Origin of the sequence: Pseudoblastomonas aquimaris, from assembly GCF_035481675.1 — a bacterium.
Lineage (GTDB): Bacteria > Pseudomonadota > Alphaproteobacteria > Sphingomonadales > Sphingomonadaceae > Alteriqipengyuania_B.
Genome location: NZ_JAYJJW010000001.1, coordinates 1793304 through 1904065 on the forward strand (window position 1 = coordinate 1793304; position 110762 = coordinate 1904065).

The window sequence follows — 110762 nt, forward strand, 5'->3', positions numbered from 1 at the left end:
CGGCCGACGCTGTCGGTCACTTTGGCACAAGGCGAGGAATTGCTGGTCCGCCAAAGCTATCTGCAATCGAGCCCTGCCGGCGCGGACATGCGCACGCAGTGGCTGCTCAGCTGGGGCAGCGTCCTCACCAGCCTTGCGAGCGGCATGGCCTTCCTCACCCGGGCACGCGGGGCGGGCGGGACCTACGGGATCTCCGCGCGCGAAGACCCCTTTGCCGAAATCGCCCGGATCGACCTGCCGCGCGGCTCCGCGCTTGTCATGCAGCCGCGCGCGCTGGCGGCCATCGTCCAGCCGGAAGGGCAGCCGATGCCGGTCCGCAGCCGGTGGCGGCTGTTCAGCCTGCACGCCTGGCTCACCTTCCAGCTTCGCTATCTCGTCTTCCACGGGCCCGGCGCGCTGATCGTGAAAGGCGGCCGCGGAGTGCGGATCGAGCCTGCGACCGGCGGGCGCCGCTTCGGCCAGGACCAGTTGGTCGGTTTCTCCGCCCACACCGCCTACACGGTCACCCGCAGCGAGACCTTCCTCCCCTACTTCTTCGGGCGGGAGCCACTGTTCCGCGACCGGGTGGCGGATGTCGATGGGGCTGAGCCCGGCATCCTGGTGATCGAGGAAGCGCCGATGGCCGGCCGCCGCAAGGGCGTGCGCGCCGGGCTGGAAGGCGCCTTCGATGCGGTGCTGAAAGCCTTCGGCATCTAGCGCGCGGAACCGCAAGGGCGCGTCGCCCGTCTCCTCCCCGAAGGAGAAAACCATGACGATCAAGAAACACGGCAGCGCAACCTATGAAGGCCTCGGCAAAAGCGGCAAGGGCCACGTGTCGACGGAATCGGGCGCGCTGTCCGCCCAGCCCTATGGCTTCAACACGCGTTTCGAAGACGGCAACGGCACCAACCCCGAAGAGCTGATCGCAGCGGCCCACGCCAGCTGCTTCACCATGGCGCTGGCGTTCCAGCTGGCCGACGCGGGGCACGAGGACGGCACGCTGACCACCGACGCGGAAGTCAGCCTGGAAAAGGACGGCGACGGCTTCACCGTAACGAAGTCCGCGCTCAGCCTGAAAGGCAAGGTGCCCGGGCTGGACGAGGCGAAATTCATGGAGCTGGCGGACAAGGCGAAGGCCAATTGCCCCATCTCCAAGCTGCTGAACGCCGAGATCACGCTCGACGCGACATTCGAAGGCTAGGCGGCCGCTTCGACGGGCGCGGCGGCGCAGGGATCATCCTCGCCGCCGCCGCCACCCAGCTGGGTGATGGCCAGGACGCCCCCGACCACCAGAACGACGAAGGCGGTGGTGACGAGGCCGAGATACTTCTCGATGAACGCCTTGATCGGGCGGCCGAACACGCGGAACAGGATACCCACCGTCAGGAAGATCAGCGCGCGCCCGGCGATGCTGGCGAGGATGAACGGCACCAGCGCCATGCCGAGGAAGCCGGCGGTAATCGTCAGTAGCTTGAACGGAACGGGCGTTGCGGCCGCGATGATGACCGCGATGACGCCGTACTGGTCGAAGGTGCATTGCGCCGCCGGCAGGCTGTCGATCAGCCCGATCGCGGTCAGCAGCGGCACGCCCACCGTATCGAACAGCAGGTAACCGATCGCATAGCCGAACAGCCCGCCGATCACGCTGGCAGCAGTGGCGATCAGGCCGAATCGGATCGCCTTTTTCGGCTCTGCCAGGCACATCAGCCCCAGCAACGGATGCGGCGGCACCGGGAAAAAGCTCGCCTCGATGAAGCAGAAGAAGGCCAGCCACCATTCCGCATGGGGGTGCGAGGCCTTTTCCATCACCCAGTCGTACAAGGCGCGCAGCCAGCGGCTGATCATGTGCAGCGATCCCGTATCCCGCCCGCCGGGGCGGCGGGAGCGTCTGCTGCGGATTAGGCGAGGCGACGCGCGTTGGCAATCGCGAGCGTATAACCTATTTGGCACTTTTTTATTGACATCGTCACGCTCTTTGGTTAGAGATACGGAACATCGCGATAGTGTGATTCGAGACCGAAAGGGTCTGGGCGGCGCTCCGGCAGGGGTAGCCGCCTTTTTCGTGTCCGCTGTCGCCGGGCGGGAGGAAACACACCATGGCGCGCACGAAGACTGTTCAGCCGGCTTGGGAAGACCCGTTTATAGAAGCGTTAGGTCGCTCCGGAGTTGTCGCCCGGGCGGCGCGCGAAGCGGGCGTTTCCGAGAGGACGCCCTACAAGCGACGCGAAACCTGTCCCGGCTTCGCAAAGCGCTGGGACGAAGCGAAAGCCGGAGCAATCGCCGCGAGATGCGTTGGCGAAACACCCGGCCCGGTGGGCGCGCCAACTCTGCGCAAGTGGCGGCAGGCCTTTCTGGTCGCCCTTGCGGAAACCTCCAATGTGTCGGCGGCCGCCCGGCACGTGAATGTGCCGGCAAGCGAAGCCTATGCGGCGCGCCGCACCGACAGGCCATTCGCTTCGGCCTGGCAGGCCGCCCTCTACGAAGGGTATCTGAACCTTGAGATGGAGGTGCTCGGTCATCTGCGCGATCCCGATCCGGAACGGAAGATGGACGTCGCCAACGCCCTGCGCCTTCTGGGTGCTCATCGGGAAACGGCGGCGCGCGAGTGGGCGAAGCGCAGCCATGTCAGCGCGGCAGACGTGCGCGCCTCGATCGACCGCAAGGTGGAGGCGCTGCGCAAGCAGGTGGCGGCCCGCCAACGCGCCGAGCGCGGCAATCGGGACGGCGCGCCGCAATGAATCGCTCGAAAATCTATCCCGCAGCGCTGCCGAAGGAACTGGACCGCTTCGTGAAAAGCCTGTCGCAGCCGGACAAGGATGAATTCGACTGGCACTTCGGCAACAGCGCGCATGACGGGCAGCTCCCGCCCGATGGCGACTGGCGCACATGGCTGATCATGGCCGGTCGCGGTTTCGGCAAGACAAGGGCGGGTGCCGGGTGGGTCAGGAGCGTTGCCGAAACCGACGAACAAGCCCGCATCGCGCTGGTCGGCGCATCGCTGGGCGAAGTGCGCGCGGTGATGGTGGAAGGCGAAAGCGGTCTCATGTCGGTCGGCCCGCCGGAGAGACGGCCGGTGTTCGAACCTTCGCTGCGGCGCCTGCGCTGGCCGCATGGGCCCGAAGCGATGCTGTATTCCGCGGCGGAGCCCGAAAGCCTGCGCGGCCCTCAGCACAGCCATGCATGGTGCGACGAGCGGCCAAGGAGGCGACCCTCAACGAAGCGATCGTGCGTCTCGACTGCCTCGTCCATCCCGTCGTCCTGGGTGAAGCATCATCCCAGCCGGCCAATCCGCAAGACGGGGACGCCTGGATCGTGGGCACGGCGGCAAGCGGCATATTCACCGGGCACGACGATGCAATCGCCTGTTATGCGTCAGGCGCTTGGCATTTCCTCGAAGCCTCCTCCGGAATGGTCGTATTCGACGCGAATCTGGCGATTTTCCGGCGATTCGATGCAGGTTGGCAACAGCCCGCCTCTATCTCGGACCCATCGGGCGGGACGAGCGTTGACAACGAAGCACGGGTGGCTATCGGCGAGATATGCCAACTCTTGCGGGAAGCAGGCCTTCTCGCCTAAGTGGGCGTAACGGGGAAATTTTTTTCCCGCGTCCGAAACCAATCGCAAGGGCGACCGTTGAAGGCCGTCCGTAATATCACAAGGGGAATTGGACATGAGGCAGTATTTGTTGAGTGCAGTCGCACTCGGCGCCATCGTCGCCGCGCCCGCAATGGCGCAAGACACTGGCGCTTATGCCGGTATCGAAGGGGGCGTCGTGTTCCCTGACGATATCGAGTATAGTGTTGTTACCATCGATAACGCGGTCGAAATCGACCACGACATGGGCTTCGACGTCGGCGGTATCGTCGGCTACGACTTCGGCGGCTTCCGCATCGAAGGCGAAGGCTCGTGGAAGAAGGCCAACGTCGACACGATCATCGCGAACGTGGGCTCGGCTCCGGGCACGTTTGACGGGAACGGCGACCTTCAGATTTTCAGCGCCATGCTGAACGGCCTAGTCGACTTCGGCAGCGACGACGGCGTGAACTTCTTCGCCGGTGCCGGCCTCGGTATCGCAGAAGTGCAGACCGAATTCTCGAACCTCGGCGCTGGCGGTAATTACATCGTTAACGAAGACTACGACGAATTCGCATGGCAGCTGCTCGCTGGCCTGCGCTTCCCGCTGAGCGACCGCGTCGACCTCGGCGTCAAGTATCGCTACTTCAACGTGGAAGACATCGACACTGCCGCCATTACCGGCGACGCTGTCGGCTTCGACGTTTCGACCCACTCGGTGCTGGCCCAGCTGCTGGTGAACTTTGGTGGTACCCCGGCTCCGGTGATCGTGCCGACCGCACCGCCGCCGCCGCCGCCGCCGCCGCCCCCGCCCCCGCCCCCGCCGCCGCCGACCCCGCCGGTCGTCCAGGCTCCGTGCGAGACGGGCCCGTATATCGTGTTCTTCGACTGGGATCAGTCGGACATCACTCCGGAAGCGGCACAGACGCTGAACCAGGCTATCGCGGCTTACGGCAACTGCGGCACCGCCCGCATCATGCTCGCCGGTTACACCGACACTTCGGGTTCGAAGGAATACAACATGGGCCTCGCAGCCCGTCGTAACGCTTCGGTCCGCGAATACATGACGGCCCGCTCGGTCCCGGCAAGCCGGATCACCAGCGAAGCCTTCGGTGAAGAAAACCTGCGCGTTCCGACCGCCGACGGCGTTCGCGAACTGCAGAACCGTCGCGTCGAAATCATGTACGGCCCCAACTCGGGCATGTAACACTTCGACACGTCGAAAAATTCGAGAAGGGGCCGGAGCGATCCGGCCCCTTTTTCGTTGGTGGCATGACAATCAGCCTCGAGGAGCCGACCATGCGCCGCCAGACCATTGCCGCCAGTATTGCCAGTCTTACCCTGATGGGTACGGCCGGATGCGCCACCTATTCGGAAGTCCCGACCGATCGCGTAGCAGAAGCACGGCTTAGCTATGCGAACGGCCTACCCGCGGGCACAGCCCAGTTCTATGTCACCGGCGCCGGGGAGTTGCGCGTCACCGGTGCCTTCGCGGGGTTGAGCGAGGGGCCGCACGGCTTCCACCTTCACACGACCGGCTCCTGCGAAGCACCCGGGTTCCAGAGCGCCGGCGGCCACCTGAATCCCTATAGTCGGGAGCATGGGACGGATAACCCGGCCGGCGCGCATTTGGGCGACCTGCCAAACCTGACTGCCGCCGCCGACGGCACGGCCCGGATTACCGCAGTCGTGTCGGACGACGCGGACGCCGCGCTTGCAGCGATCTTCGATGGCGACGGCACGGCCGTAATGATCCACGCAGGTGCAGACGATTATTCCAGCGACCCGGCCGGCGATGCCGGATCCCGCATCGCCTGCGGCGTGGTCGTCCGGCGCTGAGCGCCAGCTCTCCTGAATCTCAGTCGATCTCCTCGCCGGCCGCTCGGGCCCGCTCGATGACACTGTTACCGGCCGCCGGTACGAGCTTCAGTGCTGCCAGCAGCAGAACGAAGCCGAGTGGGGCGACCACCAGCGTGGAAAGCATCCCGGTGCTAAGGCCGCCCGGGGTTACGGCCGAGACATAGCCGGCCATGAACGGGCCGATGCCAAGGCCTACTAGCGTGGTCGAAAGGAAGAAGATCGCCGTCGCCATCCCGCGCATCCGCGGAAGGACCAGCGCTTGGCTGCTTGCAGCGGCGGCGCCGAGCGCGGATGCGGACGTCATCTGTGCCACGAAGCTGGCGACGTAGAAGGTCGTCAGATCGGTGGTCGTGTATGCGACGATGATCGGCGGCAGCGACGTCACCAAGCCGAACATGATGACCATCACCCGCCCGTTGGCAAACCGCTCGAGCAAAGAGTCCGCCATACGCCCGCCCAGAATCACGCCGAGGAATCCGGCGACAGCGGAAGGCGCGCCGAGGAACCAGCCCAGTTCGGTCTTTGCAGCGCCCAGGTTTCGTTCGGCGAAAGGGGCACCCCAGTAGGATGCCGAGTAAGCCATGAAAGCCACCGTGCCGTAGCCGAGGACCACGGTGAGGAAGGCGGGCGAGCCCCAGGTAAGGCTGAAGGTCGGATAATCGCGGGCGCGCAAGGCGGTGGCCCAGCTGAAGACGGCGTAATAGCCGACACCGAGGAACAGCCACTGGTCGCTAATTCCCGGAACGATCGACGATGTCGCGCCGGCCGTCACCTTGGACAGAACGACGGCGAGGATCGCAAAGGCGGCAAGCCCTGCGAGGTTGAGCAAAAGGGCGCCCGCGCCCTGCTTTGCCGCGCCGAAGATCGTGAACGGAGGAATGACCGCGAGCAATTCTTCGAAGAAACCCTTGAAGGGCTTGGGGTTCTCGGGAGTCGGAAGACCGTCGATCGCGCCGCGGACAGGTTCCTTCAGCGAAACCACCCAGAGAGCGAGAAGCAGCCCCGGGATACCGACCGACAGAAACGCAGCCTGCCAGCCGACAAGGCCGAGAGGCCCGCCTCCCGGATAGGCCTCGTTCCAGTTCTCGACGACCAGGCCGCCGATCAGCAGCGAAATGCCACCGCCGATGTACAGGCCGCTGGAATAGATCGCGAGGGCCGTGGCCCTCAGGCGGGCGGGAAACCAGTCGGCAATCAACGAATAGGCCGACGGACTTGCGGTCGCTTCCCCGACCCCGACACCGATACGTGCGACGGTAAGGGTGGTCGCATTCTTTGCGAAGCCAGATAGCGCAGTCATCGTCGACCACAGGAACAAGCCGACGCTCAACAGTCGGACACGCTTCCAGCTATCGGCAAGCTTACCCAGCGGAATTCCGAAAAGGGCGTAGAAGACGGCGAAGGCTGTGCCGTAGAGAAAGCCGAGGTAATCGTCGGCAACCCCGAGATCCGCTTTGATGTCGTTCGCAAGGATGGACAGGATCTGCCGATCAATGAAATTCAGCACGTAGACCAGAACTAGCACGCTGAGAGCGTACCAGCTGTAGGTCGGCACCTTGTCGTTGGCTGGAGACGTCGCGGGCGTGTGCTCGCTGTCCTGTCCGGGCATTGCTGACATCAGGCGTTCTCTCCGATTGGCGGCGCATCGGCCGGATAGGGCAGCGGGTCGACAAGCCCCGCCTTGGCAAAGCCGACGCGGCGCAGCCGGCAGCTGTCGCAGGCGCCGCAGGGGCGCCCGTCTTCACGCGGATCGTAACACGACCAGCTCATGCCTGCATCCAGGCCGAGCCGTGCCGCCTCCGCCGCGATATCGGCCTTGCTCATATGCTGGAGCGGGGCGTGAACGGTGAAGCCTTCCCCTTCGACGCCCTGCCTGGTGGCAAAATGCGCGGTCCGGGCGAAGCTTTCGATGAATTCCGGACGGCAGTCGGGATAACCCGAATAATCGAGCGCATTGACCCCGATGAAGACGTCGCGCGCGCCCGCTGCCTCGGCAAAAGCGATGGTCAGAGAAAGAAAAACCAGATTGCGGGCGGGTACGTAAGTAACGGGAATATCGCCGCCCAATCCGTCCTTCGGTACCGCGATGTCGTCAGTCAGTGCAGAACCGCCAAACCTGGACATGTCGAGCGGCAGGACGACATGGCGTGCAACGCCTATGGCTGAAGCGACTTCCCGCGCCGCGTCCAATTCGCGCCGGTGGCGCTGGTGGTAGTCGATCGAGAGGGCGTGGATCGCATAGCCCTGTTCGCGCATCAGCCCGGCGACGACCATGGAATCGAGTCCGCCGGACAGCAGCAGCACGCCGCGCCTTTCGGTGGTTTCGGAATGGCCGCTGCTCATGACCCTTGGGCTAGACGCGGTGCGCGCGCCTGACAAGCGTCGGTAGGTGGATCAACGGCAGCTGCCGGTCCGACGCGCCTCCACGTCCAATGCGAAAGGCATGCCGCCGCGAATCCCCTGGGTATCGATCTGGACGAGACCGTCCGTCTCCTTGCGCACGAGCGTACGACCGTATCCGCGTCCCTGGCAGGTGTAATTCACATCCACCTCCTTCGCGCCGTCCTTCACCGTGAAATATCTGCACGCGAGGCCCGGATGGCCGATCTGCAGCAATTCGCTACCGGTTCGCAGGCAGACGCGCTGTGGCGGTTCGCCATCGCGGAACCTGAGGACGTAGCTGCCCTTTTCCAGCGAGCGCAGCATGGCCAGTTCCGGCGCCTGCGCGGACGCCGGGATTGCGGCGAAAGACAAGGCGCAGAATGCGGCAAGCGCCGTCAGTCTAGACATAATCGCCTCCTTTTCTCGAGGCCGAATAATTGCGGCCATCTGGCCCGATTGCGCCTGAATTGCGATTCAAGCTTCAAGAGCGAACTTGCGTGAACAGAAGGCGCAATCGACGGTTATCGTTCCCTCCTCGTCACGCATCTCTGCCTGTTCGTCCTTCGGGAAGCGGGCAATTACGGATTCGAAATGCTCGACCGTGCAGCGGCAGCCGCGGTGCAGCAGCGGTCCCTGCTCGACCAAGACTTGCTCCTCCTCGTGAAAAAGCCGCCAGATCACCGATTCCAGCGACAGGTCGCTATCGAGCAGTTCCTCACCCGTCACGCTGCCGCCCATGATCGAGACATGCTCCCATTCGCGGTGCTCTTCGCGAGTGGCAATCCGATCGCGGCCGTCTTCGCCTTCGGCAAGATGCTGCAGCAGGAAGCCGGCGGCCATGCAGTTGTCGCCGTCGCAATCGACGGCGATCCGCAGCATGGTGGGCACTTGTTCCGATTGGTCGAAATAGGTTTCGCACGCCTCGGCAATCGACGAGCCTGCCAGCGGCACGATGCCCTGATACCGTTCCTCTGCAACGGCGAGGTCGAACGTCACGGCGAGGTAGCCTTCCCCGAACAAACGCTCCAGCGACCGGTCGACGCCCAGATCAGCGACAGCGGCGGGGTCGTAGTCGACATAGCCGCGCAGCTCCCCGTCACGGTAATCGCAAACGAGCAGCGACACCGGTCCCGACTTCGCCTGCGCCTGCAGGGTGAGCTGGCTGCCCTCGTCCTTGAGCAGGCTGCCGACGAGCGCCGTGACGGTCACCGCTTCGGCCAGCAGGTGGCGGATGGGCGGCGGATAACTGTGCGCCGACAGGATGCGTTCCAGCACCGGCCCGATACGCACCGCACGGCCACGTGCGTTGCGCGCCGGCAGGCTGAAGGACAGGGTGTGATCGATAAACAGTTCGGCCGAAGGGGATTGTTCGTTCATGCCGCGCATATGGGCGCGGCGGCGCGCGTTTTTAAGTCCCGGCCGGAAAGCGGCTCAGATCTGCGCGAAACACCAGCGCAGGATAGATTTCTGGGCATGCAGGCGGTTTTCCGCTTCGTCGAACACGACCGATGCTTCGCTCTCGAACACGTCTTCGCTCACCTCGTCGCCGACATGGGCTGGCAGGCAGTGGAGGAAGATCGCTTCGTCCTTCGCCTCGGCCATCAGCGCGGCATCGACCCGGAAAGGCTCCATCGCCGCCAGCTTCGCATCGGCGTGTTCCTGGCCCATCGAAATCCACGTATCGGTCACCAGCACGTCCGCGCCGCGGGCAGCGGCGGCGGCATCCTGCGTCAGCGTGACCGCGGCGCCATTGGCGCGCGCCATGGCGACGAACTCCTCATCGGGCTCGTAACCGGCCGGGGTCGCGACGCGAACGTTGAACTTGAAGATCCCTGCCGCCTCCAGGATCGAATGCAGCACGTTGTTGCCATCCCCGAACCAGGCGAGTTCAAGCCCCGGCAGGGCCTTCCCATGCTCGATCACCGTCATCAGGTCGGCGACGATCTGGCACGGGTGGGACCGATCGGTAAGGCCGTTGATTACCGGCACATCGGCATGGCGAGCGAGTTCTTGGGTTTTCGCGTGATCGTCCGTCCGGATCATGATCGCGTCGACCATCCGGCTGAGCACCCGCGCCGTATCGGCGATGCTCTCCCCGCGCCCGAGCTGGCTCGTCCCCGCATCGAGAATCAGCGCGCTGCCGCCGAGCTGCCGCATCGCGACATCGAAACTGACGCGTGTCCGGGTCGAGCTCTTCTCGAAGATCATGCCCAGGACATGGCCCGCGAGCGGCGCGTCCTTGTCCGGCCTGCCACGCGGAAATATGACGCGCGCAGCCTTGCGCTCATGCGCGTCGCGGAGGATCGTGGCGAGCCCGTCGCCGCCCGCATCGCCAAGGTCGAGGAAGCTGCGCGCTGTCATGGTACCCCCTAGCCGGCGGGAACGACGAAATCCGCCGCCCCGGCCGAAAGCTTTTCGAAGAATTCGTCGATCTCCGCATCGCCGATCACCAGCGGCGGCAGGACCCGCAAGGTCTGGTCGCCCGCGGCCACAGTCAGCAGGTCATGGCTGTCACGCAGGTGCACCATGAACGGGCGGCTCTCCACCTTCATGCGCAGGCCCAGCATCAGGCCCATGCCGCGCACATAGTCGAACAGGTCGGGATAGTTGCCGATGAATTGTTCGAGCCGGCTGCGGATCTTTTTCCCCTTGGTGCGGACTTCGGAGAGGAATTCGTCATTCGCCACGGCATCGAGCACGGCCATGCCCGCCGCCATCGCCAGCGGGTTGCCGCCGTAGGTCGAACCGTGGGTGCCGAAACCCATTCCGCGCGCTGCTTTTTCGGTCGCCATGCAGGCGCCGAAGGGAAAACCGCCGCCGATGCCCTTGGCGGTAGCGACCACGTCGGGCGTGATGCCGTATTGTTCGTAAGCATACAGCGTCCCGGTGCGCGCGACGCCGCATTGCACCTCGTCGAGAGCCAGCATCAGGTCATGCTCGTCCGCCAGGGCACGCAGGCCCTGCATGAATTCCATGCTGGCCGGGCGGATGCCGCCCTCGCCCTGGATCGGCTCGACCAGGAAGCCGGCCGTCTGCGGCCCGACCGCTGCCTTCGCGGCCTCCAGATCGTCGAATTCGACATAGCGGAACCCGCCGAGGAGCGGCTGGAAGCCCTTGTGCATCTTTTCTTGGTTGGACGCGCTGATGGTGGCCATCGTGCGGCCGTGGAATGCGTTGGCGAAGGTGATGATTTCCGTCCGGTTCGCATCGCCATCGTCGTGCTGGTGATAGGCGCGCACGGTCTTGATCGCCGTCTCCACCGCTTCGGCACCGGAGTTCGTGAAGAACACCGTATCGGCAAAGGTCAGGTCGACCAGCCGCTGGGCCAGCGCCTCTCCCTGCGGGCTGCCGTAGAGGTTCGAGACATGCATGAGTTCGGCGGCTTGGCGCTGGATGGCACCGATCAGCCCCTCGTGACTGTGGCCCAGCAGATTCACTGCGATCCCGCTGGCAAAGTCGAGATAACGCGTGCCGTCCTCGTCGATCAGGTGACAGTGCTCTCCCCGTACGGGGCGCACGTCGCAGCGCGGGTAGACGGGCATGAGGGGCGTGATGGACATGTCTTGGGCTAATCCTTGAATTTCGAATTCTGTTTCAAACGCAAAATGGCGACCCCACGCGGGCCGCCATTCGCGCTGTCTTGCAGCAGTCCTGGACCGGAATTCCGGCCCGGAACGGCAGACGGTCAGCCCTGCGCAGGGACGAGATTGACCGCCGAATACTTGCCGCGTCGGTCGACTTCGAGGTCGAATTCGAAGCGGTCGCCCTCGTTGATCTCGCTAAGACCCGAGCGTTCCACCGCGCTGATGTGCACGAAAGCATCCGGCTGGCCATCGTCGCGGGTGATGAAGCCGAAGCCCTTCATCGAATTGAAGAACTTCACGGTGCCGCTGGCTTTCTCGCCGGTCAGCTCGCGCCGCGGGGCAGCGTTGGTCTGAACGGCGATTACGTCGCCGACGACCTGCAGGTCCGCTGCCGACACCTTGCCGCCGCGGTCCACGAGGTTGAACTGCAGTTCCTGCCCTTCGGCGAGCCCTTCCAGGCCTGCGCGTTCCACTGCGCTGATGTGGACGAACACGTCTTCGCCGCCGGCATCCTGCTGGATGAAGCCGAAGCCCTTCTGGGCGTTGAAGAACTTCACCTTGCCGGAACCGGTGCCGACGACCTGTGCGGGCATGCCGCCGCGCTGGCCGCCGCCGCCGCCGCCACGGAAGCCACCGCCTCCGCCGCCGCCGCCGCCGCCGCGATAGCCACCGCCACCGCCACCACCGCGATTGTCGCCGCCGCCGAAGCGATCGCCGCCACCGCCGAAACGGTCGCCACCGCCGCCACCGAAGCGGTCACCACCACCGCCAAAACGGTCGCCGCCACCGAAATCGGACGGCCCGCCGAACGGATCGAAATTGTCTTCGCCGATATTGTCCCGCTTGTCGCGTCCGCGGCCGCGCCGGCCCCTGTCAAAACCCATAATACTTCAAACACCCAAATCGCCGCCCGCTTGATTCGCCGATCCGGAAAGCAGACGGTACCCCCCCGGATCGTCACGCACGACGGGCCAGCCGGCCCGATACAACGCACGCTTTGGGCCTGTGCATAACCCAAGAAATCGCGACACGCGAACAAAATTGGCTGAAAAGCCCAAAGTCGCATGTGGAGATGGCGAAACCTGTTGTCGGGAAGTCGCACCCGCGGCATGGCAGGCGCATGGAAATCATGAGCCTTCTGAGCGATCCGGCCGCTTGGGCCGCGCTGTTCACCCTCATCGTCCTCGAAGTCATTCTGGGGGTCGACAATCTCATCTTCATCGCGATCTTGTCGAACAAGTTGCCGGAGCACCAGCAACAGCGTGCACGCCGCATCGGCCTGGCCCTGGCGCTGGTCCTGCGCATCGGGATGCTCATGCTGATCGGCTGGCTGGTGACACTTCAGCAACCCCTGTTCGATCTCGGCCTGGTCGGCGCTGCCAACGAATATGGCGAGCCGTCCTTCGAAACGGCTTTTTCCGGCCGCGACCTTATCCTGTTGGCAGGCGGCCTGTTCCTGCTGTGGAAGGCCACGAAGGAAATCCACCATTCCATGGAGCCGGAAGACAACACCGGCGACCTGCTCGACAAGACACCCGGCAAGGCAGCCGTAACTGCCACCTTCGGCGCCGTGATCGCGCAGATCGTGGCGATCGACCTCGTCTTTTCCGTCGATTCGATCCTGACCGCAGTCGGCATGACCGACGAAATCCCGATCATGGTCACTGCGGTGGTCATTACCGTCGGTATTATGATGATCGCCGCCGATCCCCTCGCCAAGTTCATCGAGAAGAATCCCACGCTGGTCATGCTGGCGCTGGCGTTCCTCGTGATGATCGGCCTGGTGCTGGTCGCGGACGGTTTCGGGTTCCATGTGCCGAAGGGATATATCTACGCTGCGATGGGCTTTTCCGTCGGCGTCGAAATCCTGAACATCGTCCAGCGGAACCGGCGACGCAGGTTGGCGCAAGAGGCGGGCTAGCGTTCCGTGATAGACCAGCTGCTTCAGTTCGGCGGCTCGCTGGCGGCTATCCTGGCCCTTTTCCTCCTGGCGGGCTGGCTGAAGCTCGGCGGGGTCGGGCGGATCGACGGTCCCGAGCATGCGATGGCGCTGGCGAGCGAGGTCGACCTGCATTTCGCCCCGAGGGACGTGATTGTGGATCGCGAAGGCCGCGCTGCCATCCTTTTCGACGGCGCGGCAGTGATGCTGCTGATGCCGCACGGCAACAAGTTCGTCGGCCGCGTGCTCGGCCCGGCTGCCCGGGTCGAGCGGACGGGCGAAGGACTGTCCGTGCACAGTGGCGAGCGGCTGCACCGCCCCGTCGAGATGGCTCTCGATCACGAGGAGGCGGAGGCTTGGTTCGCGCGGCTTCGCGCCCTAGACTAGCGCCGTGCCCGATTTCTCACCCACCGAATACGCCGTGCCCGGTTTCGTCATGCTCGTGCTGGCCGAAATGGTCTGGGCCCGGCTGCGGCGGCCGGAGGCCTACGAACCGCGCGACACGCTGACCAGCCTCGCCTTCGGACTCGGCAGCACGGTTTCGGGCCTGCTGTTCGGCGGCCTCTTCCTCCTTCTCTACCTCGCGCTGTGGGAATACCGGCTGTTCGATATCGGCTGGGTGTGGTGGGCCTGGGCATTGTGCTTCGTGCTGGACGACCTTGCCTATTACTGGATCCACCGCGCCGGCCACCGGATCCGCTGGTTCTGGGCGAGCCACGTGAACCACCATTCGAGCCAGCATTACAACCTGTCCACCGCCCTGCGCCAAAGCTGGACGGGGTTCCTGACACTGGGCTTTGCGTTCAAGCTGCCGCTGGTGCTGCTCGGCTTCCACCCGGTGATGATCGCGATCTGCGGCGGCTTCAACCTGATCTACCAGTTCTGGATCCACACCGAGTCGATAGGCCGGATGCCGCGCTGGTTCGAAGCGGTGATGAACACGCCGAGCCACCACCGCGTCCACCACGCCACCAATCCGCGCTATCTCGACCGCAACTATGCAGGGGTCTTCATCGTGTGGGACCGGATGTTCCGCACATTCCAGCCCGAGGTGGAAGATGCGGACGAGCCGATCCGCTACGGCATCGTCAGGCAGCTCGGCACGTTCAACCTCCTGTGGTCCGTCTTCCACGAATGGATCGGCATAGCGCAGGACATGTGGCGCGCCCCGTGGCGGCACAAGCTATCCTACCTGCTGCGCGAGCCCGGCTGGAGCCATGACGGCAGCCGCCAGACCAGCGACACGATCCGCGCGCGCTGGCGGGAACGGAGGGGCGAAGGCTCCGGACCCGGAAATTCCCCGCAAGCTTAAATCGTTGCGCCCCTTTAATCGCTCGCTTAATCCTTGTGACCGAGGAGAGCGAGCATGGATGAATTCGACGTCATCGTCGTCGGCGGCGGTAGTGCGGGCAGCGCGGCGGCCGGGCGGTTGGCAGCAGCGGGCAAGAGCGTTTGCCTGCTGGAGGCCGGCGGCCGGAACGACAATTTCTTGATCAAGACGCCGGGCTTCATGCCCTTCCTGCGCAACAGCTCCAACTATCGCTACGACACGGTCCCGCAGAAGGGGCTGAAGGGCCGCATCGGCTACCAGCCGCGCGGGCGCGGCCTCGGCGGGTCGAGCGCGATCAACGCGATGGTCTATATCCGCGGCAACCGTTTCGATTACGACCAGTGGGCCGAACTCGGCTGCGACGGCTGGGCCTATGACGATGTCCTGCCCTATTTCAAGAAGGCCGAATGCAACGTTCGTGGCCAGAGCGAGTACCATGGCGGCGACGGGCCGCTGTGGGTCAGCGACCAGAAATACGCGAACCCCGCCAGCAAGGCTTTCGTCGAAAGTGCAGCCTCGCTCCAGCTGCCGCGCAACACAGACTTCAACGGCGAGAAACAGGCCGGTTTCGGCATGTACCAGGTGACCCAGAAAGACGGCGAGCGCTGGTCGGCCAGCCGCGCCTATATCGAGCCGCTCCGCGACCGAAAGAACCTCGACGTGCGCATCGGCGTGACGGTGCAGCGGCTGGAGATCGCGGATGGCCGCGTCACCGGCGTGACCTACTCCGTCGGCAAGAAGGAGCGCACGATCACGGCGCGCGGCGGCGTGATCCTGAGCGCAGGCGCCTTCAATTCGCCGCAAATCCTCATGCTGTCGGGCATAGGGCCGGGCGCGCATCTGCAGGAACACGGGATCAACGTGGTCGACGACCGTGCCGCCGTGGGCAGCGATCTGCAGGACCATATCGACTACGTCTCCAGCTGGGAGACCGAGTCGAAGGAGCCTATCGGCGACAGCATCGCCGGCAGCATCCGCATGGTGAAGGCGATGATCGAGCACCGCCGCCAGCGCACCGGGATCATGACCACCCCCTATGCCGAAAGCGGCGGCTTCTGGACCGTGATGCCCGATGCGCCGGCTCCGGACGTCCAGTGGCATTTCGTGCCGGCGATGCTGGAGGATCACGGGCGCGAGAAGGTGAAAGGGCACGGTTTCTCGCTCCACGCCTGCGTGCTGCGCCCGGAAAGCCGCGGGACGGTGCGGCTGGGAAGTCGCAACGCCGCCGACGCGCCCCGGATCGACCCCAATTTCCTCGACGACGAGCGCGACATCGCGACGCTGCGCGCGGGCGTGCGCCTGTCGCACCGGATCGCTTCCGCCCCGCCGCTGTCGGACTATGCGCCGAAGGACCGCTATCCCATCGACCTCGACGACGACGGGCAGCTCGACGATCTCATCCGGAGCCGCGCCGACACGGTATACCACCCGGTCGGCACCTGCCGCATGGGCGCCGACGAGGCTTCGGTCGTCGATACCCGGCTTAAGGCGCGCGGAGTCGACGGGCTGTGGATTGCCGATGCCAGCATTATGCCCCGCCTCGTCAGCGGCAACACCAACGCGCCCAGCATCATGATCGGCGAACGCTGCGCCGACTTCGTGAAGGACGCGCTCGGCTGAAGTTCGGCAAAAAAAGGGACCGGAGCTTGCACTCCGATCCCAAGGATATTCCGCAGGAGGAACATCGGTTGGCGAGGCCGGTGAGGAGAGAGAGTTCCCGGCCCCGCCAATCTGGTTAAGATCAGTTGTAGGCGCGCTCCCCGTGTTCGGAGATGTCGAGGCCGTTGACTTCGGTCTCTTCGTCGACCCGCAGCCCGGTGACGAGCTTGGCGATGAAGCCGGCGACCAGCGTTCCGATCGCGGCCCACACGATGGTCACGACCACGCCTTCGGCCTGGATGAAGAGCTGCGCGAGCGTTGCGGTCGATCCGTCTCCGGGGCCGCCGATGAACGGCTGGTAGACGATGCCGGTACCCAGCGCGCCGACGATGCCGCCCACGCCGTGGATGCCGAAGGCATCGAGGCTGTCGTCGTAACCGAACTTCTGCTTCACCTTGGCGACGAAGAAATAGCACACGATCGAGGACGCGATGCCGAGCAGGATCGCCCCGAACGGACCGCTGTTGCCGGCAGCCGGGGTCACGGCGACGAGGCCGGCGATGACACCCGAACAGAAGCCCAGCGCGCTGCCCTTGTGCCCGGCCAGCCGCTCGATCACCATCCAGGTCAGCGCCCCTGCCGCCGTGGCGACGAAGGTGTTGATCATGGCGAGGCCGGCAACACCGTCAGCTTCCAGTTCGGAGCCGGCATTGAAGCCGAACCAGCCAACCCACAGCAGGCCGGTGCCGATCATCGTCATCGTCAGGCTGTGCGGCGGCATGGGCTCAGCCGGATAGCCGCGGCGCTTGCCGAGGAGATAGGCGAGCACGAGGCCCGACACACCTGCGTTGATGTGGACCACGGTCCCGCCGGCGAAATCGAGCGCACCGGCATCGAACAGCAGGCCGCCATCCCACCACACCATGTGGGCGATGGGGAAATAGACGATGGTCAGCCAGATCGGCACGAACACCATCACCGCGGTAAATTTCATCCGCTCCGCCGTCGCGCCCAGGATCAGGGCGGCGGTGATGGCCGCGAAGGTCATCTGGAAGCTGATGAAGACATATTCGCTGATGACCTCGTCGCTGAAGGTGGCCGCCGTGCTGTCGGCAGTCGTGCCCGTCAGGAACAGGTTGCCCCAGCTGAAGAAGCTGTTGCCTTCAGGCCCGAATGCGGTGGAATACCCCCACATCACCCACACCAGCATCGCCAGCGCGGCGGTGGCGCCGATCTGGGTCATGGTGCTGAGCATGTTCTTCGATCGCGTCAGGCCGCCGTAGAACAGGGCGAGGCCGGGCAGGATCATCAGCAGGACGAGGACGGTGGAGGTCATCATCCAGGCGTTGTTGCCGGGGTTGGCGACGGCAGCCGCCGCCTCGGTCGTGGCGCCCGCAATCGGCGTACCCGCTTCGGTTGCAGCATCCTGCGCCCATGCGGCGGAGGCGGAAACGATGCTGCCGGCGGCAGCGCAGAAACCCGTGATTTTCTTGAGCATGTCGGTCCTCCTCAAAGTGCCGCGTCGCCGGTTTCGCCGGTGCGGATGCGGGTGGTGGACGAAAGGTCGAGGACGAATATCTTGCCGTCGCCGATGCTGTCGGTGCTGGCGACTTCCTGGATCTTCTCGACCACTTGCGGCGCCAGCGCATCGCTCGCGGCGATCTCCAGCTTGACCTTCGGCAGCATGTTGGTGGCGTATTCCGCGCCGCGATAGATTTCGGTCTGGCCCTTCTGGCGGCCGAAACCCTTCACCTCGGACACGGTCATGCCAGCGACCCCGATCTCGCCGAGGGCTTCGCGCACCTCGTCGAGCTTGAACGGCTTGATGATGGCGACGATGTATTTCACGTGAGCGCCCCCCTGTTGCGATATGGAAACCCGGACACGCGCAAAACGCGCCCTTCGCACTTGCAGCAAGAGCCGTGCCAGAATGTAAGAAATCGCAATACGGGGGGCACGCGGCGCAATTTGCAATTAGCGAGAGCCCGGCCGAGTCACATTTTTATGCAGCTGCCTTAATTTTCGGCATCTGCTTTCGGCAGCCGCAGGTGCGCATAGACGGGCAGGTGGTCGCTGCTTACCGCGGCGAGGTCGCTGCCGTGCACATCGGTGTGGGACACCCGCCAATGGTCGCTCACCACGATCCGGTCGAGCGTGCCGAGCGGGCGATGCGCGGGGAAGGAGCGGCCCGGTGACAGCACGGTCCAGTCCTGCCCGCCGAACGCCCTCAGCGCACCCTTGTTGGGCAGCCATTCGTTGAAATCGCCCATAAGCACGGTCGGGCATTCGGCTTCGTCGGCACAGTGTTCGATCACCGTGCGCAGTTGGTCGCGCCGCCTTAGGCCGGTGAGGCACAGGTGCATGCCGACCATGCGAACCCGGCGCCCGCCCACCGACAGGTCGGCCCGCACCGCCCCGCGCGGTTCGATCGTCGGCAAGTCGACGCGGCAGGTGCCCGTCACCTCTATCCCCTCGCGCAGCAGCAGCGCATTGCCGTGCCAGCCGAGCGAATGGGGCCGCTCGGCCACCGCGGCGGCGTGCCAGCCGTGCCGTTTCAGCAAGTCTTTCGGCAGCACCGATGCGCGATTGCCGAAGCGCATGTCGGCTTCCTGCAAGGCGACGATATCGGCGTCGATCTCGTCGATGACCGCCAGGATGCGCGCCGGGTCGCGGCGGCGGTCCCGCCCCACGGCCTTGCGAATATTGTAGCTGGCGACGGTCAGTTCCATGCGCACCCTTCGGCCGCGAACCTAGCGTTCTTTCGTCGCGGAGAAAGTCAGCTTGGGATTTTTCTCTTCCTGGTAGCCGACGTCCCACGGCGACTTCGCCATGAAGACGAGGTCGCCGTCGCGGTCCTTGGCCAGGTTGGCGCGATTGAACTTCTCGAATTCATCCATCGCGGCCTGATCGCCCTTCAGCCAGCGTGCGGTGGCAAAGGGAGAGGCTTCCAGCTTCGCTTCCACCTTGTATTCGGCCGACAGCCGGCTGATCAGCACCTCGAGCTGCAGCTGGCCGACCACGCCGACGATCCACTGCCCGCCGATTTCCGGATAGAAGACCTGGATCACCCCCTCCTCGGACAGGTCGTCCAGCGCCTTGCGAAGCTGCTTGGTCTTGGTCGGATCGACCAGCTGCACGCGGCGCAGGATCTCCGGAGCGAAGTTGGGCAGGCCGGTGAAGCGGATTTCGTTCTTCTCGCTCAGCGTGTCGCCCACGCGCAGCGTGCCGTGGTTGGGGATGCCGATGATGTCGCCGGGATGCGCCGTGTCGGCAATCTCGCGGTCCTGCGCGAAGAACAGGATCGGCGAATGGACCGCGATCGGCTTGCCGAGGCCGCTCGGCGTCAGCTTCATGCCGCGCTTGAACGTGCCCGACACCTGCCGCATGAACGCGATGCGGTCGCGGTGGTTGGGGTCCATGTTGGCCTGGACCTTGAAAATGAAGCCGGTCACCTCGTCCCGGCCCGGATCGACCTGCTCCTCGCCCGCCGGCTGGGGACGCGGCGGGGGCGCGAATTTCGCGATCGCCTCGATCAGTTCGGTCACGCCGAAATTCTTCAGCGCAGAGCCGAAATAGACCGGGGTCAGGTCGCCGGCGCGATAAGCCTCCAGGTCGAATTCGGGATAGCCGACCTGCGCCAGCTCGGCCTCTTCCGCGAAATTCTCAGGTATCGACGGATCGCTGTCGACCGTGCCGAGGAATTCCTTCGACGGTCCTTCGGGCCGCGCGACCGCGCCGCTCTCGAAATCCAGCACGCCTTCGAACTGGCCGCCCATGCCGATGGGAAAGGCCTGCGGGCTGACGTCGAGGGCCAGCATGTCGGCGATCTCGTCCAGCAGTTCGAAGACCGGCCGCCCTTCGCGGTCGACCTTGTTGACGAAGGTGATGATCGGCACGCTGCGCAGGCGGCAGACTTCGAACAGCTTGCGGGTCTGCGGCTCGATCCCCTTGGCCGCGTCGATCACCATGATGGCGGAATCGACAGCCGTCAGGGTGCGATAGGTGTCTTCGGAGAAATCCTCGTGCCCCGGAGTATCGAGCAGGTTGAAGGTGATCCCGTCACGCTCGAACGTCATGACGCTGGAGGTCACGGAGATACCGCGCTGCTGTTCGATCTTCATCCAGTCCGAGCGCGCCCGCCGGGCCGCCCCGCGCGCCTTGACCTCGCCCGCGAGATGGATCGCGCCGCCGGTCAGCAGGAGCTTCTCGGTCAGCGTGGTCTTGCCGGCGTCGGGGTGCGAAATGATCGCGAAGGTTCTGCGTTCGGAGGACATGGCTGGCCGCTTAGCCGCACCGCCGCCGCGCGTCCACGATGCAGCACCGACGGGCAACCGAATGGCAAGAAATCGGTGCTATCCGCCAACCGTATTCGAAGGGGGTCCGAATGAAGAAATCACTCGTCACACTGGCGCTGCTTGCGCTCGCCGGCTGCGGCAGCAACCTGCCGGCCAACACCTACGACCTGCCGCCGGAGGAGGTATACCAGCGGCTGGTCGCGGGCGATCTCGAAGATTTCAAGAATCGCATGCGATGCGGCATCGATATCTTCATCCAGCAGGGCGGCACCACCAACCAGAGTGTCTCCTACCGCGTCAGCAGCGGTTCGCAGTCGGTCGCCAGCTTCGATGTCGAGCTGGTCCCGGTCGACGGCGGGATGACGGAAGTGAAGATCAACCTGCCACCCAAGGGCGACGGGGAGATCTACGATGGCACCCAAACGGTCGCGCGCCCGGCCTTCCGCCAGCCGCTGCGGATGGGCGTGGAGGAAATGGTCGCATCCAGAATCGAAGGCCGCGCCTTCAATATCGAAGGGATGCCCAACCTCGATATCAACGGCCCTTGCTTCATGCAGAAGGAACAGTGGCGCATGGGTCAGACGCCGAAAGTCGGCGATCCGATTTCGGGATCGCGTGCCTACGGCTCGCGCGACAGCAGCCTGTCCGACGACTGGGGCGAGTGACGCCTAGCCGCGCAGTTCCGCACCAAGCTTCGCCGCGGCGGCCACGATCTTGTCGGAAACCGCCTTCAGCTCGGCATCGGTGAAGCTTTTCTCGCCCGGCTGGAGCGTGGCTTCGATGGCGACGCTTTTCCTGCCTTCGGGGACCCCCTGCCCCGCGAACACGTCGAACACGCGTGCGGCGACGATGGCCTGCTTGTCTGCGCCCTTCACCGCACGCTCCAGCTCGCCGGCGGCGAGATCGTCCGGCACCAGGAAGGCGAAATCGCGCTTCACCGGCTGCAGCGCGGGCGGCGCATAGGGCGCACGGGCGAAGCCGGGCGCTTTCTTCGGCGCAGGGATCGCGTCGAGGAACAGCTCGGCCACCACGACCGGCCCGTCGATGTCGAACGCTTCCAGCGTGCGCGGGTGCAGCGCGCCGAACCGGGCGAGCACGGCTTTCGGGCCAAGTCGGAGCGTGCCGGACTGGCCCGGATGGAACTGTGCGCCGGCCTCGCCCATCACTTGCAGGCGGTCGACCGGGGCCCCAGCGACTTCCAGCAATCGTTCGGCCATGCCCTTCGCATCGTAGGCATCGAAGGGCGCGGCCTTGCCACTGGCCCAGCCGCGCGGTGTGTTCTCGCCCGCAAGCAGGACGGCCAACGTCTCGCGCTCGTCGCTCGAACCGTCAGCGCCCCGGAAATATCGTCGGCCGAGTTCGAACACGCGCACCCCGGCCGCGCCGCGGTCACGGTTGCGCTTTGCAGCGCCCAGCAGGCCCGGGATGAGCGAGGGCCGCATGACCTTGAGGTCTTCGCTGATCGGGTTCTCCAGCGCCCACAGAGACGCGTCGCCTTGCGCAAAATGCGCGGCTTCGGCTTCGGGCAGGAACGACCAGGTGATCGCCTCGTGCAGGCCCGCCGCGGCAGCCGCGCGGCGCATCTTGCGGGCGCGAAGTTGCTCGCGCGTGGCGGTGGGTTTGGCGACCCCTTCGACGCGCGGCAAGGGCGTGCTCTCGACCTTGTCGAGCCCGTGGATGCGCACGACTTCCTCGACCAGGTCGGCGGCGCCTTCGACATCGTGACGGCGCAAGGGCACGCTGACGGTCCAGTCAGGCGCCACGTCGAAATCGAGCGCGGCGAGGATGCGGCGCTGTTCGCTTTCGGCAATGTCGACACCGCCCAGCGTCCGGGCCAGCTGCGGATCGTAGGCCACGGTCATCCGGTCGGCCGGCGGCGATCCCGCGCGCGCGGCTTCGCTCGCTTCGCCGCCGCAGGTGCGCAGCATCAGGTCCGTCAGGAGCGCGAGTCCATCATCAAGGAAAGCGGGATCGACCCCGCGTTCGAAGCGCGTGCGGGCATCGCTGGCAAGGCCAAGCTTGCGGCCCGTCACGCCGATACGTTCGGGATCGAAATAGGCGATCTCGAGCAGCACGTCGGTGGTGCCTTCGGTTGCACCCGAATGTTCCCCGCCCATGATGCCGGCGATGTCGTGCACGCCGTTGTCGTCGGCGATCACGGTCATGGTTTCATCGAGCGTGTACGTTTTCTCGTTGAGCGCCTCGGCCGTCTCGCCATTCTTCGCGCGGCGAGCAACCACCGCGCTCGAAAGCTTGGCGAGGTCATAGACATGGGCCGGGCGGCCGAAGGCGAGCATCAGGTAATTGGTCGCATCGACCAGCGGCGAGATCACGCGCTGGCCGGCCGCAAGCAGGCGGCGCTGCATCCATTCCGGGCTGGAGCCGGTGTTGTCGACGCCGCGGATGACACGGCCATAAAAGGCCGGGCAGCCTTGCGGATCGTCGATGCGAATTTCGACCGGGCAAGCGCCCTCACCCGCAATCGATGGTACTTCGACAGGCTTGTAAGTGCCAAGACCCGCCGCCGCGAGATCGCGCGCAATCCCCATCACGCCCATGCAATCGGGCCGGTTGGGGGTGATGGCGACATCGAACACCGGGCTCGCCGCGTGATAATCGGCGAAGCTCGTGCCGACGGGCGCATCGGCGGGCAGTTCGATAATGCCGTCGTGCTCGTCGCCGAGTTCCAGTTCGCGCACCGAGCACATCATGCCGTTCGATTCGACGCCGCGGATCTTCGACTTGCGCAGTTCCATGCCATTGGCCGGCACGACCGCCCCGGGCAGGCCCAGCACGCCCTTCATCCCGGCACGGGCATTGGGCGCACCGCAGACGACCTGCAGCGGGTCGCCTTCGCCCGTATCCACGGAAAGGACCTGCAGCTTGTCGGCATCGGGATGCGGCGCGGCGGTCAACACCTCAGCAACGCGGAACCCGCGCAGCTTTTGCGCCGGATCCTCGATTCCTTCGACTTCGTGGCCGATGGCGTTGAGCGCCGCGGCGATTTCCGTCACGCCTGCCTCGGTCTCGAGGAAATGCTTCAGCCATTCGAGCGAGAACTTCATGATGCCGCTCCCACGCCGCCGGAAAGGGTCGGCTGGTCGAATGCGCCGAAGCCGTAATGATCGAGCCAGCGGCCGTCGCCGTCGAAGAATGCGCGCAAGTCGTCCATCCCGTATTTGAGCATGGCCAGCCGGTCGACGCCGAGGCCCCAGGCAAAGCCCTGCCATTCGTCCGGGTCCAGCCCGGCCATCTCGATGACCCGGCGATTGACCATGCCGCTGCCGAGCAGTTCCATCCAGCCGTGTCCGGGCGCAGCGCCGTCACCGCCGAGTACCCTTTTGCCGCCGACATCCTGCCAGCCCACGTCGACTTCCACCGAAGGCTCGGTGAAGGGGAAGTAGCTCGGGCGCAGGCGCAGCACGATGTCATCGCGCTCGAAGAAAGCCTTGAGGAAGGTCTCCAGCGTCCACTTCAGGTGCCCCAGGTGGATGTCGCGGTCGATCACCAGCCCTTCGACCTGGTGGAACATGGGCGTGTGCGTGGCATCGCTGTCGCTGCGATAGACGCGGCCGGGCGCGATGATGCGGATCGGCGCGCCCTGTGCCTTCATCGCGCGGATCTGCACCGGCGAGGTATGCGTCCTCAAGAGCATCCGGTTCCCGTCGGCATTACGGTCAGGGAAGTAGAACGTGTCGTGCATTGCGCGCGCCGGATGCGTTTCCGCCATGTTGAGCGCAGTGAAATTGTGCCAGTCGTCCTCGATCTCCGGCCCGGTCGCGACGGAAAAGCCCATGTCGGCGAAGATTTCCGCCAGCTCGTCCATCACCTGGCTGACAGGGTGGACGCTGCCCTTCGGCGTGTGGGGTGCAGGCAGGGTGAGGTCCAGTGTCTCGCTGGCAAGGCGCGCGTCGAGAGCGGCATCGGCGAGCGCGGCCTTGCGCGCCGCAATGGCATCGGCGACCTGTGCCCGGGTGCCCTGGATCTTCGGGCCCTCGCTTTGCCGCTGCTCCGGCGTCATCCCGCCCAGCGTCTTCATGAGGGCGCTGACCCAGCCCTTCTTGCCGAGCGCCTCGATGCGGATCGCCTCCAGCGCATCGCCGGTTTCGGATGCGGCGATCGCGCCCAGCGTGTCGGAAAGCCGTGTGTCGGTATCGTCTGCCATGGTGCCTTATCTGGTCTTCGGGGGTCCGGTGTCGGGTTGGTTCGTTACGGTCCAATACGAAGAAGCGCCACCCCCGCCTTGGCAGGAGCAGCGCTTCGTGTCGTAGTCCGTCAGGACGACATCAATCAGGCGGGAAGCGCGTCCTTGGCCTGCTTGATGATCGTCTTAAAGGCTGCGCCCTCGTTCATGGCGAGGTCGGCCATCACCTTGCGGTCGAGCTCGATCCCGGCAAGCTTGGTGCCGTGGATGAACTGCGAATAGGTCAGGCCTTCGGCGCGGACAGCCGCGTTGATGCGCTGGATCCACAGGGCGCGGAAGTTGCGCTTCTTAACCTTGCGGTCGCGATAGGCGTACTGGCCGGCCTTTTCGACGGCCTGGCGCGCAACGCGAATGGTGTTCTTGCGGCGACCGCGATAGCCCTTGGCCTGGTCCAACAGCCGCTTGTGCTTCTGGCGCGTGGTAACGCCGCGTTTGATGCGAGGCATGTTTCAGTACTCCTGCTTCAGTCGAGCCCGTAGGGGGCCCATTTCTTCACGGCCTTGACGTCGCACTTGGCGAGAACGTCGGTGCCGCGGTTCTGGCGGATGTACTTCGCATTGTGGCTGATCAGGCGGTGGCGCTTGCCGGCGACACCGTGCTTGACCTTGCCGGTAGCGGTGATCTTGAAGCGTTTCTTCACACCGCTCTTGGTCTTGAGCTTGGGCATTTTCATCTCCTGTCAGAGACACGTCCGAACCAGCCCTGGCAGCCCTAACGGCCAGACCGGCAGATGAATCACGTGTCGGTGAAGGGCGCGCATCTAGCGGATGCTGCGCGAAATGCAAGGCCTGCGCGCGTCAGGCGTCGTAGATCATCTTTACCGTCATCCCGCCGTCGATGACGATCTGCTGTCCGGTCACGAAGCCGCCACCGGCAATCCATTCGACCGCCTCCGCGATGTCCGCCACCGTGCCGACCCGGCCGGCAGGATGCTGCGACTTCGCGGTCTCGGAATGCTCGGCCTCGCTGCGCTCGCCTTCCTTCTGCCACGGGCCGGTCTCGATCCACCCGGGAAGGATCGCGTTGGCGCGCACTTCCGGACCGAGCGAGACGGCGAGCGCGTGAGTGAGCGCGGACACGCCGCCTTTCGCCGCGCTATAGGCAAAGGTGTTCTCCTCGCTCATCAGTGCGCGGGTGGAGGAGATATTGGCGATGCTCGCCCCGTCGCCGCGCCGCAGCAACGGCAGGGCCTCGCGGCTGCACAGAAAGGCGGCGGTCAGGCTCGCGTCGATCCAGCCCTGCCAGCGTTCCAGCGACAGGTCTTCCAGCTCTCCTGCATAGGGATCGGCAATCCCGGCGTTATTCACCAGCACGCCCAGCCCCTCGCCATCGAGCCAGCCATCGACGGCGGTGAAAGCCTTCCTGGTAGTGCTTTCCCGCCCCACGTCGCAGGCATGGGTGAGCAATTGCGCTTGCGGATAGGCTGCCGAAAGCTCGGCCAGCGCGTCCCCGTCCTTGTCGAGCGCCGCGACGCGCCAGCCGAGGCCGAGGAAATGGACCGCGCAGCCGCGGCCGATGCCGTTGCCCGCGCCGGTAATGCAGATCGTCTTCGTGGTCATGGCCAGCCCAACGAACGAGCCGGTCAGGAGTGCCCCATCGCTTCCAGCACATCGTCGAGCCGCGCCGGATCGCCGAGCGCGAGGACGGTGCCGTCGCTGTCCGCATCGAGCGGGTTGCCCTGCCAGTCGCTCATCGTGCCGCCGGCGCCCTCCACGATGGGGACCAGCGCGGCATAGTCGTAGATCGCCAGCCCGGCTTCGCACACGATATCCAGATGGCCGCCGGCAAGCAGGCCGTAATTGTAGCAGTCGCCGCCATAGACGATCGTCCCCTGGCGGACATTGCCGCCGATCGCGCCGGCCAGCCGCATGTAGGGTTCCGCTTGGTCGGCGCTGAAATAATGCGGGCTGCTGGTCGCCAGCACCGCGCCTTCCAGTGCGGCGCAGGTCCGGGTGCGGACCGGCTTGCCGTTGAAACTCGTCCCTTCCCCGATGCGCCCGGCCCAGCGCTCCCTTGCGACCGGCTGGTCGATGATTCCGAGGACGGGCCAGCCGTCCTGCACCATCGCAATCAGCGTGCCGAAGATCGGGCGGCCGGCCATGAAGCTGATCGTCCCGTCGATCGGGTCCAGCACCCAGCGGCGCCCGGCGCCTTCGTTGGAAAGCCCGTATTCCTCGCCGAGAATACCGTCCCCGGGCCGCTCGGCTTCCAGGATGGCGCGAATGGCCGCCTCGGCCGCCTTGTCGGCTTCGGTCACCGGAGAGCGATCGGCCTTGCGCTCGTGCGACCATTCGCCGCGGAACAGCGGACGGATCGCTTCGCCCGCCGCATCGGCTAGACGGTGCGCCAGCTTCAGGTCGTCGGCAGTCGCCATCTCAGTCGAACAGGCTGGAGACGCTGGCCTCGTCGGCGATGCGGCGCATGGCTTCGCCCAGCAGCGGGGCGACGGTGAGCGTGCGGATGCGCTGCGAATCGTCTGCCGCATCGGTCGCGCGGATCGTGTCGGTGATGACGAGTTCCTTCAGCGCGCTCTTGTCCACGCGGGCCACCGCGCCGCCAGACAGCACGCCGTGGGTGATATAGGCCGCCACGCTCGACGCGCCCTCGTCCAGCAGCGCCTGCGCCGCGTTGCACAGCGTGCCGCCCGAATCGACGATGTCGTCGATCAGGATGCAGTGCCGGCCCTTCACGTCGCCGATGATGTTCATCACTTCGCTCTCGCCCGGGCGGTCGCGGCGCTTGTCGACGATGGCGAGCGGAGCATTGTCGAGCCGCTTGGCCAGCGCCCGTGCGCGCACCACGCCGCCCACGTCGGGGGAGACGACCATCAGGTCCTGGTCGCCGTACCGCGCCTGGATATCGGCCGCCATCACAGGGGCCGCGTAGAGGTTGTCGGTTGGGATATCGAAGAACCCCTGGATCTGCCCCGCGTGCAGGTCCACCGACAGCACGCGGTCGGCCCCGGCTTCGGTAATCAGGTTTGCCACCAGCTTGGCCGAGATCGGCGTGCGCGGGCCGGGTTTGCGGTCCTGCCTTGCATAGCCGAAATAGGGCACCACCGCCGTGATCCGCTTGGCCGAGGCTCGCTTTAGCGCATCGATGCCGATCAACAGTTCCATGAGGTGGTCGTTGGCCGGGAAACTGGTCGACTGGACCAGGAAAACGTCCTCGCCGCGCACGTTCTCGTGGATTTCGATGAAGATCTCCTCGTCGGCGAAGCGGCGCACGCTGGCATCGGTCAGCGGCATTTCCAGATAGCCGGCGATAGCCCGGGCGAGCGGCAGGTTCGAATTGCCGGCCATGATCTTCATATCTGCGAATCCTCGAAAGATTGGGCGCGTGGCAACCGCCTAGACTACGCCCCTGCGAATGCAACAGGGGCAGCGGTCGCTTTGCCCAGCGCGATCGCTAGTCCTCGAGGTCCGCGAGCGTTGGACGCCGACCCGCGCCATGCTGACGAGCGAAACGCGCGTCGGGCGATTGCGCCTCGGACAGGCAGTGGCGCGAGACCCGCTTGCCGCCAGTGAGCGCCGCGAAAATGCCCTGCGGGACGTATGCGAAATCGGTCGCGAGCAGGCGGCGGCCTTCAGGCAGGTCGATCACGTCACTGCGGCGGTAGAGCGAGCGCCATCGACGCTGGTTGTACCATTTGCCGTTGTTCAGGCGGCGGTCGCTGGCCAGCTTGCGCTGGCCGGGGTTGATGACCGTGGCGAGATTCGCTTCTCTACCGCTGCAATACTCGTTGAACTTTTGTTCGCTCTCGCGCAGGTTCCAGCCGTCTTCGGCCAGCACGACCATGCCGGGAATAAGTGTGGCGCAGGCCAGTGAGGCAGCTAGGACGCGCAGCCGAGCGACTCCGACCCGTGATGACCAGAAAATGCCGTGAAGGCTGCCTATAATACTGCCAAAGACGTAGGGCGCAGACTCGATCCCGCGTGAGTCGAGCAATTCGCCCGCCACACCTCCGAGCACCAGCCCAAGCAGGCCGAGCGCTAAGGAACCGAGCATCGGCGATGCAGCGATTGCCCGGCCGCCGATCCAGAGCGACAAGCAGCCGACGACTATCCCGATGGGAATGGCCAAAACACCGCCGACAAGAGCGATCAGCGGCGCGATAACCAACGCGCCAATATCGCCCTGCCCATTCTTCAGAACGTAGAAAATCGACCCGAAGATGGTCCCCACCGCCGATGCAGTGAGGGAAATCAGCGCGATGGCGCAGCCCGGTGAGTCCTTTCGGCCTACATCCTGCGGAAGGTGTTCAGACTTGGTGCTCACCCTTAATCCACCGCACCGTGCCGGAACTGGCGCGCATGACCACGCTTTCGGTCGTCATCAGCCCGCCGCGTCGGCGCTTCACCCCGTCGAGCAGCGATCCGTCGGTCACGCCGGTGGCAGCAAAGATGCAGTCGCCGCGGGCGAGGTCTTCCAGCTTGTAGATGCGGTCGAAGTCGCTGTCGGGGATGCCCCATTTCCGGGCGCGCGCCTTTTCGTCCTCGTTGCGGAAGACCAGGCGGCCGTTGAACTGCCCACCGACGCAGCGTAGGGCGGCGGCTGCCAGCACGCCTTCGGGCGCCCCGCCGGTGCCCATGTACATATCGATGGTCGTGTCCTCGTCCGTCGTCGCGATCACGCCGGCAACGTCCCCGTCGCCGATCAGGACGACCCCGCAGCCCAGCTCGCGCAGTTCGGCGATGATATCGGCGTGGCGCGGCCGGTCGAGCACGCAGACGATGATCTCGGCCGGCTCGACGCCCTTGGCCGCTGCCACCGCCTTCACGTTCTCCGTAGGCGATCTGGCGAGGTCGATCACACCGTCGGGATAGCCCGGGCCGACCGCGATCTTTTCCATGTAGGTATCGGGCGCGTTGAGCAGGCAGCCTTCCTCCGCCGCGGCCAGCACGGCCAGCGCATTGGGGCCGGCCTTGGCCGTGATCGTGGTGCCTTCCAGCGGGTCGAGCGCGATGTCGATCTTCGGGCCCTTGCCGGGCGCGCCGCCGACCTTTTCGCCGATGTAGAGCATCGGCGCCTCGTCACGCTCGCCTTCCCCGATGACCACCGTGCCATCCATGTAAAGCTCGTCGAACGCGGCGCGCATGGCCTCCACCGCAGCGGCGTCGGCGGCCTTCTCGTCGCCGCGGCCGATCAGCTTGCTCGCGGCGATGGCGGCCGATTCCGTCACCCGGACCATTTCGAGCACGAGGACACGGTCGAGGACGCTGGACGCGGCGGTCTTATTCATTGGCAATTCACCCGTTCTGGCAGAGGGCCACGGCAGCGTGCATAGCTATTCATGGCCAGTGCCGCGGCGCTTAGCCAGAGGCGGGGGGAAAGTCGAGCGTGCGAATTGACCGGTTGGCCCCGCTGGCAGCCCTGCCCCTTATCCTGCTGTCATCACCGGCGCTGGCACAGGACCTCGATGCCCCGCCGGAGCCGGGCACGGTCGAAAGCCTCGGCGTCTACCGCGCCGCGCCGCCCGACGAAATCGACCTGACGCAGGACGACCGGACCGAGCTTCCCGCCGATGCCGCCACCCCTGCCCAGCAGGAGGAATGCCGCAGGCAGCAGGAGGCGGCGATCGTGCGCGAGGAGATCGTGGTGTGCGGCGAGGTGGCCGACCAGTCCCAATACCGGACGATGTCGCGCAAGGACGCGCAGGCGCGATATGCCCGCGAAACCAACACGCAGGGGGCGTTCGGCGCGCCCGACCATGCGCCCGACATTGCAGGGCCCGGCATCTTTCGCGGGAAGCCGACCATCAGCGGCGTTTGCCTGCCGCTGTCCTGCCCGAAGGCCCTGCCGCGTTTCATCGACGTTACCGCCTTGCCGGAGGCCCCCGCCGGGTCCGACGCCGACCGGATCGCGCGCGGCCTGCCCCCGCTCGGCAACGATACCGGTACCCCGCAGCAGCTTGACGAAGAAGCGCCGGCAGAGCCGGAAGACGAGGACGGATCAGTCGGCGAGTAATTGCAGCGCCAGCGGCGCGTCGGTCAGCACGTCCGATCCGCCCAAGGCTTCGAGCGCGTCGCGCACGCAGCTTTCGCGACCGTGGTGCGTGACCATCATCACCAGCACCTCGCCACCTTCCGCCGACTGGCCGCGCTGCATCATCGTTTCGATCGACACCCCGGCATCGCGCATCGCGGCGGTCAGTTCGGCCAGCACGCCGGGCCGGTCGTAGACGCTGAAGCGCAGGTAGAAGCGCGCCTCGTTGGCGCCGTGGTCGGCGCGCCTTGCTTCCATCAACCTATCCGTCGGGACAGCGAAGGCCGGACTGGTCATGCCACGCGCGAGATCGACCAGATCGGCAGCGACCGCGCTCGCCGTCGGCTCGGCCCCCGCGCCCGCACCCTGGAACAGCAGGCGGCCGGCGAAATCGCCTTCCACCACCACCGCGTTGGTGGGGCCGGTCACGTGGGCGAGCGGATGACCGATCGGGACCAGCATCGGGGCGACCTTCTGCAGCAACGCACCTTCTTCCCCGCCGCTCGGCCGCGCCATGGCGACGAGGCGGATGACGTGGCCGAGCCGCGCCGCTTCCGCCACGTCGGCAGGGCGCAACCGGTCGATCCCCTCCGTCTTCACACCGGCGAAATCAAGCTGCGTGCCGAAACCGATTGCGGCGAGGATGGCGAGCTTGTGCGCCGCATCGATCCCGCCGATGTCGAAGCTGGGGTCCGCTTCGGCATAGCCCTTCTCCTGCGCCTCGCCGAGGACGTCGGCAAACGCGCGCCCGCTCGTCTCCATCTCGCTGAGTATGAAATTGCTGGTCCCGTTGAGGATGCCGTAGAGCCGCTCCACCCGGTTGGCCGCCGCGCCTTCGCGCAGGCCCTTCACGACCGGGATCCCGCCCGCGACCGCCGCCTCGAAAAGCAGCGCGGCCTCGTTGGCCTCGGCGAGCTCGGCGAGTTCGTGCCCATGTTCGGCGATCAGCGCCTTGTTCGCCGTGACGAAGGCCTTGCCCGCGCCCAGTGTGGCCCGCGCGAGTTCGAGCGCGGCGCCGGACGACCCGCCGACCACTTCAACCACCACGTCGACGTCCCCGCGCGCAGCGAGCGCTGTCATGTCGTCTTCCCAGGCGAAGCCAGACAGGTCGACACCGCGATCCCGTCCCCGCTCCCTGGCGGATACGGCAGTCACCCCCAGCGACACGCCGCCACGTTCGGCAAGAAGCGTGTTGTTCCCTTCGATCAGGCGCAGCAACCCCACCCCGACCGTGCCGAGGCCGGCAAGCCCGATCCTGAGAGGCTGTGTCATGTCGTCGATCATCCCGTCGGCCATCGTCATCGCCTTGCCCATAGCGCAGCCGCGCCCGATGGCGAGACAGTTAAGCTAGTGAGATGGCTAGGTGCGGTTGCGCAGACAGGGCCCCAGCCCGTCGCGCACGACGCGGTAGTCGGATTCGGCCCGCGCACGGTCCTGCGCGCTTTCGGTGAGCAAAACGCCGGACGGCAGGCTTTCCGGCAGGCTGCAGGCGAGGCGATACCACTCGAGCGTGCCGTTGGCGGGCGCCGCCGCCGACTGATCGACGATTTCGCTCCACGACACTCCCCAGCGCGGCTGCTGCCCCGGGCGGCGCAGGATCGTGGCGGTGACCGTGGCGTCGTCGGGGCTCGCAAAGAAAATCTGCGTCTCCGATTCGCCGGCCAGGTTGCCCGGCACGGAAAGCACGTCGCGCACGCCCGACACGCGCGGCGGCGCATCAGCGGCGCTCAGCTGGGACATGACGGCCAGGGCCTGCTCGATCAGGGTCGGGGTCGCCGGAAGCTGCGCATCGGGCGCAATCAACTGGATTTCCCCCGGAACGCGCCCGGCCTTTGCGAAGACGATGACCGGCGCCTTTTCGATTTTCGGCGGCTTGCCTTCCGCATCCAGCGGCAGGTCGACGAGATAGGTGAGGACTTCGCCCACCGGTGCCTGCGAATACAGCAGCCGCTGCGTTTCTCCCTCGACGTAGAACCGCACCATGCCCGGCGAGACGTTCGGCGCGCGCTCCGGCTTCAGGGCGACCGCCTCGGCGATATTGACCACCGCCACCAGGTCCGCCGCTTCGCCATAAGTCACGAAATCGGCATAGGTCGGCGCCGGGCCCGCCGCGACCGGCGGCAGGCTGCGGATCTCGTCGCCGCCCCCGCCGATGCAGGCAGAAACTGCGAGAGCCAGTGGCGGGAGGGCGAGCAGGTTGAAAAGGCGCTTGGGCATGGTCTCTCCGGTATCGGGACGGCGATGAACGGAACCTATCTGGCGCGCGGGAGGTTGCGAGTAAAGACGGCCTCAAAAGCGGGTCGGCGCGCGTTAACCTTTCGATAAACCGTTTGCGTTGCCGCGAGCTATCCCGCTAAGGGGCGCCCGTCCGGAGCCGGGACGTACATGGGCTTCGGGCCGGGCCATCGCGGCCTTCGGGGAGTTGGATTGCACCGCCTTCGCGGACATTCTCGCTAGACTCGGAGACGGTAGAAGGGGATGTTATCTCCCCGACTCGCCAAACGCGTTGGGTCCTTGGGATTGGCAATGGAGTGATGCAACTGAATGGCTTATGCTGACCAACAGATGAGCGGGAACAAGATTGTCTCGATCATTATCGTTGCGCTCATCCATATCCTCGTCGGTTACGTCTTGATTAGCGGCCTCGCCCTTTCTGCGGCGAAGAATGTGATCGAACGTGTGACCACGGTGGATATCGAAGAGCCGGAACCCGAGCCGACGGAAGAGCCGCCGCCGCCGGACGAGCCGCCGCCGGAAACCGTGCCGCCGCCAGTCACCGTGCCGCCGCCGCCGACGCAGCTGAACCGGGCACCGCCCGATCGCCAGACGACGTCCACGCCGCCTCCGGCGCGACCGCCGGCTGCCACCGCGCCGCCTCCGGGTCCGCCTCCGGGTCCGCCGCCGCCGCCGCCGCCGCCGCCCCCTCCTCCGCCGCCACCCCCGCCGCCTTCGCAGGCACGCGGCGTGTCGCCGGACAACCAGGGGCGCTGGGCAGGCCAGATCCAGAGCAACTATCCTTCGCGCGCCCTTCGTGCCGGCGACGAGGGTACCGTCCGGCTCACCGTTCGCGTCGGCTCGAACGGTCGGGTGGAAAGTTGCAGCGTGACCGGGTCTTCGGGCTCCAGCGCGCTGGACGATGCCGCTTGTCGCGGGATGGAACGCTACGCACGTTTCAACCCGGCTCTGAACGATGCGGGGCAGCCGATCTCGGCGTCCTACAGCACCGCCATCCGCTACCAGATTCCGCGTTGATGGCGGCGGCGTAGCTAGATTTACGAATTCAATTTTCTGAGAGGAAATTCGCAATGCTTATCGAAATCATGGCCGCCGCAGGCGGTGAAGAAGTGAAGAACCAGTTCGGTTTCTGGGAAGCCATGGAACAGGGCGGTCCGATCGCCTGGGCCATCTTCGGCGTCCTGGTGATCATGTCGGTCGGGTCCTTCTACATCCTGTTCACCAAGCTGTTCGAACAGCAGAAGGTGATGAACCAGTACAAGGATACCCGTACCAAGTTCTGGCGTGCGGGCAGCATCGATGAAGGTGCCACCAAGCTCGAGAAGAACAGCGCCTGGCGCCAGCTGGTCGACGATGCCCGTGAAGCGAAAACGGAACACGGCAAGATGACCGACGACGTCGAAGCGCACGACTGGCTTCACGGCTCGATGGCCCGCAGCGAAGCGGCAATCAACGCGAAGCTCGCCGGCGGCCTGCCGTTCCTCGCTTCGGTCGGCGCAACGGCTCCGTTCGTCGGCCTGCTCGGTACGGTGATCGGTATCTACCGCGCCCTCATCAACATCGGCCTCGCCGGTTCGGCCTCGATTGACAAGGTTGCCGGCCCCGTCGGTGAAGCGCTGATCATGACCGCCATCGGCCTGCTCGTGGCAGTGCCGGCCGTGCTTGCCTACAACTGGCTGCAGAGCCGCAACCGTCGTATCGCCGCAATGCTGAGCGGCTTTTCCAATGAACTGATGGCCAACATCACTTCGAATGGTGCGGTCAAGCCGAAGGTAATGACCGCGACTTCTACGCAAGCTGCCGGCAAGGCCGCTGCTACCAAGCCGACCACGGCTACGGCAGCCCGTCCGGCTACGACGACGACCACGACGACCAAGCCGAAGGCATAACGGCACCTCGTCAATTGCGATGAGAGGGCGGCTACGAGCCGCCCTCTCCCGACAAAACGAAGTTTTGAGACAGGACGAAAACCATGGCAATTTCAATGGGCGGCGGCGGCGAAGAGAGCCCGATGTCGGACATCAACACGACGCCTCTCGTGGACGTCATGCTGGTGCTCCTGATCATCTTCCTCATCGCCGTTCCGGTCGCCATCCAGACGATCGAAAAGCTGAATATCCCGGTCTTCGAATCCGTCGAATCGAAGGACAAGGTGGAAAACCTGCAGCTGACCGTCAGCACCACCGACGATGCCGGCCGCAGCGCTGGCGAGCCGGGTTACCAAGGCGCCTCGCGCAATGGCGATTGCCGCGTCTACTTCAACAATATCGCGCCGGTGGATTCGACCCAGCTTTACGAGCGTGCCGTCGGCCGCATCGACAATCTGATCGAGCAGGCAGGTAGCGTGGAAGCCCTGGTCGAAGATCCGGAGCGTATTCCGCAGGTCCACATCCGCGGCGACGCAAACGCACCGTGGCGCTGCATCGCAGGCACGATCTACCAGGTGCAGGCAGCCGGTTTTCCGGTCGTCGGCTTCATTTCCAATCCGACCGAGCCCGGCATCTAAGCCGCGCATACGGTACGGATAGAGAGAGTTAAGGAGTACACCCCATGGCAATGTCAGGCGGCAAGGACGATGGCAGCCCGATGATGGAAATGAACACGACGCCGTTGATCGACGTCATGCTCGTTCTCCTCATCATGTTCATCATCACCATTCCCGTGGCGACGCACTCGGTCGACATCGACATGCCGGTGCCGAACGACCAGCCGCTCCCGGACCAGCCGGATCCGATCAAGAACAAGATCCTGCTGACCGAAGACGACCGCATCCTGTGGAACGGGGACGAGATCAACCAGCAGCAGCTGGTGAACCTTCTCGCGGAAACGCTTCGTTTCGAAGTCGAACCGGAACTGCAGTACGAACCTTATCCGGCCGCCAGCTACGACTATGCGGCCAAGGTCCTGCAGATCATCAAGACGTCCGGCGTGAGCAAGTTCGGCTTCGTCGGCAACGAACAGTATCGCAACTTCGGCACGGGCGGCCCAGCCAACCCCGTGGGCGGCGCCAACTAGGCTCCGCAACCAGCGAAACACCGGAAAGGGCGGCTTCGGCCGCCCTTTTTGTTGCGCGCCGTCTATGACGTTCGTCGAGGAGCCTGGCAACGCGCTGCGCACAGCAGCTTGCATTGTTCGTTCCTTATGATATGTTATGACATCAAATCTGGGAGATGGGCGATGAGCGATACGCAATCCGGCACGATGGGCGAAATGAACACCACCCCACTAATCGACGTGCTGCTGGTCCTCCTGGTCATGTTCATCATCACCATTCCTGTCGCCACCCACTCGGTGGATATCGACATGCCCGCCGATGGCACCCCGCCCGTCATTCCGATCGATCCCATCAAGAACAAGGTCGTCATCACGACCGACGGTGCCCTGTTGTGGAACGGCGAGCCGACGGGCGAGGCCGGCCTGATGCAGGCGCTGAGCGACACCAAGGCCATGCGCCCCGCGCCCGAATTGCAGTTCGAGGCCTTCGCCGACGCACCCTACAACGCCGCTGCACGCACGCTGCGGCTTGTGAAGGCCAGCGGGGTCAGCAATTTCGGCTTCGTCGGCAACGAACAATACCGCCAGTTCGCCGCTGCCGCCGAATAGGCGCACGCACGCTTAGTCCCCCTCCACCACCGGTCGTTCCGGCCGCATGGCGGAGGCGGCGAGGCTTTCCGCTTCCAGCAGCAATTCGTCGTCGGCAGAGCCCTGCGGCGTGCTTTCCCGCCCGATCATCACCATGATCGGCACCGCAAGCGGGCTAACCCGATCAAGCTCGACATGGACCAGCCGCTCCGCCGCATGGTCGAGCACGTCGCCGAGCCGCCCGACGTCGGTCATCAGCGTGCGCGCATCGGCCCAAGCGGCTTCCAGCAGGACGTGGTCCGGCTCGTACTTCCTCAGCACATCGTAGATGAGGTCGGTCGAGAAGGTGACCTGCTTGCCGGTCTTGCGCTTGCCCGGCTGCTGGCGTTCCACCAGCCCGCCGATAACTGCGACCTCCCGAAAGGCGCGGCGCAGCAGGTGCGACTGCTGGACCCAGTCGACGAATTCGTCGGCGAGGATGTCGGGCGACAGCAGCGGCGCATGTTCGGTCACCGGGCGCAGGCCCCACACGGCAAGGCAATAATCGTTGGCGTTGAAACCCAGCGGCTGGAGCCCGCGATCCTCCATCCGCTTGGTCACCAGCATGCCGAGAGACTGGTTCGCGTTCCATCCGGCGAAGGTGTAATAGACGCTGTAATGCCGCTTCGCATGGGGGAAGCTTTCCACGAGGAGCCGGCCGGGCGCAGGCATTTCACTGCGCCAGTCCTGCACCTCCAGCCATTCGCGCACGTCGTCCGGGAAGCGGCCCCAGCCGGCCCGGTCGTCCAGCATGGCCTGCACCCGGTCTGCCAGGTGCGTGGTCAGCGGCATGCGCGCGCCGCCATAGGAGGGGATCATCGCCGATTCCTTCGACGCGCGGACGATCACTTCCATGTCGCGGATCTGCTCGACTTCCAGGCTGGTGCCGGAGAAGAAGAACGTGTCGCCCGGCGATAGCTGCGCCGCGAAGCGTTCTTCCACCCGGCCGAGCGACCGCCCATTGCGGAAGCGCACCTCCAGCATCTCGGAATCGATGATGATCCCCGCATTGAGCCGATGCTTCGCTGCCATTTCCGGATGGGTCAGCCGCCACATGCCGTCCCTGTCGCGGGTGATGCGCTGGAACCGGTCGTAGGCCTTCAGCGCATAGCCGCCGGTGGCCACGAAGCCGAGCACGCGCTGCCACACCGCCTCGTCCACCCACGCGTAGGCGAGGCTGGAGCGGACTTCGGCCAGCAGCGCGGCCTCTTCGAACGGCGCCGCGCAGGCACAGGCCATCACGTGCTGGGCGAGCACGTCGAGCCCGCCGGGGCGGAAGTCCTCGCCGTCGCGCCGGCCCTCGTCCACCGCCTCCTTGGCCGCGGTCGCTTCGAGAAACTCGAACCGGTTGCCGGGCACCAGAAGCGCGCGGCTCGGCTGGTCGAGGCGGTGGTTGGCGCGGCCGATGCGTTGCAGCAGGCGGCTGGAGCCCTTGGGCGCGCCCATCTGCACGACGAGGTCGATGTCGCCCCAGTCGACGCCGAGATCGAGACTGGCTGTCGCCACCAGCGCGCGCAGATCGCCGCGCGCCATCGCCCCTTCCACCTTGCGCCGCGCCTCCTTCGACAGGCTGCCGTGGTGGATGCCGATGGGCAGGTTCTCCTCGTTCGCGTCCCACAGGTGCTGGAAGATGTACTCCGCCAGAAAGCGCGTGTTGGTGAAGACCAGCGTGGTGCGGTTCTGGCGGATGAGGTCGTAAAGCTGCGGGATCGCCCAGGTCGCAGCATGGCCGCCCCACGGCACGCGCTCCTCTTCGGGCAGCAGGATCTCGACCTCGGCGGGCGCGCCCTCTTCGCCTTCGACCAGTTCGACCGTGTCGAGATCACCCCACGGGGCGAGCCATTCGCGAAACCCTTCCGCATTAGCCACTGTCGCCGACAGGGCTGCGCGCTGGAGGCCGGGCGCAATGGCCTGCAGCCGCGCCAGCGAGAGCGCGAGCAGGTCCCCGCGCTTGCCGGTGGCGAAGGCGTGGATCTCGTCGATCACGATCCGCTTAAGGCCGGCGAACAGCTCGAAACTGTCGGGATAGCTGAGCAGCAGGGAGAGCGACTCAGGCGTGGTCAGCAGGACGTGCGGCGGCTTCTCCCGCTGGCGGCGCTTGCGATCCGATGGCGTGTCGCCGCTGCGCGTCTCGACCCTGATCGGCAGGTCCATTTCCTCGATCGGCGCGATGAGGTTGCGCTGCACGTCATGGGCGAGCGCCTTGAGCGGACTGACATAGAGCGTGTGCAGCCCCGCGGGCGGCTCGGCATCGCCAAGGCGCGAAGGCGTGAAGTCGGCGAGCGTCGGCAGGAAGCCCGCCAGCGTCTTGCCCGCGCCCGTATCCGCCACCAGCAGCGCATGGCGCCCCGCGTCGCTCGCCGCCAGCATGGCGCTCTGGTGCCGCCGCACCCGCCACCCGCGCCCTGCGAACCACTGCGCGATCTCCGGCGGTGTTGGATCGGTGTTGGAGCTACCCACGCGCGCTCCTCACCGATGGAACACATGGAACACGGTCCTGGCGGAAATCCGGGTGGCAGGCGCGTACGGTCCTCATGCCAGTGGAAACGGCCAAAGAGGAGGATTGGTGCCGTGCGGAAACCATCGATGCCGTCTGCCCGACAGAGGCCGCGTAGGAAAGCGCGTCAGAACGTCCGCAAAACTTCGTCCGACACATCGTCGAGCCGGGCGAGGGCATTATCGAGGAGGGCGATCGTTACCTCGCAGCGCCGTGGATGCGCCAGGTCCATCTGCGAGCGAATGATTTCTTCCGCCTCCAGCCCGGTATCGGCCGCGACATTTGCGATGAGCCAGCCCGGAAATTCACGCGCGCCCCAATAGGACGTATCCTCTTGCTGCATCAGGCCACGCTCGAGCAAGCTGCCGGCCAGCGCGCGTTCGGTCGCGGCCGTTTCCGCCCCTACCACTGGCACGCCGTCATAGAAGCTCTGTCCGGTGACTTCGCGGCATGCGTCGTTGCCCGTGTCGCGCGCCGTCTTCAGCCATTCCAGTTGCAGCCGACCGATTGCAACCAGATCCGCCCGGTCGGCGTCCGACCGCGCATTCAGAATGGCCTTGCGAACGATCATTCGTGCGCCGTTTTCCGGTTCGGGCTCTTCCTCGCGCATCGCCCTGAAAAGCGTGGCGGCAAAGAAAGGATCGGCGGCTTCGACACGCGCGGAATCGATGCCGTCCGGGAAGAGTGCGGCAAGGATAGCGTCGAACCGCTCCCGCTCGCCGGGAAGCGCACGGGCCGGCTCGTCGATTTGCTCGATCTGCATGTCTGGCTCTTCGGACCGCATGTCATGGTCCCGATCACGGTCCGGCAGACACATGGCGACCAGCAGGAAGAGACCGAAAATCCACCAGCTGCCGTACTTGTCGAGCTTGTACCGTTCGGCGAAAGACAGCAGGTCGCCGCGTTGGACATCCGGCTCGTAATAGGCAGCATCATCGCCGACGGACGGATCGACGTAGATTTGAGGCCGCTCATCGACCGGATCGTTTTCCGGAAGCTCCGGCTCCCTCTCCGGCTCCGGCTCCGGCTCCGGCTCCGGCTCCGGCTCCGGCTCCGGCTCCGGCTCCGGCTCCGGCTCCGGCTCCGGCTCCGGCCCGGGTTCGGGTTCGGGTTCGGGTTCGGGTTCGGGTTCGGGTTCGGGTTCGGGTTCGGGTTCGGGTTCGGGTTCGGGTTCGGGTTCGGGTTCGGGTTCGGGTTCGGCAGTTGGGTCCTCGCGGGTTGCAGGCAAGGTCCCTGCATCGGCTATCCCCCGCCCGCTTCTTTGGCCTTCGCGCACGAGCTCGGCAGCGATGAAAAGGGCTTTTTCGCGCGCCTCGGTGAGCCGCGCAAAGGCGGAAATCTGCATCGTGAGATCAAGCTCGGCGCGCCGCTGCGCATAGGCGGCAAGGATCGCATCGCGATCCGACGTTTCTTCTATGCCGAGTTCGGACCAGGGCCAGGCCATCCCGTCAACGACCGTTGGGGGGCAGCCTCAGTGCCCCACGCTTTCGCCGCGTTCGAGGCCGCTCAGGGCCAGCTGTTCGTCGATCTGCGCCATCAGCCGCGCGAGGCCTTCCTCGCTGTCGCTTTCGGCGCGGGCGACGAGGACGTCCTGCGTGTTGGACGCGCGCAGCAGCCACCAGCCGTCATCGGTGGTGACGCGCACCCCGTCGGTCGTGTCGGCGTTCGCGTCGCTCCCGGCGATGCGGCCCGCCACCTCGTCGATGGCGGCGAACTTGCGGCTCTCGTCGACCTGGAAGCGCATTTCCGGCGTGTTGATCATGTCCGGCATGTCGGCCCGCAGCTGCGTCACCGACTTGCCGAGCCGCGCAGCGGCGGCGATCAGGCGCACACCGGCGTACAGCGCGTCGTCGAAACCGTAATAATCGTCCGCAAAGAACACGTGGCCGCTCATTTCCCCGGCAAGAGGCGCGGCCGTTTCCTTCATTTTGGACTTAATCAAGCTGTGCCCGGTCTTCCACATCACCGGCTTTCCGCCATGTGCCGCGACATGATCGAACAGGGCGCGGCTGGCCTTCACATCGGCGATAACCGTGCTGTTAGGTAGTTTTCCGAGGAGGTCCTCGGCGTAGATCATCAGTAACTGATCCCCCCAGATGACGCGGCCTTCGCCGTCGATCGCGCCGATCCGGTCGCCGTCGCCGTCGAATGCCACTCCGAAGTCGAGGTTCTTGTCCGCGACGAGGGCTTTGAGGTCGGCCAAGTTGGCCTCGACAGTGGGATCTGGATGATGATTGGGAAACGCACCATCGACATCGGTATAGAGCAGGGGATGCTCGCCCGGCAGCCGCGCGGCGAGCTTTTCGAGCGCGGGGCCGGCGGCGCCGTTGCCGGCATCCCAGCCGACGCGCATCCCGGCCAGCGCATCGGCATCGATACCGTCCAGCCCGGCCAGGATGCGATCGATATAGGCGTCCATGATATCGACGCTCTCGACCTCTCCGGTCCCGTCGGCCCATTCGCCCGCAGCGCTCATCCGGCCGAGCCGCTGGATATCCTCGCCGAAGAACGGCCGGCCAAGAAATACCATCTTGAAGCCGTTGTAATTGGCGGGATTGTGGCTGCCAGTTATCTGAATGCCGCCGTCCACCTCTTCGGCTGAGGCTTCCGCGTAATAGAGCATCGGCGTGGCGCTCATGCCGATGCGCCGCACGTCGCACCCGGCGGCGGTGAGGCCTTCGACCAGCGCATGTTCGAGGATGGGGGAGCTTGTCCGCCCGTCATACCCGACTGCGACTTGTCTGCCCCCTTCGGCGCGCAGCATGGTGCCGAAGGTGCGGCCGATGGCGCGGGCATCGTCTGCCCCCAGCGTCTCGCCGATGATGCCGCGGATATCGTATTCGCGCAGGGCGGTAGGGTCGAACGTGTGGCTCATTTCGTTGTGTCCTCGGAAGGGTCGCGGGGCGGCGCCTCATGCGGAAGCTCGTCCAGCAACAGGTCCCGCGCGGCGTTGAGTTCCTGCAGCCGGGAAGTGGAGCCGCCGCGGTCGGGGTGGACCAGCGCGGCCATGCGCCGGTGCGCGGCGCGAATGTCCTTGTGGGTGGCGGTGGCAGACACGCCGAGCAGTTTGCGCGCCTTGAACACGGCTTGCCCGCGCGTGGGCTGCGCGCTCAGATATTCCCACGGCCACTTGCCCAGCGCCCAGCGAACCACGATGCAGATCGCTGCAGCGATGATGACCAGCTTCGTCACGGTCAGGCCGGCTCCAGCTCGGCCGCCGCATGGGCCGGCTGCGGCAGGTTGAGCGCTTTCAGCAGCACCCTCAATTCCTGCCGCGCAACGAGGTGGCTGGTGCCGAGCTCGCCCAAATGTCCCTTGTCGAGCAGCGTCAGACCGGCGGGGAACAGGGCGCGGTAGATCACGCGTTCGGACAGGCCGTGAGCAGTGCGGAAACCGACGCGCTTGGACATTTCGGCCAGCGCCTGATCCAGCCGGCGCTGGTTCTTCGCCTCGACATGGCCAGTGCGGTTGCGCACGACCAGCCAGTCCATCGCGCGCCGTCCCTGCTCCATCCCGGCGCGGCTGCGCTTGAGGCGCGCTTCCCAGATCAGCTCGGCATAGAAAGACAGTTTGCGGACCTTGAAATTGTCGGGATCGACCTGGCCGATGAGGTCGAAGTCGACGAAGCTGTCGTTGAGCGGGGTGACCAGCGTATCGGCATCGGTCGCGGCGTGGCGGGCCACCGGATCGTCGCGCCCCGGCGTGTCGATGATTACGAAGTCGCAGCCGTCTGACAGCTCGGCGAGCTTGGCGTCATAGGCATCGGTGTCGGTCGTATCGAGCACGTCGAAAACGGGGCCGGGCAGCTCGATCTTCCGCTCGCGCGCCAGGTCGCGGCGGTTTTCGAGGTAGCGGTAAAGCGTGCGCTGGCGCGGATCGATATCCAGCGCGGCGACCTTCGCACCCTGGTATGCCAGCGCGACGGCCACGTGGACGGCGGTGGTCGACTTGCCGGTGCCGCCCTTTTCGTTGGCGAAAACGATACGATGTGCGCTGCCGGTGGCCATCGGCCTCCCCCTTCTGGCCCCCGCACGGCCCTGCCCCGGGCGATGCGAAAGCGTGATTGCGAAACCCGCCCGCGCCCCGCTAGGGACGAAAGCCTGTTCGCACGTCCATATAGGAGGGCTGCCCAAGTGGAAACCGTCACCGACCTCGCTTCGCTGCGCCAGGCTGTGGATGAATTGCGCGCGGCGGGGACAAGCTCCGCCACTGTCGCGCTGGTGCCGACGATGGGCGCGCTGCACGAAGGTCACCTGACGCTGGTGCGCGAGGCGGCGAAACGTGCCGATGCGGTCGTCGCCAGCATTTTTGTCAACCCGACCCAGTTCGGCCCGAACGAGGACCTGGACGCCTATCCCCGCCAGCTGGCCGAAGACAGCGCCATGCTGGAAGCCGAAGGCGTCGCCCTGCTGTGGGCGCCCACGGCGGAAGCGATGTACCCGACGGGCTTTGCCACCACCATCGCGGTCGCCGATGTCAGCGAAGGGCTGTGCGGTGCCTCCCGCCCCGGCCATTTCGGCGGGGTGGCCACGGTGGTGAACAAGCTGTTCGCGCAAGTTCGCCCGGACATGGCGCTGTTCGGCGAAAAGGACTGGCAGCAGCTGGCCGTGATCCGCCGGATGGCGCGCGATCTCGACCTTACCATGCCTCATGTCGATGCGATCCATGGGGTGCCGACCGTACGCGAGGAAGACGGCCTCGCCCTGTCGAGCCGCAACCGCTACCTCGCGGCAGAACAGCGCGCGGCTGCCGCGACCCTGCCCGCCGAAATGCGCAAGGCGATTGCCGCGATCGAGGCGGGCAGCGACGTGGCCGCGACGCTGGCGGCGCTGGAGGCACACTTGCTACAAGCCGGGTTCGCCAGCGTCGATTACGCCACGCTGGCCGACGCCATGTCGCTCGCGCCTCTGGCTGAGACCCCGCGCGCAGGCGCACGCCTTCTCGTCGCTGCACGCATCGGGACCACCCGCCTGATCGACAACATGGCGGTGCAGCCGGGCAGCGGCCGGTAACATCGGCTTGCAGGGCCGACAAAGGGCTACCGCTCGCCCGCAGCGGCCCCGCAGACGGAGCGAAGCCCCGGCGAAGGGATCAGCCGCGAGGATCTAGGAAAAAGATTGGAGCGGGTAGCGGGAATCGAACCCGCATAACCAGCTTGGAAGGCTGGGGCTTTACCACTAAGCTATACCCGCTCGGGGGCCGTCAGGCGGGGCGAGCATTGCCATCCAATCACCGGACACGCAAGCGCCAGTTGCCGGCGCGCGAGGCCCCGGTTCAGTTGGCCACGGTTCAGTCGGCCCCGATCAGTCTGACGGCGTGACGGCCTTGGTGATCGTCTCGCTCAGCGTTTCGGTCGGCTGCGCTTGGGGTGCGTCGTCCTCTTCCGCCACCGCCTCGAAATTCTCGAGCCCGCCGCTCTCGGCGATCACGATGTCTACCCGGCGGTTCGTGGCGCGGCCCTCTTCATCGGGCTCGCCATCGGGCCGGGCGTTGGGCGCGACCGGGTTCTGCTCGCCGAAAGACACTATGGTGATCCGGCTTTTGGCCACGCCTTTCTCGACCATGTAGTCGGCAACCGCCTGCGCCCGCGCTTCCGAGGCGCGCAGGTTGGCGGCGTCGTTGCCGCCCGCGTCGCTGTGCCCGCCGAGGGCGATCGGCCAGCCCTTCGCCACCTGCTCGCTCTCCAGCAAGGCGTCGATCGCCGCGCGCGCGTCTGCGGCCAGCTCGGCCCCGCCGTCTGGAAAGCCGACCGTGGCAGAGAGCGGCTCAAGCGCCATGGGCACCGCCGTCTCCGCCTCCACGTCGGGCCGCAGGATCGAGGCCGTGCCGGTCGCGCTGGGCGTCGCGGTGGGCTGCGGATCGGCGCCGTCCTGCGCACTGTTGTTGCAGGCCGCCAGCGCCAGCAGGCTGGAGACTGCAAGAGCAATTCGCATCGTATTCGTGTTCATCCGGTCCCCCATCATGCCGGTTGCGGCTTGTCGCCATCTGGATCGCGCTTGCGGGATTTCACTTCCGCCTTGCGCTGCTTGACTTCTTCCGCGCGGTTCTCGTCCGGCGGAGCGAAAGTGATGACGATGTCGCCATCGCGCGGTTCGGGCGTGGCGGCATGGGTGAAGAAGCGGATATTCCCGCCTTCGCGGATCACCAGCAGGCGTTCCGTGCCTTCGGGCAGCTTCGCCAGCGCATCTTCGAAATCGAACTTTTCCGACAGCTTCGTCTTGCGGAAGGTCCAGCCCTGCGCTTCCAGCCGCTGGACATCTTCCACCCCGTGTCCGGCGGAGAAAACCGCGCGCCCGCGCAGGCTTTCGGGCAGCGAGCGATGGTCTTCCTCGTCCGCATCCTCGCCCAGCTGGTAGACCTTGTCGCGGCCGATCTCGTGCGCGAATTCGTTGCAGACCAGTGCATTGTACGCCTCGTTGTCAGTCGCAGCGAGCAGCGACTGGAACGGGGCCAGGTCGAGATTGTGCTCCGTCGCCTCGTTCAGGATTTCACCGTGGTAGGTCGGCACGCCCTGCTTGCGCGCCTCCTTCAGCCGCTGCCAGCTGGAATCGACGATCATCACCGGCGCTTCCAGACCCTGCAGCTGTTTCGCCAGTGCAATGGTCCAGCGGTTGGAGCCGACGATGAGGAGGCCGGGCCGCGTCGCACCTTTCACGCCCAGAAGCTTGGCGACGAGATCGATGGTGAACCCGTGCGCCACCACGGTCGCCACCACGACCGCGAAGCTGAGGCCGATGAGGAGCTCACCGCCCGTGAAGCCCAGTTCGCCCAGCCGCAGCGCGAACAGGCCGGAGATCGCGACCAGCACGATACCGCGCGGCGCGATCCAGGCGAGGAACAGGCGCTCGTTCCACGGCACGCTGCTGCCCAGCAGGCTGATCAGCACGGTCGCCGGGCGCACAAGGAAGAGGAGCGCCAGCAGGAAGGCGCCGAACCGCCACGTCGTGCCGAGGTAGACCAGGTCTTCCATCCTGAGCGAGGCCGACAGCAGGATGAAGATGCCCGAAACCAGCAGGACGGCGATATTTTCCTTGAACGGGTGGATGCTGCGCAGCGAGCTGACGTTCATGTTGGCAAGCGCGACGCCCATCACGGTCACCGCGACCAGGCCTGCTTCGTGCTCGATCAGGTTGGAGATCACGAACACGCCGATGACGACCGTGAACAGCACCGGGACCTTGAGGTACTCCGGCACCAGCCCGCGCGGGAAGGCGTAGGCGATGATGCGCGCAGCAAAATAGCCGATGAGGCCGGCCAGCACGGCGGCGATGATCATCGGCGGCACGACCTCGACCAGCGAGGCGCTGGGCGACTCGGCCACCTTGCGGAAATATTCGTAGGCGATCACCGCGCACAGGGCGCCGGTGGGATCGTTGACGATGGCTTCCCACTTCAGGATCGAGGCGGGCCGCGTCTTGACGGCCGACTGGCGCAGCAGCGGGATGACCACCGTCGGGCCTGTCACCACTAGGATGCCGCCGAACAGCACGGCGACGGGCAGCTGCAGGCCGGCGATGTAATAGCCGGCAGCCGAACCGAAGGCCCAGCCGAAAATCACGCCCAGCGTTGCGAGCCGGCCGACGGCTTCGCCCGAATGCCTGAGCTCGCGGAAATCGAGACTGAGTCCGCCTTCGAAGAGGATCAGCGCCACGCCGACGGCCACCATGGGCTCCAGCAAATCGCCAAAGGTACCCCGCGGGTCCAGCGCCAACCCCGGCGCAAAATAGGCAAGCACCGGCCCGGCGAGGAAACCGGCCAGCAGCATGAGGACGATGGCAGGCTTGCCGGTGCGCCAGGCAACCCATTGCGCACCGATGCCCAGCACGCCCACGGCTGCGATCACGACTGCTTGATTGGCCATTGCTCCCCCGGTGTCGCGATTGCGCGATTGTGACACTAAAGCCCGGCGCCGCGGCAGGTTCCCGCGCCAGTCCCCCCGCGCCAGTCCCCTGTGTAGGCGAGAATCGCGCTGGTGGCGACCCCCTGCTCCCGAAGCGCGCGCGCACCGCCAAGGTCGGGCAGGTCGATCAGGAAATGCGCGCCCGTGAGCGAACCGCCGGCCTGTCGGACCAGCTGCGCTGCGGCAAGCGCGGTGCCGCCCGTGGCAATGAGGTCGTCGACCAAGGCAACCGTGCCGCCCTGCGGCATGACGGTGGGATCGAGTTCGAGCCGCGCGGTCCCGTATTCCAGCGCATAGTCGACGCCGAGCGTCTCGACCGGCAGCTTGCCCGGCTTGCGCAGCGGCACGAAGCCGATGCCGAGCCGTGCGGCCACCGCGGCACCGAAGATGAAGCCCCGCGCTTCCATGCCGGCGACGAGCGATGCACCGTCATCCGCCACGCGGTCCGCCAGAAGCGAAACCGCCCCTGCCAGCCCCGAAGGGTCGGCGAGGAGCGGCGAGATATCGCGGAACTGGATGCCCGGCTTCGGAAAGTCGGGCACCGTGCGGATCAGCGCGGCAAGCGCTTCTGCCCTCACCCTTGCAGCGGACCCTTCTTCGCGCCCTTCGGCTTCACCGCGGCCCAGATCTGCTGCTTCGACAGGTAAGCCAGCACGGTCGCGAAAACGAGGAAGATGATCCACCAGAAGCCGGTCTGCTTGCGCTTCACCAGCGTGGGTTCGGCGGTCCATTCCATGAAGGCGGACACGTCGGCGGCCATCTGCGGGATGGTGGCTTCGGTGCCGTCATCATACGTCACCTGGCCGGCGGCCGTAAGCGGGGGGGCCATGGCGATGTTGAGGTTGGCGAAATACGGGTTGAAGTAGAGGTTCTGGCCCGGCCGCGCGCTTTCCGGCAGCACTTCGCCTTCCTCGTTCGTGTAGCCGACCGGGTCGGTATAGCCGGTCAGCAGCGAATAGGTGTAGTTCACCCCGTCGTGCCGCGCCTTCGTCATCAGCGAAAGGTCGGGCGGGATGGCGTTGTTGTTTGCTGCGGCGGCGGCCACGTTGTTCGGATACGGCGAGGGGAAGTAATCGGTCGGCAGGCCCGGCCGGGTCGTCGCTTCACCGGTGTTCGGATCGATGCCGGGCACCTGCTTGGTGGCGGCGATCGCCTTGATCTGGTCCTCGTTGTAACCGAGTTGCTCCAGGTCGCGGAAGGCCACGAACTTCATCGAGTGGCAGGCGGCGCACACTTCCGAATAGACCTTGTAGCCGCGCTGCAGCTGCGCGATGTCCCACGATCCGAAGACGCCATTGGTCTTCAGGTCGAGATGCTTGGGATGCTTGTGGAAGGCATACTCCAGCGATTCCTCGGTCGGCTCGGTGGCCCAGGTATAGGCCCCGGTGACGAAGGCGATCAGGGCGACGAGGGCGAAAACGAGCCCCGTGGCGATTCCGAATAGGCGGACCATAGCGTTGTCTTTCCTGTCTCGTCTTCTCAGACCGCCGGAGCGGTGTTTTCGCCCAGCACGGCCTTCTTGTCCTCACCCAGCACCGCCTCGGTGATCGAGTAAGGCAGCGGTTCGGGCCGCTCGATCGAGGAAATGATCGGCAGGATCACCAGGAAGTGGAGGAAGTAGTAGATCGTCGCCAGCTGGCTCAGCATCACATAGGGTTCTTCCGCCGGGGCGCCGCCGCAGTAGAACAGCACCGCCATCGCCGGGATCAGGCCGAACCAGAAGAACTTGCGGAACAGCGGGCGATAATGGCCGCTGCGCACCGGGCTGCGGTCCAGCCAGGGCAGCAGGAACCACATCAGGATCGCCGCGAACATCGCCAGCACGCCCCACAGCTTGGCCGGGAGGATGAAATCGAAGGTGAAGGCGCGCAGGATCGCGTAGAACGGCCAGAAATACCATTCGGGCACGATGTGCGCCGGCGTGGAGACCGGGTTCGCCTCGATATAGTTGTCCGGGTGGCCGAGGTAGTTCGGCAGGTAGAACACCATGATCGAGAAGAGGATCAGGAACACGCCCAAGCCGAAGGCATCCTTCGCCGTGTAATACGGGTGGAAGGGCACGGTGTCGCTTTCCTGCTTAACCTCGATCCCGGTCGGGTTGGACGAACCCGGGATATGCAGCGCCCAGACGTGGAGGATGACCACGCCCAGCGTCACGAACGGCAGCAGGAAGTGCAGGCTGAAGAAGCGGTTGAGCGCCGCGTCATCAGGCGCATAGCCGCCCAGCAGCCAGATCTGCAGCGGCTCGCCCACCAGCGGGATCGCGCCGAACAGGCCGGTGATCACTTTCGCGCCCCAGAAGCTCATCTGGCCCCACGGCAGGACGTAGCCCATGAAGGCGGTCGCCATGGCGAGGAGGAAGATCACCACACCGAGGATCCAGATCATCTCGCGCGGGGCCTTGTACGAGGAGTAGAAGAAGCCGCGGAAGATGTGGAGGTAGAGGACGACGAAGAAGAAGCTCGCCCCGTTGGCGTGCATGTAGCGGATCATCCAGCCCCAGTTGATGTCGCGCATGATGTGTTCGGTCTTCGCGAACGCGACGCTGGCGTCGGCGGCATAGTGCATCGCGAGCACGACGCCCGTGACGATCTGCAGCACCAGCGTGAACCCGGCGAGGACGCCGAAATTCCACATGTAGTTGAGGTTGCGCGGCACCGGATAGCCCGCGCCCACCGCGTTGTAGACCAGCCGCGGCAGGGGCAGCTTTTCATCCACCCACTTCGTGAAGCCGTTGGCCGGCGTGTATTCCTTTGCCCAGGGAAAGCTCATGGTATCCTGCCTCAGCCGATCGTCACGGTGGTGTCGGAGATGGTGTATTCGGGCACCTCCAGGTTCGTCGGCGCCGGACCTTTGCGGATGCGCCCGGCGGTGTCGTAGTGCGAGCCGTGGCACGGGCAGAAATACCCGCCGAACTCGCCCTTGTTCTCACCTTCGGCGGCGCCCAGCGGCACGCAGCCGAGGTGGGTGCACACGCCCATGGTGATGAGCAGGTCGCGGTGCCCTTCCAGCGTGCGGTCGTCGAGCGACTGCGGATCGCGCAGGCTGCCGATCGGCACGGAGTTCGCCTCGGCCATTTCGGTCTCGGTCAGGCGGCGGACGAACACCGGCTGCTTGCGGAAGATCGCCTTGATGGCCTGGCCGGGCTCGATTGCGCCGACATCGAGTTCGGTGCTGGCTTCGGCGAGCACGTCCTTCGACGGGGCCATCTGGCTGACCAGCGGGTAGATGACCGCCAGCGCGCCGACGCCGCCGAAGCTGGCCGCCGCGATGTTGATGAAATCGCGCCGCCGCACGCCGTCGCCTTCGGCCACGTGGGTGTAAGCGGTCTGCTTTTCGACGCTGTCGCCTCCGGCGCTATCCAGCGGGTCTGCGGCGGCGGTGGTATCGGCCATGGTTCCTGCCCTGTTGCGGTCCTGCGCCGGATGGCGCGGGATCGGAAATTCGGTTGCAGCGCTGAAGCGCCGGAAGCTGTGCGCCGCGTGTCGCGAACATGCGCGGCGGCGCACGGCTTTGCGGCGCACATAGCGGGGGCGTCGCCGCCTGCCAACCGCGATTTTGACACATTCCGTGCGTTTCTATGCAACCGCGATTGCGGACAGCTGCCGGCCATAGGTCGGCTCGCCGCGACGCGTTGCGCGGCGGTAGGAATAGAAGCGGTCTTCCCGGCCGTAGGTATCCTCGCCGAGGACATCGACCGTTTCCACCCCCGCATCGGCCAGCGCCTTCGCGACATAGCCGGCAAGATCGAACTGCAGGTGGCCGGGCTTGCCGGGCGCGAAGAAGCGGGCAGCGGCGGCATCGAATTGCCCGCGCATATCCTCCCCGACCTCGTAGCTTTCCTGCGCGATGCACGGCCCGACGGCAGCGGCAATCGATTCGCGCCGCGCGCCGAGCGCCACCATCGCTTCCACCGTATTGGCGAGCACACCGTGCAGCGCCCCGCGCCAGCCCGCGTGTGCCGCGCCGACTACGCCATGCTCGTGGTCGGCCAGCAAAACAGGCGCGCAGTCGGCAGTGACGATGCCGAGCAGCAGGCCCTCCTCTGCGGTGACGAGCGCATCGACATGCGGCCGGTCGCGCATCGCGAAGGCCTGCCTCACGATGGCGACATCCGGCGAATGGACCTGGTGCGGGGTCAGCAGCGTGGCTCCGGGCGCGATGGCGGTCGTGGCGCGAGCGCGGTTTTCGGCAACGGCAAGCGGATCGTCCTTCGCCCCGATGCCGCATTGCAAGCCGCCCACCTCGCCGGTCGAGACGCCGCCGTCACGGGTGAAGAACCCGTGTGGCACGCCTTCCAAGGCACCGGCGGTCAGCGGAGCGCAGTCGCCTGCCATGTCCTGCGCCTCAGCCAAGGCTGCGCTGGACCTGTTCGTATGTGTCGCGCGACAATTTGTCCGCCGCGGCAACCCGTTCGAGTTCGGCGCGCATCAGCCTGGAGCGTTCCGGATCGACCTTCTTCCAGCGGCCGAGCGCGGGGACGAAGCGCGCCGCCGTCTGCGCGTTGATCGGATCCAGCTTGAGGATCAGGTCGGCAATCATCCGGTAACCCGCGCCATCCGCCCTGTGGAACCCGCGCGGGTTGCCGGCAAAGGCCATGTAGAGCGAACGGACGCGGTTGGGGTTCTTCAGAGTGAACTGCGGGTGGTCCGCCAACGCCTCGACATGCTCGACCACAGAAGGATGGAGCGACGTCGCCTGCAACGCGAACCACTTGTCCACCACCAGCGCGTTGTCCTTGAACCGGTCGTAGAACTCCAGCAGCTTGCCGGTCCGCTCCGGCGTGTCGAGCCCCGTCAGCACCATCAGGGCGCCCTGCCGGTCGGTCATGTTGTCGGCCCGGTCGTACTGGCGTGCGGCCAGCTCTGCCGCCTTGTCGGGATCACTCGCGGCAAGGTAAGTCAGGACCAGCGTCTTGAGCTTGCGCGCGCCCTTCGCCTCCGCCTCGAGCGAGAACGGCACCGCCTCGGCCCGCTCGTACACGCGGTGGAATTCGCCCGCCAGTTCGCGGCCGAGCCATGCTTTCAGGTCTTCGCGCGCATCGCTGAGCGCGATCGGGTCCGCCGCGTCGACCTGTTCGATCAGGTACGTGACGCCCGGCAGCATAAGGAGCTCGCCGCGCATCAGGTCGTCCAGCGGCTCGTCGGTGAGGGCGGAGCGCGTGGCCTCGCGGATCGCCTCACGCCCCTTTTCCTCTTCCGCGCCCGACAGCTTGCCGGTCACGACGCCGACGATATGGCCGACCACCAGCTCCTGCATCGCTTCGTATCGGGCAAAGGCATCGTCATCTTGCGCCGCGAGAAAGACCAGTTCCTCGCGCGACAGGTCCCGCTCGATGCGGACCGGGGCGGAAAACCCGCGGTTGATCGACAGGACCGGCGGGCTGCCGATGCCTTCGAAAGTGAAGTCCTGCCGCGCTTCGTTCAGCACGACCAGCTGCTCGCCCGAATGGGTGCCGCTCGCCTTGTCGAACAGGGCGATCTTCAGCGGGATCGGCATCGGCTTCTTGTCCGGCTGGCCGGGCGTGGACGGTACCTCCTGCGCCAGCGAGAGCGTATAGGTCGAACCTTCGTGGCGGGATTCGACCGTCACTTTGGGCGTGCCTGCCTGTTCGTACCAGCGGCGGAACTGCGTAAGGTCGAGCCCCGCCCCGCGTTCGATCGAGGCGACGAAATCCTCACAGGTCGCCGCCTCGCCGTCATGCGTGTCGAAATAGGTGTCCGTCCCGGCACGGAATTTCTCCGGCCCGGCCATGGTGCGCATCATGCGGATCACCTCGGCACCCTTGTTGTATACCGTCGAGGTGTAGAAGTTGCTGATCTCGCGATAGGAATCGGGCCGGATCGGATGGGCGAGCGGGCCGCTGTCCTCCGGGAACTGGATGCTGCGCAGGACGCGCACGTCCTCGATCCGCTTCACCGGTTCGCTGTTCATGTCCTGGCTGAACAGCTGGTCGCGCAGCACGGTGAAGCCTTCCTTCAGGCTCAGCTGGAACCAGTCGCGGCAGGTGATCCGGTTGCCGGACCAGTTGTGGAAATATTCGTGCGCGATCACGCCTTCGACCGCGTCGAAATCGCCATCGGTCGCGGTTTCGACATCGGCGAGGACGTATTTCGTGTTGAAGACGTTGAGGCCCTTGTTCTCCATCGCCCCCATGTTGAAATCGCTGACCGCGACGATGTTGTAGATGTCCAGATCGTATTCGCGCCCGAAAGTCTCCTCGTCCCATTTCATCGAGGCCTTGAGCGAATCCATCGCGTGCTGCGTGCGCCCCTCGTCGCCTTCGCGCACGAAAATGGCAAGATCGACGGTGCGCCCGCCCATCGTGGTGAAGCTGTCGCGATTGGCGACGAGATCGCCGGCGACCAATGCGAAGAGATAGGACGGCTTGGGCCAGGGATCATGCCATTCGGCCCAGTGCCGCCCGTCCGCGCTCTCGCCGCTGTGGGTGTTGTTGCCGTTGGCGAGCAGCACGGGATAGGCGGCCTTGGAAGCTTCCATGCGCACCGAATAGGTCGAGAGCACATCGGGCCGGTCGGGGAAAAAGGTGATGCGGCGGAAACCCTCCGCCTCGCACTGGGTGCACAGGATCCCGCCAGAGGCGAACAGGCCCATCAGCTGCGAATTGGCGGAGGGGTCGATCGTCGTGGCGATGGAGATGGTGTGGCTGTCGCCCGGCAGGGTGACGAGAAGGTCGTCCCCGTCCATCGTCCAGCTATTTACCGCCTCGCCGTCGACCTCGACCCAGTCCGGCTCCAGCCCGTCGCCGTTGAGGCGGATGGTGGGCGAAGCATCGGCGGCAGGATTGCGTTTCACCGTCAGGGTGGAGACGACCTTCGTCTTGTGGGCGTCGAGATCGAAATGCAGCCGGGTCTCGGGCACGAGCCATTCGAACGGCCTGTAATCCTTGCGCCGGATGATCGCGGGTTCCTTCGGCTCGGGCGGGGCGTCGGCCAGCTGGGGATTGCCGTCTGCGGTGCTGGGGGTGCGGGCGATGTCCATGTCGGGTGCGTCTCTATCCTTTCGCGTGCGTGCTCAGATGGTAATACGCACGCATGGCGCAAATGTTCATTTTCGGTCTCGGCTATTCGGCGAAGCGGATCGCAGCGGCGCTGGAAGCGCGTGGTTGGCAGGTGGTCGCCACCGGCAGCAACGGGGCGCTGGACTTCGCCGATGGCGACGCGGTGCGCAAGGCGCTGGGCGCATCGAGCCATGTGCTGAGCTCGGTCCCGCCCGATCGCGACAGCACTAGCGACCCGGTGCTGGAAGCCTATGGCCATGCGCTGGATCATGGCTGGCTCGGCTACCTCAGCTCGACCGGGGTCTATGGCGATACCGGCGGGGCGTGGGTGGACGAGGGCTCGCCCACCGGCGGCGGCCGGCGCACCGCGCGCGCCGCCTGCGACGCGCAGTGGCTGGCGCGCGGGGCGCGGGTGTTCCGCCTGCCCGGCATCTACGGCCCCGGACGCAGCGCGCTCGACAAGGTGCGCGATGGCAGCGCCCACCGGATCGACCTGCCGGGACAGGTCTTCAGCCGCATCCACGTGGAGGATATCGCCGCGGGCGTGGTCGCCGGCCTGGACGGTGCGGCGGGCGCCTACAACCTCGGCGACGACCTGCCCGCAAGCCACAATGCGGTAATCGCGGAAGCCTGCCGCCTGCTCGGCGTCGGTCCCCCGCCGCTGCAGACCATGGACGAGGCCGGCCTGTCGCCGATGGCGCGCGGTTTCTACGCCGAGAACCGCCGGGTCGCGAATGGCAAGGCGAAGCGGATGCTGGGCTGGCAGCCGCGCTACCCCACCTATCGCGAGGGGCTGCGCTCGCTGGTCTGAGGGGGCGCTGCCTTGCGCCGCGCGCGGAGGGCCAGCACCATGCCGAGCACCGCCAGCCCCATTCCGATGGCGGTCAGCGGCGTCCAGCGATACCCCTCCAGCACGGTCGACAGGAGCATCGCCACGGAGATCGTCAGGATCGAGTTATAGGCCGTCCGCCCCGCCCCGATCTGGCGGACGAGATTGTAATGCAGCGGGAAAGTGACGACCGAACCGATCAGCGCAAGATAGACGATCCCCGCCCAGAATTCGGGTCGCTGGGGGATCGGCGGCGGGCCTGCGGTCAGCAGCGCGAAGCCGAGATCGAAGGCGGTTCCGTACAGCATGGCCCAGGCCAGCAGGCTCACCATTGGCACGCCGCGCCCTGTCGGGTTGGCCTGCACCACGTTGGCGATGCTGGCGGCGAGGATGCCCAACATGGCTAGCGCGATGCCCCAGCCGACATTGCCGCCGATGACGCCGGCGTCGGGGTTCGCCTGCCATTCGTGGAACAGCAGGAAGGACACGCCGACGATCGCGACCGCACTGCCGAGGATGAAGCCGCCTTTCACCTGCTCGCCCAAAAATGCCCGCGCGAACAGGGCGTTGGGCACCATCAGCAGGCCGAACATCATCGCGACGATGCCGGAGGTGACGTAAAGCTCCGCATGGTAGACGAACAGGAAGTTACCGCTGAACTGGGCGAGGCCGACGAAGATCGCCAGCCGCTGTTCGGGCGCGGTCAGGCGGATACGCCGTTTCATCAGCAGGGCGACGAGGAAGAGTGCCGGCGTCGCGAGCGCGAAACGGTAGAACACGGACCACGCCGCCGGCACCCCGTCGATCTGGCCAGTGATGACGTACCATGTCGAACCCCAGATCGTGCCGGTCAGCAGGAAGGGGATGATGACGGAAGGGGTCAGCAGCGGGTGGTCCGCCGTGGACCCGCCGGAATTCGCGCTCATAGCGAAGCGATCGCCTTGCCGAGCGCGCGGGCGGCATCCTGGTCGCTGTCCCACGCGGCGACGAAGCGCGCGGCCTCCGCCCCCCAGTCGTAGAAATCGAAGCCTTGGCTGCGCAGCGCCTCGCGTTCAGCGGCGGTCAGGCGCACGAAGACTTCGTTCGCCTCGACAGGGTGGAGCAGCCGGGCCTTCGCATCCTCCGCAATCGCCTGCGCCGCCGCATTGGCGAGCCGCGCATTCTCCAGCCACAGGTCGCCGTCCAGCATCGCCAGCAATTGCGCGGCGAGATAGCGACCCTTGGACTGCAGGTGCCCCGCCCGCTTGCGGCGATAGCGCACGGCGTCGGCCATCGCCGGGTCGAAGAACACGATCGCTTCCGCGCTCATCCCGCCGTTCTTGACGCAGCCGAAGCTGAGCGCCTGTGCCGGGCCGACAGCTTCACTCGGCGCGCAGCCGAGGAAGGCGACGGCATTGGCGAAGCGCGCGCCGTCGACATGCAGGCCCAACCCGCGCTCCTGCGCCAGTGCACCGATGGCGGCCAGTTCCTGCGGCGTGTAGCTGCGGCCGTATTCGCTGGCCTGCGTGACGCTGATCGCGTGAGGCTGGACCTGGTGCACATCGTCGCGGATCGGGTCGATCACCGCGCGGATCGCATCCGGCGTCAGCTTGGCGCCCTCTCCATCGGCCAGGAGCAGCTTGGCGCCGTGGAGGTAGAAACCCGGCGCGCCGCCTTCGTCCATCTCGATATGCGCCTCGCGGTGGCAGACCACGCCGCCGTGGGGCGGCACCATCGCCGACAGGGCAAGGCAATTCGCCGCCGTGCCGGTCGCCACCCACAATGCCGCGACATCCCGGCCGAAGACTTCGCCGAACGCGGCGTCGAGGCGCTGCGACACGCCGTCGCCGTCATACGGGGAATCGACTTCGTCCGCTTGGCGCATCGCCTCCCACAGGGCGGGATGCACACGGGCGGCGTTGTCGGACAGGAAGCGCATGGAACGCCCCTAGCGCGCGCGGCGTTGAGCGCAAGAAGGAGAACACAGTTGGACAAGCTCGAGATTACCGCCCACGAAAACGCCGGCGGCGGCGAATATCGCGCCACGCCCGAAGGCAGCGCGCACACCGGCAAGCTGACGTGGCGGAACGAGGGCGAGAATATCCGCAACGCCAACCACACGCTCGTCCCGCAAGAGATCGGCGGACAGGGCGTGGCCGCGCGGCTGGTCGAGCGACTGGTCAGCGACGCCCGCGAACAGGGCTTCAAGATCCGCCCGACCTGTTCCTATGTCGCCGACAAGTTCGCGCAGAACCCGGAATGGAGCGACCTCAAGGCCTAGGCCGTAAGCTAGCGCCGCTGGTCGAACCGGCGGCCGACGAGACTGGCGGCGATGTTCGTCTTCTGCACGTCGATACTGCCGCCCGCGATGCCCCACGCGAATCCGTCGCGCAGGCGCTGTTCCATCGTGTATTCCTTGGAGTAGCCGTAGCCGCCCATCACCTGCACGCCGAGGCTGGTGACCTCGCGCACCATCTCGTTGGAGAAGCATTTCGCGAGGCTGCTTTCGTATTGCGTGGGCAGGCCGTCGGGCTGCGCGTCGGCATGGGCGGCGGCGCGCCAGACCAGCATGCGCGCGGCCTCCACCTTCATCGCCATTTCGGCAAGTTTCAGCTGCACCGCCTGGAAATCGACGATCGGCTTGCCGAATGCCTCGCGTTCCTGGGTGTAGGCCAGCGCCTCTTCCAGCGCTGCCGCCGCGACGCCGAGGCCCATGGTCGCGTTGCCGCACCGTTCCAGCCCGAAAGCGCTCATCAGCTTCCCGAACCCGCCCGCGCCGATGATGACGTTGCCTTTCGGCACGCGGACATCCTCCAGCACGATGTCGGCCGAGGGGATGCCGCGAAAGCCCATCAGCTCCTCGCGCTTGCCGAAGCTGACCCCGTCCGCATCCTTCGGCACCACGACCGCGCCGATGCCCCTGGCGCCTTCGATCCCGTCGAACCGGCAATAGGTGATGTAATAGTCGGAATGCCCCGCGCCCGACGACCAGCGCTTGGTGCCGTTGAGCACGTAATGATCGCCGTCCGCGCGCGCGGTGGTGGCAAGGTCGGTCAGCGCGGTGCCCGCGTCGGGCTCACTCATGGCGACCGCGACGATTGTCTCGCCGCGCACCACTTGCGGGATGATCTGCGCCTTCAGCTCGGCCGAACCGAATCGCTCGATCGTGCGCACCGGGCCGGTCAGAGCCTCGAACACCGGGAAGGCAACCGCGACGGAGATTTGCGCGAACTCCTCCAGCACCGCGAGCGCTGCAAGGTGCCCCAGCCCGAGCCCGCCGTACTCTTCCGGCAGGTTGATGCCGAGGAAGCCCAGTTCGCCGTAGCGCCGCAGAACGTCCGCCGGCACTGGCGCATCCTCCCGCTCCAGCCGCCGGGCGAGCTCGGGCAGCTCCGCCCGCGCGAATTTGCGCGCCGCCTGCTGGAGCTCGCGCTGGTCGGGTGTGAGGTCGAAAGTCATGGATTGTGGCTAGAGCGCCCCCCTTTGAGAGGCAAGCGCCCGCTCCCGACTGGAGCCAAAGCGCGACCGCGCGCCCGGACCGGCCTCGCAGGCGTCGGCCGAGCGTAGCGAAGGCCGCAACGCCGGAGAGAACAGCCGGGAGGAAAAGAGAAATGGTGCCACGAGAGAGAATTGAACTCTCGGCCTCACCCTTACCAAGGGTGCGCTCTACCACTGAGCTACCGCGGCACGCCATCTCGGCCCCGTTCGCCTGTGCGAAGAGAGCGGGGCGCGCATTGGCGACGGGGGCGGTTCTTGTCAAGCGCCGTATGACGCGGCACAGCCCGTGTCGATGAACAAATCCGACGACCAGCTTAGCCGCGAAGAGCGGCTTGCCGCCAAGCTGCGCGAGAACCTGCACCGCCGCAAGGCGCAGGCGCGCGCCCTGAAGGATGCGCCGGATGGCCAGCCGCAAACCGCCGCGGCCAAGACGCTTCCCAAAGGCGATTCGGAAAGCTAGGTCCGGCGCTCTCTCCCCCGCGGCCCGAATTACGGAGCGAACATGCCCAAACTGATCCTCGTCCGCCATGGCCAGAGCGAATGGAACCTCGCCAACCGTTTCACCGGCTGGTGGGATGTCGACCTGACCGACAAGGGCGTGGAAGAGGCGAAGGCCGCCGGGCGCCTGCTCGCGGAAAAGGGCGTGCTGCCGACCTGCGCTTTCACATCGCTGCAGACGCGCGCGATCAAGACGCTGAACCTGGCGCTGGAAGAATGCGACCGGCTGTGGATTCCCGTGACGCGCGACTGGCACCTGAACGAGCGGCACTATGGCGGGCTGACGGGGCTAAACAAGCAGGAAACCCGCGACAGGCACGGCGACGAGCAGGTCCATATCTGGCGCCGCAGCTTCGACGTGCCGCCGCCGGAAATGGAGGCGGGCAGCGAGTTCGATTTGTCGGGCGACCCGCGTTACGCCGGGATTGAGGTGCCGCGTACGGAAAGCCTGAAGCTGACCATCGAACGCGTGCTGCCCTATTGGCAGGACCATATCCTCCCGGTGCTGGAAAGCGGCGAGACGGTGATCATCTCTGCTCACGGCAATTCGCTGCGCGCGCTGGTGAAGCACCTGTCCGATATTTCGGACGACGACATCACCGGGCTGGAAATTCCGACCGGTCAGCCGATCGTTTACGATTTCGACGCAGGAATGCAGCCCGGCGAACGCTATTACCTCAAGGATAGCTGAGAGGGCCGAAGGGGGACGCACGTGAACAGCAAGGTCGCCATCGTGATGGGCAGCCAGTCGGACTGGCCGACCATGGAATGCGCCGCGAAGGTGCTGGAAGAACTGGGCGTCGAGCACGAGGCGCGGATCGTTTCGGCCCATCGCACGCCGGACCGGATGGTCGAATTCGCCAAGGGGGCCGAGGCCGATGGGATCGCCGTCATCATCGCCGGGGCAGGCGGCGCGGCACATTTGCCGGGCATGATCGCCGCCATGACGCACTTGCCGGTGCTGGGCGTGCCGGTGCAGTCGAAAGCCTTGTCCGGGATGGATAGCCTGCTCTCCATCGTCCAGATGCCCGCCGGCGTCCCCACCGGGACGCTCGCCATCGGCGAAGCGGGGGCGACCAATGCCGGCCTGCTGGCTGCATCCATCGTCGCCTTGCAGGACGAAGGCCTGTCGCAGCGGCTGAAGGACTGGCGCCAGGCGCGCAGCAACGCCGTGAGCGAAAGGCCCGAAAACCGATGCTGAAACCCGGCGCCACGATCGGCATCCTGGGCGGCGGCCAGCTCGGCCGGATGATGGCGGTCGCCGCCGCGCAGCTCGGCTATCGCTGCATCGGCTATGCGCCCGAAGGCGACAACGTGGCCGCCGAAGTCTCGGCCGATTTCTTCACCAACCGCTGGGACGATACCGCCGCGCTCGCGGCCTTCGCCAAGTCGTGCGACGCCGTGACGTGGGAGTTCGAGAACGTGCCGCTTGCCGCGGTCGAGGCAATCCCGGCAGCCATGCTCGCGCCGGCGAAGATCGCGCTGGAAAAGGCGCAGGACCGGTTCCACGAGAAGAACTTCATCCGCGACCTGGGCGGCAAGACGGCGGCCTTCGCGCGGGTCGATTCGCCCTTCGACCTCGAAAGCGCGCTCGACCGGCTGGGCGCGCCCGGCATCCTGAAGACGCGGCGCGAGGGGTATGATGGCAAGGGCCAGTGGCGCCTCAACTCCGCCCGCGACGCCGACGGGCTGCGCCTGCCCGAACAGCAGCTGATCTACGAGGAATTCATCGAGTTCAGCGCCGAATTCTCCGTCATCTTGGTGCGCGGGCGGGATGGCGAGACGAAATTCTGGGATTCGCCCCTCAACGTCCACCAGGGCGGCATCTTGCGCACCTCCACCGTGCCTGCCCCCGCCGACCTGTCCGGCCAGATCGAGCAGGCCCGCAAGCTGGCATCCGAAGCCGCCGACGCGCTCAATTACGTCGGCGTGCTGACGTGCGAATTCTTTGCCACCGGCGCCGGACCGATCTTCAACGAAATGGCGCCCCGCGTGCACAATTCGGGCCACTGGACGATAGAGGGCGCGGTCACCAGCCAGTTCGAAAACCATATCCGCGCGGTTGCCGGCATGCCGCTGGGCGACACATCGCTGCGCGCGCTTAGGGTGACGATGGAAAACCTCATCGGCGACGATATCAGGCGCATCGACGCCATCCGCGCCGAACCCGCCGCGCACCTGCACCTCTACGGCAAGAACCGCGCCGCCGAAGGGCGCAAGATGGGCCACGTGACCCGGCTGGAAGGGTGATGCGCGCCGGCGGCAGGACAGGGCCGAAGCTGACCTGCATCGTCGCCCGCGCGGCTGACGGGACCATCGGCCACGACAACGCGATGCCGTGGCACATCCCCGCCGACTTGCGCCGCTTCAAGGCGCTGACCATGGGCGCGCCGATGATCATGGGGCGCAAGACCTTCGACAGCCTGCCCGGCATCTTGCCCGGTCGCCGCCACATCGTGCTGACCCGCGACACCGACTGGGAAGCGGAAGAGGCCGACGTGGTGCATTCGGTGGAAGAAGCGCTCGCCGCGGTGCACGGCCCGCGCGCCTCCATCATCGGCGGGGCGGAAATCTTCGCGCTGTTCCTGCCTCTGGCCGACCGGGTCGAGATCACCGAGGTGCACGAGCATTACGGCGGCGACGCACAGATGCCTTTCCCCGGCGACGACTTCACGCTGACCATGCGCGAAGACCACCCGGCCACCGACAAGACGCCCGCCTACAGCTTCATCACGCTGGAGCGCAGCTCTTGAGCGCGACGCGGCTGGAGCATACCGAGCCTGCCCCCGAAGACTTGCGCGGCGGCATCGTCGCGCTCGGCAATTTCGACGGGTTCCATCGCGGGCACCAAGCCGTAGCGGGCGAGGCGATTGCGTGGGCAAAGGCTGAAGGCCGTCCGGCCATCGTCGCCACGTTCGATCCGCACCCGGTGCGGCACTTCCGCCCCGACACGCCGCCCTTCCGCCTCACGACGCTGGACCAGCGGCAGGAGCTGTTCGGCGCGGCAGGCGCGGATGCGATGCTGGTGTTCAATTTCGGGGCCGAGCTGGCCGCGACATCGCCCGACGATTTCGTCGCGCTGCTGGTGGAACGCTTCGGCGCGCACGGCGTGGTAACGGGCGCGGACTTCACCTTCGGCAAGGGCGCGGCGGGATCGGTCGCCACGCTGGCCGCGCATCCCGGCATCGAGGCCCGCGTGGTCGAGGCGGTGAATGCAGGCGAGGAAATCGTCTCCTCCAGCCGAATCCGCGAGGCGCTGAAGGCGGGCGACCCGCAGGAAGCCGCGCGGCTGATGACCCGCCCCTTGGCCATTCGCGGCATCGTGCAGCACGGCGACAAGGTGGGCCGCACCATCGGCTATCCCACCGCCAACCTCCCGCTCGACCATTACCTGCGCCCGAGATACGGCATCTACGCCGTCACCGCCTCGATCGTCGGGGAGCCGGGGGACCGGCTGTTGAAAGGCGCGGCGAACCTCGGCATCCGGCCGCAATTCGATCCGCCCAAGGAATTGCTGGAGCCATTCTTCTTCGATTTCGACGAGGACCTCTACGGCCGCGAGATCGAGGTCGCGCTACACCATTTCATCCGCCCTGAAGCGAAGTTCGACGGGCTGGATGCGCTCACTGCGCAAATGGCGCGCGATTGCGACGAGGCGCGGCGGCTCCTCGCCCACTACTAACGGCTTTATCCGCAGCCCCGTTTGCCCTAACGCGCGGCGCATCATGAGCGACGACAGCACCCAAAAAGACTACAGGGAAACCGTCTTCCTGCCGAAGACCGATTTTCCCATGAAGGCCGGCCTGCCGCAGAAGGAGCCGGGCATCCTGGCGCGCTGGAAAGAAGAGGGGCTGTACGAAAAGCTGCGCGATGCGCGGCAGGGTCGCGAAAAGTTCATCCTCCACGACGGCCCGCCTTACGCCAATGGCGACATGCACATCGGCCACGCGCTGAACCACGTGCTGAAGGACATGGTGGTGCGCACGCAGAGCCTGGCCGGCAAGAATGCGCCGTACGTTCCCGGCTGGGATTGCCACGGCCTGCCGATCGAATGGAAGGTGGAGGAACTCTACCGCAAGAAGAAGCGGAGCAAGAAGGACGTTCCGGCCAAGGAATTCCGCGCCGAATGCCGCGAATATGCGCAGCACTGGGTGGATGTGCAGCGCGAACAGCTGAAGCGGCTGGGCATCGGCGGGCGCTGGGACAAGCCCTACCTCACCATGCGGCCCGAGGCCGAAGCGCAGATCGTGCGCGAGCTGCACAAGTTCGCCGAAACCGGCCAGCTCTATCGCGGCGCGAAACCGGTGATGTGGAGCCCGGTGGAAGAAACCGCGCTGGCCGATGCCGAGGTCGAATACCAGGACCTGACCGACAGCCCGCAGATCGACGTGGCTTTCGAGATCGTGGAATCGCCGATCCCGGAACTGGTCGGCGCGCATGCGGTAATCTGGACGACGACGCCGTGGACGATTCCGGTGAACCAGGCTTTGGCCTATGGGCCTGATGTTGACTATGTACTCGCTGTTCGAAGCCAGATTGGGTTTTCAGGTAGCGAAAACCAGTTTGATTTGAGCCAAAATGCTGGCGAAGCAGCAGTCGAGGGACCTTCGGACGGCGTAGCTGCCTACTTCGACGACATGGATGCAAAGCTGGCGAATGGTTTAGTCGCCACCGGCCTCGCGGAACTCCCTGACCGAATCCTTGTTGCGAAGGGCCTACTTCCCGCGCTCAATAAGCGCTTGGCTGAACGGATTTCGGCTTACGATTGGTCGGTCGACGGTTTGGAGGGCGTGGATATTGATTACATGGAGTCGGATTTAGCTATCAAAGGCTCCGACCTCGCCGAAACCATCGTTCGTCACCCGATGCACCATCTCGGCGGGTTCTATGCGAAGCCGCGCCCCATGCTGGCGGGCGATTTCGTCACCACCGACAGCGGCACCGGCATCGTCCACATGGCCCCCGACCATGGCGAGGACGATTTCGAGCTATGCCGCGCCAACGGGATCGACCCGGTCTTCGCGGTCATGTCCGACGGGCGTTATCGCGACGACTGGCTGTGGCTGGGAGCCAATGACCTTAACGAGAATGGCGACGAGCGTCGCCGCAGCGTCATCAACAAGCCGTTCAACGCGCCCGACGGTCCGATCTGCTCCGACCTTCGCGAAGTGGGCGCCTTGCTGAGCGCGTCGGCCGATTACGCGCATTCCTACCCGCATTCGTGGCGATCCAAGGCCAAGGTCATCTACCGCTGCACGCCGCAATGGTTCATCGCCATCGACGAGGCGAAGGAACACCTCGGCGGCAAGACGCTGCGCGGCACCGCGATGCAGGCCATCGCCGACACGCGCTTCGTGCCGGAAAAGGGCCGTCGGCGCCTCTCCAGCATGGTCGAGAGCCGCCCAGACTGGCTTATCAGCCGCCAGCGCGCATGGGGCGTGCCGATCGCGCTGTTCGTCCACCGCGAAAGCGGCGAGCTGCTGGTCGATGCGGAGGTCAACGCCCGGATCCAGGATGCCATTGCATCCGGTACCGTCGATGCCTGGGAAGAAGGCCGCGCGGCCGAATTTCTCGGCCCTGACCGCGACGCGCAAGATTACGAGATGGTCGGCGACATCCTCGACGTCTGGTTCGACAGCGGCTCCACCCATGCCTTCGTGCTGGAATCGGACGAGTGGCCCGAACTGCGCAGTCCCGCCGATCTCTACCTCGAAGGCAGCGACCAGCATCGCGGCTGGTTCCAGTCCTCCCTGCTCGAAAGCTGCGGCACCCGCGGCCGCGCGCCTTACGACGCGTTGCTGACCCACGGCTTCACCATGGACCCCAAGGGCATGAAAATGTCCAAGAGCCTCGGCAACACGGTCGATCCGCTCAAGGTCATGGAGCAATACGGCGCGGACATCATCCGCCTGTGGGCGCTCAGCGTCGATTACACCGAAGACCACCGCATCGGCGACGAGATCCTGAAAGGCGTCGGCGACCAGTACCGTCGCCTGCGCAACACGTTCCGCTACCTCCTCGGCGCGCTCGACGGCTTCGAGGAAAGCGAGCGGGTGGACGTGGCCGAAATGCCGGAGCTGGAGCGGTACGTGCTCGGCCTGCTGGGCGACGTGGACGAAGCGCTGCGCCGCGCGACGGACGAGTTCGACTTCAACCTCTACGTCCGCACGCTGGTCGATTTCTGCAACGAGGACCTGAGCGCCTTTTTCTTCGATATCCGCAAGGACCGGCTCTATTGCGATGCCCCCGGCAGCCTAGAACGGCGCGCCTACCGCACCGCGCTCGACACGCTGTTCCACGCGCTTGTCCGCTACGCCGCACCGGTGCTGGTCTTCACGGCAGAGGAAGTCTGGGGCACCCGCTTCCCCGATGCGAGCAGCGTTCACCTGCTGGAATGGCCGGAAGTGCCGGCAACCGACATCGACGGCGCGCGCTGGACCGCCCTCCGCGACCTGCGTGAGCAGGTCATGGAAGCCATCGAGCCCTTGCGGCGGGAAAAGACCATCCGTTCCGGCCTCGAAGCCGATGTCGCCGTGCCCGCGTCCGCCGTGCCGGAAGGCTTCGCCGATGCGCAGCTGGCAGAGCTGTTCATCACCGCGTCAGTCACCCGCCACGATAGCGACGAAGTGACTGTCACCCGCTCCACCGACCACAAGTGCGGCCGTTGCTGGCGCCTGTTGCCCGAGGTTTCGGAAGACGGCGCACTGTGCGATCGCTGCGCGGAGGTGGTGGCATGAGCGGTCTCGTCACGCGCAACCGGATGATCGGGTTCGCCATCGCGGCGGTGATCTTCGTGGTCGACCAGTGGCTGAAATGGCTGGTCGACGGCCCGCTCGGCCTCAAGCGCATCGGCGACCAGCTGGAGCTGATCCCCTTCTTCGATTTCACCCGGGTCCACAATTACGGCGTGTCGATGGGCATGCTGCAGGCGGATTCGCCGGAAATGCGCTGGGGTCTCGTCGCCGTGACCGCAGCCATCGCCGTCGCCGTTGCCGTCTACATGTTCTTCCAGCGCCGCTTCATCGACATCCTGCCGCTTGCGCTCGTCCTCGGCGGCGCGCTCGGCAATATCGTCGACCGCTTCCGCTGGGGCTACGTGCTCGACTACGCCGACTTCCACATCGGCACGTTCCGCCCCTTCCTGATTTTTAACCTGGCCGATGCGGCCATCACCATCGGCGTCGTCATCCTGCTTGCCACCAGCCTGTTCATGGGCGAGAAGCCGGACGACGACGCGGCGGAGGCCAATGATGCCTCCCCCAAGGAGACGACATGACCAACCGTACCCTCGCCCTCGCCCTGATCGCCGCCGGCAGCACCGCGCTGGCCGCATGCGGCAGCACCGACGTGCTGGGCCGCGACCGGCCGGACGAATTCGCCGTGCAGCGCCAGGCGCCGCTGGTGGTCCCGCCCGACTTCAATCTCGAACCGCCCGCACCCGGCGCCCCGCGCCCGGCGGAAGGCACCGCCTCGCAGCAGGCGCTCGAGGCCCTGTTCGGCGGCCCCGCCCCGCGCAGCGACGCGGAAACCGGCGCCCTGAACGAAGCAGGCCGTGCGATGCCGGGTATCCGCAGCGCCGTGGGCGACGAGGAAACGAACACGGTCGCCAAGGGCGCCGTCACCCGCGATATCATCGCCGCACCCGCCGGTGCCGGCGCCGAAGCGCAGGCGATCATCCCGGGCGCCTGAGCGCCTCTGCAATCGGCTCCGGAACAGGCTTTGCGCTGAGCGCCCGCGGGATCAATCCCGCGTCGGGCGCAGGCGGTCCATCAGCACTTTCAGCGTCGGCTTCTGCCCCTGGGCCAGCAGGCTGGCGCGGAACAGGCGGCCGAGAAGGATGAACTCCAACGCGGTGAAGGCGGCCAGCAGCAGGCCGACGGCCGCCATTTCCCACATCGGTATCCCGGTGCCCAGCCGCGCCAGCACCGCGAAGGGCGTCCACAGCGGGATCCACGTCAGCAGCCGCTCGACGAAGCCGCCGCCGCCCATCACCGTCGCCTGCAGCAGGTAGAAGACGGGCAGCATCAGCGCGAGCATCACCGGCATGAAGAAGCCCTGCGCCTCGCTCATCGTGTCGCACATCGCCCCGATGGCGAGCAGGATGATCGAGATCATGATGTAGCCGACGACGAAGAAATAGATCATCGCCAGCACGACGGAGGGCGAGGTCAGCGGGGCCAGCGCTGGCCGGATCATGTCGGCGATGGCCCCTTGCGTGAAGAACACGGCCACGGCGGCACAGGCGACCCACACCGCCACCATCGACAGGCCGATGGCGACCGTGCCGATCAGTTTGCCATACATCAGCTCGTCCGCTCGGACGCAGGCGAGGACCGATTCGATCAGCTTGTTGGAGCGTTCCTCCACGCTGCTCTGCAGCATCCAGCTGCCGGAGAGCAGCAGGCTCATCAGGAGGACATAGGAAAGGCCGAGCGGGATGATCGAGCGGACCAGCACCGCCTCGCGCGCGCCGCCACCGGGCTTCGGCGTGGTCACGGCGATGGCCGGTGCGGCCTGCTGGATCAGGCCAGCGGTATCGGCGGACACGCCCTGCTGCGCGAGCAGGCGATTGCGAAGGTCGGTGGTCAGTTCGTCCTGCAACGTGGTGACGAAATCGGTGCGCGGGCGCTCGTTCGACCACAAGCGCACCTGCGGGTTCTGCGCGTAGTCCTCGCCCAGCAGGACGACGATGTCGGCGCCTTGGCTATCGTCTTCCGCGCCCAGCAGCGCATCGACTTCGCGCTGGAAGTCCTCCCGGCTCGCGCCGGTCAGGGCCGCCGGGGGATCGACGAAGGCGAAGTCGCGTTCGGGCGGGTCGTAAGACGGCGTGTCTTCCGCCTTCACGCGGTCGAGGGCGGCAATCGCGCCTTCCACCCCACCCGCATCGCGGAAGGCGGCTACGTCGGCATCGGTGTACCAGCGGTCGGCGCTGGCCCACGGGGCATCCGGCGCTGCATCCTGCAAATCGAAGCGTTGCGCATGCCGGGCAAGCGAGCGCAGCACCTGCCGGTCGTAATCGCGCCCGAACCGCTCCTCCACCGCAGCCGCCGCCGCACCGCCGGACCGGTCGACGAACATCACGCGCGACGCTTCATCGTCGTCCAGCGCCCGGCCGATGACAGGGCCGAGCAGCAGGGCGACGGGGATCAGCAGCAACGTCAGCCAGAAGCTGCGCATCGTGGCGATCTGGCGGAATTCGCGCTTGGCGACGAGCAGGATGTTGGTCATGCGGCCATCTCCGCTGCGGGCGTTTCGGGATCGCTACCCACCAGGTGCACGAACACCTCGTGAAGAGAGGGGCGGTGCACTTCGAACCCGCGCAAGGCTACATCCGCGCCGGACATCCGCTCCAGCACGTCGGGGGCGGCGACCCCCTGTTCAAGCTCGAGATCGTAGCGCGTCCAGCCGTCGCCTTCGGCCTGCGCCTCGTGCGAGGACGCGACGCCGGCGATGTGGCCGAGCGACTGGCGGGCGACAGCGGAGATACGCGACGGCATCGTCCCGCGCGCCTCTTCCAGCGTACCTTCGAAGCGCTTGGTCCCCTTTCCGAGCAAGAGGAGCCGGTCGCACAGGCGTTCGGCGTGCTGCATGACATGGGTCGAGAAGACCACGGCCGCGCCCGTCCCGGCGGAGCGCAGAATTTCGTCCTCCAGCAAGCCCTGGTTGACCGGGTCGAGGCCGGAGAACGGCTCGTCGAGGATCAACAGCTGCGGCCGGTTCACCAGCGATGTCGCCAGCTGGACTTTCTGCGCCATGCCTTTCGACATATCGGAAATCTGCGACTTGGCCCGGTCGGCCAGCCCGAAGCGGTCGAGCAGCTCGAGCCCGTGCGCCTTGGCATCGGCGCGCTCCATGCCTTTAAGCCGCCCGAAATAAACGATCGTGTCGATCGCGCTCATGGTGCCATACAGGCCGCGCTCTTCGGGCAGGAAGCCGATCTCGTGCGTATGGCGGCGCCCCGGCGCTTCGCCGAACACCGCGATGCGGCCGCTGGTCGGGCGGATGATGTCGAGCACCATGCGCAGCGTGGTCGTCTTGCCCGCCCCGTTCCCGCCGAGGAAGCCGTAGATTTCGCCCGGCTCGACCGCGAAGCTGAGGTCGTCGACGGCGGTCACTCCGTCGAAGCGCTTGGTCACGTGGTCGATTTCGAGAATGGGCATCGGGCTCCCCTGCGATGATCCGGATGATTGGCGGCGTTCAGCCGCCCTCGTCGCGGCGGGTGACGAGTAGCTTGTCGATCCGGCGGCCGTCCATGTCGACCACTTCGAACTGCCAACCCTGGTCGACGAAAAGCTCGCCTTCCTTGGGCAGCTTCTTCAGCACCCACAGCGCAAATCCGGCGGCGGTGGAAAATTCGCGGTCGTCGGCGAGTTCGAGCGAGAGCTGGTCGGCCAGCCGGTCGGCCGGGCATGCGCCGGAAACGAGCCAGCTGCCGTCCTGCCGTTCCACCATCATCGGTCCCTCGCCCTCGTCCTGCACACTGGCGAAATCGCCGACGATGGCGGTGAGCAGGTCGGCCGGCGTGACTATGCCTTCGAGATGGCCGTATTCGTCGTGCACCATCATCATCGGCACTTCGGCGTCCTGCAGCGTGCGCAGCGCGTCGAGCGCGTCGAGCTGGTCGGGAATGATCGAAGGCTTGCGCATCAGCGAGGCGAGATCGACGTCCTGATCTGCCAGCAACAGGGCGAGCACTTCGCGCACCTTGACCACGCCGAGCACCTCGTCGCTCGATCCGGCGGCGACCGGCAGCAGTGAATGGTTGCTGGCGGCGATTGCCTTGCGAATTTCCTTCACGCTGGCATCGCGGTCGAGCCAGTCGAGCTCGGTCCGCGGCGTCATCAGTTCGCGCACCGGGCGATCATGCAGCTTCAGCACGCCGGCCAGCAACGCCTCGCTTTCCTCCTCGATCACGCCGGTGCGCGTTGCTTCGGCAAAGATCATCTGCAATTCCTGCGCCGAAAGACCGTGTTCGCTCTTCTTCCGGATGCCGAGGAGGTGGACGATGATCGAGGACGACTTGTCGAGCAGCCACACGAACGGCGCGGCGACCCGGGCGAGCAGCCACATCGGGCGCGCCATGGCCAGTGCGATGGTTTCCGCCGAACGAAGCGCGAGCTGTTTGGGCACGAGTTCGCCGATGACGAGGCTGGCGTAGGTTGTCACCGCAATGACCAGCGCGAAGCCGAGGTCGTCCGCGAAATCGGCATCGATGCCGAGGCCGGCCAGCCGCTCGCCCACCGGACCGCCCAGGCTCGCGCCGGAATAGGCGCCCGCGATGATGCCGATCAGCGTGATCCCGATCTGGACGGTGGAGAGGAACTTGCCCGGATCCGCCGCCAGCGCGAGCGCGGTCTGCGCCGCCTTGCTGCCCTTGTCCGCCGCCATGGAGAGCCGCGCGGTACGCGCGGACACGATGGCAAGCTCGGACATGGCGAAAACCCCGTTGAGGAGAATCAGTCCGGCAATGATGAAGAGGTCGGGCCAGGGAAAGGGTGTCACGCCGTCCGCTCTGCCGGAAAATTCAGCCCCGCGAAAGCCTCGCGCTGCCTGAATTGCCGGAACCGGCCCCGTTTCCGCGAGTTTCGGGGTTGCTACGGGCCAATTTCACGGCCCCGAGGATTAGAGGGATACAAATAATGACAATCAAGAAAACCCTGACCGTATCGGTCGCCGCGCTGTCGCTCGTTTCGCTGTCCGCCTGCGTCACCGACCCGAACACCGGCAAGCAGACCTGGTCGCGCACCGCCGCCGGCGGCGTGCTCGGCGGTACGCTCGGCTACCTGCTGGGCGACCTGATCGGCGGCAGCACCGCAGCCCGCATCATCGGCGCCGGCATCGGCGGCACCGCGGGCGCCGTGGTCGGCAAGCAGTTCGACGACCAGATCAAGGAACTGGACGAGATCGCGCAGGGCACCGGCGTGGACGTCGAAGAACTGGGCGATCAGGAAGCCATCCTCGTCCGCCTTCCCGACGGCGTGACCTTCGCCACCGGTTCGGCCAGCATCAGCCCGGCTTTCCAGGCGACGCTCGACGACGTGGCCGACGTGCTGGTCCGCTATCCGAACAGCCTGATCGACGTGTACGGCTTCACCGACACCACCGGCTCGACCAGCCTCAACCAGAACCTGTCGGTGCAGCGCGCCGAAGCCGTGGCGAGCTACCTTGCCGCGCGCGGCGTCGCCCGTAACCGCATGGCGACCGCCGGTTATGGCGAGCAGTACGATTACCTGCGCGTGAAGACGGCCGACAACGTGTCGGAACCGCTCAACCGCCGCGTGGAAATCAAGATCGTCCCGATCAGCCAGGACGACGTGGCCGCCGCGCGCAGCCAGTAATACGCTCGGTCCAAATCGAGAGGGGCTGGCCCGCGGGCCGGCCCCTTTTCGTTTGCGTCGCCTTCTATCAGGTGGGCTGGGAGTAGCGCCCGGCCCGGTCCGCCAGGTGCTCGGCCGCAGCGGCATGGATGCCGGGTGCGCTGACCAGCAGGCCGAAGCTGCGCGGATCGCGCTTGTTGTAGGCCAGCGTCTTCCCGAACGCGTCGCTCACCGCGGCGCCCGCTTCCCGCGCGATCAGCGTCGCGGCGGCGATGTCCCACTCGTAGCCCCAGCGCAGCGTGGCGAGGATGTCCGCCTCATCCGCTGCCACCATCGCCACGCGCAAGGCGATGGAATTGGGCTTGACGACAGTGGTCAGCATCCTGTCCTCTGCCGGCAGGCTGTCTGCCGGGATGCGCGCACCTTCGAACTTCGTACGCTTGCTGGCGCGCAGCCGCTCGCCGTTGCGCCACGCGCCCTTGCCCGCCGTCGCGCTCCACACTTCGTCCCGCGCCGGGGCGACGAGCGTGCCGATCAGCGGGCGTCCGCCGCTCACCAGCGCGACCGAGACCGCCCAGCCGGGCCGCCCGCGCAGGTAATCGCGCGTGCCGTCGATCGGGTCGACCACCCAGCACAGGCCCTTGGCCAACCGCGCGGGCTTGTCCGCCGTCTCTTCCGACAGCCAGCCTGCGGCCGGAAGCAGCGCGGCGAGCTCGCGGCGCAGGAAGCTGTCGACCTCGATATCGGCGGCGCAGACGGGGCTGCCGGGTGATTTTTCCCACGATTCGACGCGATGGCCGTCACCGGGCCATTGCCGCTTGGCGATCTGCCCGGCTTCGCGGACGATCTGTTCGAAACGCATGCTGTCGATCATGGGACCTGCCCTGCGGCAGATGGCGCGCGCCGGAACGCATTGCAAGCACGCACGCTACATGCTTAAGCGCACCGCAAACCAGCAGCGCACCCCCTGCGCCGCACTTTCACGATCCAAACCGGAAGGCCAGCCCGCCATGAACATCCACGAATACCAGGCCAAGGAACTGCTCGCGAAATACGGCATCGGCATTCCCGCCGGCCACGCCGCCACCTCGGTTGAGGAAGCCGTCGAAGGCGCGAAGAAGCTGCCCGGGCCGCTGTATGTCGTGAAGGCGCAGATCCACGCTGGCGGGCGCGGCAAGGGCAAATTCAAGGAACTCGGCGCCGATGCCAAGGGCGGCGTGCGCCTGGCCAAGAGCATCGAGGATGTCGAGGCCGACGCGAAGGACATGCTCGGCAACACGCTGGTCACCATCCAAACCGGCGACGAAGGCAAGCAGGTGAATCGCCTTTACGTTACCGACGGCGTCGACATCGAAAGCGAATACTACCTTGCCATGCTGGTCGATCGGGCGAACGGCCAAGTGGCCATGGTCGCCTCCACCGAAGGCGGCATGGATATCGAAGACGTGGCGCACGAAACGCCCGAGAAGATCACCACCGTCACTATCGACCCGGCGCAGGGCTTCATGCCGCATCACGGCCGCGCCGTGGCCTTCGCGCTGAAGCTGGAAGGCGATCTCAACAAGGCCTGCCAGAAGCTGGCGAAGCAGCTCTACACAGCGTTCATGGACCTCGATTGCGAGATGCTGGAGATCAACCCGCTGGTCGAAACCAAAGACGGCCAGCTGCTGGTGCTCGACACCAAGATGAGCTTCGACGGCAACGCGCTCTATCGCCACAAGGATATCGAGGCGATGCGCGACGAGACCGAGGAAGACCCGGCCGAAGTCGAGGCAAGCGAATACGATCTCGCCTACATCAAGCTGGACGGCAACATCGGCTGCATGGTCAACGGCGCCGGCCTCGCCATGGCGACGATGGACATCATCAAGCTCAATGGCGCGTTCCCCGCCAACTTCCTCGACGTGGGCGGCGGCGCGACGACCGAGAAGGTGACGGCGGCGTTCAAGATCATCCTCAAGGACCCGGCGGTCGAGGGCATCCTCGTCAACATCTTCGGCGGCATCATGCGTTGCGACACGATCGCGGAAGGCATCGTGGTGGCAGCGAAGGAAGTCGAACTCGACGTGCCGCTGGTGGTCCGCCTCGAAGGCACCAACGTCGACAAGGGCAAGGAAATCCTGAACAATTCGGGCCTGCCGATCGTCGCGGCGGACGACCTCGGCGATGCGGCGCGAAAGATCGTGGCCGAGGTCAAGCAGGCCGCGTGATGCGTGCGCCCTGCGGGGCGCTTCCATCCCCCGTGTGCGATTCGCCGGCCAGCCCCGGCCCCTTGACCGTGCGCGGTTGACGTTACGGTAAAGCGGGTGTGCGGGAGCCGCCCTTGACCTTGGCCGATCCGGAACGCAAAGCCTCCAGCATCATTCGTTAAACGAGCGGCTAAAACGGTCGCACAACCGCAGAAAAGAAGGGATTTCACCCATGAAAATCCTCGTCCCCGTCAAGCGGGTGATCGATTACAACGTGAAGCCGCGGGTCAAGGCCGACGGGTCCGGTGTCGACCTCGCCAACGTCAAGATGAGCATGAACCCGTTCGACGAAATCGCCGTCGAGGAAGCCATCCGCCTGAAAGAGGCCGGCAAGGCGGACGAAATCGTCGCCGTGTCGATCGGCCCGGCCAAGGCACAGGAAACGCTGCGCACCGCGCTTGCCATGGGCGCAGACCGCGCGATCCTGGTCGAAACCGATGACGAGGTCGAACCCCTCGCCGTTGCCAAGATCCTGAAAGCCATCGCCGAAGACGAACAGCCCGGCCTCGTGATGCTGGGCAAGCAGTCGATTTCCGACGACAGCAACCAGACCGGCCAGATGCTCGCCGCGCTGATGGACCGGCCGCAGGGCACGTTCGCCAACACGGTCGAGGTCGATGGCGACCATGTCACCGTGAAGCGCGAGATCGATGGCGGCCTGGAAACCGTGAAGCTTTCGCTTCCCGCGATCGTCACCACCGACCTACGCCTCAACGAGCCGCGCTATGCTTCGCTGCCGAACATCATGAAGGCGAAGAAGAAGCCGCTCGACACGAAAACCCCGGCGGATTTCGGCGTCGACATCGCGCCGCGCCTGACCACGACCAACGTGTCCGAGCCGCCCGTGCGGCAGGCCGGCGAGAAGGTCGAAGACGTCGATGCGCTGGTCGCCAAGATGAAGGCCATGGGTATCGCGTAAGCGGCCCGGAACGAAAGGACAGACACATGAAAACTCTCGTTTGGGTCGAACACGACAACAGCGAAATGAAGGACGCCACGCTGGCGACCGTCACCGCCGCATCGAAACTGGGCGATGTCGATCTCCTCGTCGCCGGATCGGGCTGCAGCGCCGTGGCCGACCAGGCCGCGAAGATCGCGGGCGTGGGCACAGTCCACCTGGCCGACGATGCCGCCTACGAGCACGCGCTGGCAGAAAATGTCGCGCCGCTGGTGGCGAAGCTGATGGACGGCTTCGACGCCTTCCTCGCGCCCGCCACCACCACCGGCAAGAACATCGCCCCGCGTGTCGCCGCCCTGCTCGACGTGATGCAGGTGTCGGACATCCTGTCGGTCGAAGGCGACAAGACCTTCACCCGGCCGATTTATGCCGGCAACGCCATCGCCACGGTGGAATCGAGCGACCCGAAGCTCGTCATCACCGTGCGCGGCACGGCCTTCGACAAGGCGGCTGCGGAAGGCGGATCGGGCAGCGTATCGGCGGTCGAGACCACCGGCGATGCCGGCCTGTCGAGCTTCGTCAGCGCGGAAATCGCCGAGAGCGAGCGCCCGGAACTTACCAGCGCCAAGGTCATCGTGTCCGGCGGCCGCGCGCTGAAGGATGCTGAAACGTTCGAGCAGATCATCACCCCGCTCGCCGACAAGCTCGGTGCGGGCATCGGCGCATCGCGCGCCGCGGTGGATGCAGGCTACGTGCCCAACGATTACCAGGTCGGCCAGACCGGCAAGATCGTGGCGCCTGAAGTCTACATCGCCATCGGCATTTCCGGCGCGATCCAGCACCTGGCCGGGATGAAGGATTCCAAGACCATCATCGCCATCAACAAGGATGAAGACGCACCGATCTTCCAGGTCGCCGACATCGGCCTCGTCGCCGATCTCTACAAGGCGGTGCCGGAACTGACCGAAAAGCTCTAAACTACAACGGCTTGACGATTGACCCCCGGACCCGTCATTACTGCGGGCACCGGGGGTTTTTCTATGCGTTCCATTGTCCTTGCCATGTCCATCGCGCTCGCTGCGACGGCATTTCCTGCGCCCGCCTCCGCGCGGGACCGGGAATTCGTGCCGGCCTCGGCCTGGCAGGTCGCCCGCGCGCCGGAATACTGCCGCCTGGTGCGCGCCTTTGCCGAAGGCGACGAGGTGGTCACTTTCTACCTCACCCAGTTCCAGCCCGGCTCCTCCATCTCCGCACTCTTGGTCGGGGAGCCATTCCGCCGGATCCGTACCGACGAGAAGGTGCGGCTGCAGTTCAGCCCCGTTTATGAAGAGTTCGAACGGTCCTACGATGTGGTGACGGTGGGCGACAACGTGCCCGGCTTCATGTTTACCTCGCTGCCGACCGGGCCCGTCACGATGATGACGGAGGAAGAGGCCGAGGCCGCCCTTGCCGAGGCGCGCAACCGGCCGCTGGCATTCCCCGCCTACGATGTCGAAGAGGTCGACGGGGTGGAGAGCCTCTCGATCCGGTGGCGGGGCAGCGAGAAGATCGTGCTGCCGATGGAGTATCTGAAGGATGCCGTTGGCCTGCTCAACCGCTGCACGCGCGAACTGGTCGACAGCTGGGGCTTCGACCTCGAGGCACACCAGTTGCTGACGCGCCGCGTCGAGCTTTCCAACCCGGGCGATATCGGGCGGAACATCGATTATCCGGTGAACCCGATGCGGCGCGGCTACGAGTCCACCGTGCGCTTCCGCACCATCGTCGCCGCCGACGGGAGCATCGAGGATTGCATCGTACAGGCAGAGACGATCCCGAAGGACTTCGGCGCCGAAGTGTGCCGCGCAGTGCGGGAGAAAGCCGAATTCCTGCCCGCACTCGACCGCACGGGAACGCCGATCAGGTCCTATTATACCACGCTCGTCCGGTTCCAGTTGCCGTGAGCGGACGGCGGAACAGGCTGCTTTACCTTATCGCGGTTGTCGGGGCGGCGTTCGCCCAGGACGCCGCGACCCAAGACATCCCCCTTGAAGGCGAGCCGAGCGCAGGGAATGCAGCAAATTTCACAGCAGCCTCGGATTGGACCGTGCAGGCGAAGGCGCAGGCTTGTTCTATCGAGCAGGTTTTCGAAGCCGGCAGCGAAACTATTCGTCTGCGATTCGAGCAGCAGGGGCCATCCGAATATGCTCGCATGACAATCGCCGGGTTTCGTTTCCGGCATCTCCCTGAATACGGAAGGGTCGCGCTTCGCTTCGGTGCCGACGGGCAGGCAGTCGAGAAGGAATATCTGCTGGAGATTGCGTCCGGGTTTTCACGTCAAATTGTGACGTGGGGCGTCAGGCCGAGTGCGGGGAGCCTCGCATCGCGAAATGCGGCCAGCGATGGGATGCTCACGCACGCGGACTTTGACGGTCTGGATTGGGTATTTGTCTCCGGTGACAATTTCGACGGATTCTACCTCCCCTTAAGAAATATGGCTGCGGCGACCGAAACGCTGGCCGATTGCAACACGCGCTTCTCGGAACGCGACGCTGATTTGCAACCCGGCAGGAGGGCGCAGCCCGCCTTTTCCCGGCAGGTCGCAATGGCAATGCTCCCTATTGCTGCGCGGACGGTACGCCGAGGCCAGGATCCGGTTGTGGTAAGCTTGACCATGCCCGTATCGGCAGATGGGTCTGTTGGCGAATGCCGTCACGACGGAACGGGCCGCGCCGCGGATGCGGGCGATCGCATTTGCGCCCTATTTGCGGGGACAAAAATGTTGCCTGCTCTCGATTTTGAAGGGCGGCCGTTCGACAGCACCTACGAAACGACTCTCACGTTGCGCGACGGCAACCGCTAGCCTTCGATTACCGCTCGTTAACCATACCGCGCTAACCCCTCCCCGACAGGGTTACGGGGGTTTCGCAACGATGCGTCACGAAAAGATCGATGTAGAGGGTGCTACCGAGGTAAAGCGGTCGCGGCCGCAGGTGCTGGAGCGGGCGGAGGACCTGCTCGAAAAGACGCTGTTCGCCAGCCGCTGGCTGATGGCGCCGTTCTACCTGCTGATGATCGGCGCGCTCGGCATGCTGCTCGTCAAGTTCGCGCAGGAAAGCTGGCACATCGTCACGCATACGCTGATCATGAGCGAGGCCGATGCGGTGCTCGCCGTGCTCTCGCTGATCGACATCACGCTGACGGGCAACTTGTTGCTGATGGTGCTGTTCGCGGGTTACGAGAACTTCGTCTCCAAGATGGATGTCGCCGACCACGAAGACCGGCCCGACTGGATGGGCAAGGTCGATTTCTCCGGCCTCAAGCTGAAGCTGGTCGCCTCCATCGTGGCCATTTCCGGGATCAACCTGCTGAAGAATTTCATGGCGCTGGAACCCGGCATCGTGAACGGCGCCAAGCAGGACCAGCTGTTCTGGCTCGTTACGATCCACATGGCCTTCGTCGGCAGCGGCGTGCTGCTCGCCTACATGGACAAGCTGACGATCAGCTCCAAGATGATCGAAAAGCAGACCAGCAAGCTATAGGGTGTCGGCGCGGGCTGCGGGGCGCTCGAACAGGTCGAGCGTTTCGCCGTCCTTTTCGATGGACCGCAAGAGAGTGAAACCTAGCGTTTCGGCGAGCTTTACCGACGCCGCATTGCCGCGAGTGATCATGCACACGCTGCGGCGGCCGAACCCGGCGTCGAACCATGCGTAGATCGCGCGCATCGCTTCCGAAGCGAGGCCTTTCCCACCCGCTTCGGGCCGCATGATCCAGCCGGCTTCCGGGCCGTCGTCGAAATCCTCGCCGATGTCGCGGAAGGTGTGGAAGATGCCGGCCTGGCCGATGATTCGCCGCTCGCCCGGTTCGCGCACCAGCACCATGCCGTAACCGTGGAGCAGCCAGCTCCCGCCGTTCTTCTGGAAACGTTCGAAAGTGCGTGCAGGGTCGCTCGGCGGGCCGAGGTAGCGCGCGGTTTCCGGATGCGAGATGATTTCGTGAATTTCGCGCCAGTCACCGGCCTCGGGCAGCCACAGCTCCAGCCGCTCGGTGACGAGGAACGGCGCGGTCACCACAGTTGCATCAGCCCGTGCAGCGTCAGGCCCACGAGGCCGCCCACCAGCGTGCCGTTTATGCGGATGAACTGGAGGTCGCGCCCGACTGCGCCTTCCAGCCGGTCGGTCAGCGTGCGCGCGTCCCAGCGGCGCACGGTTTCGGATACCAGCTGCACGATTTGGTCGCCGTGTCGGGTGGCGACGCCTACGGCCGTGCGTCGGGCGAAACGGTTGATTTGCCACTGCAGGCGCTCGTCCTCGCGCAGGGCGTTGCCGAGATCGTCAAGGCTGTCGGCGAATTGAGCGCCGAGCGAGCTTTGCGGATCGCGCGCCCGCTTGATCAGGCTCTGGCGGATCCGCTCCCATACGCGCTGCCACCATTCGGCCACCGCCGGGTTGGCGATCAGCTCGTTCTTCAGCTTCTCCACGCGGGCGCGGAAATCCTCGTCATGCTGCAGATCGCGGGCGAGGGTTTCCAGCCCCTCTTCCAGCTTGTCGCGCAGCGGATGGTTGGGATCGACCAGCACTTCGGCCAGCAGCTTGTAGAGCCCGTCGAGCACGGAATTGGCCAGCCGCTCGTCCAGCCCGGTGAAGCGCAGCAGCGCATTCGCCCGGTCGTGGATCATGTCGCGGACCATCGTCTCGTTGTCTTCCAGCACCAGCCCGGCCCAGCGGATCGTGCTGTCGACCAGCGGCAGGTGTTTGCGGTCCGCCATGGCGACTTCCATCATCCGCCCGAACAGCGGCGCGACTTCGATCCTTTCGAGCTGGCTGGCGAGGCCGGAGCGGACCTGCGTGCCGAGCCGTTCGGGATCGAGCGATTCGAGCAGTTCGGCGAACAGCTCGGTTGCGCCGGCACGGATGCGCGACGGCCCTTCCCGCCCCGGTTCGGACAGGAAATTCCCCGCCGCCCCGGCGAGGTTCATGTTCTTCATGCGCCGCGCCACGACCTGCGGGATGAGGAAATTCTCGCGCAGGAAGACCGCCATCGTGTCGGCAATGCGGTCCTTGTTCTCCGGGATGATCGCCGTGTGCGGGATCGGCAGGCCGAGCGGGCGGCGGAACAGCGCGGTGACCGCGAACCAGTCCGCCAGCCCGCCGACAAGGCCGGCCTCGGCAAAGGCATGGACATATCCCCATGCCCAGTGCGCGCCTTCGAACCGGCCGGAGACGAGGAAGACGGCGGCCATTACCACCAGCATGCCGGTGGCGGCCATCCGCATCCTGCGGGCGCGGTCCTGCAACAGGGGGGAAGCGGCGGCGGTCATGGCCGCGGCCTATTCGGCCGGCTGCAGTCCGTCTTCGGCGCGGGGTTGTATGGGCCGGGTATCATCACCTTTCCTGTAACTCAGGAAACGCTGGCTTAGCCATGGCCCCATGCGTTTTTCGATGCCGTCGGCCAGGCTGAAGCCGGCCGGGACGATCAGCAGCGTCAGCACGGTGGAAAGCAGCAGCCCGCCGATAACGACCGTGCCCATCGGCGCGCGCCATGCGCCGTCCGCACCGATGGAAACGGCGGTCGGGATCATGCCCGCGCCCATCGCCACCGTGGTCATCACGATCGGCTGGGCACGCTTGCGGCCCGCATCGATGATTGCATCGAACTTGCGCACGCCCTGCGCCATCTCCTCGATCGCGAAGTCGACCAGCAGGATGGAATTCTTCGCCACGATCCCGAACAGCAGGAGGATGCCGATGAACACCGGCATGGAGATCTGCTGGCCGATCAGGTTGATCGCAATGATCCCGCCCAGCGGCGCGAGCAGCAGCGAGCCCATATTGACCAGCGGGCTCATCAGCCGCTGGTACAGCAGCACCAGCACCGCGAAGACCAGCAGGATACCGGTGACGAGCGCGGTCTGGAAATCGGCAATCAGGTCGGCAAGGAACTCCTCGCCGCCGGCGGCCTGCGTGCTGACCCCGGTCGGCAGATTCTGCATCGCGGGCAGCTCGTTGATCCGCTGGGTCGCGGTGCCGAGATCAGCGCCGGGCGCAAGGTCCGCGCCGATGAAGACGCGGCGCTGGCGGTCGTAGCGCTGGATTTCCGTGGGTCCGGCCCCGAAGCTGATTTCCGCCACCCGCTCCAGCGGCACCGAGCCGCCGGTCGCCGTGGGCACCGGGAGGTTACGGATCGTATCGAGATTGCCGCGCCCGCTTTCGGGCAGCATCACGCGGATCGGCACCTGGCGGTCGGACAGGGAGAAGCGCGCGGCCGACTGGTCGGTTTCGCCGATGGTGGCGATGCGGATCGCCTGGCTGAGCGCGACGGTTGTCACGCCGAGCGAGGCGGCAAGGTCCGCGCGCGGGGTGATGATGAGCTCCGGCCGCTGCAAATCGGCCTCGACCCGCGGCTGGCGCACGAGATCGAGCCCGCGCATATCCTCGACCACCTGCTGTGCCGCCTGCGACAGCAGTTCGGGATCGCTTCCCTGCAGCAGCACGGTGATGTCGCGGCCCGATCCGCCGCCCGGCCCCTGGTTGTTCTGGAAGCTCACCCGCGCATCCGCGATGTCGGAGAACAGCAGCGCCGTTTCGCGTTCGAAATCCTGGCTGTTGCGCACGCGATCTTCACGCAGGGTGACATTGAGGTTGGCGTTGCCTTCGTTGACATTGACGAGGACGTCCTCGACCTCCTGCTGCTGTTTCAGGATGTCCTCGACCTGGTCGGCGACCGCCTCGGTCTGCTCCAGCGTGGTGCCCGGCACCATGGAGATGCGCACGCGGCTGAAATCGAGGTTCACGTCGGGGAAGAACTGGACCGGCGTCGCCGTGATGGCGAGGATCGTGAGGACGAAGGACATCAGGCCCACGCCCATCACCTTGACCCGGTTGTCCGCAAAGCGCGCCCGGAACCGGCCCGAACGCCAGCGGTACCACGCGCCGAAGCGGGTCGAACCGAAGATGCCGAGGATGACCTTGCGCAGCACCCACGCAAAGCCGCTGGTGACGTACCAAGCGATGACGGCGGCGAGGATCAGCAGCAGGAACATCCGGATCAGGCCGAGGCCGATGATCGGCTGCAGGAACTGGTTGCTGTGGTAGTAGAGCAAGCCGGTGATGCCTGCGAAAACGAGGCCGATGACCGTGAAAATCACGATGCCGAAGGGATATTGCCACCAGCGCGCGTGGACTTTCTCCAGCCCTGCACGGATGCGTTCGGCGCCGCTGCGGTCCAGCGTCCAGCGCAGCAGACGGTCGTAACGGTCGATCCACGGCCCGTTGGCATGGTCGGCATGGCCGTGCGATTTCAGGAAATAGGCCGCGATCATCGGTGTTATCATGCGCGCGACCGCAAGGCTCATCAGCACCGCGACCACCACGGTGAGGCCGAAGTTCTTGAAGAACTCGCCCGCGATACCCGGCATCAGGCCGACCGGCAGGAACACCGCGACGATGGAGAAGGTGGTGGCGACCACGGCGAGGCCGATCTCGTCCGCCGCGTCGATACTGGCCTGGTAGGCCGTCTTGCCCATGCGCATATGGCGCACGATGTTCTCGATCTCCACGATCGCATCGTCGACCAGCACCCCGGCGACGAGGCCCAGAGCCAGCAGGCTGAGCGAATTGAGCGTGAAGCCGAGCAGGTCCATGAACCAGAAGGTCGGGATCGCCGAAAGCGGGATGGCGAGCGCCGCGATGATCGTCGCGCGCCAGTCCCGCAGGAAGAAGAACACCACGATCACCGCCAGCACGGCGCCTTCGATCATGGCGGCCATGGAGGAGGAGTATTGCCCCTTCGTGTACTGCACCTCGTTGTCGAGTTCGACGATATCGACGCCGGGGTTCTCTTCCTCGATCTGCCTGATGACTTCCTGCGCCGCGTCATAGACGCTGACGTCGGATTCGCCCTTCGCGCGGGTCAGGCCGAAAGTGACCACGGGCTTGCCGTTGACCTTGGAAATGGAGCGGATCTCGCTGTTGCCGTCGGTCACGTCGGCGACGTCGGTCAGCTTGATCGTGCGCCCGCCGCCCAGCGATATATTGCGCTGGCTGAGCTCGTAGGCGGTTTCCGCATTGCCGAGCACACGGACCGACTGGCGCGAGCCGGCGATTTCCGCCTGGCCGCCGCCGGCATCGAGGTTGCTCTGCCGCAATACCGAATTGATCTGCGACGCCGTAACGCCAAGGGACTGCATGCGGGCCGGGTCGAGGATGACGCGGATTTCGCGGTCGACCCCGCCGCGCCGGCCGGCAGAGGCCATGCCGGGCACCGCCAGCAACCGCTTCGACACGACATCGTCGACGAACCAGCTGAGCTGCTCCATCGTCATGTCTTCCGATTCCACGGCGTAGCTGGCGAAGGGACGGTTGGAGTTCTGGACGCGGAAAACCCGCGGCTCGAGGATGCCGTCCGGCAAGTCGCCGCGGATCTGGTCGACCGCCGCCTTCACCTCGTTCACCGCGACATTCACGTCGACGCCGATCTGCATGCGCACGACCGTCTGGCTGAAGCCTTCGCTGACCTGCGATTCGATCAGGTCCACGCCCTCGACCGTGCTGACCGAGGATTCGACCTTTTCGGTGATCTGGGTGTCGAGCTCGCTCGGTGCGGCGCCGGGCTGCGAAATGCCGACGATGACAACCGGGAAGTCCACGTCCGGGTCGTTCTGCACTTCCATCCGGTTGAAGCTGAGGATGCCGGCAAAGGTCAGCGCCACGAACAGGACGATTGGGACGACCGGGTTGCGGATCGACCACGCGGAGATGTTACGGAAATTCACGGTTCGATCACCGGCGCGGGGCGACCGGGCGCACGGTCTCCCCTTCGTTGAGGAAGCCGCCGGCGCGCAGCACGACACGCTCCGTGCCGCTGAGGCCGGAGGCGATGGCCACGCCGTTCTGGGTGATCAGTCCGGTTTCCACCGCGCGGCGGACGATCTTGTTGTCCTCGCCGATGATGAAAACGTAGCTGCCTTCGTCGTCGCTCATCACCGCGCTTTCGGGAAGCAGCGGCGCGACCAGCGTGCCGCTGTTGATTGTCGCGGTGGCGAACCCTCCGGGCTTGAGCCCTTCGTTGTAGGACAGCGCGATGCGCGCCGTTCCCTGCCGGTTCTGCTGGTCGATAGTCGGCGCAATCTGCCAGACCTGGCCGGAGAACTCGCGGTCGGTCCCGACAGGCTTCACGGTGGCGGCGGTGCCAGTGGATATGCGGGCCAGTTCGGCTTCGCCCACCTGCGCCAGCATTTCCATTTCGCCGCCGCGGGCGATGGTGAAGAGCGAGGGCGTGCCGGCACTGACCGTCTGGCCGGGCTCGACGCTGCGCGACAGCACGAGGCCGGAAACCGGGGCATAGATGTTGAGCCGGGCGTTGCGGGCCTGCAATTCGTTCAGCTGCGCGCGGGCGACCTGCACCCGGGCACGGGCGGCATCGCGCGTTGCCGTGAGGCGGTCGACATCGGCGGTAGAGATGAAGCCGCGCTCGACCAGCTTGAGCGCGCGTTCGAGATTGCTCTGCGCGAGGTCGAGATCGGCCTGCGCCACGCCGATCTGGGCGCGAGCGGCAGCGGCCTGCTGGTTCTGGACGGAGCGGTCGATGCTGACGAGCACCTGCCCCTGGCGCACCCAGTCGCCGGCATCGGCGTTGACGGATACTACGCGGCCGCCTTCACCGACGACCCCGACGCTGGTTTCGCGGCGCGCGGCGATGGTGCCGGTCGCGCTCAGCGTACCTTCGATGGTGGTGCGGCCCGGCGCGACGACGGTCACCGCCGGGGCTTCTTCGGCATTGCCGGTGTCGGCCGGGGCGCCGCCGCCCTTGATCATGGCATAGGCTGCGATCGCCGCCAGCAGCGCGATGACGACCGCGATGATGATGATCCGCCGCCGCTTGCGCCGGTCCGCATCGTCGGTGGTGTCGATTTCGACACGGCTTTCCGTGTCCGCGGCAATCTCGTGCTGCGGGCGCCATTTATCTTTTTCCACGCCGGTTTCGTAATTCATCTCTTCGTGCCCCATGGCGGCTCTGGGGTGTGTTATCTCAATATAGCACCCCCGGCAAGCAACATTCCGCGCTTAGGCCGGGTGGTTTGTCCTAGCAATCATCGCCCCGACCGGGGGTGCAACTCCCTCGACAAGTGACGTGAAACGGCCACAGGGCGCAAGACAAGGGGCGGCCCGGCGCTGTGCCGGACCGCCCCTGCCAAAGCTGCTGAAGCAGCTAGGGAATGTCTCTTAGCGTACCCGACCGCGCTGGATCAGGTTGACGATGGCCAGCAGCACGATGGCGCCGAGGATCGCAACGAGCAGGCCCGTAAGCGAGAATTCCTGTACGCTACCGCCAACGCCGAACTGGTTGGCGATCAGGTTGCCGATCACCGAGCCGATGCAGCCGACGATCACGTTCCAGATGATGCCCATCGAAGCGTCGCGGTTCATCACCATGCTGGCCAGCCAGCCAGCCACACCACCGACGATAATTGCAATAATCCAACCCATACGTACCTCCTGTTATTATTATGGCCTGCGTGGCCTATGCGGGGTGAAACGGCATTACCACGCAGACGTTCCCCGATTTCGTCGCGGAACAGCTTGGAGGGTAAATGGAAACGGCCCGCTGCGCAAAATGCGCGGCAGGCCGGATCGCTCGGGTTATGCCGCCTGCGCGGCCCGGATCAGTACTTGAGCTGGCGTTCGTAGAGGTCGCGGTAATGCTGGATGCGCGTAACGCGCAGGCCCTGCATGCCGGACCGGTCGACCGCGCGCTGCCACGAGGCGAACTCTTCCAGGGTAAGGTTATAGCGTTCCAGCACCTCGTCGATCGTCAGCAGGCCGCCGTTGACGGCCGCGACGACTTCCGCCTTGCGGCGCACCACCCAGCGCTTCGTGCTCGGCTTGGGCAGGTCCTTCAGCGAGAGCGGCTCGCCGAGCGGGCCGATCACGTGTTCGGGACGGATTTTCTGGTTCTCGATCATTCGTATCCTCGGTCGCCGGTAGCCGCCGTTGTCGGGTGAGAGGCAGCAATGCCACCAGCGATTTTGCCATTGGATAAAGCGTGTTGGTTAATTTGCCGTTTGCCATGTTTGGCAGGCACGATGTCGTCCAGCGAGCCGAGCTTGCCGAAACTGGTCGGACGCCGCCAACCCGACGGCCGCATCAGCAGCGCCAGCTCCCGCTGGGCGGCGAGGCGCGCAGTGAGCTCCGGCCAGGCGATGGGGCGCAGGGCCTCCTCGTCGGCCAGCGCAGGCGCGTCGATCGCCGCGAAGGAATCGTGGTTGGCTTCGTTCATGACCTTGCTGTTACCCGCAACAGGTCAAGAACTTGTAAAATGGCGCTTTACCCTTCCTTGAGGGTTCAAGGCCGGCGGATAGCGCGCGCATCGCACGCCCTTTGCGCGGCCCCTTCGCTGGTGTAAGGGGCCTCCATGCCCGCAAATCCTGCGATTCCTGCCGCCGGCCTTGGTGCCGAAGACGCTGCCGCGCTGTTCGACCTGCCGCGCGCGGCGCCCGACTGCCGCATCGTCGTCGCCATGTCGGGCGGGGTCGATTCCTCGGTCGTTGCTGCGCTGGCCCATGCGAGCGGGGCGGAAGTGATCGGCATCACGTTGCAGCTCTACGACTATGGCGCCGCCACCGGGCGCAAGGGCGCGTGCTGCGCGGGCGACGATATTGCCGATGCGCGCGCGGTGGCGGACCGGCTGGGTATCGCACACTATGTCTTCGACCATGAAAGCGCCTTTCGCGAAGACGTGGTCGAGAATTTCGCCGACGAGTATCTCGCCGGGCGCACCCCGATCCCCTGCATCCGTTGCAACATGGGGCCCAAGTTCACCGATCTGTTCAAGATGGCGCGCGATCTGGGCGCCGATTGCCTCGCGACCGGCCACTATGTGCGCCGCGTGATGGGTGCGGGCGGCCCCGAATTGCACCGCGCCGCCGATCCCGCGCGCGACCAGAGCTATTTCCTTTACGCGACGACCGACGACCAGCTCGACTACCTGCGCTTTCCGCTGGGCGGACTGCCCAAGGCACAGGTGCGCGCGCTGGCCGACGCCTACGGCCTGCGCAACGCGGCCAAGCCCGACAGCCAGGACATCTGCTTCGTGCCCGATGGCGATTACGCCAAGATCGTCACGAAGATGCGGCCCGAAGGCGCGCGCGGCGGGGCGATCGTCCACGCCGAAACGGGCGAGGAACTGGGCCGCCATCCGGGCATCATCCACTTCACCGTCGGCCAGCGCCGCGGGCTGGAGATCGGCGGGCAGGCCGAACCGCTCTATGTCGTCGGCGTGGATGCGGAAAAGGCGGAGCTGAAGGTCGGGCCCAAGCGCCTGCTCGCCGTGACCGCCGCCACGGTGGTGGAAACCAACCGCATCGGCGCGCTGCCCGGCGCGCCGCTTACCGCCAAGGTCCGCAGCCTGTCGAAGCCGGTGCCGGTCACGCTGGACGGCGCGATCGGGGGCGGCGCGAACATTCGCATCGTTTTCGAGACGCCCGAATACGGCGTCGCGCCGGGCCAGGCGGCGGTGATCTATGCCGGCGACCGGGTGGTCGGTGGCGGCTGGATCGACGCGACCGAATCCGCCGCGCAGGCGCTCGCCGCTTGAGCTTCTGGCGCGGCAGGCCGGGGCAGGTGCCGCCCGCCGCGCTCGTCCTGCTCGGCCTGTTCTTCGTCCTGCCCTTCGCGCTCTATTTCCTGCCACGGTCCGGAATCGGGCAGCAGGCCTACGAACCGCCGCGCTATGAAACCCGGTGGGCAGTGCCCGCAGGTGAGGCGGACAGCGCGCCGACGACAGGAATGACGCTGGGCGCCAATGGATTTGGCACCGTGACCGATGCCCCGCAGGCTCTCGCCACCCAACCGCCGCCCGGTTCCACATTGAGGCGATTTCCGGACCCACTCGTCGCGCCCGACGTCGCCCGCTTCTTTGCCGCCTTCCCGGTTCGCACGTGGCTCAACCCGCCCGAGGACGGCGTCACCACCTGCACGCTGGAAGGGCCGATGATGTGGCAGGGCCATCTCGAACTGCGCGACGGGTGCCTTCTCTTCATCGACGACAGGGGCGCGCCGCCCGCCTTGGCGCTGATCGCCGGAGCCGGGGCGTTTCGCGATCCCGAAGGCTTCCTCGCCGTCGGCCTGGCGGAAGGCGAGGCGCAATACCGCATCCGGGTGGGCGAGCGGGGCGGGACTTACGAAGGCCACGGCTGCTCGCGTCCCGATTACATCCCGGCGCCGGCAGGGCTGGCGAAGGCATGCGGCGTGAAACGCATGGTCAATATCGCGCAAGTGACGCGCGAAGCGTGGTGCTCGCCCGAAACGCTGGAGCGGGTTGAGGCGCAGGCCGAAGATTACCGCCGTTACGAGAGGGCGCGCCGGGAGGCCGAGGCGCTCTGCCGCGCCAAGCAGGCTGCAACGCCCGCCGGACGTCCGGCAGAACCGTGCCAGCCGGTCGCCCCGCCCGCCCCGCTGCCGTACGATCTCCACAATCCCGGCTGCAAGCTGCCCGACGGTTTCCGCGAACGCTTGCTGGCAGAATAGTCAGCCGTCCCAGCTTTCGAGCACGCAGCCATAGCCTTCACGATAGGTCGCGGTCTGGCTTTCCAGCAGCGGGAAGCTGGCGGTGACGCTCTTCGCCTCCACATCCTCGCTCAGCGAGATCAGCTCCATGCCGGGCTCGAAATCCTTTTTGCAATCCCCCAGCGAGCGCCCGCCGACATAGCGGCACGAACACGCCACACGCGCGCCATAGGACGTGCCGGCAATGGCATAGCCCTTCGCCGTGTCTTCATAGGTGAGCCACGCCGCGCCCACGGCGACCAGCACCGCCACGAACAGCCACGGCCAGATCCGGCCGCGCGTATTGCCCGTCTTTCGTGTGCGCTTTGCGGTTGCCATCCTGCCTGCTCTCGCCAATGAAGCGCCCCGACATGATGCGCCGCCTTTCCCCTATCGCCGCCACCGCCTTCGCGCCAGCCCTGCTGCTGGCCGCCTGTTCGGGCGAGGCGGAGACGGGCCCTGCGCCGCTGACCGAAGAGGCGCTGGCCGCCGTGACCGACAACGCCGGCGCCCCGCGCGAGCAGCTGGCGCGGCAAGTCGACGACCTGTTCAGCGACCCGCTGGTGGCGGAAACCCGCGCGGTTATCGTTGTCGCAAACGGAGAGCTGGCGGCGGAGCGGTACGGCGAAGGCTACGGGCCGGAAACGCGCTTCATTTCCTGGTCGATGGCAAAAACGGTCACCGCCGTGCTGATCGGCATGCTGGTTTCGGAGGGCAAGCTCGACCTCGACCGCGGTCCGCCGATCCCGGCCTGGCGCCGACCGGGCGATCCGCGCGGGGACATCACCCTGCGCCAGCTGCTGCAGATGCGCAGCGGCCTGCGCCACACGGAAGCGGGCGATCCCGTTTACGAATCGGACGAGGTCCGCATGCTGTTCCTCGACGGGCGCGACGACATGGCCGCCTGGGCCGAGGCGCAGCCGCCGGAAGCCGGCGCGGGCGCGAAGTTCGAATATTCCTCCAACACCACGGTCATCCTCGCCGATATCGCCGCGCGGGTGCTGGCGGGACAGGATGCCAGCCCCGAAGAACGGCGCGCGGCGGTGGCGGGTTACTTGCGCGAACAGCTGTTCGGCCCGCTCGGCATGGATTCCATGCTGCCCGAATTCGATGCGGACGGCACGCTGATCGGCGGCAGCCTGATGCACGCGACTGCGCGCGACTGGGCCAAGTTCGGAGAATTCCTGCGGCGCGAGGGGCGCACGGCCGACGGGGTGCAGCTGGTGCCCAAGGCATGGGTGGAGTTCATGACGCGGCCCTCCCCGCGCGAGGAGCAATACGGCGCGCAGACCTGGCTCAACCGCAAGCCGACAAACGGCGATCCGGTGCTGTTCCCCGGCACCGGTGCGGACACGCTGTTCTCGATGGTCGGCCATCTCGGCCAGTATGTCATCGTTTCGCCCGACCAGGGGCTGACGGTGGTCCGGCTGGGCAAGACACAGGATGCCGAGCGCGCGCCGCTGGTGAAGGCGCTGGGCGACATCGTCGAGCTTTACCCTTCCAGGTAGAAGCTTCCTTCAACCACCGTCACGCAATTGCCGCCGAGCCATGCCGTCGCGCCGTCGCGGCGGCAGGTGAGCGTACCGCCCCGCGCGCTCGCCTGGTGCGCGGTAAAGTGCCCGCGGCCCAACCGTTCGGTCCAGAAATGGGTCAGCACCGCATGGGCGGAGCCCGTGACGCTGTCTTCGTCCACCCCGCCGCCCGGCACGAACACGCGGCTGAGGACATCGGTCTCTTCCCCCGGCGCGGTGCAGATGAACTGGTCGTTCCCCAAGGCGCCGAGGCCGCGCAGGTCGGGATCGAGCGCGCGCACCGTTTCGGCGCTGTCGTAGAGGAAGACGTTGTAGCGCGTGTCGTTGCGCCAGACTTCCTGCGGCTCCACGCCCAGCAGGCGGAGCGCTTCGTCCCACGGCTGCGGCGCGGTTTCGATCAGCGGCAATCCGACTTCGTAGCCCGCATCGACCCGGCGCACTTCGAGATTGCCGGCCAGGCGCGTGCGGAAGGTCACCCATTCCGCGTCGCTTTGCGCCAGCAGCACATGACCGCTCGCCAAAGTGGCGTGGCCGCACAGCCGCACCTCCTCGGTCGGGGTGAACCAGCGCAATTCATAGTCGGTCTCCCCGCTCGCATCGGGGATGACGAAGGCGGTTTCGGCGAACATGTTCTCCGCCGCGATGGCCTGCAGCACCTCATCGTCCAGCCAGCTTTCGAGCGGCATCACGGCCGCCTGGTTGCCGGTGAAGGGCCGGTCGGCAAAGGCATCGACGTGGGTGTACGGCAGTTTCATGCGCCCTCCTCGCCGCTGTCCAGCGCGGCAAATTCATCCTGTTCCACCAGCGTGTTTCCCGGTTCGTCCACATGGCCCGCGGGGTCGATGTGGATGAACAGCTCCAGACCGGGGAATTCGCGCAGCAGGTCTACCTCGACCCGCTCGATGATGTCGTGCGACTGGCCCACGGTCATATCCTCCGGCAAGTCGACGTGGAACTGCGCGAAATCGACATGGCCGGCTGTTCGCGTGCGCAAATCGTGGAGGTTGGCGAGCTCCGGATGGCGCGCGGCGACTTCCACGAACCGGCGGCGCTTGGCATCGGGCCATTCGCGGTCGAGCAGGTGGTCCAGAGCCTCGCGCGAGGCCTGCCACGCGTTCCACCCCAGCCAGCCTGCGATGGCGAGGCCGAAAATCGGGTCCGCCCCCGTGATCCCGGCATAGCTGTCGAGCGCAAGCGCCGCGATCACCGCGAGGTTGAGCAGCAGGTCGCTCTGGTAATGGGCATGGTCGGTCTTGATCGCGACCGAATTGGTCCGCGCCACGACATAGCGCTGCCACGCCAGCAGGGCGAAAGTCAGCACGATGGCCACCACCGACACGCCGATGCCTTCCGCCGGCGCCTCCACTCTCGCGCCGGCGAGCAACTGCTGGGTGCTGCGCAGCAGGATGCCGAAGGCGCTGAGCGCGATCAGCATGACCTGCACCAGCGCGGCGATCGATTCCGCCTTGCCGTGGCCGAAGCGATGCTCCTTGTCCGCAGGCTGGGAGGCGTACCAGACGCCGAACAGCGTCACGAGGCTGGCGACAAGGTCGAGCGCGCTGTCGGCAAGGCTGCCGAGCATGGCGGCAGAGCCCGTCTTCCACGTAGCCCACGCCTTGAGCGACACCAGCACCACGGCAACGGTGATCGAAGCCGCCGCCGCGCTCTTGGCGAGGCTCGTTTCGGCTGGCGCGCGTGCGGTCACGGGTACAGCATCCTGCTAGCCCATTCCCCGTCCGGCCCGCCGCGTTCGAACACCCGCCGCTCGTGCATGCGGTATTCGCGGTCCTGCCAGAATTCGATCCGCATCGGGCACAGGCGGAAACCGGTCCAGTGCGGGGGGCGCGGCACGGGGCCGTCGGCGCCGTAACGCTCCTCAAGCTCGGCGACGCGGCGCATGTAGACCTCGCGCGACGGCAGGGTGCGCGACTGGTCCGATGCGGCGGAGGCGATCTGCGATTGCGGGTGGCGCGAATGGAAATATTCGTCCGCCATCGCGTCGCTCACCTGTTCCAGCGGGCCCTCGATGCGAATCTGGCGGCGCAGGCTCTTCCAGTGAAACAGCAGCGCGGCCTGGCGGTTGGCCAGGATCTCGCCCCCCTTGCGGCTTTCGGCGTTGGTATAGAACACGAAACCGCCGCCCGTGCCGCAATCCGGCCCGTGGCCTTTCAGGAGCACCATCCGCACCGATGGCGCCCCGTCCGGCGTGGCGGTGGCGAGCGCCATGGCATTGGGATCGTTCGGCTCGCTGTCCTTCGCCTCGGCGAGCCACGCGTCGAACGTGCCGAAGGGGTCGGCGGCGGGGATGTCGCGCGCGCTAGCCGACACGGGAAAGTCCTTGCCCCGTGGCCGTGGGACCCGCAAACGGGATAACGCGTTGTCGCATGAGGATCATGGCACCCCCTTACCACCCCCTTCGCCTGAGGAAAGGCCGCAGCCACGAAGCGGCGCTCGCAAGAGGCCCAGCGCCACTTGCCGCGCGCGAGTGGCTTGCCTAACTAACACACCATGGCCGATCCCTACACCACACTGGGCGTATCCCGCTCCGCCAGCGAGCAGGACATCAAGTCCGCCTATCGCAAGCTGGCGAAGGAACTCCACCCCGACCGCAACACCGACAATCCAAAAGCGGCGGAGCGGTTCAGCGAAGTCACCAATGCGTATGACCTGTTGTCCGACGCGGACAAGCGCGCGCGCTTCGACCGGGGCGAGATCGACGCGAATGGCGATCCCGTGAACCCCTTCGCCGGCGGCGGGTATGGCGGCGGATTCGGCGGCGGCAGGCCGGGCGGTCCCGGTGGGCAGGGCGGTTTCCGGGCGCAGGATTTCGGCGCCGAAGGCGTGGACCTGGGCGATCTTTTCGAAGGGCTGTTCGGCGGCGGGAGTGGCGCCCGGGGCGCAAGCGGCGGCTTCGGCCGGCAGAGCGCCGGCACGCGGCGCCCCCCGCCGGTCGGCGCGAATGTGCAATACCGGCTGCGCGTGCCTTTCGTCGATGCGGCCGCGCGCAAGGACCAGCGCATCACCCTGTCGGGTGGCAAGACCATCGACCTCAAGCTTCCCGCCGGGGTCGAGGACGGCACGCAGATGCGCCTCAAGGGCAAGGGCGAGCAGGGGCCGGGCGGCGCCGGCGACGCGCTCGTCACCATCGGCATCGACGGCCACCGCTTTTTCCGCCGCGACGGCGACAACATCCGCATGGACCTGCCCATCACGCTCGATGAGGCGGTCAACGGGGCGAAGGTCCGCGTGCCCACCGTGGATGGCGCGGTGATGCTGACAATCAAGCCGGGCAGCAATGGCGGCACGGTGATGCGCCTGTCGGGAAAGGGCTTCTCGAAGAAATCGGGCGGGCGCGGCGACCAGCTCGTCACGCTGGAAATCCAGCTGCCCGATGAGGTCTCCGCCCTGAAGGACCGCCTCGGCGACTGGACCGACGGCCGCGACGTGCGCAAGGACCTTACCGCCTGATGGCGAGCGAGGCGATCCGCGAGGAGGAAGAGCCTCACGCCGGACCGCCGGTTCCCAACCATACTCCGGAAGGCCGCCGCCGGGCGGCGCTGATGCACCGGCTGGAGAAGCATCGCGGCCCGATCGAGCGCGGCTGGGACATATTCAAGCGCGTTATCGTCGGCACCTATAACGACGGTTTCATCCATGCAGGCAACCTTGCCTACATGGCCATGCTGGCGATCTTTCCCTTCTTCATCCTGGGCGCGGCGATCTTCACGCTGGTGGGCGAAGACGGCGACCGCGCGGCGGCGATCGACACGATCCTGTTCGCCCTGCCCCCGGTGGTCGCCAATGTGATCGAGCCGGTCGCGCGCAACGTGGTCGATGCCCGAAACGGCTGGCTGCTGTGGGCGGGCGGCTTCTTCGGCCTGTGGACGGTCGGCAGCCTGATCGAGACCATCCGAGACATCCTGCGCCGCGCCTATGGCACGGAGGCGACGCTGAGCTTCTGGCGCTACCGCCTCATTTCCAGCGGGGTGATCGTGGGCGCGGTGATCCTGCTGATGGTCTCCCTGCTGCTTCAAGTGATGATCGGCGCCATCAGCGAAGCCGTGGCGAGCACCAGCCCGTGGCTGACCGATGTGATATCGGGCCTCGCCCTTTCGCGCTTCGTGCCTGCGCTCGGCCTGTTCCTCTCGATCTACCTGTTGTTCTACTCGCTCACCCCGGCGCATTACCGCGTGCGCCGCTACCCCAAGTGGCCGGGCGCCCTCGTCGTTACGGCATGGTGGGTTTCGGTGACACTTGCCCTGCCCCCCGTGCTCGCCAACCTGTTCACCTACGACCTCACCTACGGCAGCCTCGCCGGGGCGATGATCGCCCTTTTCTTTTTCTGGCTGGTGGGCCTAGGGATGGTCGTGGGCGCACAATTGAACGCAGCGCTCGCCGAAACGCCCGAGGAAGAGGCGGAAGCGGCGATGGCGGCATGATCAGGAATACGGAGCGAATATGAGCGGTTTGATGGCTGGCAAGCGCGGCCTCATCATGGGGCTGGCGAACGACAAGTCGCTGGCATGGGGGATCGCCAAGGCGTGCCACGAGCACGGCGCGGAATTGGCCTTCTCGTTCCAGGGCGAGGCGCTGGAGAAGCGCGTTCGACCGCTTGCCGAGCAGGTCGGCAGCGACTTCCTAATCCCCTGCGACGTCTCCGACATGGATGCGATGGACCGCGCCTTTGCCGCCATCGAGCAGCGCTGGGGCAAGCTGGATTTCCTCGTCCACGCCATCGGCTTTTCCGACAAGTCGGAACTGCGCGGGAAGTATGTCGACACCAGCCTCGATAATTTCCTGATGACGATGAACATTTCCGCCTATTCCCTAGTCGCCGCCGCCAAGCGCGCCGCACCGCTGATGACCGATGGCGGCAGCATCGTGACGCTGACCTATTACGGCGCCGAAAAAGTCATCCCGCATTACAACGTGATGGGCGTGGCCAAGGCGGCGCTGGAAACCAGCGTGCAGTATCTTGCCAACGACCTCGGCCCGCAGAACATCCGCGTGAACGCGATCAGCGCCGGCCCGATCAAGACGCTCGCAGCCAGCGGAATCGGCGATTTCCGCTACATCCTGAAATGGAACGAGCTGAATTCGCCCATGCGCCGCAACGTCACGATCGACGATGTCGGCGGGTCGGGTCTGTATTTCGTCTCCGACCTCTCCAGCGGCGTGACCGGCGAAACGCACCATGTCGATGCCGGTTACCACGTGGTCGGCATGAAGCAGGAAGACGCGCCCGATATCGCGCTCGACTAGGCGCGCGCTTCTAAAGCAGCTTGCCTGTCAGCAGGTCGTAGAACAGCGCGATCCACAGACACGCAAAGACATAGAACACGCCCGTCTTGAACGGGGCGCGCGGCCGCGCCAGCTGCGGGTATCCGGCGGGCCATTGCAGCAGCACCTTGGCACCCAGCGGCGGGTCGGGCACGGCGGAATTGAAAGCGGCCCGCGTCTCGCGCCGGATGCTGCCGTCCTCGAAAGAGATCACGGCCATGAAGCCGCCGTCTTCCAGTACGTGGCTCGACACCGTGCCGAAGGCGCGCCGCGTGCCCTTCACCAGCCGCAGGAAATCCGGCCAGCCGACCCGCACGAGTACGTAGAGCCCGGCCGCGATGCCGAGGATGAAGATCGCATCCAGCATGGCGGCAAGGCTTAGCCTGCCGCGCGCCGCTCCTCAATCGCGGGAGTTTGCGCAGCCGGCTGGTCGGGCCAGATGCCGCGCGTATCGTACACCGCCTTGGCGCTGCGTTCCTCCAGCGGCACGGAGCGGAACAGGTCGTGGTCGACCAGGACCACCAGCACGTCACAGGTTTCGAGCGCGGTATCGATGTCGACCAGCTCCGCCCCGGTGTCGGTGAATTCGATCGGCAGTTTCTCGGCGTAGGGCTCGACCACCTTGACGCGCTCGCCGTAACGCCGCGCCAGCGTTGCGGCGACGAGGCGGGCGGGGCTTTCGCGGAAATCGTCGATATTCGCCTTGAAGGCGAGGCCGAGGCAGGCGATTTTCGCGTGCGGATGGGCATCGACCAGCGCGCTCGCCTGGCGGATCGCGTGGTGGATCTTGCCATCGTTCACACCTCGGGCGGTGCGGATCAGCGGCGTCTGCTCCGGCGCGCCGTGGACGATGAACCACGGATCCACCGCGATACAGTGGCCGCCCACGCCAGGCCCCGGCGACAGTATGTTCACACGCGGGTGCCGGTTGGCGAGGCGGATCACCTCCCACACATCCATGTCCATCGCGTCCGCCACCATCGACAATTCGTTGGCGAAGGCGATGTTCACGTCGCGGTAGGCGTTTTCGACCAGCTTGGTCATTTCCGCGCTGCGGGCATCGGTGGTGACGCAGGTGCCGCGCACGAAACGCTTGTAGAAGGACAGCGCCTTGCGCGCGCAGCGCGGCGTGATCCCGCCGATCGAGCGGTCGTTATGGGTCAGTTCTTCCAGGATCTTCCCCGGCAGCACGCGCTCCGGGCAATAGGCGATGGCGATGTCGGGCGTGCCATCGGCCAGGCCCGGCATCGCAAGGTCCGGCCGGGCTTGGGCCAGAATATCTCGGATCGTCTCGGTCGTGCCGATCGGGCTGGTCGATTCGAGGATGATCGTGTCGCCTTGCTGCAGCACCGAGGCGACCGCGCGGGCGGCGCTTTCGACATAGGACAGGTCGGGCGTGTGGTGGCCGTCCTTGGCAAAGGGCGTCGGCACCGCGATCACGAAGACGTCTGCGGGCACCACTTCGGTGGAGGCGCGCAGCTTGCCGTTCTTGACCACCGCCTGCACCAGCCCGTCGAGATCGACTTCCTCGATATGGATTTCGCCGCGATTGATCGTGTCGACCACGATCCGCGACACGTCCATGCCGGTCACATCCATCCCGCTGCGGGCGATGATCGCCGCGGTGGGCAGGCCGATGTAGCCGAGGCCGACGACGCAGACGGTGGGTGCGGTATCTCCACGCATTGCCAAAAACTCCCGTTTGTTCGGGAGGATCAATCGCAGAATGAGGTAAATTAAACGGTAAGGATGCGCCCTATTCCGCCAGCAGGTCGGCGATGCGCTGCGCGCTCTTGCCGTCGCCGAAGGGATTGTGCGCCCGCGCCATGTCCGCATAGGCTTCCGCATCATCAAGCAGGCGCGATGCTTCGGCCACGATCGTGTCGGCATCGGTGCCTACCAGCTTTGCCGTGCCTGCCGCCACGCCTTCGGGCCGTTCGGTCGTCTCGCGCATGACCAGCACCGGCTTGCCGAGTGCGGGCGCCTCTTCCTGCACCCCGCCGCTGTCGGTCAGCATGAGGTCGGCGATGTCGAGGAGGCGCGCGAAATGCGGGTAATCGAGCGGTTCGATCAGCGCCACATTGTCGAGGCCCGCCAGCGCATCGTTCATCACGCTGCGCACGTTGGGGTTGAGGTGGACGGGGAAGATCACGGCGACATCGTCTCTCGCGGCGAGGCGCTTCACGGCCTCGGCAATCGATGCCATGCCGCCACCGAAATTCTCCCGCCGGTGGCTGGTCATGCCGATGATGCGCTTGCCCGCGAAACGCCGTTCGAGATCCGCCAGGCCGGCGGCCAGCTGCGGCTCCTGCTCCACGCGGTCCACGATCCAGTGCAGCGCGTCGATCACCGTATTGCCCGTCACGTGGATGCTTTCCGGATCGACGTTCTCGCGCAGCAGCGCATCGCGCGACGTTTCGGTCGGGGCGCAATGCAGCGCGGCGAAGCTGCCGATGATCTTGCGGTTCACCTCTTCCGGCCAAGGATGATACAGGTCGCCGGAACGCAGGCCCGCCTCGACATGGCACACGGGAATCTTGCGGTAATAGGCTGCCAGCCCGCCGCACATGGCGGTCGCCGTATCCCCCTGCACCACCACCCAGTCCGGCTGTTCCGCGTCGAGCACGTCGCCGATACCGGTCAGCAGCCGCGCGGTCAGCGCATCGAGCGACTGGTCGGGCTGCATCACCGCAAGGTCGTGATGCGGGACGATGCGGGCGATATCCAGCACCTGGTCGAGCATGGCGCGATGCTGCCCGCTGACGCAGACGCGGCTGTCGAAGCGGTCGTCCGCGTCCAACGCATGGACGAGCGGGAACAGCTTGATGGCTTCGGGCCGCGTGCCGAAAACGGTGAGGATGCGCTTGGTGGTGGCCGGGGTCATGGCCCGGGCCATAGCGCGGATTGGTTAAGGGCGCATTTGCCCTGCGGTTTTGCCCGCCAATTGCCCTGCGACTTGCTTCAGCCGGCTGCCTAACCGATGAACTGCGTGCTCGCCGGGTCCACCGCGTTGCCGTCCGCGTCGACTTCGGCCGGGCCACCGTTTGCGTCCAGCTCGACCGGCTGCGACGGGTCGATCATGCCGGTATCGGGCGCTTCGTCGGGGAGGGGCTCGCCGCGCTCGGCAGCGAGGCGCGCTTCGTATTCGCGTTCGATCATCTCGACCCGCTCCTGTTCCTCGGCCGCTTCCGCATCGATCGTGGCGAGGCGCTTCTGCCGCTCTTCCTCGATCAGCTGACTGAACAGGACGCCGTCGGAATTGCGCTTCTCGGCATAGGCTTCCTCAATCATTTTCTGCGTGCAGCCGGTCCAGCCGCCTGCGCCGGTGGGGCTGCAGCTCATGATCCCGAATTCGCCGACCATCTGGAAGCTTTTCGCCCGTTCGCCCCAGGATTCGTTCTGCGGGCTGTCGCTGCGGCGCAGGTTGGCGGGGATGCGGTAGGGATCCTCGAGCACGCCGCAGACCGTGATGATCTCGTCGGTCGAAGCGGGGCATTCCTCCCCTTCCTGGATGTAGATCTGGTTGATCTTCACTTCACCGTCCTGCGCCGCGGCGGGCGCGGACAGGCCGACGGCGCCGATGGCGGCAGCGGAAAGGGCGAGCAGCGGGCGGATCATGGCGTAATCTCCGTGGCGAATGGGTCGCCGTTGCGTGAATAGGGCGCGATGCCCCGTGAACCTGTGCTGAAATAGCGCGCTGACCTGCACTGCGGTTCCGGATTGGTCAGGTTAAAGCTCAGATCCGCTCCGACAGGCGGATGGCGATCTTGCAGCCCAGCCGGATCGCGCCGGACAACAGTGGATAGGCCGGCGCGCTTTCCGCACCGTGCGCGATCGCGGCATCGCGATGCTCGCGCTCGTCCTCGCGGAATTCCTCGATCATGGCGGACAGTTCGGGATCGTCGCCCCGCTCCGCCAGCCGGTCGAGCTGGTCCGAATAATGCTTGTCGATTTCCGTTTCGACGGCGGCGGTACACGCCATCGCCGCTTCGGGACCGAGCAATGCGGTGCCGGCGCCGAGCGCGAAGCCGGCGACGTTCCAGAATGGCTGCAGGGCGGTGGGGCGCACCCCGCGGCGGGCCATCAGCGCATCGAATTTCGCCCGGTGGCCTTCCTCCTGCGCGGCCATCGCGCGGATTTCGGCCGATTGCGGCCCGCGGCTGCCCATCACGGCGAGCTGGCCTTCGTAAATACGCGTGGCGCCGAATTCGCCCGCCTGGTCGACACGGATCATCCGGTCGAGTTCCTCGTCACGTCCCATCGTCATGCAGCTTTCGCCTTTCCGCCCAGGAGCAGGGCAAAGATAGTCACTGCGCTAACGCACGAGATCAGGAAGTTGAACCCCGCGAGGCTGATCCCGGCCAGCGTCCACGCCGCTTGGTCGCAGCGGGTGGTGGGCGCGGCATTCAGGCTGTCGAGCGAGCCGGACAGGTCGGGCGTGAAGGTCGCGCAGCCGGTGATGCCTTCCCACCAGCCGTATTCGACCCCGGCATGGAACCCGCCAATCAGGCCCGAGGTAAGGATGCCGCCCGCCGCCATGGCGATCCAGAACCGGCGATAAGGCGCGAATGCCCCGACCAGCGCCAGCGCGATGGCGGCAAGGTGCGGCCAGCGCTGCCACCAGCACATTTCGCACGGGTAAAGGTCGAACACATGTTCGCCAATCAGCGCGCCGCCGAGCAGCAATGCGGGCACGCCGAGTGCCAGGCGACGCGCAAGTTTTTCCTGCGGCGTTTCCAACCCCGTCCGCCCCATGGTCACCGATCAGTTACCGCGGCGTGCGGTAGCGGTACCGGTGGTGCGGCGCAGGGTCTTGATCGCGTAGTCGAGCTGAAAATCGTCGATCCCGGCGGCTTCGAGTTCCTCGGCCGTCTGGGTGAACCGCGGATCCTGCGCGCGGTCGCGCTCGATCTCGCGCTCGTCGAGGTCGACTTCGTTTATCAGGCGCCCGCGCAGGTCGCTTTCGCGCAGCTGGAAGCGGGCGCGCTGGGCGGCGTCCGGATCGGACAGCTGCGGCACCTTGATGTCCGGTTCGATCCCGCCTTCCTGCACGCTGCGACCCGAAGGCGTGTAATAGCGCGCCGTGGTCAGCTTGAGCGCGGTGTCGCGCGTCAGCGGCAGCAGCGACTGGACGCTGCCCTTGCCGAAGCTGCGTTCGCCCATCACGACAGCGCGGCGCTGGTCCTGCAGCGCGCCGGCCACGATCTCGCTGGCGGACGCGGAGCCCGCATCGATCAGCACGATCATCGGGACGTCGGCCGCCACGTCGCCGCGGAAAGCGGTTTCGGCGCGGTAGACGGCGTTGTCCTGCCGGTTGCGCCCGCGCTGCGACACGATCTGGCCTTCGGTCAGGAACAGGTCGGACAGGGTCACCGCCTCGTCGAGCGAACCGCCCGGGTTGCGGCGCAGGTCGAGGACGAGGCCGCTCAGCTTGCTGCCGTTTTCCTTTTCCATCCGGCGTACGGCTTCGAAAACATCGGAGCCGACATCGCGGCTGAATTCGTTGACCGAAACCACGCCGATACCGCCCGCCATCAGTTCGTGGGTCACCGGCTCCAGTTCGATCAGCCCGCGGGTTACGGTTAGCTCGATCGGCTCGTCACGGCCGGCGCGCACGATCGTGATGTTCACCGGCGTGCCGGCAGGGCCGCGCATCTTGCCGACGGCGTAGTCGATATCCTCGCCGTAGATCAGCTCGCCTTCGACATGAGTGATGAAATCGCCCGCCTTGATGCCGGCGGCTTCGGCCGGACTGCCCTTGAAGGGCGACACGACCTTCACCGCGCCGTCTTCCATCTGGATGGAAATGCCGAGGCCCTGGTAATTGCCGTCGATCAGCTGGTTCATCCGTTCCATGGCCTGGCCGTCGATATAGCCGCTGTGCGGGTCGAGCGCGCCGAGCATGCCGTCGATCGCGCCGCGGACCAGGACCTCGTCCTCCACCGGCTCCACATAGGATGCCTTGATGCGCTGGTAGACCGCGAACATCTTGTTGAATTCGCTGCCTGCGCGGGCATCGACCTGGGCGATGCTCGCCGTAGTGGCGGGAACCAGCGCGACCGCGGTCACGAGAGCGGCGGTGCGGGCGACGGCGGCGATTTTACGCGCGGAGAAGGTCTTTGCCATAGGCGGCAGGATATAGCGCGGCCGAGCTTAATGCCAGCTTATCCGTTCCCTGCCATAGACGAAGCACCGAGACGGCCCGATGCGGGACACGAAAGGGGCAGGAGGGCGTGGGCGATTACCCGATCTGGGACAGCGGATTGACCGTCTCGCCACCTTTACGCAGTTCCAGCGTGACATTGCCTGCCCCGGTCCCGGCAAGGCCGAGCGGCGCGCCGGGCAACACCTCTTCCCCCGTCTCGACATAGAGCGTCAGTAGGCCGGTGACGAGGCTGGTGAACCCGCCCGCATGCTCGATGATGACGATCCGGTCGTAGCCGCGATAGGGGCCGGCGAAGGCGATCCGCCCTGGGCCGGGGGCGACCACTTGCGCTCGGTCGCGGGCGGAGAATGTCAGCCCGTCGCTGCGCACCCCGCCGCGGACCGCTCCGAAGCCGGTAGTGATCGGGCCGGACACGGGAAACTGGTAGCCGGGGACGCTTACGCTTGCGCTTTCCGGCGAGGGAGAGGCAGTGGCGGGCGCGGAAGCCTCCGCCAGTTCCGGCTGGCGCGGACGGAGGCGCGGGCCGGGAAGCGCGGCCAGTTCTTCGCGCAAGGAGCCTGCATCCTCCAGCCGGCCGACCAGCGCATCGAGGCTGCGGGTTTCTTCGGCCAGCGCCAGCGCGCGGTCCGATTCGCGCGCCGCAGCGCCCGTCTTGTCGCGCGAGGCAAGGCGCTGGCGGGTTTCCAGCGTGGCGAGTTCCTGCCGCCTTTCCTCAAGCTCGCTTTCGCCCGCCCGCATCACGCCGGCGGCCTGCCGTGCCTCGCGCTCCAGCGCGCGGCCGCGCTCGATTTCGGCGCGCAGGTCCGCCGTGCGGGCGGAGACTTCAGGGATGGTGGAAGCGAGCATCGCGCGCAGGTACACCGCTTCCTTCAGCGATCCGGGACGCAGAACGGACACCGCGACCGGGCGGCGGGCGAATTGTTGCAAGGCTCCGGTCAGGCGCACGACCGGCTGCTGCCGTTCCGCCAGTCGCCCGCGCAGGAGGGCGCGCTCGCGGCCCAGAAGGGCGAGCCGCGCTTCGGCGGCGGCGATGCGCGCTTCGCTTTGCTGGATCCGGGCCGCAAGCGCCGCGCTTTCGCGTGCGGTGCGGGCGGCGGCATCCCGCGCGCTCGCAGCCTCGGCCTCGAGCTTTTCCGCCCGCGCGGCGGCGGTGCGGCCCTGTTCGCGCGCGCGGGCGAGTGCTTCGCGCGCGTCGCCCGCGCTGGCGACGCCCGTGCCTTGCGCATCGGCGCGCAAGCTCCAACCGCCTGCGGCCAGCGCGGCGATAACGGCAAGGAACAGGACGGTGCGCCACATGGCGCTACCCTGCCCGATGATAGGGATGGCCTGCAAGGATCGAGGTGGCGCGGAAAAGCTGTTCCAGTAGCATCGCCCGCGCCAGCAGGTGCGGCCAGGTCGCGCTGCCGAAAGCGAGCAACAGGTCGGCTTCCGCCCGCTCGCCGTCGGAATGGCCATCCGCCGCGCCGAGCACGAAGCGCGCCTCGCGCACCCCGTCGTCGCGCCAGCGGCCGAGAATTTCGGCGAGCTTTTCGGAAGACAGGTCGCGTCCGCGCTCGTCGAGCAGGACGGTCCGGAACGGACTGGGCGGGTCGGCGACCTTGCCGCCCGTTTCCGGCAATTCGGTCAGTTTCAGGGGCCAGGCGATCCGCTTTGCATAGCGATCGACCAGTTCCGCTTCGGGAGAGCGGGCGATTTTGCCCCGCGCAACGACGTGCAACTGCATCACGGCGCGGCGCTCCCCCAGTTCATCGTAAAAGGCTCAGGAAATCAGGCGCGGCCCATCGTCGGGCCTTCTTCGCCGAAGCCCCACATGCGTTCCAGGTTGTAGAAGCTTCGCACTTCCGGGCGGAAGAGGTGGACGACCACGTCGCCCGCATCGATCAGCACCCAGTCGGCAGCCGGCAGGCCTTCGATCCGCGCCGGCCCGAAGCCGCCTTTCTTCACCCGCTCCGCCAGCTTCTGGGCCATCGAGGCGACCTGCCGCGTCGAGCGACCCGAAGCGATCACCATGTGATCGGCGATCGAGCTCTTGCCTTCGAGCGGGATAGAGACGACTTCCTGCGCCTGGTCCTCGTCCAGCGAATGGATGACGAGCTCGTGCAGCGATCCCGCCTCGGTCTCGATCGGGTCGGTTCCGGCCGCAGTATCAGTCATGGTGGCGGTGCCGGCGCCCTGGGCGCCGGTTTCGGTGGTATGCGCAATATTCATCGCGGAAATATAGGCCTTCGGTCGGGAATGTGGAGTCGCGAGCGATAGGGGCGCTCATTCCGCAACGCCTCCGATCGGATCGAATGTCAGTGCGTCGCGCGGGGTACTGCCTGCATATTGCCGATGCCAGTGCGGGTTCGAGCGGCGGATAGCCGTTGCCGAGCGAGTGTCCGGATCGAACCGCAGGTACACGAGGGCGGGCAGGCTCCCTTGGCAGGCTTCGCGCAAACCGGCGGCAGTCACGCGGTGGCGCCGCAGCCAGGCCATCGCGGGGCTCGCGAGGGCATCCCCGTCATAGCCGGGGCGGGCGATGACCGCAATCGGCATCGTCCGAGCGATCCCCCGCCAGTCGCGCCAGCGATGGAACTGGGCAAGGTTGTCGCTCCCCATCAGCCACACGAATTGCCGCTTGGGATAGCGCCGGACCAGCGTGCGCAGCGTGTCGACGGTGTACGGAGAACCGAGCTGCCGCTCGATCGCCGTGACCCTGATCGGCGCCCACCGCGCCTGGCGCTTCGCCGAGGCCACGCGCGCGTTGAGCGGCGCCATCCCGGCCTTCGGTTTCAGCGGGTTGCCGGGCGAAACGAGCCACCACGCCTCGTCGAGATCGAGGGCCGACATGGCGAATCGGGTGATTCGCCGATGACCGCCATGGGCCGGATTGAAGCTGCCGCCGAGCAAGCCGGTCCATTGGCCCGAGGCGCATTTCACAGGCATTTCCGATTGGGAATCAAGCGACTGGCTCCTCCGCAAGGCGGCTTTGGAAACGGCCTAGCAAAGCAGCCGGAAGATGGCGAATTCGGGGCAGAGAAAGTGAACCGGACGGCAACCATGTGAACGTTTCCAGCGGATGGTTCCCACAGAAAATGTCGGATTTGAACAATTCGTCGCGGAACCGCTTCGATTCGTCCGAAAGTAACCATGCCGGACCGACTCCACGCCCGAAACCATGCTACCGGCCCCGCCGACGGGACGTAATCACAACGTGGGGTTGCTTTGAAAAATTCAGCCAAGGGCGGCATCAAAGACCGCCTGCGGAGCTGGTTTCCGGATCGCGAGTTCTTCATGCGATCCGAGGGACAGGTCCGCTTCATCAAGATCAGTTCGAAGCTGCAGATGGTCGCCGCATCGGTTGCGGTGGTCGCCGCGAGCGGCTGGCTGGGCTCGATGGGCTACATGGCCATCGACCAGTACATGCAGCAGGCGAATAAGCAGCATTTGCTGGAGCGCGAGGCGGAAGTCGCCACCGCCAGCAGCCGCATCGAAGCCTATCGCGAAAACGTGGACGAGGTCGCCGAGACGCTGAAGCGTCGGCAGGATTTCCTCGAGGAAATGAGCCGTGCCCTGCCCGACGACGTGAAGTCGGAAGCCGACACGGTCAGCGATTCCAGCACCGAAGCCGCCGAACTGGTCGACAAGATCAGCGCTTCCATCCCGGAAGCCGCAGCGCTGGCGAAGATCGAGGCGCGCCAGATCGCGCTGGCGGAACGCATGACCCGCTTCGCCGACCAGCGCGCCCGCCGCGCCGAGGCTGCGATCCGCGAACTCGGCCTCAACCCGCGCGCCATGCTCGCCGACGCGCAGACCGCACAGGGTGGTCCGTTCATTTCCGCCGGCGACGTCGATCCGCGTTTCGAGCGCCTCGGCCTCAGCCTTGCCCGCATGCGCGCCCTGGAAGACGGGCTGCGCGCCATTCCGCAGGTATCGCCCACCAAGGGCCCGATGGTCTCCTCCAGCTACGGCTATCGCCGCGATCCGTTCACCGGCGCAGGCGCAATGCACAGCGGGCTCGATTTCAAGGGCCCCACGGGCTCGCCCATCTATGCCGCCGCCGCCGGTCGCGTTAGCTTCGTCGGCACCAAGTCGGGCTATGGCAAGGTGGTGGAAGTCGACCACGGCAACGGCCTGATGACCCGCTATGCCCATATGTCCGCTTTCGGCGCGCGCGTCGGCCAGGCGGTCGAGGCCGGGACCCGCATCGGCGCAATCGGCAGCACCGGCCGTTCGACCGGCCCGCACCTTCACTTCGAAGTGCGCATCAACAATCGCGCGGTCGACCCGCGCCCCTTCTTGGAGACCGCCCCCGATGTTCTCGAAAAAGTCCGACGGGCCGGCCGCGCCCGCACCGCAGCGGAGCGCTAGGACCATGGCGAGCGGCAATTCCACCTTCTCGGTGCTGGGCGCCGATGTCACCATCCGCGGCGATATCGACGCGTCGGTCGACCTGCATGTCGATGGCAAGGTCGAAGGCGACATCCGCTGCGCCTCTATCGTGCAGGGTGAAGGCAGCGAGATCGTCGGCGGCGTAGAGGCTGAAACGGCGCGCCTGTCCGGCACGGTGCGCGGTACGATCAAGGCGCGCGACCTCGCGATCCTGCGCTCGGCGCGGATCGAAGGCGATGTCCATTACGATTCGCTGACCATCGAACAGGGCGCTGTCGTGCAGGGCACCTTCGCGCAGGCCGGGTCCCAGCCGGTGGCAGCCAAGACCGCGCCGCAGGCAGACGGCAGCGACGAGAAGCCGCACATCACGCTGGCCGGCTGAAACGCCGCAGCACCAGTTTCACGAGTTGGAGAGGAACCCCGCCGCAACCCGGCGGGGTTTTTTCGTGGCTGGGCGGCCTAGCCCAGCACTTCGGCGCGCAGGGCCTTGCGGTCGAGCTTGCCGATCATGGTCTTGGGCAGGCTGGCACGGATCTCCACCAGCTTCAGCCGCTCGTGCTTGCCGACGCGGCCATTGGTCCACTCGCGCAGGCCCTCCGCGCTGATCTCCGCGTCGTCCCCGTGCTGCAGCGTGACATAGGCTGCCGGCACCTCGCCGAGATAATCGTCCGGAATGCCGAGCGCGAGCACCTCCTTCACCGCCTGGTGTTCGAGCAGCACGTCCTCGATATGGCTGGGGAAGACCTTGAACCCACCCACGGAGATCATGTCCTTGATCCGGTCGACGATCTGGAGATAGCCCTGCGCGTCGATCACCGCGACATCGCCGGTGCGCAGCCAAGTGTCGTTGCCGCGCCTGGCGAATGCGGTCTCGTCCGCATCGGGCCGGTTCCAGTATCCGCACATGACCTGCGGCCCGGCGATGACGAGTTCGCCCGGCTCGCCCACCGGCGCGTCCAGCTCCGCATTTTCCTTGTCGAGCAGTTTCACGCGGGTCGCCGGAAGCGGCTGGCCGATCGTGCCGCTGCGGTTCTCGCCTTCGTAGGGATTGGTCGAGACCACACCCGAGCTTTCGGTGAGGCCATAGCCTTCGACCAGCCGCGCACCGGTTGCCGCGCCGAACTTCTCCTGCACCGGCGCGGGCATCGGGGCGCCGCCCGAAATGCAGATGCGCAGCGAGGTGAAATCGGTCTTCGCGAATTGCGGATGGTCGAGCAGCGCCTGGTACATCGTCGGCACCCCGGGGAAGCTGGTCGCGCCGACCCGCTCCAGCGTCTTGAGCGCCTGTTTCGCATCGAAGCGCGGGAGCATGGCGATCATCCCGCCTTTCAGCACCGTGCGGTTGAGGACGCAGGTGTTGGCAAAGACGTGGAAGAACGGCAGCACGCCCAGGATCACATCGGGGTCTTCCGGATCGAACGGGTCGATCGCGTTCACCTGCCGCGCGTTGGCGGTGAGGTTCTGGTGGCTGAGCATCGCGCCCTTGGGCCGACCGGTGGTGCCGCCGGTATATTGCAGCAGCGCAAGGTCGGTTTGGGCATCCAGCGCCACAGGCTCAGCTTCCTGCGCGCCGAGAAAGTCTGCCCAATGGTGCACATCGGCGCGGTCGGGGATCGCGGTAAGCTGCTTGCGGCCGAGCAGCCGCAGCGCAAGGCTCTTCACGGTGGGCAGCGCATCGGCCAGCCGCCCGACGACGAGGCCCTTCAGCGACGACGCGTCCAGCACCTTGAGCGCCGTCGGCAGAACCGCGGCACTGTCGATGGTGACGAGCAGGGTGATGCCCGAATCCTCGACCTGGTCGGACAATTCCTCGACCGTGTAGAGGGGCGAGAAGTTCACCGCGATCGCCCCGGCGATCATCGTGCCGTAATAGGCGGCGATGTAGATCGGGACGTTGGGCAGGAACAGGCCGATGCGGTCGCCCTTGCCGATCCCGCGCTCCGCCAGGCCGGCGGCGAAGCGCCGCGCCTCGCGCGCGATGTCCGCATACGAAAAGCGCCGCCCCATGAAATCCGCCAGCGGCGCATCGCCGCGCCTTGCCGCGCTGCCGAGGAACATCTCCGGCATGGTGAGCGGCGGCAGGTCCAGGTCCCAGCTACCGGGATGCTGGTAATCGGATGCGGCAGGATGTTCGGGCGCGGCCTTATTGACAGTCATGTCAATTAAAGTTGCACGACGAAACGGCGGCGGCAAGCGCAAAGGCCTGCCGCCGCTCGATTTTCGCGAATTTCAATCGGAAAAGCGCCCTCAGGCTTCGCCGTCTTCGGCCTCGCGCTTGCGGGCCAGCCATGCTTCGGCCTCGGCTTCCTGCGCGGCTTCGGCGGCATCCTTCACCGCCTGCTCGCGTTCCGCCTTCAGTTCCTCGATCAGCGCGCTGCGCTCGTCGGCGGCCTTGCCGACATCTTCCTGCGCCGCTTCGAGGCCGGCCTTCTTCGCCGCCTTGGCGACCACGGCGTCGAGCTCGCGCTGCGAGCACAGGCCGAGCGTCACGGGATCCTTCGCCTGGATGTTCTGGATGTTCCAGTGCGAGCGATCGCGGATGGCACCGATGGTGTTGCGGGTGGTGCCGATCAGCTTGGAAATCTGCGCGTCGGAGACTTCGGGGTGGTTCTTGAGCAGCCACTGGATGCCGTCCGGCTTGTCCTGCCGCTTCGACACGGGCGTGTAGCGCGGGCCCTTGGTGCGGCTGACCGAAACCGGCGCGCGCTGCATCACCAGCGCGTGTTCGGGATCGTTCTGGCCCTTTTCGATCTCATCGTGCGTCAGTTCGCCCGAATGGACCGGGTCGCGGCCGGTGTACTTGCTGCTGGCCAGGTCGTCCGCCATCGCCTGCACTTCGAGGATATGCAGGCCGCAGAATTCGGCGATCTGTTCGAAGGTGAGGGCGGTGTTGTCGACCAGCCACTGGGCGGTCGCGTGCGGCATCAGCGGGGTTGCTTGGGACACGGGTGTCTTCTCCGGCGCAAAATAGAAGGGCCGCCCCTTTCGGAGCGGCCACGTTGGCCCTCCATGTAGGCGGATTTGGCCGCATCGGCAAGCGGGCCGTGGGCTAACCGCCGTTTAACCCTTCGCGCCTACCCTGCCCCGTCTGGATTCGGATGGCCGGTAAGAGGGGGCGGGCTATGAAAGGGGTTGCAGGATTGGCCTTGGCAGCGGCAGCGCTGTTGGCGGGGTGTGGCGACGGATCGAGCAGCGTGACGATCGAGCGTTCGGCCTCGGTCGTGAAGGAAACGCTCGCCCGCGTGGACGGGCGGATCAACCTCGAAGGCCTGCTGACTTCGCCTCCGGTGGTGAAAACCACGGACGGCAACACCGTGTCCTACCTCATCAAGGGTCGGAACGGGAACGCCGATTCGCATATCGTCCTGACGATCGAGGAAACCGGTCCGCAATCCGCCACCGTCGCCATGACGGTCGACATCGCCCCCATCCGGGCGGAGATCGAAGGGCAGGAAAAGGTCCTCAGCGAAAGCCTGGTTCGCAACGCGCTCCATTCGCAACTGCGCAGCATGGAGCGCGCGCTGGAAACCGGCCAGCCGCCGAGCAAGGCGAGCGACGGGCTCGACCGCGCCATCGCCCTGACCGCACTTGCCACCGATCCCGAGCAAATCCGCCGCGCTGTCGCGCTCGCGGAGAGTGGCGGCTTCGGCGACGGACCGGGCTGGAACGATGGCGGCCCATCGCGTTGGGACAACGGCGACGAAGCGATGTCGCGGCCGGAATTCCGCGAAGTCGAGGGCACCGAAGTGGAAGTGAGCGAACCGCGCGGCGAATTCGTCAGCGGCGATTCGGCAATGGGCACCTCGCCCGAGCCCAGCGACTGGTAAGCCGCCCCGCTACTCAGGCCCCGATACGCAGGCTCCGTTACTCAGGCGTCGAGGACGATCTTCCCGACGAGGTCGCCGCTTTCCATATACGCATGGGCAGCCGCGGCCTCCGCCAGCGGGAAGCGTTTCGCCATGATCGGCCGCAGCGATCCGTCTTCGACCAGCGGCCAGGCATTCTCGCGGATGTCGTTCGCGAGCAGCGCCTTGAACGTGTCGTCGCGCGGGCGCAGCGTCGATCCGGTCAGGACCAGCCGCTTCTGCATCACCTGCGCCATGTTGATTTCCGCCTGCAGCCCGCCCTGCACCGCGATGGTCACGTGGCGACCGCCGGGCTTCAGGCACTTGATGTTCCGCGCCACGTAATCGCCCGACACCATGTCGAGCACCATGTGCACACCGGCGCCATCGGTGATCCGCTCCACCTCGGCGGCGAAATCGCTCGTCTTGTAATTGATCGCATGGGCCGCGCCGATGCGGCGGGCGGCGGCGCATTTCTCGTCGCTGCCGCAAGTCACGATGATCTCTATGTCGAACGCATTGGCAAGCTGGATCGCGGTGGTGCCGATGCCGCTGGTGCCGCCGTGGACCAGGATCGTCTCCCCATCCTTTGCCATGCCCCGCTGGAAGACGTTGTGCCATACGGTGAACAGCGTTTCAGGCAGCGCCGCCGCCTCGTGCAGGGGCAGTCCGGCGGGCACCGGCAGGCAATGGCCCGCGTGGGCAAGGCAGTATTCGGCGTAGCCGCCGCCCGGGACCAGCGCGCAGACGCGGTCGCCGACCGACCATTGCGCCACCCCGTCGCCCAGCTCCGCAATCTCGCCTGCGATTTCGAGGCCCGGGGTCTTCGGCGCACCGGGAGGCGGCGGGTAAAAGCCCTTGCGCTGGATCACGTCGGGGCGGTTGACCCCGGCATGCGCCACGCGGACCAGCACCTGGCCGGGTCCGGGGCGCGGCATGTCGAGCTTTTCGGGCCGCAGGACATCGGGCTCGCCCGGCGCGTCGTAACCGATGGCGGTCATCGTATCGATCATCGTGTCGGACATCGCCCCATCCCATCTTGTCGCGGTCAAGCATCCCCCGCTTGCCGCTGCGCTGCCATTGACAGAATCCCGGGGCGGTCACAAGTTTCCTTGGCGATGGACGAAGACGACCTGCCCCGCCGCAAGGGCGATGCCGCCGACCAGCTTCGGCGCGAGGATCTGGACAGCTATTCGCGGCACGAGCTCGACGCGCGGATCCAGCTGCTGGAAGCGGAGATCGCGCGCGTCGAGGCGCACCGGGACAAGGCATCGGCCCACATGAAGGCCGCCGACGCGCTTTTCGGCGGCGGAAAGCCCGCCGGCGAGGGATGAGCGTCGCCCCTCTCGAAATTGCCGATCGGCACCCCATATTGTCGTTAACGATGCAGGCGCCGTTCAGGCCGGCCTGCCATTCTACTCCCGGCGATTCACCATCGGGCTTAAGCACGCCCCGACAGGAACGCTTTCCACGTCAGACCTATGGATAGGTAATGCCAAGTTTCGCACAAAGCCTCGAAAAGTCCCTCCACAACGCGCTCGCCGCAGCCAGCGACCGGCGCCACGAATATGCCACGCTGGAGCACCTGCTGCTGGCGCTGATCGACGACGACGATGCCGTCGAGGTAATGAAAGCCTGTGGCGTCGACCTCGGCGAACTGGGCGGCGTGGTGCGCCAGTATCTCGACCAGGAATACCAGTCGCTGAAAGTGGAGGGCGAAAGCGATCCGCAGCCGACCGCCGGGTTCCAGCGGGTGATCCAGCGCGCGATCCT

The 110762-nt window shown here is 66.2% G+C and carries 115 protein-coding genes, 2 tRNA genes and 1 pseudogene (2 of these 118 cut by a window edge); 48 read left to right on the top strand and 70 right to left on the bottom strand.

The features are described from left to right. Together VCJ71_RS08930 and VCJ71_RS08935 are read left to right on the top strand one after the other, a co-directional pair. A protein-coding gene (locus tag VCJ71_RS08930; RefSeq protein WP_324640614.1) for an AIM24 family protein crosses the window boundary here: on the top strand, window positions 1-696 show its final stretch. It extends 957 nt beyond the left edge of the window; 696 of the gene's 1653 nt are visible here — the last part of the coding sequence; its start codon lies off the left edge, out of view; its stop codon occupies window positions 694-696. A gap of 52 nt (window positions 697-748) precedes the next feature. Further along, entirely contained in the window at window positions 749-1180 is a 432-nt protein-coding gene (locus VCJ71_RS08935) for an OsmC family protein (protein WP_324640615.1), read from the top strand. Here the strand turns inward: VCJ71_RS08935 and VCJ71_RS08940 are convergent. Next, a complete protein-coding gene (locus VCJ71_RS08940) occupies window positions 1177-1824 on the bottom strand; it encodes a YqaA family protein (protein WP_324640616.1) in 648 nt (215 codons plus the stop codon). The two genes, VCJ71_RS08935 and VCJ71_RS08940, sit on opposite strands and share 4 nt — an antisense overlap. Window positions 1825-2075: 251 nt before the next feature. Here VCJ71_RS08940 and VCJ71_RS08945 point away from each other — a divergent pair, with 251 nt between their 5' ends. The 5 genes and pseudogenes from VCJ71_RS08945 (at window position 2076) to VCJ71_RS08960 (ending at window position 5391) form a co-directional block, all read left to right on the top strand. Beyond that, complete coding sequence (locus VCJ71_RS08945; protein WP_324640618.1) at window positions 2076-2717, top strand: hypothetical protein; 642 nt, start codon at window positions 2076-2078, stop codon at window positions 2715-2717. A 158-nt stretch (window positions 2718-2875) separates the two neighbouring features. Next, window positions 2876-3112: pseudogene (locus VCJ71_RS12790) on the top strand (terminase large subunit domain-containing protein); the annotation flags it as partial. Window positions 3113-3159: 47 nt separating this feature from the next. Beyond that, window positions 3160-3555, top strand: coding sequence for a DUF2793 domain-containing protein (locus VCJ71_RS12795; protein WP_416379164.1), 396 nt, complete (start codon window positions 3160-3162; stop codon window positions 3553-3555). A 94-nt stretch (window positions 3556-3649) separates the two neighbouring features. Continuing rightward, a complete protein-coding gene (locus VCJ71_RS08955; RefSeq protein ID WP_324640620.1) occupies window positions 3650-4759 on the top strand; it encodes an OmpA family protein in 1110 nt (369 codons plus the stop codon). 65 nt (window positions 4760-4824) lie between these two features. Beyond that, window positions 4825-5391, top strand: coding sequence for a superoxide dismutase family protein (locus VCJ71_RS08960; protein WP_324640622.1), 567 nt, complete (start codon window positions 4825-4827; stop codon window positions 5389-5391). Between the two features lie 19 nt (window positions 5392-5410). Here VCJ71_RS08960 and VCJ71_RS08965 read toward each other — a convergent pair whose 3' ends face one another. The 7 genes from VCJ71_RS08965 to VCJ71_RS08995 all read right to left on the bottom strand — a co-directional run bounded on the left by VCJ71_RS08965 (window position 5411) and on the right by VCJ71_RS08995 (window position 12262). Beyond that, window positions 5411-7021 (bottom strand): MFS transporter, encoded by a 1611-nt coding sequence (locus VCJ71_RS08965; RefSeq protein ID WP_324640919.1) that lies wholly within the window; start codon window positions 7019-7021, stop codon window positions 5411-5413. Window positions 7022-7029: 8 nt separating this feature from the next. Then, a complete protein-coding gene (gene queC / locus VCJ71_RS08970) occupies window positions 7030-7755 on the bottom strand; it encodes a 7-cyano-7-deazaguanine synthase QueC (RefSeq protein ID WP_324640624.1) in 726 nt (241 codons plus the stop codon). A 51-nt stretch (window positions 7756-7806) separates the two neighbouring features. After that, window positions 7807-8202 (bottom strand): hypothetical protein, encoded by a 396-nt coding sequence (locus tag VCJ71_RS08975; protein WP_324640625.1) that lies wholly within the window; start codon window positions 8200-8202, stop codon window positions 7807-7809. Between the two features lie 66 nt (window positions 8203-8268). Continuing rightward, entirely contained in the window at window positions 8269-9171 is a 903-nt protein-coding gene (gene hslO, locus VCJ71_RS08980; RefSeq protein ID WP_324640626.1) for an Hsp33 family molecular chaperone HslO, read from the bottom strand. 54 nt (window positions 9172-9225) lie between these two features. Next, the gene (gene argF, locus VCJ71_RS08985) at window positions 9226-10155 is read right to left on the bottom strand and encodes an ornithine carbamoyltransferase (RefSeq protein ID WP_324640627.1); all 930 of its coding nucleotides are present in this window, start codon (window positions 10153-10155) and stop codon (window positions 9226-9228) included. A gap of 8 nt (window positions 10156-10163) precedes the next feature. Then, complete coding sequence (locus VCJ71_RS08990) at window positions 10164-11354, bottom strand: aspartate aminotransferase family protein (RefSeq protein WP_324640628.1); 1191 nt, start codon at window positions 11352-11354, stop codon at window positions 10164-10166. 125 nt (window positions 11355-11479) lie between these two features. Further along, complete coding sequence (locus tag VCJ71_RS08995) at window positions 11480-12262, bottom strand: cold-shock protein (RefSeq protein WP_324640629.1); 783 nt, start codon at window positions 12260-12262, stop codon at window positions 11480-11482. A gap of 236 nt (window positions 12263-12498) precedes the next feature. Here VCJ71_RS08995 and VCJ71_RS09000 point away from each other — a divergent pair, with 236 nt between their 5' ends. From VCJ71_RS09000 to VCJ71_RS09015, 4 genes are read left to right on the top strand one after another with little or no spacing between them, the layout of a single operon-like run. Further along, a complete protein-coding gene (locus tag VCJ71_RS09000; protein ID WP_324640630.1) occupies window positions 12499-13299 on the top strand; it encodes a TerC family protein in 801 nt (266 codons plus the stop codon). A 6-nt stretch (window positions 13300-13305) separates the two neighbouring features. Next, window positions 13306-13704 (top strand): hypothetical protein, encoded by a 399-nt coding sequence (locus tag VCJ71_RS09005; protein WP_324640631.1) that lies wholly within the window; start codon window positions 13306-13308, stop codon window positions 13702-13704. Window positions 13705-13708: 4 nt separating this feature from the next. Further along, the gene (locus tag VCJ71_RS09010) at window positions 13709-14629 is read left to right on the top strand and encodes a sterol desaturase family protein (RefSeq protein WP_324640632.1); all 921 of its coding nucleotides are present in this window, start codon (window positions 13709-13711) and stop codon (window positions 14627-14629) included. Between the two features lie 54 nt (window positions 14630-14683). Then, window positions 14684-16267 carry a GMC family oxidoreductase gene (locus tag VCJ71_RS09015; protein ID WP_324640633.1) on the top strand — a complete coding sequence of 528 codons (1584 nt, stop codon included), beginning with the start codon at window positions 14684-14686 and terminating at the stop codon, window positions 16265-16267. A 121-nt stretch (window positions 16268-16388) separates the two neighbouring features. Here VCJ71_RS09015 and VCJ71_RS09020 read toward each other — a convergent pair whose 3' ends face one another. The 4 genes from VCJ71_RS09020 to VCJ71_RS09035 all read right to left on the bottom strand — a co-directional run bounded on the left by VCJ71_RS09020 (window position 16389) and on the right by VCJ71_RS09035 (window position 20520). Further along, complete coding sequence (locus VCJ71_RS09020) at window positions 16389-17744, bottom strand: ammonium transporter (RefSeq protein WP_324640634.1); 1356 nt, start codon at window positions 17742-17744, stop codon at window positions 16389-16391. Between the two features lie 11 nt (window positions 17745-17755). After that, window positions 17756-18094 carry a P-II family nitrogen regulator gene (locus tag VCJ71_RS09025; RefSeq protein ID WP_290136328.1) on the bottom strand — a complete coding sequence of 113 codons (339 nt, stop codon included), beginning with the start codon at window positions 18092-18094 and terminating at the stop codon, window positions 17756-17758. A gap of 167 nt (window positions 18095-18261) precedes the next feature. Continuing rightward, window positions 18262-18975, bottom strand: coding sequence for an endonuclease/exonuclease/phosphatase family protein (locus VCJ71_RS09030; RefSeq protein WP_324640635.1), 714 nt, complete (start codon window positions 18973-18975; stop codon window positions 18262-18264). Window positions 18976-18996: 21 nt separating this feature from the next. Continuing rightward, complete coding sequence (locus VCJ71_RS09035) at window positions 18997-20520, bottom strand: peptide chain release factor 3 (RefSeq protein WP_324640636.1); 1524 nt, start codon at window positions 20518-20520, stop codon at window positions 18997-18999. A gap of 110 nt (window positions 20521-20630) precedes the next feature. Between VCJ71_RS09035 and VCJ71_RS09040 the strand changes: the two genes are divergently transcribed. Then, window positions 20631-21206: a hypothetical protein gene (locus VCJ71_RS09040; protein WP_324640637.1), complete on the top strand. Its 576-nt coding sequence runs from the start codon at window positions 20631-20633 to the stop codon at window positions 21204-21206. Between the two features lie 3 nt (window positions 21207-21209). Here the strand turns inward: VCJ71_RS09040 and pheT are convergent, their stop codons facing one another. The 9 genes from pheT to glpX all read right to left on the bottom strand — a co-directional run bounded on the left by pheT (window position 21210) and on the right by glpX (window position 29987). Continuing rightward, window positions 21210-23606 carry a phenylalanine--tRNA ligase subunit beta gene (gene pheT / locus VCJ71_RS09045; RefSeq protein ID WP_324640638.1) on the bottom strand — a complete coding sequence of 799 codons (2397 nt, stop codon included), beginning with the start codon at window positions 23604-23606 and terminating at the stop codon, window positions 21210-21212. Next, window positions 23603-24706: a phenylalanine--tRNA ligase subunit alpha gene (gene pheS / locus VCJ71_RS09050; protein WP_324640639.1), complete on the bottom strand. Its 1104-nt coding sequence runs from the start codon at window positions 24704-24706 to the stop codon at window positions 23603-23605. The genes pheT and pheS overlap by 4 nt, the downstream gene beginning before the upstream one ends. Window positions 24707-24831: 125 nt before the next feature. Beyond that, window positions 24832-25191, bottom strand: a complete 360-nt coding sequence (gene rplT, locus VCJ71_RS09055; protein WP_290136334.1) for a 50S ribosomal protein L20 — start codon at window positions 25189-25191, stop codon at window positions 24832-24834. Between the two features lie 17 nt (window positions 25192-25208). Continuing rightward, complete coding sequence (gene rpmI / locus VCJ71_RS09060; protein WP_324640640.1) at window positions 25209-25412, bottom strand: 50S ribosomal protein L35; 204 nt, start codon at window positions 25410-25412, stop codon at window positions 25209-25211. A gap of 130 nt (window positions 25413-25542) precedes the next feature. Continuing rightward, the gene (locus tag VCJ71_RS09065) at window positions 25543-26304 is read right to left on the bottom strand and encodes an SDR family NAD(P)-dependent oxidoreductase (RefSeq protein WP_324640641.1); all 762 of its coding nucleotides are present in this window, start codon (window positions 26302-26304) and stop codon (window positions 25543-25545) included. A gap of 23 nt (window positions 26305-26327) precedes the next feature. Next, window positions 26328-27119: an inositol monophosphatase family protein gene (locus tag VCJ71_RS09070; RefSeq protein WP_324640642.1), complete on the bottom strand. Its 792-nt coding sequence runs from the start codon at window positions 27117-27119 to the stop codon at window positions 26328-26330. Between the two features lies 1 nt (window position 27120). Next, a complete protein-coding gene (locus VCJ71_RS09075) occupies window positions 27121-28056 on the bottom strand; it encodes a ribose-phosphate pyrophosphokinase (protein WP_290136338.1) in 936 nt (311 codons plus the stop codon). 97 nt (window positions 28057-28153) lie between these two features. Then, a complete protein-coding gene (locus VCJ71_RS09080) occupies window positions 28154-29023 on the bottom strand; it encodes a hypothetical protein (protein WP_324640643.1) in 870 nt (289 codons plus the stop codon). After that, a complete protein-coding gene (gene glpX, locus VCJ71_RS09085; RefSeq protein ID WP_324640644.1) occupies window positions 29007-29987 on the bottom strand; it encodes a class II fructose-bisphosphatase in 981 nt (326 codons plus the stop codon). Before glpX ends, VCJ71_RS09080 begins: the two co-directional genes overlap by 17 nt. Before the next feature lie 98 nt (window positions 29988-30085). On the opposite strand from glpX, the gene VCJ71_RS09090 reads away from it, so the two are divergent. After that, on the top strand, window positions 30086-30712 hold the full coding sequence (locus tag VCJ71_RS09090) for a hypothetical protein (protein WP_324640645.1): 627 nt from the start codon (window positions 30086-30088) through the stop codon (window positions 30710-30712). On the opposite strand, the gene VCJ71_RS09095 is transcribed toward VCJ71_RS09090, so the two are convergent. Both VCJ71_RS09095 and VCJ71_RS09100 read right to left on the bottom strand, forming a co-directional pair. After that, on the bottom strand, window positions 30698-32002 hold the full coding sequence (locus VCJ71_RS09095; protein WP_324640920.1) for a homoserine dehydrogenase: 1305 nt from the start codon (window positions 32000-32002) through the stop codon (window positions 30698-30700). The two genes, VCJ71_RS09090 and VCJ71_RS09095, sit on opposite strands and share 15 nt — an antisense overlap. A gap of 87 nt (window positions 32003-32089) precedes the next feature. After that, window positions 32090-32947: a hypothetical protein gene (locus tag VCJ71_RS09100; protein WP_324640646.1), complete on the bottom strand. Its 858-nt coding sequence runs from the start codon at window positions 32945-32947 to the stop codon at window positions 32090-32092. A gap of 348 nt (window positions 32948-33295) precedes the next feature. Between VCJ71_RS09100 and VCJ71_RS09105 the strand changes: the two genes are divergently transcribed. The 5 genes from VCJ71_RS09105 (at window position 33296) to VCJ71_RS09125 (ending at window position 36568) form a co-directional block, all read left to right on the top strand. Beyond that, on the top strand, window positions 33296-33982 hold the full coding sequence (locus tag VCJ71_RS09105; RefSeq protein WP_324640647.1) for an energy transducer TonB: 687 nt from the start codon (window positions 33296-33298) through the stop codon (window positions 33980-33982). Window positions 33983-34035: 53 nt separating this feature from the next. Continuing rightward, window positions 34036-34854: a MotA/TolQ/ExbB proton channel family protein gene (locus tag VCJ71_RS09110; protein ID WP_324640648.1), complete on the top strand. Its 819-nt coding sequence runs from the start codon at window positions 34036-34038 to the stop codon at window positions 34852-34854. Between the two features lie 83 nt (window positions 34855-34937). Next, window positions 34938-35471 (top strand): ExbD/TolR family protein, encoded by a 534-nt coding sequence (locus VCJ71_RS09115; protein WP_324640649.1) that lies wholly within the window; start codon window positions 34938-34940, stop codon window positions 35469-35471. Window positions 35472-35515: 44 nt separating this feature from the next. Continuing rightward, the gene (locus VCJ71_RS09120) at window positions 35516-35980 is read left to right on the top strand and encodes an ExbD/TolR family protein (RefSeq protein ID WP_324640650.1); all 465 of its coding nucleotides are present in this window, start codon (window positions 35516-35518) and stop codon (window positions 35978-35980) included. A gap of 162 nt (window positions 35981-36142) precedes the next feature. Then, window positions 36143-36568, top strand: a complete 426-nt coding sequence (locus tag VCJ71_RS09125; RefSeq protein WP_324640651.1) for an ExbD/TolR family protein — start codon at window positions 36143-36145, stop codon at window positions 36566-36568. 12 nt (window positions 36569-36580) lie between these two features. On the opposite strand, the gene VCJ71_RS09130 is transcribed toward VCJ71_RS09125, so the two are convergent. The 5 genes from VCJ71_RS09130 to VCJ71_RS09150 form a co-directional block, all read right to left on the bottom strand. Next, the gene (locus VCJ71_RS09130) at window positions 36581-39046 is read right to left on the bottom strand and encodes a ligase-associated DNA damage response DEXH box helicase (protein ID WP_324640652.1); all 2466 of its coding nucleotides are present in this window, start codon (window positions 39044-39046) and stop codon (window positions 36581-36583) included. A 164-nt stretch (window positions 39047-39210) separates the two neighbouring features. Then, window positions 39211-40527, bottom strand: coding sequence for a hypothetical protein (locus VCJ71_RS09135; protein ID WP_324640653.1), 1317 nt, complete (start codon window positions 40525-40527; stop codon window positions 39211-39213). A gap of 27 nt (window positions 40528-40554) precedes the next feature. After that, complete coding sequence (gene pgmG / locus VCJ71_RS09140; RefSeq protein ID WP_324640654.1) at window positions 40555-41958, bottom strand: phosphoglucomutase/phosphomannomutase PgmG; 1404 nt, start codon at window positions 41956-41958, stop codon at window positions 40555-40557. Beyond that, entirely contained in the window at window positions 41955-42275 is a 321-nt protein-coding gene (locus VCJ71_RS09145) for a J domain-containing protein (RefSeq protein ID WP_324640655.1), read from the bottom strand. The genes pgmG and VCJ71_RS09145 overlap by 4 nt, the downstream gene beginning before the upstream one ends. 2 nt (window positions 42276-42277) lie before the next feature. Next, window positions 42278-43090, bottom strand: coding sequence for a division plane positioning ATPase MipZ (locus VCJ71_RS09150; protein ID WP_324640656.1), 813 nt, complete (start codon window positions 43088-43090; stop codon window positions 42278-42280). Between the two features lie 126 nt (window positions 43091-43216). On the opposite strand from VCJ71_RS09150, the gene panC reads away from it, so the two are divergent. Beyond that, window positions 43217-44095, top strand: a complete 879-nt coding sequence (gene panC / locus VCJ71_RS09155; RefSeq protein WP_324640657.1) for a pantoate--beta-alanine ligase — start codon at window positions 43217-43219, stop codon at window positions 44093-44095. Window positions 44096-44201: 106 nt separating this feature from the next. On the opposite strand, the gene VCJ71_RS09160 is transcribed toward panC, so the two are convergent. The 9 genes from VCJ71_RS09160 to pepN all read right to left on the bottom strand — a co-directional run bounded on the left by VCJ71_RS09160 (window position 44202) and on the right by pepN (window position 53985). Next, window positions 44202-44275, bottom strand: a tRNA-Gly gene (locus VCJ71_RS09160). Between the two features lie 111 nt (window positions 44276-44386). Beyond that, the gene (locus VCJ71_RS09165; protein ID WP_324640658.1) at window positions 44387-45031 is read right to left on the bottom strand and encodes an OmpA family protein; all 645 of its coding nucleotides are present in this window, start codon (window positions 45029-45031) and stop codon (window positions 44387-44389) included. A gap of 11 nt (window positions 45032-45042) precedes the next feature. Continuing rightward, complete coding sequence (locus tag VCJ71_RS09170; RefSeq protein ID WP_324640659.1) at window positions 45043-46944, bottom strand: cation:proton antiporter; 1902 nt, start codon at window positions 46942-46944, stop codon at window positions 45043-45045. Between the two features lie 35 nt (window positions 46945-46979). Next, window positions 46980-47561 carry an adenine phosphoribosyltransferase gene (locus VCJ71_RS09175; protein ID WP_324640660.1) on the bottom strand — a complete coding sequence of 194 codons (582 nt, stop codon included), beginning with the start codon at window positions 47559-47561 and terminating at the stop codon, window positions 46980-46982. Then, window positions 47558-48436 carry a cytochrome c1 gene (locus VCJ71_RS09180; protein WP_324640661.1) on the bottom strand — a complete coding sequence of 293 codons (879 nt, stop codon included), beginning with the start codon at window positions 48434-48436 and terminating at the stop codon, window positions 47558-47560. The genes VCJ71_RS09175 and VCJ71_RS09180 overlap by 4 nt, the downstream gene beginning before the upstream one ends. 26 nt (window positions 48437-48462) lie before the next feature. After that, complete coding sequence (locus VCJ71_RS09185; RefSeq protein ID WP_324640662.1) at window positions 48463-49755, bottom strand: cytochrome b; 1293 nt, start codon at window positions 49753-49755, stop codon at window positions 48463-48465. Between the two features lie 11 nt (window positions 49756-49766). Further along, a complete protein-coding gene (gene petA, locus VCJ71_RS09190; protein WP_324640663.1) occupies window positions 49767-50378 on the bottom strand; it encodes a ubiquinol-cytochrome c reductase iron-sulfur subunit in 612 nt (203 codons plus the stop codon). Window positions 50379-50561: 183 nt separating this feature from the next. Then, window positions 50562-51320, bottom strand: a complete 759-nt coding sequence (pgeF, locus tag VCJ71_RS09195) for a peptidoglycan editing factor PgeF (RefSeq protein WP_324640664.1) — start codon at window positions 51318-51320, stop codon at window positions 50562-50564. A gap of 10 nt (window positions 51321-51330) precedes the next feature. Then, window positions 51331-53985 (bottom strand): aminopeptidase N, encoded by a 2655-nt coding sequence (pepN, locus tag VCJ71_RS09200; protein ID WP_324640665.1) that lies wholly within the window; start codon window positions 53983-53985, stop codon window positions 51331-51333. 53 nt (window positions 53986-54038) lie between these two features. Between pepN and VCJ71_RS09205 the strand changes: the two genes are divergently transcribed. After that, complete coding sequence (locus VCJ71_RS09205) at window positions 54039-54815, top strand: Rossmann-fold NAD(P)-binding domain-containing protein (RefSeq protein ID WP_324640666.1); 777 nt, start codon at window positions 54039-54041, stop codon at window positions 54813-54815. On the opposite strand, the gene VCJ71_RS09210 is transcribed toward VCJ71_RS09205, so the two are convergent. After that, window positions 54785-55759 (bottom strand): DMT family transporter, encoded by a 975-nt coding sequence (locus tag VCJ71_RS09210; RefSeq protein ID WP_324640667.1) that lies wholly within the window; start codon window positions 55757-55759, stop codon window positions 54785-54787. The genes VCJ71_RS09205 and VCJ71_RS09210 overlap by 31 nt on opposite strands. Beyond that, entirely contained in the window at window positions 55756-56751 is a 996-nt protein-coding gene (locus VCJ71_RS09215) for a threonine aldolase family protein (protein ID WP_324640668.1), read from the bottom strand. Before VCJ71_RS09215 ends, VCJ71_RS09210 begins: the two co-directional genes overlap by 4 nt. A gap of 48 nt (window positions 56752-56799) precedes the next feature. Between VCJ71_RS09215 and VCJ71_RS09220 the strand changes: the two genes are divergently transcribed. Further along, entirely contained in the window at window positions 56800-57093 is a 294-nt protein-coding gene (locus VCJ71_RS09220; protein ID WP_324640669.1) for a GNAT family N-acetyltransferase, read from the top strand. 8 nt (window positions 57094-57101) lie between these two features. Here the strand turns inward: VCJ71_RS09220 and VCJ71_RS09225 are convergent, their stop codons facing one another. Both VCJ71_RS09225 and VCJ71_RS09230 read right to left on the bottom strand, forming a co-directional pair. Continuing rightward, entirely contained in the window at window positions 57102-58271 is a 1170-nt protein-coding gene (locus VCJ71_RS09225; RefSeq protein ID WP_324640670.1) for an acyl-CoA dehydrogenase family protein, read from the bottom strand. A gap of 153 nt (window positions 58272-58424) precedes the next feature. Next, window positions 58425-58499: transfer RNA gene (locus VCJ71_RS09230), tRNA-Thr, on the bottom strand. Between the two features lie 103 nt (window positions 58500-58602). Between VCJ71_RS09230 and VCJ71_RS09235 the strand changes: the two genes are divergently transcribed. The 9 genes from VCJ71_RS09235 to VCJ71_RS09275 are packed head-to-tail and all read left to right on the top strand — an operon-like array spanning window position 58603 to window position 66497. Next, window positions 58603-58770, top strand: a complete 168-nt coding sequence (locus VCJ71_RS09235; RefSeq protein ID WP_324640671.1) for a hypothetical protein — start codon at window positions 58603-58605, stop codon at window positions 58768-58770. Between the two features lie 42 nt (window positions 58771-58812). Beyond that, on the top strand, window positions 58813-59499 hold the full coding sequence (gene gpmA, locus VCJ71_RS09240; protein WP_324640672.1) for a 2,3-diphosphoglycerate-dependent phosphoglycerate mutase: 687 nt from the start codon (window positions 58813-58815) through the stop codon (window positions 59497-59499). A 21-nt stretch (window positions 59500-59520) separates the two neighbouring features. Next, window positions 59521-60009 (top strand): 5-(carboxyamino)imidazole ribonucleotide mutase, encoded by a 489-nt coding sequence (gene purE / locus VCJ71_RS09245; RefSeq protein ID WP_324640673.1) that lies wholly within the window; start codon window positions 59521-59523, stop codon window positions 60007-60009. Continuing rightward, a complete protein-coding gene (locus VCJ71_RS09250) occupies window positions 60003-61058 on the top strand; it encodes a 5-(carboxyamino)imidazole ribonucleotide synthase (RefSeq protein WP_324640674.1) in 1056 nt (351 codons plus the stop codon). The genes purE and VCJ71_RS09250 overlap by 7 nt, the downstream gene beginning before the upstream one ends. After that, window positions 61058-61561, top strand: a complete 504-nt coding sequence (locus tag VCJ71_RS09255) for a dihydrofolate reductase (protein WP_324640675.1) — start codon at window positions 61058-61060, stop codon at window positions 61559-61561. The genes VCJ71_RS09250 and VCJ71_RS09255 overlap by 1 nt, the downstream gene beginning before the upstream one ends. Then, window positions 61558-62490 (top strand): bifunctional riboflavin kinase/FAD synthetase, encoded by a 933-nt coding sequence (locus VCJ71_RS09260; protein WP_324640676.1) that lies wholly within the window; start codon window positions 61558-61560, stop codon window positions 62488-62490. Before VCJ71_RS09255 ends, VCJ71_RS09260 begins: the two co-directional genes overlap by 4 nt. 43 nt (window positions 62491-62533) lie before the next feature. Then, window positions 62534-65545 carry an isoleucine--tRNA ligase gene (locus tag VCJ71_RS09265; protein ID WP_324640677.1) on the top strand — a complete coding sequence of 1004 codons (3012 nt, stop codon included), beginning with the start codon at window positions 62534-62536 and terminating at the stop codon, window positions 65543-65545. After that, a complete protein-coding gene (gene lspA, locus VCJ71_RS09270) occupies window positions 65542-66084 on the top strand; it encodes a signal peptidase II (RefSeq protein ID WP_324640678.1) in 543 nt (180 codons plus the stop codon). Before VCJ71_RS09265 ends, lspA begins: the two co-directional genes overlap by 4 nt. Then, window positions 66081-66497, top strand: coding sequence for a DUF3035 domain-containing protein (locus tag VCJ71_RS09275; RefSeq protein ID WP_324640679.1), 417 nt, complete (start codon window positions 66081-66083; stop codon window positions 66495-66497). Before lspA ends, VCJ71_RS09275 begins: the two co-directional genes overlap by 4 nt. A 51-nt stretch (window positions 66498-66548) precedes the next feature. On the opposite strand, the gene VCJ71_RS09280 is transcribed toward VCJ71_RS09275, so the two are convergent. Genes VCJ71_RS09280 through VCJ71_RS09290 form a run of 3 tightly spaced genes read right to left on the bottom strand, consistent with a single transcriptional unit; the run spans window position 66549 to window position 70310 of the window. Next, complete coding sequence (locus VCJ71_RS09280; RefSeq protein ID WP_324640680.1) at window positions 66549-68036, bottom strand: ABC transporter permease; 1488 nt, start codon at window positions 68034-68036, stop codon at window positions 66549-66551. Further along, window positions 68033-68968, bottom strand: coding sequence for an ABC transporter ATP-binding protein (locus VCJ71_RS09285; RefSeq protein ID WP_324640681.1), 936 nt, complete (start codon window positions 68966-68968; stop codon window positions 68033-68035). The genes VCJ71_RS09280 and VCJ71_RS09285 overlap by 4 nt, the downstream gene beginning before the upstream one ends. Before the next feature lie 37 nt (window positions 68969-69005). Next, window positions 69006-70310 carry a hemolysin family protein gene (locus tag VCJ71_RS09290; RefSeq protein WP_324640682.1) on the bottom strand — a complete coding sequence of 435 codons (1305 nt, stop codon included), beginning with the start codon at window positions 70308-70310 and terminating at the stop codon, window positions 69006-69008. A gap of 137 nt (window positions 70311-70447) precedes the next feature. Between VCJ71_RS09290 and VCJ71_RS09295 the strand changes: the two genes are divergently transcribed. Continuing rightward, window positions 70448-71146, top strand: a complete 699-nt coding sequence (locus VCJ71_RS09295; RefSeq protein WP_324640683.1) for a YiaD family glycine zipper/OmpA-like lipoprotein — start codon at window positions 70448-70450, stop codon at window positions 71144-71146. Window positions 71147-71213: 67 nt separating this feature from the next. On the opposite strand, the gene VCJ71_RS09300 is transcribed toward VCJ71_RS09295, so the two are convergent. After that, window positions 71214-71999, bottom strand: coding sequence for a 3'(2'),5'-bisphosphate nucleotidase CysQ (locus tag VCJ71_RS09300; RefSeq protein WP_324640684.1), 786 nt, complete (start codon window positions 71997-71999; stop codon window positions 71214-71216). A gap of 136 nt (window positions 72000-72135) precedes the next feature. Between VCJ71_RS09300 and sucC the strand changes: the two genes are divergently transcribed. The 6 genes from sucC to VCJ71_RS09330 all read left to right on the top strand — a co-directional run bounded on the left by sucC (window position 72136) and on the right by VCJ71_RS09330 (window position 77793). Then, a complete protein-coding gene (gene sucC / locus VCJ71_RS09305; RefSeq protein ID WP_324640685.1) occupies window positions 72136-73335 on the top strand; it encodes an ADP-forming succinate--CoA ligase subunit beta in 1200 nt (399 codons plus the stop codon). Between the two features lie 211 nt (window positions 73336-73546). Further along, window positions 73547-74293, top strand: coding sequence for an electron transfer flavoprotein subunit beta/FixA family protein (locus tag VCJ71_RS09310; protein WP_324640686.1), 747 nt, complete (start codon window positions 73547-73549; stop codon window positions 74291-74293). A 26-nt stretch (window positions 74294-74319) separates the two neighbouring features. Beyond that, window positions 74320-75249: an electron transfer flavoprotein subunit alpha/FixB family protein gene (locus VCJ71_RS09315; protein WP_324640687.1), complete on the top strand. Its 930-nt coding sequence runs from the start codon at window positions 74320-74322 to the stop codon at window positions 75247-75249. Window positions 75250-75312: 63 nt separating this feature from the next. After that, a complete protein-coding gene (locus VCJ71_RS09320) occupies window positions 75313-76215 on the top strand; it encodes an energy transducer TonB (RefSeq protein ID WP_324640688.1) in 903 nt (300 codons plus the stop codon). After that, the gene (locus tag VCJ71_RS09325) at window positions 76212-77114 is read left to right on the top strand and encodes a hypothetical protein (protein ID WP_324640689.1); all 903 of its coding nucleotides are present in this window, start codon (window positions 76212-76214) and stop codon (window positions 77112-77114) included. The genes VCJ71_RS09320 and VCJ71_RS09325 overlap by 4 nt, the downstream gene beginning before the upstream one ends. Window positions 77115-77184: 70 nt before the next feature. Beyond that, the gene (locus tag VCJ71_RS09330; RefSeq protein ID WP_324640690.1) at window positions 77185-77793 is read left to right on the top strand and encodes a TIGR00645 family protein; all 609 of its coding nucleotides are present in this window, start codon (window positions 77185-77187) and stop codon (window positions 77791-77793) included. Here the strand turns inward: VCJ71_RS09330 and VCJ71_RS09335 are convergent. The 7 genes from VCJ71_RS09335 to VCJ71_RS09365 all read right to left on the bottom strand — a co-directional run bounded on the left by VCJ71_RS09335 (window position 77788) and on the right by VCJ71_RS09365 (window position 85528). Then, window positions 77788-78321: a GNAT family N-acetyltransferase gene (locus tag VCJ71_RS09335; RefSeq protein WP_324640691.1), complete on the bottom strand. Its 534-nt coding sequence runs from the start codon at window positions 78319-78321 to the stop codon at window positions 77788-77790. The two genes, VCJ71_RS09330 and VCJ71_RS09335, sit on opposite strands and share 6 nt — an antisense overlap. After that, window positions 78318-79571, bottom strand: coding sequence for a DUF445 domain-containing protein (locus VCJ71_RS09340; protein WP_324640692.1), 1254 nt, complete (start codon window positions 79569-79571; stop codon window positions 78318-78320). Before VCJ71_RS09340 ends, VCJ71_RS09335 begins: the two co-directional genes overlap by 4 nt. 9 nt (window positions 79572-79580) lie before the next feature. Next, the gene (locus tag VCJ71_RS09345) at window positions 79581-83024 is read right to left on the bottom strand and encodes an efflux RND transporter permease subunit (RefSeq protein ID WP_324640693.1); all 3444 of its coding nucleotides are present in this window, start codon (window positions 83022-83024) and stop codon (window positions 79581-79583) included. 7 nt (window positions 83025-83031) lie between these two features. Continuing rightward, window positions 83032-84243 carry an efflux RND transporter periplasmic adaptor subunit gene (locus VCJ71_RS09350; RefSeq protein WP_416379165.1) on the bottom strand — a complete coding sequence of 404 codons (1212 nt, stop codon included), beginning with the start codon at window positions 84241-84243 and terminating at the stop codon, window positions 83032-83034. Window positions 84244-84474: 231 nt separating this feature from the next. Then, window positions 84475-84738, bottom strand: a complete 264-nt coding sequence (locus tag VCJ71_RS09355) for a GlsB/YeaQ/YmgE family stress response membrane protein (protein WP_324640695.1) — start codon at window positions 84736-84738, stop codon at window positions 84475-84477. 176 nt (window positions 84739-84914) lie between these two features. Next, on the bottom strand, window positions 84915-85214 hold the full coding sequence (gene sciP / locus VCJ71_RS09360; protein ID WP_324640696.1) for a CtrA inhibitor SciP: 300 nt from the start codon (window positions 85212-85214) through the stop codon (window positions 84915-84917). Beyond that, window positions 85211-85528, bottom strand: a complete 318-nt coding sequence (locus VCJ71_RS09365) for a hypothetical protein (protein WP_324640697.1) — start codon at window positions 85526-85528, stop codon at window positions 85211-85213. The genes sciP and VCJ71_RS09365 overlap by 4 nt, the downstream gene beginning before the upstream one ends. 135 nt (window positions 85529-85663) lie before the next feature. Here VCJ71_RS09365 and mnmA point away from each other — a divergent pair, with 135 nt between their 5' ends. Next, the gene (gene mnmA / locus VCJ71_RS09370) at window positions 85664-86845 is read left to right on the top strand and encodes a tRNA 2-thiouridine(34) synthase MnmA (protein WP_324640698.1); all 1182 of its coding nucleotides are present in this window, start codon (window positions 85664-85666) and stop codon (window positions 86843-86845) included. Next, entirely contained in the window at window positions 86842-87777 is a 936-nt protein-coding gene (locus tag VCJ71_RS09375) for a hypothetical protein (RefSeq protein ID WP_324640699.1), read from the top strand. The genes mnmA and VCJ71_RS09375 overlap by 4 nt, the downstream gene beginning before the upstream one ends. On the opposite strand, the gene VCJ71_RS09380 is transcribed toward VCJ71_RS09375, so the two are convergent. Continuing rightward, complete coding sequence (locus VCJ71_RS09380; protein ID WP_324640700.1) at window positions 87778-88134, bottom strand: hypothetical protein; 357 nt, start codon at window positions 88132-88134, stop codon at window positions 87778-87780. Window positions 88135-88151: 17 nt separating this feature from the next. Here VCJ71_RS09380 and VCJ71_RS09385 point away from each other — a divergent pair, with 17 nt between their 5' ends. Further along, entirely contained in the window at window positions 88152-89303 is a 1152-nt protein-coding gene (locus VCJ71_RS09385) for a serine hydrolase domain-containing protein (protein WP_324640701.1), read from the top strand. Here the strand turns inward: VCJ71_RS09385 and VCJ71_RS09390 are convergent. From VCJ71_RS09390 to pdxH, 3 genes are read right to left on the bottom strand one after another with little or no spacing between them, the layout of a single operon-like run. Then, complete coding sequence (locus tag VCJ71_RS09390; RefSeq protein ID WP_324640702.1) at window positions 89288-90082, bottom strand: PhzF family phenazine biosynthesis protein; 795 nt, start codon at window positions 90080-90082, stop codon at window positions 89288-89290. The two genes, VCJ71_RS09385 and VCJ71_RS09390, sit on opposite strands and share 16 nt — an antisense overlap. Next, window positions 90079-91032 carry a cation diffusion facilitator family transporter gene (locus VCJ71_RS09395; RefSeq protein WP_324640703.1) on the bottom strand — a complete coding sequence of 318 codons (954 nt, stop codon included), beginning with the start codon at window positions 91030-91032 and terminating at the stop codon, window positions 90079-90081. The genes VCJ71_RS09390 and VCJ71_RS09395 overlap by 4 nt, the downstream gene beginning before the upstream one ends. Further along, the gene (gene pdxH, locus VCJ71_RS09400; RefSeq protein ID WP_324640704.1) at window positions 91029-91655 is read right to left on the bottom strand and encodes a pyridoxamine 5'-phosphate oxidase; all 627 of its coding nucleotides are present in this window, start codon (window positions 91653-91655) and stop codon (window positions 91029-91031) included. The genes VCJ71_RS09395 and pdxH overlap by 4 nt, the downstream gene beginning before the upstream one ends. A 180-nt stretch (window positions 91656-91835) precedes the next feature. On the opposite strand from pdxH, the gene VCJ71_RS09405 reads away from it, so the two are divergent. Genes VCJ71_RS09405 through fabI form a run of 3 tightly spaced genes read left to right on the top strand, consistent with a single transcriptional unit; the run spans window position 91836 to window position 94589 of the window. Next, window positions 91836-92795 carry a DnaJ C-terminal domain-containing protein gene (locus VCJ71_RS09405; RefSeq protein ID WP_324640705.1) on the top strand — a complete coding sequence of 320 codons (960 nt, stop codon included), beginning with the start codon at window positions 91836-91838 and terminating at the stop codon, window positions 92793-92795. Further along, window positions 92795-93766 carry a YihY/virulence factor BrkB family protein gene (locus VCJ71_RS09410; RefSeq protein WP_324640706.1) on the top strand — a complete coding sequence of 324 codons (972 nt, stop codon included), beginning with the start codon at window positions 92795-92797 and terminating at the stop codon, window positions 93764-93766. The genes VCJ71_RS09405 and VCJ71_RS09410 overlap by 1 nt, the downstream gene beginning before the upstream one ends. Window positions 93767-93785: 19 nt before the next feature. After that, window positions 93786-94589 (top strand): enoyl-ACP reductase FabI, encoded by an 804-nt coding sequence (gene fabI, locus VCJ71_RS09415; RefSeq protein WP_324640707.1) that lies wholly within the window; start codon window positions 93786-93788, stop codon window positions 94587-94589. Window positions 94590-94599: 10 nt separating this feature from the next. Here fabI and VCJ71_RS09420 read toward each other — a convergent pair whose 3' ends face one another. From VCJ71_RS09420 to VCJ71_RS09470, 11 genes are all read right to left on the bottom strand, one after another. Further along, complete coding sequence (locus tag VCJ71_RS09420; RefSeq protein WP_324640708.1) at window positions 94600-94974, bottom strand: hypothetical protein; 375 nt, start codon at window positions 94972-94974, stop codon at window positions 94600-94602. Between the two features lie 11 nt (window positions 94975-94985). Then, a complete protein-coding gene (wecC, locus tag VCJ71_RS09425) occupies window positions 94986-96293 on the bottom strand; it encodes a UDP-N-acetyl-D-mannosamine dehydrogenase (RefSeq protein WP_324640709.1) in 1308 nt (435 codons plus the stop codon). A gap of 70 nt (window positions 96294-96363) precedes the next feature. Beyond that, window positions 96364-97491, bottom strand: coding sequence for a non-hydrolyzing UDP-N-acetylglucosamine 2-epimerase (gene wecB, locus VCJ71_RS09430; protein ID WP_324640710.1), 1128 nt, complete (start codon window positions 97489-97491; stop codon window positions 96364-96366). A gap of 89 nt (window positions 97492-97580) precedes the next feature. Continuing rightward, window positions 97581-98225, bottom strand: a complete 645-nt coding sequence (locus tag VCJ71_RS09435; protein WP_324640711.1) for a hypothetical protein — start codon at window positions 98223-98225, stop codon at window positions 97581-97583. A gap of 118 nt (window positions 98226-98343) precedes the next feature. Continuing rightward, on the bottom strand, window positions 98344-98874 hold the full coding sequence (locus VCJ71_RS09440) for a demethoxyubiquinone hydroxylase family protein (protein ID WP_416379150.1): 531 nt from the start codon (window positions 98872-98874) through the stop codon (window positions 98344-98346). Then, window positions 98871-99362, bottom strand: coding sequence for a disulfide bond formation protein B (locus VCJ71_RS09445; protein ID WP_324640922.1), 492 nt, complete (start codon window positions 99360-99362; stop codon window positions 98871-98873). The genes VCJ71_RS09440 and VCJ71_RS09445 overlap by 4 nt, the downstream gene beginning before the upstream one ends. A 9-nt stretch (window positions 99363-99371) precedes the next feature. Then, window positions 99372-100733: a S41 family peptidase gene (locus tag VCJ71_RS09450; RefSeq protein WP_324640712.1), complete on the bottom strand. Its 1362-nt coding sequence runs from the start codon at window positions 100731-100733 to the stop codon at window positions 99372-99374. 115 nt (window positions 100734-100848) lie between these two features. Next, window positions 100849-102069, bottom strand: coding sequence for a murein hydrolase activator EnvC family protein (locus VCJ71_RS09455; RefSeq protein WP_324640713.1), 1221 nt, complete (start codon window positions 102067-102069; stop codon window positions 100849-100851). A gap of 4 nt (window positions 102070-102073) precedes the next feature. After that, a complete protein-coding gene (locus tag VCJ71_RS09460; RefSeq protein WP_324640923.1) occupies window positions 102074-102496 on the bottom strand; it encodes a 23S rRNA (pseudouridine(1915)-N(3))-methyltransferase RlmH in 423 nt (140 codons plus the stop codon). Window positions 102497-102540: 44 nt separating this feature from the next. Next, window positions 102541-102927 carry a ribosome silencing factor gene (gene rsfS / locus VCJ71_RS09465; protein ID WP_324640714.1) on the bottom strand — a complete coding sequence of 129 codons (387 nt, stop codon included), beginning with the start codon at window positions 102925-102927 and terminating at the stop codon, window positions 102541-102543. A gap of 108 nt (window positions 102928-103035) precedes the next feature. Beyond that, window positions 103036-103698, bottom strand: coding sequence for a nicotinate-nucleotide adenylyltransferase (locus VCJ71_RS09470; RefSeq protein ID WP_324640715.1), 663 nt, complete (start codon window positions 103696-103698; stop codon window positions 103036-103038). A 348-nt stretch (window positions 103699-104046) separates the two neighbouring features. Between VCJ71_RS09470 and VCJ71_RS09475 the strand changes: the two genes are divergently transcribed. Next, entirely contained in the window at window positions 104047-105123 is a 1077-nt protein-coding gene (locus tag VCJ71_RS09475) for a peptidoglycan DD-metalloendopeptidase family protein (protein WP_324640716.1), read from the top strand. A 4-nt stretch (window positions 105124-105127) separates the two neighbouring features. Continuing rightward, window positions 105128-105526, top strand: coding sequence for a bactofilin family protein (locus VCJ71_RS09480; RefSeq protein ID WP_324640717.1), 399 nt, complete (start codon window positions 105128-105130; stop codon window positions 105524-105526). 77 nt (window positions 105527-105603) lie between these two features. Here the strand turns inward: VCJ71_RS09480 and VCJ71_RS09485 are convergent, their stop codons facing one another. After that, a complete protein-coding gene (locus VCJ71_RS09485; RefSeq protein ID WP_324640718.1) occupies window positions 105604-107301 on the bottom strand; it encodes a long-chain-fatty-acid--CoA ligase in 1698 nt (565 codons plus the stop codon). Between the two features lie 90 nt (window positions 107302-107391). Then, on the bottom strand, window positions 107392-108090 hold the full coding sequence (locus VCJ71_RS09490) for a DUF1013 domain-containing protein (RefSeq protein WP_324640719.1): 699 nt from the start codon (window positions 108088-108090) through the stop codon (window positions 107392-107394). 176 nt (window positions 108091-108266) lie between these two features. On the opposite strand from VCJ71_RS09490, the gene VCJ71_RS09495 reads away from it, so the two are divergent. Next, the gene (locus tag VCJ71_RS09495; protein WP_324640720.1) at window positions 108267-108971 is read left to right on the top strand and encodes a hypothetical protein; all 705 of its coding nucleotides are present in this window, start codon (window positions 108267-108269) and stop codon (window positions 108969-108971) included. Between the two features lie 41 nt (window positions 108972-109012). Here the strand turns inward: VCJ71_RS09495 and VCJ71_RS09500 are convergent, their stop codons facing one another. Continuing rightward, a complete protein-coding gene (locus tag VCJ71_RS09500) occupies window positions 109013-110014 on the bottom strand; it encodes an NAD(P)H-quinone oxidoreductase (protein WP_324640721.1) in 1002 nt (333 codons plus the stop codon). 93 nt (window positions 110015-110107) lie between these two features. On the opposite strand from VCJ71_RS09500, the gene VCJ71_RS09505 reads away from it, so the two are divergent. After that, entirely contained in the window at window positions 110108-110323 is a 216-nt protein-coding gene (locus VCJ71_RS09505) for a DUF1192 domain-containing protein (RefSeq protein WP_324640722.1), read from the top strand. Window positions 110324-110481: 158 nt separating this feature from the next. Next, window positions 110482-110762: the start of an ATP-dependent Clp protease ATP-binding subunit ClpA gene (clpA, locus tag VCJ71_RS09510; RefSeq protein ID WP_324640723.1), read on the top strand. The gene runs 2107 nt beyond the window's last position; the window shows 281 of its 2388 coding nt (coding positions 1-281); its start codon is at window positions 110482-110484; its stop codon lies beyond the right edge, outside the window.

Coding starts and splice junctions, on each gene's coding strand:
- VCJ71_RS09225 (WP_324640670.1), bottom strand. CDS start 58,271: ATGACTTTCGACCTCACACCCGACCAGCGCGAGCTCCAGCAGGCGGCG.
- queC (WP_324640624.1), bottom strand. CDS start 7,755: ATGAGCAGCGGCCATTCCGAAACCACCGAAAGGCGCGGCGTGCTGCTG.
- VCJ71_RS09095 (WP_324640920.1), bottom strand. CDS start 32,002: ATGACACAGCCTCTCAGGATCGGGCTTGCCGGCCTCGGCACGGTCGGG.
- VCJ71_RS09135 (WP_324640653.1), bottom strand. CDS start 40,527: ATGGCCTGGCCCTGGTCCGAACTCGGCATAGAAGAAACGTCGGATCGC.
- VCJ71_RS08990 (WP_324640628.1), bottom strand. CDS start 11,354: ATGTCCATCACGCCCCTCATGCCCGTCTACCCGCGCTGCGACGTGCGC.
- argF (WP_324640627.1), bottom strand. CDS start 10,155: ATGACAGCGCGCAGCTTCCTCGACCTTGGCGATGCGGGCGGCGACGGG.
- hslO (WP_324640626.1), bottom strand. CDS start 9,171: ATGAACGAACAATCCCCTTCGGCCGAACTGTTTATCGATCACACCCTG.
- VCJ71_RS09075 (WP_290136338.1), bottom strand. CDS start 28,056: ATGAAGATCATGGCCGGCAATTCGAACCTGCCGCTCGCCCGGGCTATC.
- VCJ71_RS09000 (WP_324640630.1), top strand. CDS start 12,499: ATGGAAATCATGAGCCTTCTGAGCGATCCGGCCGCTTGGGCCGCGCTG.
- rsfS (WP_324640714.1), bottom strand. CDS start 102,927: ATGACTGATACTGCGGCCGGAACCGACCCGATCGAGACCGAGGCGGGA.
- VCJ71_RS08940 (WP_324640616.1), bottom strand. CDS start 1,824: ATGATCAGCCGCTGGCTGCGCGCCTTGTACGACTGGGTGATGGAAAAG.
- VCJ71_RS09340 (WP_324640692.1), bottom strand. CDS start 79,571: ATGACCGCCGCCGCTTCCCCCCTGTTGCAGGACCGCGCCCGCAGGATG.
- VCJ71_RS09385 (WP_324640701.1), top strand. CDS start 88,152: ATGAAGCGCCCCGACATGATGCGCCGCCTTTCCCCTATCGCCGCCACC.
- VCJ71_RS09150 (WP_324640656.1), bottom strand. CDS start 43,090: ATGGCCACCGGCAGCGCACATCGTATCGTTTTCGCCAACGAAAAGGGC.
- VCJ71_RS09300 (WP_324640684.1), bottom strand. CDS start 71,999: ATGATCGACAGCATGCGTTTCGAACAGATCGTCCGCGAAGCCGGGCAG.
- VCJ71_RS09390 (WP_324640702.1), bottom strand. CDS start 90,082: ATGAAACTGCCGTACACCCACGTCGATGCCTTTGCCGACCGGCCCTTC.
- VCJ71_RS09215 (WP_324640668.1), bottom strand. CDS start 56,751: ATGCGCTTCCTGTCCGACAACGCCGCCCGTGTGCATCCCGCCCTGTGG.
- VCJ71_RS09120 (WP_324640650.1), top strand. CDS start 35,516: ATGGCAATGTCAGGCGGCAAGGACGATGGCAGCCCGATGATGGAAATG.
- VCJ71_RS09070 (WP_324640642.1), bottom strand. CDS start 27,119: ATGGCGACTGCCGACGACCTGAAGCTGGCGCACCGTCTAGCCGATGCG.
- VCJ71_RS09285 (WP_324640681.1), bottom strand. CDS start 68,968: ATGCCCATTCTCGAAATCGACCACGTGACCAAGCGCTTCGACGGAGTG.
- VCJ71_RS09380 (WP_324640700.1), bottom strand. CDS start 88,134: ATGGCAACCGCAAAGCGCACACGAAAGACGGGCAATACGCGCGGCCGG.
- glpX (WP_324640644.1), bottom strand. CDS start 29,987: ATGAATAAGACCGCCGCGTCCAGCGTCCTCGACCGTGTCCTCGTGCTC.
- VCJ71_RS09110 (WP_324640648.1), top strand. CDS start 34,036: ATGCTTATCGAAATCATGGCCGCCGCAGGCGGTGAAGAAGTGAAGAAC.
- VCJ71_RS09410 (WP_324640706.1), top strand. CDS start 92,795: ATGGCGAGCGAGGCGATCCGCGAGGAGGAAGAGCCTCACGCCGGACCG.
- VCJ71_RS09365 (WP_324640697.1), bottom strand. CDS start 85,528: ATGAACGAAGCCAACCACGATTCCTTCGCGGCGATCGACGCGCCTGCG.
- VCJ71_RS09475 (WP_324640716.1), top strand. CDS start 104,047: ATGCGATCCGAGGGACAGGTCCGCTTCATCAAGATCAGTTCGAAGCTG.
- VCJ71_RS09320 (WP_324640688.1), top strand. CDS start 75,313: ATGCGTTCCATTGTCCTTGCCATGTCCATCGCGCTCGCTGCGACGGCA.
- gpmA (WP_324640672.1), top strand. CDS start 58,813: ATGCCCAAACTGATCCTCGTCCGCCATGGCCAGAGCGAATGGAACCTC.
- VCJ71_RS09460 (WP_324640923.1), bottom strand. CDS start 102,496: ATGCAGTTGCACGTCGTTGCGCGGGGCAAAATCGCCCGCTCTCCCGAA.
- VCJ71_RS09505 (WP_324640722.1), top strand. CDS start 110,108: ATGGACGAAGACGACCTGCCCCGCCGCAAGGGCGATGCCGCCGACCAG.
- pgeF (WP_324640664.1), bottom strand. CDS start 51,320: ATGGCAGGCGACTGCGCTCCGCTGACCGCCGGTGCCTTGGAAGGCGTG.
- rpmI (WP_324640640.1), bottom strand. CDS start 25,412: ATGCCCAAGCTCAAGACCAAGAGCGGTGTGAAGAAACGCTTCAAGATC.
- sucC (WP_324640685.1), top strand. CDS start 72,136: ATGAACATCCACGAATACCAGGCCAAGGAACTGCTCGCGAAATACGGC.
- VCJ71_RS09265 (WP_324640677.1), top strand. CDS start 62,534: ATGAGCGACGACAGCACCCAAAAAGACTACAGGGAAACCGTCTTCCTG.
- VCJ71_RS09210 (WP_324640667.1), bottom strand. CDS start 55,759: ATGAGCGCGAATTCCGGCGGGTCCACGGCGGACCACCCGCTGCTGACC.
- VCJ71_RS09295 (WP_324640683.1), top strand. CDS start 70,448: ATGACAATCAAGAAAACCCTGACCGTATCGGTCGCCGCGCTGTCGCTC.
- VCJ71_RS09420 (WP_324640708.1), bottom strand. CDS start 94,974: ATGCTGGATGCGATCTTCATCCTCGGCATCGCGGCCGGGCTCTACGTA.
- VCJ71_RS09435 (WP_324640711.1), bottom strand. CDS start 98,225: ATGATCCGCCCGCTGCTCGCCCTTTCCGCTGCCGCCATCGGCGCCGTC.
- VCJ71_RS09405 (WP_324640705.1), top strand. CDS start 91,836: ATGGCCGATCCCTACACCACACTGGGCGTATCCCGCTCCGCCAGCGAG.
- VCJ71_RS08960 (WP_324640622.1), top strand. CDS start 4,825: ATGACAATCAGCCTCGAGGAGCCGACCATGCGCCGCCAGACCATTGCC.
- VCJ71_RS09445 (WP_324640922.1), bottom strand. CDS start 99,362: ATGGGGCGGACGGGGTTGGAAACGCCGCAGGAAAAACTTGCGCGTCGC.
- VCJ71_RS09255 (WP_324640675.1), top strand. CDS start 61,058: ATGCGCGCCGGCGGCAGGACAGGGCCGAAGCTGACCTGCATCGTCGCC.
- VCJ71_RS08965 (WP_324640919.1), bottom strand. CDS start 7,021: ATGCCCGGACAGGACAGCGAGCACACGCCCGCGACGTCTCCAGCCAAC.
- VCJ71_RS09330 (WP_324640690.1), top strand. CDS start 77,185: ATGCGTCACGAAAAGATCGATGTAGAGGGTGCTACCGAGGTAAAGCGG.
- VCJ71_RS09020 (WP_324640634.1), bottom strand. CDS start 17,744: ATGCTCAAGAAAATCACGGGTTTCTGCGCTGCCGCCGGCAGCATCGTT.
- VCJ71_RS08955 (WP_324640620.1), top strand. CDS start 3,650: ATGAGGCAGTATTTGTTGAGTGCAGTCGCACTCGGCGCCATCGTCGCC.
- VCJ71_RS09310 (WP_324640686.1), top strand. CDS start 73,547: ATGAAAATCCTCGTCCCCGTCAAGCGGGTGATCGATTACAACGTGAAG.
- wecC (WP_324640709.1), bottom strand. CDS start 96,293: ATGCGTGGAGATACCGCACCCACCGTCTGCGTCGTCGGCCTCGGCTAC.
- fabI (WP_324640707.1), top strand. CDS start 93,786: ATGAGCGGTTTGATGGCTGGCAAGCGCGGCCTCATCATGGGGCTGGCG.
- VCJ71_RS09315 (WP_324640687.1), top strand. CDS start 74,320: ATGAAAACTCTCGTTTGGGTCGAACACGACAACAGCGAAATGAAGGAC.
- rplT (WP_290136334.1), bottom strand. CDS start 25,191: ATGCCTCGCATCAAACGCGGCGTTACCACGCGCCAGAAGCACAAGCGG.
- pepN (WP_324640665.1), bottom strand. CDS start 53,985: ATGGACATCGCCCGCACCCCCAGCACCGCAGACGGCAATCCCCAGCTG.
- VCJ71_RS09450 (WP_324640712.1), bottom strand. CDS start 100,733: ATGGCAAAGACCTTCTCCGCGCGTAAAATCGCCGCCGTCGCCCGCACC.
- VCJ71_RS09350 (WP_416379165.1), bottom strand. CDS start 84,243: ATGAATTACGAAACCGGCGTGGAAAAAGATAAATGGCGCCCGCAGCAC.
- VCJ71_RS09495 (WP_324640720.1), top strand. CDS start 108,267: ATGAAAGGGGTTGCAGGATTGGCCTTGGCAGCGGCAGCGCTGTTGGCG.
- VCJ71_RS09040 (WP_324640637.1), top strand. CDS start 20,631: ATGAAGAAATCACTCGTCACACTGGCGCTGCTTGCGCTCGCCGGCTGC.
- VCJ71_RS09100 (WP_324640646.1), bottom strand. CDS start 32,947: ATGCCCAAGCGCCTTTTCAACCTGCTCGCCCTCCCGCCACTGGCTCTC.
- VCJ71_RS09480 (WP_324640717.1), top strand. CDS start 105,128: ATGGCGAGCGGCAATTCCACCTTCTCGGTGCTGGGCGCCGATGTCACC.
- VCJ71_RS09250 (WP_324640674.1), top strand. CDS start 60,003: ATGCTGAAACCCGGCGCCACGATCGGCATCCTGGGCGGCGGCCAGCTC.
- pheT (WP_324640638.1), bottom strand. CDS start 23,606: ATGAAGTTCTCGCTCGAATGGCTGAAGCATTTCCTCGAGACCGAGGCA.
- pgmG (WP_324640654.1), bottom strand. CDS start 41,958: ATGAGCCACACGTTCGACCCTACCGCCCTGCGCGAATACGATATCCGC.
- VCJ71_RS09455 (WP_324640713.1), bottom strand. CDS start 102,069: ATGTGGCGCACCGTCCTGTTCCTTGCCGTTATCGCCGCGCTGGCCGCA.
- petA (WP_324640663.1), bottom strand. CDS start 50,378: ATGGCCGATACCACCGCCGCCGCAGACCCGCTGGATAGCGCCGGAGGC.
- VCJ71_RS09440 (WP_416379150.1), bottom strand. CDS start 98,874: ATGACGATGGGACGTGACGAGGAACTCGACCGGATGATCCGTGTCGAC.
- VCJ71_RS09030 (WP_324640635.1), bottom strand. CDS start 18,975: ATGGAACTGACCGTCGCCAGCTACAATATTCGCAAGGCCGTGGGGCGG.
- VCJ71_RS09115 (WP_324640649.1), top strand. CDS start 34,938: ATGGCAATTTCAATGGGCGGCGGCGGCGAAGAGAGCCCGATGTCGGAC.
- VCJ71_RS09280 (WP_324640680.1), bottom strand. CDS start 68,036: ATGACCAACATCCTGCTCGTCGCCAAGCGCGAATTCCGCCAGATCGCC.
- VCJ71_RS09470 (WP_324640715.1), bottom strand. CDS start 103,698: ATGCCTGTGAAATGCGCCTCGGGCCAATGGACCGGCTTGCTCGGCGGC.
- sciP (WP_324640696.1), bottom strand. CDS start 85,214: ATGATCGAGAACCAGAAAATCCGTCCCGAACACGTGATCGGCCCGCTC.
- VCJ71_RS09485 (WP_324640718.1), bottom strand. CDS start 107,301: ATGACTGTCAATAAGGCCGCGCCCGAACATCCTGCCGCATCCGATTAC.
- VCJ71_RS09105 (WP_324640647.1), top strand. CDS start 33,296: ATGAGCGGGAACAAGATTGTCTCGATCATTATCGTTGCGCTCATCCAT.
- VCJ71_RS09125 (WP_324640651.1), top strand. CDS start 36,143: ATGAGCGATACGCAATCCGGCACGATGGGCGAAATGAACACCACCCCA.
- VCJ71_RS09205 (WP_324640666.1), top strand. CDS start 54,039: ATGGCGCAAATGTTCATTTTCGGTCTCGGCTATTCGGCGAAGCGGATC.
- VCJ71_RS09500 (WP_324640721.1), bottom strand. CDS start 110,014: ATGTCCGACACGATGATCGATACGATGACCGCCATCGGTTACGACGCG.
- VCJ71_RS09235 (WP_324640671.1), top strand. CDS start 58,603: ATGAACAAATCCGACGACCAGCTTAGCCGCGAAGAGCGGCTTGCCGCC.
- mnmA (WP_324640698.1), top strand. CDS start 85,664: ATGCCCGCAAATCCTGCGATTCCTGCCGCCGGCCTTGGTGCCGAAGAC.
- pheS (WP_324640639.1), bottom strand. CDS start 24,706: ATGGCAGACGATACCGACACACGGCTTTCCGACACGCTGGGCGCGATC.
- VCJ71_RS09355 (WP_324640695.1), bottom strand. CDS start 84,738: ATGGGTTGGATTATTGCAATTATCGTCGGTGGTGTGGCTGGCTGGCTG.
- VCJ71_RS12795 (WP_416379164.1), top strand. CDS start 3,160: ATGGTGCGACGAGCGGCCAAGGAGGCGACCCTCAACGAAGCGATCGTG.
- VCJ71_RS09180 (WP_324640661.1), bottom strand. CDS start 48,436: ATGGTCCGCCTATTCGGAATCGCCACGGGGCTCGTTTTCGCCCTCGTC.
- VCJ71_RS08995 (WP_324640629.1), bottom strand. CDS start 12,262: ATGGGTTTTGACAGGGGCCGGCGCGGCCGCGGACGCGACAAGCGGGAC.
- VCJ71_RS09275 (WP_324640679.1), top strand. CDS start 66,081: ATGACCAACCGTACCCTCGCCCTCGCCCTGATCGCCGCCGGCAGCACC.
- VCJ71_RS08975 (WP_324640625.1), bottom strand. CDS start 8,202: ATGTCTAGACTGACGGCGCTTGCCGCATTCTGCGCCTTGTCTTTCGCC.
- VCJ71_RS09065 (WP_324640641.1), bottom strand. CDS start 26,304: ATGACCACGAAGACGATCTGCATTACCGGCGCGGGCAACGGCATCGGC.
- lspA (WP_324640678.1), top strand. CDS start 65,542: ATGAGCGGTCTCGTCACGCGCAACCGGATGATCGGGTTCGCCATCGCG.
- VCJ71_RS08945 (WP_324640618.1), top strand. CDS start 2,076: ATGGCGCGCACGAAGACTGTTCAGCCGGCTTGGGAAGACCCGTTTATA.
- VCJ71_RS09035 (WP_324640636.1), bottom strand. CDS start 20,520: ATGTCCTCCGAACGCAGAACCTTCGCGATCATTTCGCACCCCGACGCC.
- VCJ71_RS09170 (WP_324640659.1), bottom strand. CDS start 46,944: ATGGCCAATCAAGCAGTCGTGATCGCAGCCGTGGGCGTGCTGGGCATC.
- VCJ71_RS09015 (WP_324640633.1), top strand. CDS start 14,684: ATGGATGAATTCGACGTCATCGTCGTCGGCGGCGGTAGTGCGGGCAGC.
- VCJ71_RS09165 (WP_324640658.1), bottom strand. CDS start 45,031: ATGAACACGAATACGATGCGAATTGCTCTTGCAGTCTCCAGCCTGCTG.
- VCJ71_RS09185 (WP_324640662.1), bottom strand. CDS start 49,755: ATGAGCTTTCCCTGGGCAAAGGAATACACGCCGGCCAACGGCTTCACG.
- wecB (WP_324640710.1), bottom strand. CDS start 97,491: ATGACCCCGGCCACCACCAAGCGCATCCTCACCGTTTTCGGCACGCGG.
- VCJ71_RS08935 (WP_324640615.1), top strand. CDS start 749: ATGACGATCAAGAAACACGGCAGCGCAACCTATGAAGGCCTCGGCAAA.